The organism is Microvirga terrestris (assembly GCF_015694425.1).
In the GTDB taxonomy this organism is placed as follows: Bacteria; Pseudomonadota; Alphaproteobacteria; order Rhizobiales; family Beijerinckiaceae; genus Microvirga; species Microvirga terrestris.
This window is the reverse complement of sequence record NZ_JADQDN010000006.1, coordinates 166,195-278,047: the sequence shown is the minus strand read 5'-3', so window position 1 is coordinate 278,047 and position 111,853 is coordinate 166,195. Positions and strand designations below refer to the sequence as shown.

The window sequence follows — 111,853 nt, the reverse complement described above, 5'->3', positions numbered from 1 at the left end:
AATGAGCAGCGACACGAGCGCCCACACGACCACGACGGCGCCCATGCCAAGGCTTCTCAGGGTCATCAGAGCCCAGGAGAGCCACTCCACCGTCTCGGGATGTCCCGTGACGATATCGGCATTGCGGGCAGCGACGCCGCCGAAGAAGTCCAGAAGCCCGTAGGCTCCCCAGGCGAAGAGCGACCAGAACGCCACGGCGATCCAGGCCAGAACCCACAGCAGGCGCTTCATCTAGCGCTCCTCAATGCGCACGGCCGTACCGTCGATCTCTTTCGGTCCGCGCTTTGGGGTGCCCAGATGCTCGTGAATGATGCGCAGGTTGCGCTGGTTGGACTTGAAGACCACGTCGAACACGTCGCCCGCGAACGGGATTGCACCGATGGCGGTATCGACAGCGACGTTGCCGATCATGCGGGCGATCTTCCAGCGCGGCAGACCAAGCTGACGGGCTTCCCAGATGATATAGCTCGCAATCGCCGCGGAAAGTGCATCGCCGATACCCGGCACGAGGCCCAGCACAGCGTCCAGTCCCACACGCCGGTTCAGGCCCGGAATCAGGAAGGCGCTGTCCATCAGGTTTGCAACCAGTGTAATGCGCGCGATCGCATCCTCCCGGCTTGGGCCAGCGGTCTTGATCGCATCGAAAACAGCACTACGGGCAGCGTCCATTCCAGTCTCCAGGGGCCGATCCCGATGATCGGCACAACGGACATTGATGTGTGGATTCAGGTAAGATTCTGCAAGATCAGGCCGTTGTTATTTCATAACTCACCCAAAATTTCCTCTCATAGGATTCCTTGCAGAACAAAGCTTTGCCAGCCACGCGTCATCTCTAATGGCTTAGATCCCCTTAGGTCTTATTGCCTAAGGCAGAGCTTACTTTAGGTAGCCGTCCTGAGCGCTGTTCGCGCAACCGTCAGTCGCCTGACTAAGAAGACAAACATGCCGCTGGGAGGACCAACGCGCGGCATGACGTGTAGGGGCTCAGAACGGGAGAACCCGATGAGCAACAAATGCCGAGTCCGCCGTGCGTTCAGAACGACTCTTGCGGTCAGCACACTGCTGCTTGGGTTCTCAACAAACATACTAATAGCCGGTGAAGAAGGCGGGTTCATCCCTCCGGCTCAATATGCCAGCCTTCCCTCGAACGACGAGATGAACGATCCCAAGACGACAGGAAGCCTGCCGAATGCGAGAACCCTCTCCGGTTTCGCATCTTTGGTCTCACAGGGAGCGATCACGTTGCGGGCGAGCGCTCCGACCAACTGTGTTCCGGGCAATCTGCGTGAGGTCGTCGCCTCGGTTGCGGAAAAATTCGGCTCTGTCAGCGTCGAATCCACCCATCGTAACCGCTCCCGCAACTGGAGCGCCGGCGGCGCTCGCCACTCCCTTCACCTCGCCTGCCGGGCAATCGATTTCAGGGTTCGCACCCGTGGTCGCGGCGTCATGGCGTATCTGCGGTCTCACCCCCAGGTCGGGGGGCTGAAGATGTATCGCAACGGCATCATCCATATCGACAATGGAGAACGCCGCTCCTGGTGAGGTTCTGCCCATTGCACATTCCGTCTTGAGTCACAGGGCTCCGGACTACTGTCCGCAGCCCTGCTGCTTTTCCCACGCTCTGGTCTCGACGCGAAAATTGTTAGACACTCGCAGGATGTTCGAGACCTTCACCCATCGTCGAATCGAAACGTCTGAGGCCGTCATCAACCTGCGGGTCGGCGGCAGCGGTCCGCCCGTGCTTTTGCTGCATGGGCATCCGCAGACCCATGTCATGTGGCACAAGGTGGCGCCGAAACTTGCCGACAGCTACACAATCGTCTGTGCCGACCTGCGCGGCTATGGCGACAGCTCCAAGCCTCCGACAAACGATGAGCATGAACCCTACTCGAAGCGAGCCATGGCGCGCGATCAGGTGGAGGTCATGCACGCTCTCGGCTTCGAGCGCTTTGCCGTCGTCGGACACGACCGCGGCGGACGCTGTGCCTACCGGATGGCGCTCGATCACCCGGAGCGGATCGCGGCGCTGTCGGTTCTGGACATCATCCCGACCGCAGAGCATTTCCAGCGCACGGACATGGCCTTCGCCATGGGATACTGGCACTGGTTCTTCCTTGCGCAGCCTCATCCATTGCCGGAGCGGCTGATCGCATCGGATCCCGATGCCATCTATCTTCGCCGCGGTCGCTCGATGTTCGACGAGGAGGCGCTTGCCGAATACCGCCGCTGCTTCACCGATCCGTACACGATCCACGCCATGTGCGAGGATTATCGTGCCGGCGCGACCATCGACATGCGCCTCGATGAGGAAGATCAAAAGGCAGGTCGGCGGATCATGTGCCCGGTGCAGGCTCTCTGGGGCCGCAGGAACGGGCTCGATCAATGGTACGACGTGCCGGCCGTCTGGCGCGACTGGGCCGATCAGGTTGAGGGCCACGCCATCGATTGCGGCCACTATCTCGCCGAGGAAGCGCCCGAGGAAACGCTGGCGGCTTTGCAGCCGTTCCTGGCCAGGGCTTTTGGGCGTTGACAGAGGCAGCGCCCACTCAGTTTCAGGACGCTGCGAAAGGTGCGATCCTGACGCCGTTCGCTTCCAGCTTCGCACGAACTGTCCGTGCCATCGCCACAGCGCTCGGCTCGTCACCATGCACGCAGATGGTGTCGATCTCGACCGGGATGCGCTTGCCGGACACCGTCGTGATGGCTCGGTCCTGGACCGCACGCAGAATGCGTTCTGCTGCAAACTCGGCGTCGTGCAGCACGGAGCCGGGCTTCTTCCGGCTGGTGAGCGTGCCGTTATCCTCATAGGTGCGGTCGGCGAAAATCTCGCGCACGACCGGAATGCCGACGCTGTGGGACGCCTTCTCCATCAGCAGGCCCGGCATGCACATGTTGATGAGGCTCGCATCGACCCCCTTGATGGCGCGGGCAATCGCGAGAGCGAGATCCTCGTCCTCATTCGCCATGTTGTTGAGCGCCCCGTGCACCTTCACGTAGGTGACCTTATGGCCGGCAAGCGATGCCACGGCCTGCATGGCGCCGATCTGATACGCGATCATGTGCTCGATCTCGGCGGGAGAATCGCCACGAATCATGCGGCGGCCGAAGCCGTGCAGATCGTTGAAGCCGGGATGCGCCCCGATGGCCACGCCCTTGCGCTTCGCGATCTCCGCCGTACGGAACATGATGGAGGGATCACCTGCATGAAAGCCGCAGGCGATGTTGGCGGAGGACACAATGTCGAGCATCGCCTCGTCGTCTCCCATCGGCCAGGGGCCGAAGCCTTCGCCCATATCGCAGTTGAGATCGATGATCATGCTCGTCACACCAGAACCGGTTTCGCCGCTTGTTCGCCCACGTGGAAGATGCGCTTGTAACGCTCGACCTCCGCTTTCGGCCCCATGGCCTTTGTCGGATTATCGGAAAGTTTCACCGTCGGCCGCCCATCGGCCGAGATGACCTTGCAGACAATGGAGATCGGATCGAGCTTTCCATCGGGAGCCAGCCCACGGAAATCGTTCGTGAGCAGCGTGCCCCAACCATAGCCGATGCGCATGCGACCGCGGAAATGCCGGTGGATGCGCTCAATCACATCCACGTCGAGACCATCGGAGAAGATCGCGAGCTTCTCGCGTGGGTTCTGCCCGCGCTGGCGCCACCATTCGATGGCCTCCTCGCCGCCCTCGATGGGATCCTTGGAATCGACGCGAATGCCGGTCCAGGCAGGCACCCAGTCGGGAGCGTTCTGCAGGAAGTTCGTGGTGCCGTAGGTGTCGGGCAGGATGACGAGCAGGTTGCCCTCGTAATCCTCCTGCCAATCGGACAGCACGTCGTAAGGGGATCGGGCGAGTTCCTCGTCGGACTCAGCCAAGGCCGCATAGACCATGGGAAGTTCATGGGCATTGGTGCCCACCGCCTCGACCTCCTGACGCAGGGCGATCAGGCAATTGGATGTTCCGAGGAAGGACGATCCAAGGCCTTCCATCATGGCCTGGACGCACCAATCTTGCCAGAGGAAGCCGTGGCGCCGACGGGTGCCGAAATCGGCGATGGAGAGGTCCGGCAGGCTTTTGAGCCGCTCGATCTTCTCCCAGACACGGGTCATGGCGCGGGCATAGAGCACCTGAAGCTCGAACTTGCCCATCCCCCTCAGGACCCCGCGCGAACGCAGCTCATTGAGGATCGCAAGCGCCGGGATCTCCCACATGGTGGTTTCGATCCAGGGGCCGTGGAAGGTCAGCACGTACTGGCCGTCCTCCTTCTCCAGAAGATACTCCGGAAAGCGGAAGGTCTCGAGCCAGTCCATGAACTCCGGCGAGAACATCTGCCGCTTGCCATAGAAGGTGTTGCCCCGCAGCCAGGTGGACTCGCCCCGGGTCAGGCGCAGGCTGCGCACATGATCGAGCTGCTCGCGCAGTTCGCCCGCATCGATGATATCGGCCAGGCGGATGCGGGTGGTGCGGTTATGAATGCCGAACGTCACCTGCACGTCGCGATGGCGGCGAAAGATCGTCTGCGCCATCAGCAACTTGTAGAAATCCGTATCCAGAACCGACCGGACGATCGGATCGATCTTCCAGGTATGGTTATAGACGCGGGTCGCGATGTCGACCATCGCCTGCTCCTTGCCACTCACGGGGAGCAGGACAATAGCGAAGCACCGCCCATGATGAAAGGGTGTCTGACTACAAGGCTGGGGCCAGTCACAGCTTAAGGCGGCAGGACGTCGACCTGGATCGAGGCGTAATAGGCCGCCACATCGGCGATGTCCTCATCTGACAGGTCCTTTGCTACAATGTTCATCGACTCGTTCTTGCGTTCGCCCGACTTGTAAGCCGCGAGGCTTCTGACGAGATAGTTTTCGATCTGGCCTGCGAGGTTGGGCGCTTCCGGGTTTTTCGAGAGGCCATCGAGCCCATGGCAGCCCTGACAGGTGGTGAGCTTTTGGCGCCCTGCCCTGGCATCGCCGGCCTGTGCGCCCGCAAGCCCAAACGCTGCCAGAAACGCGCCAAGCGCGGCAAGGGCAATGGAAAACCTCATAATGTTCTCTCCGGGACGGACAGGCGCGTCGGGGACGCGCCTGTCAAAAGGGTCTTACCGGCCCTCATAGGAAATGCGGTAGATGGCACCAGCAGTGTCATCGGAGACGAGAAGAGACCCGTCGGGCAGCATGGCCACGTCAACGGGCCGCCCAAGATACTCACCGTTGTCCGTGAGCCATCCTTCCGCGAAGACCTGTGGCTTGTCAGCCGTACCGTCCGGCTTAACCGGGGTGAACATCACCCGCGCGCCGATCGGCTTGGTGCGATTCCAGGAGCCGTGCTGGGCCGTGAAGATGCCGCCCTGATAGGTCTGCGGAAACATGCGTCCCGTATAGAACATCATGCCGAGATCGGCCGCATGAGGGTCCGTCTCGGCCTGAGGTCCGACAACGCCTGCCGGAACCTGGTCGTCCTTGTACTCGACCGTACGGACCGTGCCGCCGCCGTAATAGGGGAAGCCGAAGTTCTGCCCCTGGCTTGCAACGCGGTTGATCTCGCCGGGAGGCTGATCGTCACCCATGCCATCGACCTGATTGTCGGTGAACCACAGGGACTTGTCGGCCGGGTTGAAATCCATGCCGACGGAATTGCGGATGCCCGTTGCATAGACTTCGCGGTTCTTGCCATCCTGATCCATGCGGATGATGCCGCCGATGCCTGTGCGCTTATAGAGATCGAGCTTGTCCTTCGCCGGCACGTTGAAGGGTTGGCCCAGGGCAATATAGAGCTTGTTGTCGGGCCCAATCCGGCAGACACGCGCCGTGTGGTTGAAACTTTCCTCAGCAGGCGGAATCAGGTCCCCCTGCTTTGCGACGACAAAGGCGGCGACATCCGGCCCTTCGTAGAAGAACTCGGCGGCGGGGAACTGCAGAACGCGGTTCTGCTCCACGACATAGAGCAGGCCGTCACGCGAGAAGCAGACGCCGTTCGGAATCTTCATCGCAATCGACGGAGCGAACTGCTTCACCTCGTCCGCAACGCGATCCTTGTCGCGATCCGTCACGACGTAAACGTTGTTCTTTCTCGTGCCGACGAAGACCACACTGGCATTGGGGCCCACAGCCATATGGCGTGCATCGGGGACGACGGCGTAGAGGTCAATCTTGAAGCCGGCCGGGAGCTTGATCTTTTCAAGATTGCGTCGCAGCGCATCCGCGCGGCGGCCCTCCTGAGCGATGGGCCTTGGTTCTTCAGTGCCAGTACTTTGAAAGGATGTTAGCTTCTCGAGATTGCTCGAAGGCTGAGCGGCGGGCTGGGCAAGACTGGGGGACGCAAGAGCAACAATGGAACCAGCAGCAAGCAGGATGGACTTCATCGTTTCCTCCCAAGAGAGCCCCCCTTGCAGCTACTTTTCTATATTCTTCGAGCGGATTGTTTCCGCCTTCGATATTGACCGATTCTGCATCAAACCTAAGCTTATGACGAAGAGGTAGATGAAGTAAACGCAAAGAAAAGGGGCCGCGAAGCGGCCCCAATTATTCCCTGTCGTGAAAGCATGATCAACTTAAGTTGACCTTTGCCTGATCGCCGGGCTTTGGCTGCTCTCCTGTCACGACCGCCTTTGCGTAACCGTAGAGATGGACCAGGGTCGAAGACGGGCTGTCCCAGTATTCACCCTTCGCGGGATGAACACGGATCAAAGCGATCTGCGGGTCGTCCGTGCCTTTCGGGAACCAGGCGCGCAGGGGCTCGGACCATTTCTCTTCGATCTTCGCCTTGTCGCGCACGATTTCGGCCTTGCCGGACACCGAGACATAGGTCTGGGTCTTCGGATCGCTGTAGGCGAGGTTCACCTCGCTGTCGCGGGAGATCTCCGTCATCTTGGGAGACTGGATCTGTGTGAAGAACCAAAGATCGCCATGCTCGTCCGCATCCTGGCTGTGCATGGGCCGGCTGTGCAGGGTGCCGTCGGTCTCGACGGTGGTCATCATGGCGATCTTCACGTCCTTGATCAGCTCGTAAAGCTTCGCAGCATTCGGATCGTTATGGCCGTGCTGGTGCATTCTCGTCTCCTCGATTGATGTCGTACGCCCGGGATGTGATCAGCGAAGGCAGCCACTCGGCCGGTGGAGCCGGCTCCCGAGGGATCGGGTGAACAACGGACAAGGTGGGCTTTGGTTCGGAATACCGCATCTTCCCCCCAGGAATGCCTTAACGAACCGCTCGGCAGCCTATAGATGTCACGAACACGACGCCTCGAATGGCCCAGGAGACGACAAAGTGGCGATCACCCGTGAGCATGTGCTGCAGGCCCTGTCGACCGTGCCGGTCGACGCCAACGGAACCGACCTCGTGGCATCGGGACGCCTGTCCGACGTTGTCGTTGATGATGCCGGCCGGGTCATGTTCTCGATCACCATCGAGCCGTCCGAGGCCGCCAGCATGGAGCGTGTGCGCCAGGCAGCCGTGACAGCCGTGCAGGGCCTGCCGGCGGTCAAGGGAGTCTTCGCCAGCCTCACGGCCGACCGGCCTGCCGGCGTGGGCCCATCCGGCTCATCTCCTGGCGGAGCCCGCCCGCGCTCGGCGGCCCAGCCCAAGAACCAGCGAATTCCAGGCGTGCAGCACGTCATTGCCGTGGCGTCGGGGAAAGGGGGCGTTGGGAAATCCACGACCGCCTGTAACCTCGCCCTTGGCCTGAAAGCTCTCGGATTGAAGGTCGGCCTGCTCGATGCCGATATCTACGGCCCATCCATGCCAAAGCTGCTTGGCATCCATGGCAAGCCGCGCCTGCTGGAGAACCGGATCCTGGAGCCGATGGAAGCCTATGGGATCAAGGTCATGTCCATCGGTTTCCTGGTGGAAGAAGAAGCCGCCATGATCTGGCGCGGCCCGATGGTGATGTCGGCCATCACCCAGATGCTGCGGGAGGTCGCCTGGGGCGATCTCGATGTGCTCGTGGTCGATATGCCGCCCGGCACAGGCGATGCACAGCTCACCATGGCCCAAGCCACGCCCCTTGCCGGTGCCGTGATCGTCTCCACCCCGCAGGACCTCGCCCTCATCGATGCGCGGCGCGGGGTATCCATGTTCAAGCGGGTGGAAATCCCGATTCTCGGCATCGTCGAGAACATGGCGACCTTCGTCTGTCCTCATTGTGGACAGAGCTCGCACATCTTCGGACACGGCGGGGCGCGGGACGAGGCATCGCGCCTTGGCGTCCCCTTCCTTGGCGAGGTTCCGCTCAACATGACAATCCGCGAATTGTCGGATTCAGGCCGGCCCGTGGTCGTTGCGGAGCCGGAAGGACCTCATGCCCGCATCTACAAGGATATGGCGCAACAGGTCTGGACGGCCCTCGCGGGCGGCGCTGCCGCCCGCCCTGCACCGCGCATCGTCATCGAGTGAGCGCACCCCGCATGAGCCTGCCTCCTCCGCCCCTCGGCGCCATCTTGGCGGGCGGGCTCTCGCGGCGCATGGGAGGCAGCGACAAGGCTCTTCTGCCTCTTGCAGGGCGGCCCTTGGTGGAGCGCGTGATTGAGCGCCTTAGGCCGCAATGCGATAGCGTCATCCTCAATGCCAACGGCGATTCTTCCCGGTTCAACAGAATGCCATTTCCGGTCATTCCAGACTCCATTCCGGATCATCCAGGACCGCTCGCCGGCATCCTGGCGGCTCTCGACTGGAGCGCCGCTCATCGACCGGACCTCGCATGGGTTGTGAGCGCACCGGCCGACACACCCTTTATCCCGCATGATCTGGTGCTGCGGCTGCACGAGGCATGCGTTGTAACCCGCAAGCCCATTGCCTGTGCCGCATCGGGCTCACAGGTTCACTTCGCTGTCGGTCTTTGGCCTATCTCAATGCGGCACGATCTACGGCAGGCCCTCGTGAATCAGGGTGTACGCAGCATCAGGGATTGGACCAGCCATCATGGACTTGCCGAAGCCTCTTGGCCCGTCGAGTCTATTGATCCCTTCTTCAACATCAACACGCCTGAGGATTCGAGGCGTGCGGAGATTTTGGCCCAACAGGAGGGGCTGAATGACGGAACTTGATCTGTCCGGCTTGAAATGCCCCTTGCCGGTTCTAAGAACCCGCAAAGCCCTTCATGCCATGCAGCCCGGCGATCTGCTGAAGGTCGTCTGCACGGATCCCTTGGCCGGAATTGATGTTCCGAACATGATTCGCGAAACCGGTGACATTCTGGAGGATCAGCGGCAGGAGAATGCCACCATCAGCTTCCTCATCCGCAAAGCCAGCGCACTGGCATGAAAAAGGCCCGGCGATACCGGGCCTTTTATCGCCTTCCTGAGGATCAGGTGTCCTTGCGGAGCGAATCCTTGACGCCACCGATGGTATTTTGGATCTTACCCTCGGTCTTATCCATCTTGCCTTCGGTTTCCATCTTCGAGTCGCCCAAGGCCTTGCCGAGCCCCTCTTTCATCCGACCCTTGATGTTCTTCATGCTGCCTTCGGTGCGATCGCGATCCATGTTGCTCTCCTATCTATCGAGTTGTCTGACAGGAAAACGCCGGAACAAGCCATCGGTTGCGACATAGGATGAAAGTCTGCGTTAAATAAATGGTGCTTATAAACGAAAGTATTCGTCCATTATAGAGGAATAATGTCCATTACAATCATGATAGACGACTTGAATTCAATCAATAGAAGCCATGGAATTCATCAATTTTACTTATAAATTAATAAAGCAGAATATCCAGTTCCTCGTTATGCAATTTGACTGACTTATCTCGTCGATGCCTCAAATGGGGGATAGACAGCGGCTATTCCTGCGCTACTTCGGACCGAACCAAGTATCAAATGTTATAAAGTTATAGGTTCTTGTTCGTGTCCGCCGCTCGTCCACCCCGCTCTTCATCCAAAGCCTCCCACCACTCCATCTCCCGCACAGCAGGTCGCGGGGCGGCGCTCCCTTTGGACCCCATGGCGTTGCTGGCCCATCAGCTCAGGACGCCCTTATCCACGATCAATGCCCTGGCTCAGGGCCTGATCCGGCGGGCTGACCGCCTGAGCACCATTGATATCCAGGTGAAAGCCGAGAAAATCTGGCGGGCAAGCCTGCGGCTTGACGAGTTGATCGAAACGATCCTGTCCTACACCCGTGCTAGTGCCGGCAGCATGATGCTCAACCCGAGCGAATTCCATCCGTCGGAACTCATCAAGCGGGTCTGCCGCGAGCAAGGAGGTCAGGAACCCGACCGCCCCTTTCATGTCGACATCAAGGACCTGCCGGAGATGATCATCGGTGATCCGGTTCTGCTGGAGCAGGCGCTCGTCATCGTTGTGTCGAATGCCATGAAATACTCCCGCCCGGATCAGCAGGTCGATGTGACGGCGCGCGGGGAGGACGGCATGATCAGGATCACGGTCAAGGATCGTGGCATCGGCATCTCGGAGAGAGATCTGCCTTTTGTCCTGCAACCCTTCTTTCGCGGACGGAACGCCAAGAAACTCCCAGGGACAGGCCTCGGCCTGAGCCTTGCCTGGTACATCCTCAAGCTTCATGGCGGAAACCTTGAGGTGGAAAGCGGAGGGAGACGCGGCACCAAGGTGAGCTTGATCGTGCCGGAAACAAACACGACCGGACTCAGCTATTCCATTTGAAGAGATCTCAGCGGTTCATGGACGGATGAGAATGCAGCGAAAGTCATTCACGTTGGTCAGCGTCGGCCCCGTCACGACGAGCCTATCGAGCTGAGCGAACGCCGTGTAGGCATCGTTCGTCTCCAGATGGACAGCAAGGTCGATGCCCTTAACACGGGCGCTCTCAAGCAAGCTGCCATCGCACCAAGCCCCGGCATTGTCCTCCGATCCATCGATGCCATCGGTATCGCAGGCAATGGCGGAGATCCCAGCCTCCCCTTTCAGGGAAAGAGCCAGAGACAGCAGGAACTCGGCATTGCGTCCGCCACGCCCCTGACCGCGCACCGTCACGGTGGTCTCGCCGCCGGACAGCAGCACGCAAGGAGTTCGGGCGGGCTCCCCATGCATGAGCACCGAGCGTGCCATGCCGGCCATGACGTGCCCGACCTCGCGCGCCTCCCCTTCGAGAGCATCGCCGAGAATGAGGGCATTCAAGCCCAGTTCACGTGCCTTGGCGGCCGCTGCATCGAGAGCCATCTTGGGGGTTGCCAGCATATGGAGAGTGCCACCCAGCACAGGCTCTGTGACGGCGCTCGCCCGCATGGACTGCACCACATGGCTCGGCACATCGATGCCGTATCGGCGCAGGATCGAAAGCGCGACTTCTGGGTCGATTCTCTCCGGGATCGTCGGACCCGATCCGATGCTCGCCGGATCGTCCCCCGGCACATCGGAAATCAGATAGGTGACGAGGTGCGCCCGGCCTGCGGCGGCGGCGAGCCTGCCTCCCTTGATGGCCGACAGCGACTTGCGCACGAGGTTCATTTCGCCTATCGGCGCACCGGATTTCAGCAAGGCGCGGTTCAAGGCCTGCTTGTCGGCCAGGGTGACGCCCTCTGCCGGCAAGGACAGAAGCGCCGAGGCTCCACCCGACATGAGGCAGACGACGAGATCGTCAGGCCCTGCCCCTTGTGCAAGCGCGAGGATCTGTTTGGCTGCCTGCAAGCCCGCCTCATCGGGAACGGGATGCGCCGCTTCCACGATCTCGATCGATTGGGTAGGGACCGCATGCCCGTAGCGCGTAACCACGAGGCCTTCGCAGGTTCCGCCAATGCGGGCCCAGGCCTCCTCGAAGGCAGCCGCCATACGTGCCGAGGCCTTGCCGGCGCCCAGCACGATGGTGCGCCCCTTCGGCCGCTCCGGCAGGCGGCCGTCGAATTTTCCATCAGGCAGGGCCGCCTGCAGGGCTGCCTCGAACAGGATATGGAGGATGTCGCGATCATTGTGCATGAGGTCACATTACGTGAGAAATCGCGCCCGTGAAGCCTGTCGAGAGCACCAATCAAAGGCCTTGGAAGCCACTCCCGCCCGTGCTTAAAGATCCGCCGTTAGCCGCCTCACCATTCCGGATGACAGTTGCTTGGAAAGGATGCCTCCGCCTATGCCGCCCCCCTGCCCCTTTGTCTCGGAGTTCGGGATATGAAGCCTCTCTCGCAGCTTCCGCTGGCCGCTGCGCGCTCCATTCGCGTGGTGCTGACCGACATCGACGACACGGTGACGACGGAGGGCCTGCTGACGGCAAAGGCCTATGGCGCACTTGAAGCGCTGCATCATGCGGGCTTCATCGTCATCCCGGTCACCGGCCGGCCCGCCGGCTGGTGCGATCACATCGCCCGCATGTGGCCGGTGGATGCGGTGGTGGGCGAGAACGGCGCCTTCTACTTCCGCTATGATCGCGAGCGGAAAACCATGCAGCAGCATTTCTGGGCCAGCCCCGAGGAGCTGAGGCGGAACCGGACCCGGCTCGATGCCATCGAGAAGGAGGTGCTGGCTGCCGTGCCGGGCTCAGCCCTGGCCAGCGATCAAGCCTATCGCCTCGCCGATCTCGCCATCGACTTCTGCGAGGACGTGCCGGCTCTGCCGGAAACGGAAGTGGACCGGATCGTGTCCATCTTCGAGAAGGCCGGCGCGCAGGCGAAGGTGAGCTCGATCCACGTGAACGGCTGGTTCGGCGACTACAACAAGCTCAGCATGGCCAAAACCCTGCTGGCAGATGTGTTCGGCATGGGTTGGGAGCAGGCGAAGAACGCCGTGATCTATGCGGGCGACTCGCCCAATGACGAACCCATGTTCGAGGCGTTCCCTTTGAGCGTGGGCGTCGCCAACATTCACGCCTTCGCACACCGGCTGAAGCATAAGCCCGCCTATATCACGGACGGTCACTCGGGAGACGGCTTCGCAGAACTTGCGGACCTGCTGCTCAAGACGAAAACCGCTTAAGAATCAAAGAATAAGCCCCGCGATGCGGGGCTTTACCTCTGTTGTCGGAGCCTGGCTTACAGACCTGCGAGGTTGATGTATTTGATCTCGAGAAAGCCCTCGATGCCGTACTTGGAGCCCTCGCGGCCTAAGCCCGACTGTTTCACCCCGCCAAACGGCGCCATCTCATTGGCGAGCGCCGGCGTGTTCACCCCCACCATGCCGCTCTCCAAAGCCTCCGCCACACGCCACACACGCGCCATGTCCTTGGCATAGAAGTACGACGCCAGCCCGAACTCCGTCGCATTGGCCATCCCGATCACCTCAGCTTCGTCCTTGAACGTGATGATCGGCGCCAGCGGCGCAAACGTCTCCTCCTTGGTCACCTTCATGGCTTGTGTGATGCCTGTCATCACTGTCGGCTCAAAGAACGTGCTGCCCAAGCTCGAGCGCTTGCCGCCCACCAGCACCTGACCGCCCTTGGCAAGCGCGTCGGCCACATGCTCCTCCATCTTGGCCACAGCGCGTTCGTCGATCAGCGGCCCCATGGCCACGCCCTCTTCCGTACCCCGCCCGAGCTTGAGCGCATTGGCCTTCGTGGCGAGCTTTTCGGCAAAGGCCCCGGCCACGCTTTCCTGCACGTAGATCCGGTTGGCGCACACGCAGGTCTGGCCCGCATTGCGGAACTTGGATGCCAACGCGCCTTCCACCGCCGCATCGAGATCGGCATCGTCGAACACGATGAACGGCGCGTTGCCCCCCAGCTCCAGCGACAGGCGCTTGATGCTGTCGCCGGCTTCACGCATGAGCCAGCGGCCCACATTGGTGGAACCGGTGAACGTGATCTTGGCCACCTTAGGGTTGTGGCAGAACTCCTCGCCTACAGGCTTGGCGTCCGTGGTGGTGATCACCGAGAAGGCACCCTTGGGCACGCCGGCCCGCTCGGCGAGCACGGCGAGCGCCAGGGCCGAGAGCGGGGTCTGGGCTGCGGGCTTGAGCACCATGGTGCAGCCAGCCGCCAGCGCCGGGCCGACCTTGCGGGTGATCATGCCATTGGGAAAGTTCCAGGGCGTGATGGCCGCGCACACCCCCACGGGCTGCTTGAGCACCAGGATGCGCTGGGACGGGCTGGCCCCGGGAATGATGTCGCCGTCGATGCGCTTGGCTTCCTCGGCGAACCACTCGATATAGGCCGCGTTCGAGATCACCTCGCCCTTGGCCTCCGCCAGGGGCTTGCCCTGCTCGGTGGTGAGGATGAGGGCCAGATCGTCGGCGTTCTCGATGATGAGGTCGTACCAGCGGCGCAGGATGGCGCTGCGCTCCTTGGCGGTGCGCCGTGCCCAGTCTTTCTGCACCGCATGCGCCGTGTCGATGGCCCGGCGGGCGGCCGTGACATCGAGATCGGGCAGCTCCAGGATGACAGCGCCGTCGAACGGATCGGTGACCGGGAAGGTGCGCCCGTCGGAAGCCCCCACCCACGCCCCCGCCACATACGCCCGGTCCACCAGCAACGATGGATCTTTGAGGTCCAGAACACGGCGGTCCAGAGGTTTAGCATGTGCAGTCATGATAGGACTCCATCGAGGAAAGCGAGGACCGAAATCTGATGGTGATATAAGGGGCGCCCACAGGCTTGTGAACCGCCGGAGATGCAAGACTGGATTGCCTCAGGAACAGTCACGTTTCTGAGACCGTGACGCTCGAAGCCTGAAATTAAGATAAAAAATCAAAGACCCCTGCGACTTAAGGATGACCGCTCCCGTCATTGATCGGGGACGAAGTGTCTGTACCTTTCTGACCATCGACCGCACGCCTTATGCTGCGGCTCCAGCAAGGGCAGATCAATCTGCCTTGAGAATAAAGGGAAGGAAATCGATGCGTATCCTCAATAAGCTTCTGTTTGCTGTCAGCTGCACGGCCCTGGCCTCATCCGCCTACGCTCAGCAGGCGTCCGACGGCGTGGTCAAGATCGGCATCCTGAACGATCAGTCCGGCGTCTATGCCGATTTCGGCGGCAAGTCCTCGGTGGAAGCCGCTCGCATGGCGGTGCAGGATCACGGCGGCAAGGTGCTCGGCGTACCGGTCGAGATCGTGAGTGCCGACCATCAGAACAAGCCTGACGTGGCCGCCAGCATCGCCCGTCAGTGGTACGATACCGAAAAGGTCGATGCCATTATGGAGCTGACGACCTCCTCGGTGGCTCTGGCCGTTCAGGGCCTGTCCAAGGACAAGAAGAAGATCACCATGACGACCGGTGCGGCGACAACCGACCTCACCGGCAAGCAGTGCTCCCCCTATGGCTTCCACTGGGCCTATGACACCCATGCACTCGCGGTCGGCACCGGTGGCGCGCTGGTGGAGAACGGCGGCAACAAGTGGTTCTTCCTCACGGCCGACTACGCCTTCGGCTACTCGCTCGAGGATCAGACCTCGAAGTTCGTGAAGTCGAAGGGCGGCCAAGTGGTCGGTGCCGTGCGCCATCCGCTGGCAGCCACCGACTATTCGTCCTTCCTGCTCCAGGCGCAGAGCTCCGGCGCGAACGTCATCGGCATGGCCAATGCGGGCCTCGATACTGCCAATGCCATCAAGCAGGCGGCCGAATTCGGCATCACCCAGGGCGGCACGCGTCTTGCGGCACTTCTCTTCACGCTGGCCGAGGTGAAGGGTCTGGGCTTGAAGGCTGCACAGGGCCTGACCCTCACGGAAGGCTGGTACTGGGATCAGAGCGACGAGAACCGTGCCTTCGCGAAGAAGTTCATGGACAAGACCGGCCGCATGCCGAACATGATCCATATGGGCACCTACTCGGCCGTGACGCAGTATCTCAAGGCTGTCGAGAAGGCCGGCTCGGATGCGACCGAACCGGTTGCCAAGCTCCTGCATGAGATGCCCGTTCAGGACGTCTTCGCCAAGAACGGCAAGGTGCTGCCGAACGGCCGCATGGTCTATGACATGTATCTCTTCCAGGTGAAGAAGCCGGAGGAAAGCAAGAGCGATTGGGACATGTACAAGCAGCTCGCCAAGATCCCCGGCGACAGCGCCTACATGAAGGCTGCCGACAGCGGCTGCCAGGTCACGCAATAAGCATCTCGAACGAGGTGGGGCAGCGCTGCCCCACCTCTATTGCTGTCTGGCGATAGCTGCTGACACCGCCCATGATGCCTGAACCAACGATCGCCCTACCCAGAGAGTCTCGGCCGAACCCTATGGTCAGTACGCAACCCATCCTCAACGCTACCGGGCTCACCATGGAGTTTCGTGGCTTCGTGGCCGTGAAGGACGTGACCCTGTCCGTCAACGAAGGCACGATCCATGCCCTCATCGGCCCGAACGGCGCGGGCAAAACCACGGTTTTCAACCTCCTCACCAAGTTTCTTACCCCCACCCGCGGGCAGATCACATTCAAAGGCGCGGACATCACCCGTCTGAAAGCGGCCGAGGTTGCCCGCCTGGGGCTCGTGCGTTCCTTCCAGATTTCGGCGGTGTTTCCCCATCTGACCGTGCTCGACAACGTGCGCGTGGCATTGCAGCGCCCATCGGGCCTCGCAACCCAGTTCTGGCGCTCATCCAATGCACTCTCCGCCCTTGACGAGCGGGCCATGGAGCTGATCGATGCGGTCAATCTCTCCTCCTACAGGGACCTGACGGCCGCCGAGCTGTCCTACGGCCGCAAGCGTGCGCTCGAGATCGCAACGACGCTCGCGCTCGACCCGGCCATGCTGCTGCTCGACGAACCGATGGCCGGCATGGGCCACGAGGATATCGGGCGCATCTCAGATCTGATCCGGCGTATCGCCAAGAACCGCACCGTGCTCATGGTCGAGCACAACCTGAATGTCGTCGCCGACCTCTGCGACCGCGTCACTGTTCTGGCCCGCGGCGAAATCCTGTCTGATGGGTCCTACGACAAAGTCAGCCAGGACCCGCGCGTGCGGGAAGCCTATATGGGAACCGAGCATGAGTAGCGCTCCTCTCCTCGAAGTCCGCGGCCTCAATGCCTGGTACGGCGAAAGTCATGTCCTGCATGGGGTCGATCTCGACATCCGCGAGGGTGAGACCGTCACGCTGCTTGGCCGCAACGGTGCCGGCAAGACCACGACGCTGCGCGCGATCATGGGCATCCTGCGCCGCCGCGAGGGTGTCATTCGGCTGCGCGGCAAGAATCTCCTGAGTCTGCCTTTGCACAAGGTCGCCCAGGCGGGCCTCGGCTACGTGCCCGAGGAGCGCGGCATCTTCGCAAGCCTCAACGTATCCGAGAACCTCACGCTCCCGCCGACCGTGTCGGACAGCGGCATGAGCGTGGAGGAGATCTACACGCTCTTCCCCAATCTCTATGAACGACGCTCAAGCCAGGGCACAAAGCTCTCGGGCGGCGAGCAGCAGATGCTTGCCATCGCCCGCGTGCTGCGCACAGGCGCGAAGGTCATTCTCCTCGACGAGCCGACGGAAGGCTTGGCTCCCGTGATCGTCCAGCGGATCGGCGACGTGCTGGTTGAACTCAAGAAGCGCGGCATGACGATCCTCCTGGTCGAACAGAACTTCCGCTTCGCGAAGAAGGTCGCCGACCGCTTTTACCTCATGGAGGATGGGCGTATGGTGAACTCGTTCCCCGGGCACGAACTCGATGCGCGCATGGACGAACTTCACGAAGTTCTTGGGGTGTAGAGCATCATGAGTACCATTTTCGGCATTCCCACCCCGGCCCTCTACGGCCAGATCCTCATCGGCCTGATCAACGGTTCTTTCTACGCGATGCTGAGCCTCGGCTTGGCGGTGATCTTCGGCCTGCTGCGGGTCATCAACTTCGCCCATGGCGCGCAGTACATGCTGGGCGCCTTCGCCGCCTACCTGCTCTTGAACTGGCTCGGCATCAACTATTGGCTCGCCCTCGTCCTAGCGCCTCTGGTCGTGGGCGTGATTGCGGTCGTCATCGAACGCACCATGCTGAGCCGGCTGTATGGCATTGACCCTCTGTATGGCCTTCTCCTGACCTTCGGCCTCGCGCTCATTCTTGAAGGCGCGTTCCGTTACTGGTTCGGGGCCGCCGGTCAGCCTTATGCTGCACCCTCGCAGCTGTCAGGGGGTGTCAATCTGGGCTTCATGTACTTGCCGATCTACCGTGGCTGGGTCGTGATCGCCTCCCTGGTCATCTGCATCGGCACCTGGCTTCTCATCGAAAAGACCCGGCTCGGCGCCTATCTCCGTGCAGCAACCGAGAATGCCACGCTCGTTCAGGCCTTCGGCGTGAACGTGCCGCTGCTTCTGACCCTCACCTACGGCCTTGGGGCGGCGCTGGCAGCTCTTGCGGGCGTGCTGGCGGCGCCGATCTACCAGGTGAGCCCGCTCATGGGCTCGAACCTCATCATCATCGTCTTTGCCGTGGTGGTGGTCGGCGGCATGGGCTCGATCCTGGGCGCCATCGTGACGGGCTATGTGCTCGGCGTCCTCGAAGGGCTCACGAAGGTGTTCTATCCGGAAGCCTCGAGCATCGTTATTTTCGTGGTTATGGCCATCGTTCTGCTCGTCAGGCCGGCGGGTCTCTTCGGGCGGGAGGAGTAGCATCATGGCTGTTGGAACCGAATATCTCGCAGAGCAGCCGAGGCTGCGCACCTCCGCCATCGTGCTCGGCGCGGTCGCCATCGCGGCTCTCCTGGCGGCTCCGTTCTTCTTCTATCCCGTGCTCCTGATGAGCATCCTGTGCTTCGCGTTGTTCGCCTGCGCGTTCAACCTGCTCATCGGCTATGTGGGCCTGCTCTCCTTCGGGCACGCAGCGTTCTTCGGCGGGGCCGCCTATTTCACCGCCCATGCCGCCAAGGTGTGGGAATGGGAGCCCCTGGCTGCCATCCTGCTCGGCGTCGCAGGCGCTGCCGTCATGGGCCTCGTGATGGGCTTCCTGGCCATTCGGCGCCAAGGCATCTACTTCGCCATGATCACGCTTGCCTTGTCGCAGATGTTCGCCTTCATCTGCCTGCAGGTGCCCTTCACCCACGGCGAGGATGGCATCCAGGGGGTGCCACGGGGATACCTGCTCGGTATCGTTGATCTGAACCAGCCGCTGGCCATGTACTATCTGACGCTCGCGATCTTCCTGTTCGGCTTCTTCGCCATCTGGCGCATCGTTCACTCGCCCTTCGGCAACATCCTCAAGGCGATCCGTGAGAATGAGCGGCGGGCGATCTCGCTCGGCTACCGGGTCGACCGCTACAAGCTCGGCGCCTTCGTCATGTCAGCGGCGCTGGCAGGGCTTGCGGGCAGCACGAAGGCGATTGTCTTCCAGTTCGCGACCTTGACCGACGTGCAATGGCAGATGTCGGGCGAAGTGATCCTCATGACCCTGCTCGGCGGCATCGGCACCCTGGTCGGCCCGATCGTCGGAGCCAGCCTGGTGATCGCCCTGCAGAACTACCTTGCAGCCTCGGACTTCCCGGTCCTCGTGCTGATCGGCATCATCTTTGTGATCTGCGTGCTGCTGTTCCGCCGAGGAATTGTGGGTGAGATCTTGGAGCTGATGAAGCGCAGGTCGAAAGGCGCTGCGTAGTTTAGGGGCATCGCGAACCCTGCCGGCGCTCCCTGCCGTGAGCGCCGGCTCATTCATTGGGCTGGACCATGCCAGACAGCGAAACATTCGATTACGTGATCGTCGGTGCCGGTTCCGCCGGCTGCGTACTTGCCAACCGCCTGTCGAAGGATCCGCGCAACACGATCTGCCTTCTTGAGGCAGGCGGCAAGGACAACTGGATCTGGTTTCATATCCCGGTCGGCTATCTTTTTGCGATCGGCAACCCGCGCGCCGACTGGATGCTTAAGACCGAGGCCGAAGCGGGCCTGAACGGCCGCATCCTCAACTACCCTCGTGGCAAGGTCCTGGGTGGCTGCTCCGCCATCAATGCCATGATATACATGCGCGGCCAGCGCGAGGATTACGACAATTGGCGCCAGATGGGCCTCGATGGCTGGGGCTGGGATGACGTGCGGCCGATCTTCCGGCAGCATCTCGACCATTACCTTGGCGCGGGCGAACACCATGGCGCGGGCGGCGAGTGGCGTGTCGAAGAGCCTCGCATGAAGTGGGAGATCCTGGACTCCTTCATTGAGGCCGCAGTGGAAGCCGGCATTCCCCGCGTGAGCGATTTCAATACGGGCAGCAACGAGGGCATTTCCTACTTCCACGTCAATCAGAAGAACGGCCGCCGCTGGTCGGCCGCCCGCGGTTTCCTCAAGCCGGCCCTGTCACGGCCCAATCTGAAGGTGGAGACCCACGCCCATGCCACGCGCATTCTCTTCGAGGGTAAGCGCGCCATCGGCGTTGAGATCCAGCAAAACGGCAGCCTGCGGCGGGTTATGGCTCGCAAGGAAGTCATTCTGTCGGCAGGCGCCATCGCGTCGCCGCAGCTCCTGCAATTGTCCGGGATCGGCAACGGGTCCTTCCTGCAGGAGCATGGAATCGAGGTCGTCCACCATCTGCCGGGCGTCGGCGAGAACCTGCAGGATCATCTTCAGCTGCGCCCCATCTATAAGGTCAGCGGCGTACGGACCCTTAACGAGGAGTACCGATCCTTGTTCAAGAAGGGCCAGATGGCGCTTGAGTATGCGCTTTTCCGCAAAGGCCCGCTCACCATGGCACCTTCGCAGCTGGGAGCCTTCACGCGCTCCTCTTCGGATTACGCTACCCCGAACCTCCAGTTCCACATCCAGCCTCTCTCGCTCGACAAATTCGGCGAGGACCCGCACCCCTTCCCGGCGTTTACCGCGAGCGTGTGCAACCTGCGGCCTACCAGCCGTGGAACGGTTCGGATCCGCAATGGCAAAGCCGGAGAGGCTCCGTTTATTCGTCCGAACTATCTATCGACGGATGAGGATCAGCGGGTGGCCGTGGATGCCCTGCGCCTTGTCAGACAGATCATTGCGATGCCGGCGCTCCAGAAATACCGCCCCGAGGAGTACAAGCCTGGTGCAACGCTCATGACCGACGAGGATCTCCTCAAAGGTGCACGGGATATCGGCACGACGATCTTCCATCCTGTGGGCACCGCCAAAATGGGCACCGACAGTGACCCGATGGCCGTCACGGACGCACGCCTGAGGGTCCGCGGCATCGAGAATCTTCGCGTCATCGATGCATCGATCATGCCGACGATCACGAGTGGCAACACCAACTCGCCTACGCTGATGATTGCCGACAAGGGCGCCGCGATGATCCTTGAGGATCAGGCGCCAACCCGCGTCGAGGTTCTCCGCTCAGCGTAATCCCTCCGAGAGGCTCCTATTTAGCCTTATTCAAATAGAAAGGGAGCCAACGGCTCCCTTGAACGGCGCTTTAGAGCAGTCGGGCCCGATCAGCTGACAGTCGCCCCTCGGCTTGCAGACAGATGGCTTGCAGCCCAGATCGCCGCCTGCGTTCGGTTCTTGGCCTGAATCTTACGCAGAATGGCTTTCACGTGAACCTTCACGGTCGCTTCCGTGATGTCGAACTTGCGCGCAATGAGCTTGTTCGAGTCGCCATCCATCAGACAACGCAAGATAACCGTCTCACGAACGGACAGGCCCTTCGTCGGAGGGGTTATCTCCTGAGGACCCTCTGAAGCCGATGCCTGGTTATTCTGCTCGGGGCGCGCATCCTGGTCGCGCAGGAGCTCGATAATCGCACTAGGGAAGATGGCCTCTCCCAAGAGGACCAGATCCAGCGATTTGACGAGCACCTCATAAGAAATGGACTTCTTGAGATAGGCATCCGCGCCTGAACGGAAAGCGGTGAGCACATGGGCCAAGTCGTATTGTTCGACCAGCATGACCACTTTTGCGTTCGGGTTCTGCTCTTTCAGCAATTTCGTCTGACGGCAGAGCCCCTCATGATCGCGGCTTGCATCCGTGATGAGGACAACCGTGCCGCTGTCAGGACCGCATTGGGAACTGACTTCACAGAGGCTTCCAGCCGCAAGTGACGGGGCATAGACGGTTTCCGACAGAATTCGTCTCAGGCCCTCTCTCAACAGAGCATTCGGCTCAACGAGAAATGTCCTGATGGGTCTGACAGCCGCATGATCGGCCGGCGAGGGCTCAACAGAGCGTGCCAATTCCATGTACCTGGAATATGCAACATCCTTACCCGATGATGCACCTGGATGAGGAAGGCTATCAAGATCGTAGGTGTTCCGCATTGCAGATGCCTTTCTCGTCTTGATTCGGCGAGTTAAAAGTAAAAATTCCCTTAAGGTATCTAGCTTAAAATCTTATGAGAGGCAATCAATACCCATTCAAAACATTTTAATGATTGTTAAGCAAAAGGTATAATCAAGATACATGGTAACATCATTCGCCGCTGATCAAGTTGATTTTTAGTTCTTACATGCGGGTCAGATAGTACATGCAATATTAGAGCGATGGAGAGGGTGCTGATAGCCACTATCGCGAAACGATCTTGTAGCGGCCAGTGAACCTAACTGGGCATCTCAAGAGTTTCGACAAGTCGATGCAGAGCAGGATGCAGCATCTTGAAGACCTTTAGCCTTCAAAGCCTATCATCCGCCCTGCGATCAATTTTCAATTGAGCGACCCTTCTGCAGCTTGCTTCTCAGGAAGCCGTACCTCTCTCGAAGAAGGTAAACACCCCTGCAGCCTCGAGTGCCTCTCTGATGAGAGTTAGGTTTGACAGCGACCGGCGCAAGCCGTTCGTATTCCGCTACACCCGTAGGATGCATCAGCGCAGATTCTGTAACGCCAGCCCCTCACCAGAAAGGAGAGACGGATCCTCACCCCTGCCAGTAGAGAGATGATTGACGGCCCACATGGCAGCCTGTGTTCGGTTGGCAACGCGGATCTTGCGGAGGATAGCTTTGATGTGCACTTTAACCGTTGCCTCCGCGACATCGAGCTTGCGTGCAATCACCTTGTTCGGTGCTCCTTGCATAAGGCACTGAAGGATTTCGGATTCTCTGCTTGAAAGCGTTCGTATGGGCGAGTCGTGGGCCTCAAGGGCTAAAGGAACGTGAGCGGGCAGAACCGTGATCGTCAATGGCTCCTGAGTATCTACCTCGCACTGCGTATCCGAGATTGCGCTGAGGAATGCAGCTGATGGAAAAACCACCTCACCCAGCATGACAAGATCCAAATACTTGATCAGAGCCTCACACCCCGTCGTCGCAAGGCAGTAGCCATCCGCACCTGACTGGAACGCTGACTTCATGTCATCAAGATTGAAGCTGTCAGAGAGAATGACAATCCGCGCCTGAGGGTATTGGTCCTTGATGGACAATATCCCGTGGGTCAGCCTTGATGGGAAAAGATTTGCATCGAGGATGACCAGAAAGGACGAGCCCGGCACATTCTGATCCAGAATGATCTCGTCGCGGGTCATTCCCTCCGAACGCAGCTTGTAGCGAGTGCTTGAGAGAATATGCTTCAAGCCTTCGCGAAGCATCGAATTCTTGCAGCTCAAGATGGTAGTGACCGGCAGCAGGTTCGACATGCGATGGGCCTTTCCGCAAAGATTACCTCCAATTCTACAGTTTAGCGGTTCGACAGCCATCCCTAATAAAGAGGTAACGAATTATGCTTAGGAGGTAGTACAGCACACTTTTACGAATAATGTTCGCAGCAATCTACGTTTGACTATCACCGAGGCCAGTCACTCTCGTAAACTGTCTAATGAAGAGATCCGTTACGACAGAATATTTGCTTACATAGGCAAATATCCGTCTGTTCAGCCCAGTCCTGAAACATTCACCTCAAGCACGGCAGACGTTTTCGGACAAAGGCAAAAGCCTGCGCTCTATAGGAAAATTAGCATTTAGCATACACATTTGCTATATCATTTATCTCAGCAAGGTGGCATCAAGTATTTTCGCTTGGAACTAGGTCACTGCACAGAAGCTTCGCTTGCTTGAGCAGGTTGCCCGACGGAATTTGTCGTGATTGGTTCCATCATAGAATTCAGTGTTACGGCAGCGAGGGGATAGCCGCTGTCCCGAGCGCTCGTCATGAGTTCAACCGCCTTGTTGAGATCGGCCATAACGCCTAAACCCGATTTGTACATGAGCCCTAATTTATACTTCGCTTCTGGATGTCCTGCATCTGAGGCTTCCTGCAGCAAGGCGGCGGCCTTCTCTGGCGAAGCATCGACGCCGATACCTTCCGAGTAAGCGTGGGCTAAACCAACTAGCGCTTCGGTATTACCCGCAGCTTTCGCCTTTTCCAAAGCTGCGACAATGTCAGACACAATCCCTCCTGGCGGGCGCAGGGCAAGCAGGCGCGAGAGGCTTTGCCCAGCCGCGGTATTGGCCTTGTCCTCAGCGGCAAGGCCATACCACTGCACCGCTCTCCGCTGATCCTCGACGTCGCTGCTGCTTGCAAGTGCATTGGCCAGATGAGTGGCCGCGCCGCTATCGCCTCGTTCGGCGGCAACCCGGATCAGGTGGGCTGCAGCTTCGCGATCCTGGACACCCCGCGTTCCCCTCTCAAGATCGAGTGCAACATCATAAACAACACCAGGCTTGATCTGCGCTGCGCGTTCGAAGAATCTGAGAGCGGCCGGCATATCCTTTGAACCTTCCGTGCCCAACACGAGAGCCCATCCAATCTCCAGAAGAGTGCTCCGCTGGCGTCCCTCGTTCACACCGTCCAGCCACTTCAAGGCAGTGCCTTCATTGCGCTCCAGTCCGCGTCCCGTACCATACGCATAGGCCGCATGAGCCATGGCACGCTCGTGCCCGACCCGTGCAGCCCATAGATACCACTCGGCCGCTTTCTTCGGATCCGCCACAACACCGTCGCCACGGTCATACATGCCCGCGATGGCGAGAACCGAACTCGACGCCCCTCGAAGAGCCTCGAAGCGGAAACGTCGCTCAAGCTTTGCACGGTCGTCCGTTCCAAGAATAATCTGGTTGCGTGCCATGATCTTGGCCATGAGGCGGGTCGCCTCCCGGTCTCCACGTGCAGACGCGATCTTCACGGCATCAAGTCCGGTCACGAAATCCTGCGTGTCCATTTCCACAGTCAACGCCTTCTGACCGAGTTTCAGAAGACGCATGGTGGACATGGCTTTGAGTTGCGCTTGAGTCGGCGGCGCGGTTGCGACGGCAGTTTGAGTTGATCGCGCCTGTGCTCCGCTGCCCTGATTGGAAGCTGCCAACGCGGCCGGCGCAATGCTCGCCACTAGAGAGCTCAGGAGTACAATCTGCATCGCTTTAATCATCTGTCTCTCCTAACCGCCAAATAGAGACGGTCACAGTCGCTCTACGTTCCAGAGGCTCGTTTACTTCCGGGCCACCCCTTCGGCTGTTCTCAACCATTCCTGAGCCGCGATAGGATTGACATCTGTCCCGAAGCCAAGCGTCATGGCGAGGCTCAAACCTTGCATGGCCTCCGCATCACCGGCCTGGGCTGCACGCTGTAACCATTCAGTGCTGGCGCTGGCTGAAAGTTCGACGCCGTAACCGGACGCATAGGCACGTGACAGCTCCTTCATCGCAGCGGTATCGCCGGCTTCTGCAGCTTTTCGCAGCCAGGAGGCGCCGACATCCGGTTGTGAGGTCATTCCCAGCCCGAGTTGCAAGCTGCGACCATATTCCCGCATGGCGGGCGCCAAGCCAGCTTCTGCGCTCTCCTTCAGGACGGCAATCGCCGCAGTTCCCTCGCGGCCAGGGATGGCAGCAAGGCGGGACAGATCGGCCGCCACACTGCCGTCGCCACGGCTCAGGGCTTTCGACAGCCACTCAATAGCCATCTGCGTGTTCCGCTCACCAAACTGACCGGATACATAGCCACGCCCCAGGTAACGCATTGCATCAACCCGACCAGCATCGGCAGCAAGCTTGATTTGGGAAATGGCTGCCTCTTTATTGTTCATTCCACCGACGCCGTCGGCCATGGCTCGCCCAACCACGAACAAAGCGGCAGGATCCTTCGCGCTGTCTTGAAGAGTGCCAAGGGCCTTCTCCATCCAGTATCGCGCGCGCTCGATATGCTGAGAGCCCGTTGCTTTATGATAGGCTTGAGCAAGTTCGGCCATATCCCGTGCGACGCAGACCGGAAGCGCTTCAGCACGCGAAAGCCAACGTGCGGCATCAGCTCCTTCCTTCGCGTTTGACGCGAGCGCGATGGCAGCACGAACATTGCCCGCTTCGGCCGCCACTTTCCTCCATTCCTGTGCTGTCTTCCCAGTCGAAGACAGCACATCGCTCGGAGCCTCGGACAGCGCCAGCATGGCTGCAGCATTTCCAGAGGCTGCGGCAGCCTGGAGAAGCTGCAAGCCCTGTAGCACCTGTGCCTTATCTCCCCGCTGTGCGATCAGAAGGCGTCCAAGTTCGAGTTGGGCGCCCAGTTCCCCCTCCTTGGCGGCCTGCTCGAGAAGCATTCTTGCTGCACTGTCATCCCGACTACCTTCCTCACCGTTCAGGATTCTTCGCGCCAGGAGGAGCAGAGCGCGGGATCGTCCCTCTCCTGGTGCGAGCGCAGCAGCCCGCCAGCGATCGGCTACCTGAGCATCTTGCTTCACGCCCAAGCCCGACCGAAAGGCGTGGGCGAGCAGAACCATGCTCTCTCGGTCGTCTCGCTCCGCAGCGCGAAGGAGAGCCGCTGCGCTCTTCTGAGCTGTTCCTTGATCGGATGCATTTTGGGATGCGACCGCCAGAATGCTGCGGACATGCCCCATCTCAGCTGCACGGTCCAACCAAGCTCTCGCCTGAGAGGCATCGGGCGCAACGATCGTGCTGCACGCATAAAGGTCAGCGAGAACCCCCATGGCTTCAGGATGATTGCGCGCGGCAGCCTCCTCGAGCAAGCGCAAGGGAGTCTCCGGGGATCCCTCCTGCGGATGGCTCAACAGGAGTTTTGCCATCTCGGTCAGCGATCCCACATCGCCCCTGTCCGCGGCTTGACGATAATAGGTCAGCGCTGCCTTCACATCGGGTTGGCCGTTCACCCCGCCGGCATAGAGCCGCGCAAGACCGACGAGGATGCTGGTGCTGTAGCTTGGCAGCCGACTTGCTTTCAGGAGAGCATTTGCTGCCTTTGGCAGGTCGGGAGCAGCACCGAACTCTCCGCGGTAATGGCGGGAAAGGAGCTTATACGCTTCAGGATCCGCATTGAGACCGGCCCGCTCCAGCCATGCAATGCCCTTCGAAACATCCTTGGGCGCCTTATCTCCGAGCATGAGGCGTTCGCCGAGCAGAGTCATGGCGCGCGGCCTGCCGCCTTCCGCAGCGCGTTCGAGGTGACGGATGAAGCGATCTGGAGTTGCTTTGACACGTTCTTGAAGATAAATCTCGGCCAAAGCCAGATCGGCGTTTGTGTCGCCTTGGCGGGCGCCTGCCTCAAACCATTTGATGGCTTCCTGCAGGCCACCAGGAACGAGGCTTTCATCGCTGAGGATAAGCCCGATGCGATAAAGCGCGGAGCACCGCCCTTTATTCAGGTCACTATGAAGAGACTGCAGGGCAAGAGTGATCAGATCGTTGCTTCCAGCCTGAGGCACTGTACCGAGACGTCCGCTGCGCTGAAGCCGGGCTAGGCCGACTAGGCCGTCAACATGCCCCGCCGTAGACGCGGCACGAAGGAGGCGCTCCGCCTCCGCCAAACTGGCGCTGCTGATCCGGCCTTGCTCATGAAGCTCCGCCAGAAGGACCGACGCGTCGAGGTTCAGCATGGATGACGCTGTCGCGAGATGCACTGCCGCCCGCTCAGGGTCGACCAGTCCGGCAATCGGATCGAGAAGTAGCTTGCCGAGGCGGTAATGAGCCCGGCCTCGCCCTGGCCATGCTCTCTCCGAAAGATCCTCAAGCAGGCGTTTCGCTGCGACAGGATCGCGCTTGAGAGCGGTACTTCCCTCCGCATAAGCTATCGCCGCATCATACATTTCCTCAGGGTCGAGGACCGGCTGCGACTTGTTCCATTGACTCCAATCCCGAGTCAGAAAAGGCTTCGGAGCTGGTGTACAGATCTTGCTGAAATCCGATGTGGGTGCCAGCGACTGAGGCGACGGAACCTGGGCCTCGGCAGAAGCGGCGAGAACCAAGAACGCGGTCAATACCGTACCAGCGAGAACGGCTGACGATTGCGCCATAACGTTTCCTACTTTCTTGCCGGTAGAAAGAGTGAGGATCGTCATTATCACGCCCCGTTCTACCTGAACCTGTTCCGATGTCCGCTGCCTCAAAGGCATTCCCATGTCCTCAGCCTCATCCCGGCGCTACCGCCGATGCTGTGAGTTTCTGAAGGGCCTTGGCAGCCTGCGAATGGCCGGCCTGAGCAGCCTTCTCGAGCCACTCCCGAGTCATCGTCTTGTCTTGCTCGGACGTTCCTTGCTGATAGCGCAGGGCGAGGCGGTACATGGCGGCAGCATGGCCACTCTGCGCAGCTTGCCTGAGCCACTGCTCGGCCTCACGAGCATTGGGCTTCGGTCCAATGTCATATAGGCGATGGAGTTCGAACATTGCATCTGGCGAGCCAAGGGCGGCCGCCCGCTCCAGCCACATCTTTGCCAGAGCCGGGTCAGCAAGCGTTCCAAAGCCGTTCGTCAGAGCGCGTGCCACCTCGATCATCGCAGTTTGCGAGCCTGCTTCCGCGGCGCGGAGGTAAGAAGCGAAAGCACCCTCTGCATCGACCGCCGCCGCAAGGCCGGACAGTTTCGCATTCCCGAGTTGAACTTTCGCTTCGATCACCCCGGCTTCGCCCGCACGCGAAAGCCAATAATCCGATTTCTGGCTGTCGCGGTCCACGCCCGCGCCATAGAGATAGGCAGTTCCAAGACGGACCTGTCCGTCCGGATCCCCCTGGCGTGCCGCCTGAGTATAGAATTCAGCAGCCAGACGTCGGTTCGGATTCACGCCGTCGCCACGGGCATAGGCGTCGCCCAAGGCAATCTGAATCTTCGTGTCCCCTGGTTCTTCCCTGTAGATCTCGCGATAGAGGGCGAATGCCCGAGCAGGATCTCGCTGCAGTCCATCACCGTCCCGATAAGCCTTGGCGAGTATAAACCGCGCTCCATCATGCCCGAGCTGAATGGCACGGCGAAACAGAGCTTCGGCACGCGTTGGATCACGCGGGATACCGGTTCCATGCAGCAGTGCGGTCGCCAGGAGCGTCATAGCTTCCGGATTGTTCTTCCTGACCAACGTTTCCAGCGCTGAAGAGCCGTGATCAGTGGATGCGGCATCTGGAAGCCGCAGATACATCGAGGCAATCCTGCTGGTTTGATCGTCGTCCTTCGCCATGGCCTTTTCGGCAACTGAGAGCCACCGCCGTGCAGCGCTTTGCTGATCTGCGCCTGACTGTCCGGACAGATAGAGTTCCGCCAGATTCAGCGCGGCTTCCGCGTTGCCGCTATCTGCAGATCTCTTTAGTGTCATCTCGGCAAGTGTGCGCTCCCCGCGAACGAGATATAGCTTTGCCAAGGCAATCGGCGCACGAGTATCACCGGCACGGATGGCCTTCTCAAGCGCTTCACGAGCCAGATTGAAATGTCCAGGCCCGCCGGCGCGGGAATAGAGAGAGCTCAACTCAACCATGGCAGCACTGCTGCCTGCGGCGGCCGCGCGGCTGAACCATGTCGCAGCGAGCGCCTGATCCTGAGGCACTCCCCTGCCCTCATTGAACATCTTGCCGAGGCGAACCATCCCGATCGCGCTGTTGGTTTCGGCTGCCTTGCGGTACCATTCCAGGGCTTGTGGGGCCTCTAACCCTGCGGAGCGACCGGCATAGACATCCCCGAGGCGGATATACGCGACGGGAGATCCGCTGGCAGCTGCCCGCTGGTACCATTCCATGGCTGCGGCTTGTGATTCCGGGACACCCTGACCGAGCAGCAGCGCGTCTCCCATTTCGACAGCAGCCTTCATATGTCCACGCTCCGCCGCTGTTCTGAGACGGTCAATGGCCGATGGAAGCATTCCGTCCGTTACCATATCCTGGTGGCTCAGCGCGGTGCGGGCGAATTCATAATAGGCCATCGTGTTGTCGCTGGTCGCTGCTCTATCGAAAAGCTTCAATGCGAGCGGGATATCGGGTTCGATCAGCACACCATCGCGAACATGGCGCCCAAGAGCCAGGAGCGCCGTTGTATCGTCATCTACCCGCTGCAAGGCCTCATTCAGGAGGCTCTTGGCAGCTATACGTCCTTCATCACCAAACTGGCTGCGGATTTCGGCTGCTAAGACCAGAGCGCGAGGCGCTTTCGTCTCAATGGCGCGGTTGAGCCACAGCTCCGCGACATTGCTCTGAACGCCAAGAACGGCACCATTGTAGGGATCCTCTGCCAGAATCATTGCAGCTTCGACCGAACCTCGCTCGGCAGCCTTCACGAAGGCATTCCGGGCCTCGTGCGGCTGCCGCAGAGGCGACTTCTGATCGAGACGGAGCTGGCCCAAATGCAAGGCAGCCTCTGCATCACCGAGTTCAATCGCCCGCTGATACCACTCGATCGCGGCGCTCAGCCGCTCCGGCCCATCACCTGTTGCCCGGTAATGATCGGCCAGAGTTCTCGCCGCTTCAGCAGACCCTTGCTTGGCCTGTTGAAAGAGAAGCCTTAGTCCCTGCGTTGCAAATATGTTTGCCCTGGCAGGATCCGACTCCAACCGCGCCAGAGCAAGACCCGAGGGGCCATGCTCCGATCGCAAAGCGATCTGATACAGATTCTTTGCCGCTTCAAGATCGCGCTTTCCTCCGACGCCCGCTTCCATCAGGCCGGCCAGAAGGAACGCTGCTTCATGGTTCTGCAGTGCGGCTGCCCTGCGCAGAAGGTCGATTGCTTTTTGAATGGAAGGCTGATCCTTGTCCCGTGACAGGATCAGCTTGGCCCGGCGCACAGCAGCAGAGGGCCATAGAGTTCCTGGTATCGCGAGCGCTTGGTCGTAAAGACGCTCTGCCTCATCGAGGCGACGGGCCATGAGAGGATTATTTTCGCTGACAGGAAGCCCATCCTGGAGCAGTTGCGCTTGCTCGAGGAGAGCATTGGGATCTGTCCGCTGCTTTAACTCCGCGATCTTCGCCGTTGCGGCACGGTAGCGAGCCTGGAACTCGGTGCTCGCCGAGTCCTGTGCCTGTAGTGTCGAACACGACATCACAGCGAAGACCGCGACAGTGCTGGCGAGGAGTGACTTAATCTTAGTCATCAGCGTCCCCAGAAGCACGTCGCGTTGCCACCGACGAATTCATCAATGAGCGGTCGATCCGAACGGATGCTGCGGACGAACAATGCTTTCAGCCTCTTCGTCGCGAGACCCGCTCGATCCCGCGCCATCAGGGGCTCAACCCAAGCCATGTAGTGCCGCCCGTTGCTGCGTTTCGCCATGAAGCCCAGATCCTGGCGGCGAGCGTCCGCCTCTCCACCCGGAATGTAGTTCTCGGACGCATAGGCCATGACGACGTTGGGCTCCGCGATGCCATTGAGAAGGTAGGACAGGACGCGGTCGAAATTGACCTCTCCGGCCCGAAGATCGTAGAAATCGGTTCCGCGGGTGGCAGCCACCTCCGCCATCACAGTGAGGCTCGCCAGAGACTGGCGCATGTACCAGAGAGCCCTAGCGCCTCGTCTCGTCTCCAGAGCAAGGCTCCCGTCTGGTCGCGCCTCTGCCAGGATCGCGCGATAGCGGTCCTGCCCTTTGGTGTAGAGGGCCTCGTCCCTGATGACGGCTCCCCACGTCATCAGAAGGCTGTCTGCGAGATAGCGGTGGTTGTTGCGGCCAACGACGCCGTCGAAGGTTTGATCGGTCTTGCGGACCAGAGGATCGATCCAATCGGATAGCATTCGCTTCTGCCCTTCATCCAGCCCGCGTTGCAGGACAGAAAATGCCACGACAGTGGGCAGGAGAACGCGCTTCAAGGCATAATAGGCGTCGTGCTCGATTTCTGTATCGGCGAAAGCCCTTGCTCTGGCCCAGGCAAGCAGAAGATCACGAAGGGCGACTTCTGAAACCATGTCGCCCGCAAGCGTGCGCCCGGTGAGCACCATAACAGCCCAGGCATAATCATTGGCCGCTCCGTCCGTCACGTAGTCTTCGGTCCCTTTTAGGGCAGCTATAGGTTTGATGCTGCTCCATGCTGGATCGCGTGGTATAGCAAGGCAAGCCGCGCGCGCAGTTGTGAAAGCTGGCTGCGCCAGTGCAGCCCTGCGGAGTTCCACGTCGAAAAGCCCGTTTCCCTTGGTCTGAGCATAAGACGAACCAACCGTCAGAAGATTCAGCAGAAGGGCGATGAGAACCGTTTTCATGCTGCCTCTATGTGCCTTGAGGTGTACTGGAGAAAGCACGATGCTGCACGCTTCCATTGACATCCGTGCAGTCGGATCCTCCTTGGGGTCTGAAAACCTGTAGCTCGCTCTCTCCCTCGAAGTAGCCCCGATCCCGCAAACGGCACACTGAAACCGGCTTCGCCGGGCGGCAGGTGCTCGCAACGAGAACATTCGATTGGGAGGTAAGGCGCAGGATTTGGCCTTCCAGACCGCGGATATCGCCGCCGAGGAGACGACGGGATTGCTTTACGAACCTGTTGGATGACATGGCCAGGCTCGACACGCCTTGCGCGTTAATGCCAACGCCATTAGCCGAGAAGCGATTGTGCCTGAGAGACAGGCTGGTCAACGGAAGATAGCTGGCGGGATGAGGAATTGGGCTCCCCGCGCCTTTCTGAGTCATGAGATCGGCAATATAGGCGCTGACCCCGGAATTCGCGTTGGCCTCAATGCGGTTTGAGTACGCTCCAACGTCGATGCTGTTGCGCACTTTAAGTCCGTCTCTCCTGTTGCCTGCAAGATAGTTGCTGGTCAAGACATTGCAGGAGCTCTCGAAGATGGTCACACCGTCCTGATCGTTCCGGAAAGAGCTGTTGGCATGAACAATATTATTGCTGCTGTTGCGGTCGATAACGATGCCCGAGCCGACATTTTCAAATGTCATATTTCCAACGATCAGCCCATCGTCGGCTTCGCGCGAGACCGTGATGCCGTGCCGTTGCTTGGTGCCGTAAACCGTGTTGAGGGCGACGATGGACCCGTGTGTGCGGTCATGAGCGTCCAGACCATAGCCGACGCTGTCGCGGAACTCGTTGCCGACAACCTGGATGCCCTCTGCCTCGTAGGAATGGAAGCCGAAATGGAGGTTCTCAAATATGCTGTCGACGATGACTCCTGTGGGGCGTGACTGGTCTCGCAGTTCCGCTACTCGCTCCGGTCCCGAGGAGTAGCTCAGCCCAAAGGACTTGGCGTTGTCATAGCCAAGAGCCACGAGAGTGGACGAAGCCACGTTCATGCGCCCATCCCCCCACGTGAGGAGGAAGGGCCGGAATATTGTGGATGTGTCAGCTTCGGCCCAGAGAGGGCGCCTGGATGCTTCATCGTATCCAACGACTTCGGCATCGACGATGTGGACATTGCCCGCATTGACGATGAAGGCGCCGGCGCTTGCACTCAGCCGATAGACCGGGCTGTCAAGGCGGGAGAGAACAAGCGTGGCTCCGGGAGCAACGAAGATGGGCGCCCGCACCGTCACGGCCTCGGCACTATATGCAATGAGATCTCTGGCGTCGCCACCCTGCAGCTTGCGGGCAACCATTCCAAGTGTCGCAATACCGCTCTGAACTACAATGACTCGGGGTGAGGGCATCCCCTGATGTCGGATCGCCTGCTCCAGGCGGGTATTTCCCTGTTCATCATCCTCGAAAAATTTCGCGATGTAAGGGTTATGGTTTGCAAAAGTGCTTCCCACCACTGCATCAGCGGGCCATGGTGTTTCAGCTCTGGCATCTGCGGCGGTCACAAAACTCCGAGGGAGTTGGTCCACAGCGCTTTTCGCGTCCCCAGCATCTCCCCGTATGAGTAAAAGGCCTCTCCGGGTCTGAATCTCCTGTACGGTCTCCTCAGGTTCTTCGGGAGCCGAGGCGACCGTCTGCACATCCTGTACTACGCTGCTGTTGGGCTCTTCTTCTAAAGGCTTTCTGAGAACATCAGCCTGCGCCTCGGCTAGGCGCCGGAAAGTCGCCCGGCGGAGCCGCCCATCCCGGATCGTACGGATCAGATCGGCAGCACGGATCCCACCTTCTAGCAGAGTAGCGAGTTCGAGCGCAAGTTCCGCTTTGTCTTCGTCGACTTCTATTTTCTTAATGCCGCGAACCAGTAAGGCATCGGGGATTTCACCACGCCTCTTCTTCTTGATCAGATCCCTTACATCAGCGCCAAAGATGAGCTGTTCTGCGCGCACACGAAGGCCAGCGTCGGCGACCCGTCCAGCAAGTTCGTCTGCCTGAGCCCTATTCATCTCCGGAGTAAAAGACCTAATGATATTCAACAACATGTTGTCACGCGTCCCTGCTTCGAGACTCTCGGCAGTTCGGACGACATCGTTCAAAGCGCGGTTGCTTACTTCCTTATTATTATGCTGTTTGGCTTGGCGAGCGACTTCCGAGAGAGCCGCAAGACGGTACTCCACATCTTCTATTTGACCGGCCACAGACATCGCTTGTCCGAAATTGCCAGAACGAGAGTAGGCACTTGCGATCGATGCGAGAACACGCCCCGCATCCTTCGTCCCAACAAGTTCGGGGATGATCTGCATTGCGCCGGCGGTATCGCCGGCTTTCGCCTTGGCACGCCCGATCTCACTCAGTGCATGGGAGCGGTGATCTTTATCCAGAAGGCGCGGCAGCAAACCCTCGGCCTCGGGCATTCGACCACGATCTGCTAGTTCCTTGACAAGTTCAACGAGGACGGCCGACCCCTCAGTGTTAGACTCAGTCCGCCTAGCATAGCCCAACGCTTCGTCGAGGCGCCCGGAACGTGTCAATGCCCGGACAAGATCTGCAGAAGCCGCGCGTTGAGTGGCTTCGCCATAAGTTTCGATTTGCCGGATACTAGCGGACAGGAGTTGATTGGCCATGTCGCCATAACCAAGCTTCTTCAGGTCAGCGGCAAGTTTCAGCTGAATAGAGACCTTGCCAAGGCTATCCTGCATGGCATTGAGCATTTCGGCGGCTTGGAGCGCGGTACCTCGATCAACATAATATCTTACAAGTGCACCAATAGCTTTGTCCTGGCTACTGGAATTAATGATCCCTTGTGCCGCCATGAGGGCAACCCTGTCCTCTTGCCTAGAAATGGAAGCGTCAATGAGGCTGGAGAGAAGGTCATCTCTTGCTTTGCTGTCCAGAAGGGAGAGAGCCATCAAGGCGCATCCAGGAAGATCCCCAGCTTCCAGCCGCCTCTTCGCCTCTGCTATGAGCCTAGGGTCAGTAGCCTTCTCCCAAGCACTGCCCTTGAGCTGGATCCGCGCCAATTCATGGCGTGCATAGGCACGATCACGGGATTGTGGAATACGGGTGACGGCACGATCAGCTAGATTCAGACCCGATGGTCCCAGACCCACTGCAACCCGGGCTGCTGCTTTGTAGGCTCCCCCTCGTGTGCCTGGCTCAGGGACCCGATCCGCCGCTTCCATCGCGAGAGAGGCATATCTAAGTGCGCGATCCTGGGCACCGGCCTTGGCATAGGCATGTGCAAGATCGACGAAAGCGGCAGACCGGTAGGCGGGTGATCTCTGGTCGCCAGCAATCTGATGCAGCGATACGCCCACCTCCACACGATCCGCAGCGGTTGACGCGCCCGCGAGATCACTTAGAGAGGACTGCAGAAGGAAAGAGCTGAGCATGTCGTGGCTCAACCCATCATCCGCAAGCCGCATCAGTTCGGCTCTGGCTCCGTCGCGCAATTCTGCCGAGCCTGCATTGTCATGGCTGGCAAATTTCTCCAGCAGCCTCACCCTGGCCCTGGCGACCTGATAGAATCCAGCCTTCTGCTTCAGATTAACGCCGTTCTGCTCAGCCGAAAGAAAAGCTTGGCGAGCCTCATCCGCAAGGCGGGACACCTCATTACCGCCTTGCGCCATGGCGCTGGAAGTCAGCACCATGGACAGTAACAAGAAAGCAACACGCAACCGGCGTCGACCGTCAGATCGTGACGATGCGGTCATACTGATCCTCCAGACGCACGATGTCGTCTTCGCCGAGATATGTGCCGCACTGAACCTCGATCAGGTGAAGTTCGTCGTCTCCGATGTTTTCCAGCCTGTGGACATCGCCTTTGGGGATATAGACCGACTCGTTGGCCTTCATGACGAAGACCCGCTCACCAACAGTCACACGGGCGGTTCCGGAAACAACAGTCCAATGCTCGGAACGGTGATGGTGGTACTGCAGCGACAGCTGCCCTGCCACATCGACGATGATGTGTTTGACCTGAAATGTCTCGCCGACGCGTAAGGACTCATAGGAGCCCCAGGGACGCCGCACCCTCTTGTGTGCATTCGCTTCCGGGCGCTTCGCGGCAGCGAGTTCCGCAGCAAGACGGCCGACGTTCTGGGCTTGGTCGAGGGAACTCACGAGGACAGCATCAGCCGTATCGATTACGACCACCTTCTCGACGCCCATAACAGCAACAAGCCTGGAGTTGCCGAGAACATAGCTGTTACGCACATCCTGGAGTAGCGTGTCCCCACGGGAGACGTTTCCGTTACCGTCCTTGCTGCCCACATCCCATAGGGCCGACCAGGAACCAAGATCACGCCATTCAGGTGCCACAGGAACGCAGACCAGCCGGTCACTTCGCTCCATGACGGCATAGTCGATCGAAATGACCGGGGCCGTGTCAAAATCAGCAGCAAGTCGGATGGTATCGTTACCGCGGTGTGCTGTGGAAAGTGCACGGCGTGCACAGGCGAGGACGTCCGGCGCATACCGCTCGAGCTCTTCCAGTATCGTTCGAGCGGTGAACATGAAGATGCCGCTGTTCCAGAGGTGACGCCCGCCGGCCACCAATGTCTCCGCTATCTCATGCTTAGGCTTCTCGACGAAGCCCGCAACCTTGAAGCTGGCACTATCGAAAGCGTCACCAACCTCAATATAGCCGAAGCCCGTCTCTGGATGGGCTGGGCGGATGCCGAAGAGAACGATCTGCCCCTGACGGGCCGCCAGCGTGGCCTGCGACACCGCCTGCGTGAACACCTCGGTTTGTTCGATGACATGATCGCTCGGCGCAACGAGCATCAGTCGGTCAGGGTCCTCTTCTGCAATCAGAGCCGCAGCGGCTGCAATGGCCGGACCCGTACTCCGGACGCACGGCTCGACCAGAAGACGGGCCGACCCCGTGCTCAGCTGTCCAATTTCTCGCAACGCAAGATCGCGATGATTGGTGTTAACGACGATGAGGGGCTCAGCGTACTGCTCCGTACGGAAGCGCTGAACCGTCTGCTGAAACAGGCTTTCGCTGCCAGAGAGAGCATGAAACTGTTTTGGCTCACTGGAACGAGAGACCGGCCATAAACGGGTGCCAGAGCCACCGCACATGAGAACCGGAATGATATTGTCCATTGCTGATCTCCAAAAAATTCAAGTGATGTCCTCCGGTTGATGGCCCGGATCCATTCATTCCCCAGAATTGAGCCCGGCTAGACGTCTTCCATTCTCACTTTGAGGCTCTTTGGCCTTCTTTGGTGCATGGGCCATCGCGCGATCTTTACCGATGATAGCTGTAATCTTGTTTCCTGCCCAGTTGACGGCTGTCTGCAGTTTGTTGACAGCGGATCCGATTGAAGAACCGGAAAACGTATTGAAAACCACAGATACAGGCTGACCAATCGTCGATGCCCCGAGTTCACGTCCGGGCGCCAGTTTGACGATCAACTTCCCGGCGAGGGAAGGATCTTCAAAAGATGGAATGCGCTCAATGTTATCTTCCCTTACGCGAGTTCCGTCAGCATATTCGATGACAGCACTTGCTCCTTTGTAAAATCGCAGAACTTGATCCTGCGGAATACTTGCAGTAATATAAGGATTACTAGTTTTCTCTCGCAGAGTAATGATCGGCGCTCCCTCCCGAACGAAGTTGGTGGTCCGGCTGTAGCGTGCCTGAACCACGCAGTTGCAGGGACTGTCGAGAACGATGCTGTTGCCTTGAGTTCCTTGGATCGTGAGAAGCGGCTCGCCCGCCCTAACCTCATCTCCGGTCGCTACAAAGGTGAGTTGGCCGTTCGATGGAGCCGGCACGGTGACCAAGTCAGCTGTGATCTGGGCAGATTGAGCCGGGATCAAGTAGAAGCGGTCGAAAAGGCTCGTTCCGATAAAGCCCAGAAGAAGCAAAGTCGCCACCCCGATGCCAATATGACCTGCAGCGCTCCGCCCCCGGTCGGCGAGGTTTGCCACGATACCCTGGGGTTGAGGCCGCGGAGGAACCTCCCGTGTCTTCCCTTCATTGCGCCGGGCGACGACATCCAGCACGTCTCCTGCTTCCACGACTTCACCAGAGAGATAAGCGTCGAGGATGAACCGCAGCAGACTATGCTGACGTGGAGAGACATCGATGAAGCGAAGACCGATCCTGTTATGCTCGTTCGCGACGTAGCGAACTTCCGCGTTGATGGGCAGGGTCAGTTCATAGCCGCTGAACGGAAAGGCGAGAGTAAGATCGAGCACCTGACCAGGTTTGGTGTCCAACGAGCCAGTCCGAAGTCCCAGGCCGCCAACCGAAATATCAACGACCGCAAGCTGTGCCCCATTGTGAATACATTTCACGGGCAATCGGTACCGAGGATGCTGCCTTTGAACCTCGGCCTCATGCGTAACTTTCGTCATTGATACGGTCTCCAAGCAGCAGCGCGGTCATCAAGGAAGGAAAAACATGGCGTTAGGCGTCGGAATGACGTTCATCCCCCATGCCAAAACCGATACGAATGCAATAAGCGCAACACCGTGCATGTATGCTGACATGAAATTGCTTGCCATCAGAGGGCGCTTTGCCACATTCGCGGATGTCGTCTTCTGTCTTGTCCACTTCTGACGATCGAGACGGAACGTCACATGAACCTTGATCAGCGACCCGAAGATCTGGTTGAAGTAGAGAAGGAATGGATAGAACACCGACACTCTTTGACGCGAGGCCAGAAGAGAGAGGGTCAGGACGTAGCGAGTAGTCAGAATCCAGAGCGCATACAGAAGGATTGCGTATCCACTGATGAAGATTCCAGCCAGAAGAGCAACGAAGAAGCCGACGAGAGAAGTCCACATCGACAGCCGCTGATCAAGAATTGACCACCACGTGAACAGGCCAATGTTCCACGGCCCGAGAGCAAGTGCTCTCGAGTTCGTGCGCAGCATGTTGCCGAACCATCGGACCATCAACATGGCTGCAGCCGAAACGAAGTTCTCAGATGGTGGATCCTCGACGGTCAGAACGACGACATCCGGAACGTAGAGCATCTTATAGCCATTCCGCAGAAGCCAGAACCAGCTCGACTTGTCGTCACCGGTGAGAAACTTGAATCGACCAAGACGCCAGTGATCGACGTAGTCAAGTTCTACCTGACGGATGAACTCAGGATTGCAAACGATGCTTGCGCGGAACATCGACATGCGGCCAGTCAAGGTCAGGACCCGTTCAGACAAGCCAACGGAGGACATCAAAGTATGCCGCTGTGCAAATCGCAGAGCATACCATTCTTGAAAAATTCGGCTGCCGCGGACCTCGCTCAGTTCGTCAGTCGTGAGCGCACCCACCTGCGGATCAAGTTGGAAGAAGCCTACACATTTATGCACGAGATCACGTGGAACGATGCTGTCACCATCGATCACGGCAACGACATCGTCGGGTGCCGGAGCGCGCCGAGCAACAGCTCTGAAGCCATAAGCGAGAGCATCTCGCTTACCCGTTCCTGCAATTCTGACGATGACCAAGTCCACTTTGTCCTGGTGACCGCAAATAACTTGATAGAGACTCTTGATGAGCCGCTGATCACCAGCCTCGACGATCGATGCAATCACTGTTGCCTTTCCAGGCGCAGCCAGAGCGGCTTCGAAAGCTGCTCTATAAACGCGGGTGGTGACGGCACTATCGATCCGAAATGTCGTCACGAGAAGGAACGTATCGGGAGGATTGTTCCTGACCGCCTCATCGGCGGCCTTCCGCTGGCGTGGAAAGGCAAACTTCCGGAAAATGAGCGCGCGCACGAAGTGCAGCATGCCCCATCCGTAGCGCCACATAGCCAATATCCCGATGGCTCCGATCACGCCGGCTCCGACAGAACCATAAGCTCCAGCTGGAAGCGCGGCGGCAAATGCCGCCACTGCAACCACGTAGAGGATATGGGCCCCCATCGACTCCGAGAGACGGATACTGCTGTTACCAGCAGATTCCCTGATAGAAGTCACCTGAGCACCTTGCTTGGTCGATACGAACGAGATCAATAAGAGGCCGGTCATCCTTCACGAAATCCAGGAGGCGCTTAGCTTCCTCACGGTTTCCGAGGACAAAAACTTCGGCGTGATCGACGACCTCGTTGACGTCGGCCGTCAGGAGCGACGTCAGGTGAGGAAGATGCGCTTTGATAAACTGGAGGTTCGCGCCCGTCAGCTTTGAGACTTGAATGTTCGGATCATAGATGCGGATGTCGTATCCGCGGCCATAAAGACGCTCCGCAAGTTCCACCAGCGGGCTCTCACGCAGATCGTCGGTCTCAGGTTTGAAACTCAACCCGATGATGCCGACCCGACGCTTGCCCGTTGCAGCAACCATCGAGTACGCCCGCCGCAGCTGCTCTTCGTTGGCGTCCATCGTTGCGTCAAGAATAGGCGTCGGAACATCCAACTTTCGAGCCGCGAAACGCAAAGCCCGTAGATCCTTCGGCAGGCAGGAACCACCGAAAGCGAAGCCAGGCTTGAGATAAGCTTTGGAAATGTTGAGCCGGTTGTCCGCGCAGAGCACGTCCATCACGGCATGACCATCGATCCCTGCTTCCTTGCAGATATTTCCGATTTCATTTGCAAAGCTGATCTTGAGAGCATGCCAAGCGTTGTTAGTGTACTTCACCGCTTCGGCAGTGCGGATGGAAACAATCCTGGGCTCAACCTTGAAGATCTTGTGGATCTCAAGCAGACGATCAACAGTCACCTGATCGTGCCGCCCGAAGATGATGGCGCCCGGATCATAGTAGTCGCTGATAGCGGTGCTCTCCCGCAGGAACTCGGGGTAATATGCAACGCCGAAGCCCACGCCGGCCTGGCGACCGGAAGCGCGCTCGAGAGCAGGCAGAACGACGCTCTCCATCGTGCCTGGCAAGATTGTTGAGCGCATTACGACTGAATGGAAAGAGTTTTTCTCTCGGATCGCCGCACCGATTTGCTCGGCGGCAGCGCTGACATAGGAGGTATCAAGAGAGCCATTTGGACGCGAAGGCGTTCCAACGCAAACGAATGATAGATCCGTGCCATTGATAGCTTCGCGAACGTCGCTGGTTGCCATCAAGCGCCGGCTGCTGATCCCATTTTGTATCAGCTCTCCCAATCCGGGTTCGACGATTGGGCTAATGCCCTCGTTGAGTGGACCCACTTTCTGGGGGTTCGGATCGACTGCAATGACGTGGTGGCCGTCATTGGCCAAGCACGCCGATGAGACCGCTCCGACATAGCCAATCCCAAAGACACTAATTTGCATTAGGCTGTTCCTGCCGAATAACAGTGAAATCGAGGCGCCAAATAGAATTGCGCCGGGTGTGATCCAATAAATACTCCTGCCTTACTCAAAAGCTCTTCACTATTTCGGCTGGAGAGATACCCCCTACGGGTTAAGTAGAGAACTACCCCTATCAATAGATAGCTCATAACTCATAAGAGTAATAATACATACTTGATTATTTTGCTGCACCGCACACGCTTAGGATATGCAAGTTATACTTCAAATATACTTTAATTTCTCAATAATTATGTTGAATATATAGGTTTTTATAAAAGACTATTGAGCCATACCCTGCAAGCATAGCCACGTCAGAAAGATGGCTATATGTGTTTCTGCTTTCCAATAACCAAAGCGGCAAACGGCACTGATATTGGAATGCATTCCCTCTCTAACCTGTGTGCAGCAACCTTTGGAGGTGCGCACTCGTGCTGAGGTGAAGACCTTTCAATTTCGGGTCAGATCAGAGTGCACAGAATGGTATATCAAATAGCCCGTTTGAGGGAGGTTAGCGCTATTCGGCTTTCCGCCTTGTCGACAAGCAGCTTAGCCGGAAGGTCCAGGCGTGGAAAGCTAGGCGACAGCGAAGTGGCCTAGGCTCTGCGCGTTTACCGTATGCATGGCAATGTTTTGACAGAAGAGGATTCTACACTTCAAAGTGGAAGCTCTCAGTAAGCACATCTCAGTAATTCAATCGTAAGAGCGGCACTTTAGAACATGCAGAGATAAACTGATTTTCAGCCGATTGCGGCCAACAAAAATCTTAGAATTTTGGGGCGTTTAACATGGCGTTGTCTTCGTCACTCACACCGAGCCGCAATTTCGATCTTAAGCATTGGAAAATAACCCTTCCAGCAGATCGGTATGGCACTTTCTCAGGCACGGCCTACGAAGTGAAGAACCTCAATGCTTATGTGAGCCCGAAGTACTTCTACACGGGATCCGACGGAGCCATGGTCTTCAAAGCTCCCGTGGGAGGAGCAACGACAAGCGGCTCACGATACGCACGCTCTGAGCTTCGGGAGATGAACGGTTCAGAACGAGCAGCATGGACGATTGCTGAAGGCGGCGTCATGAGAGCGACACTCGAGATCGACCAGGCGCCGGTTCTTTTCAATGGCGCGAAGGGCCGCATCGTTGTGGGTCAGGTTCATGGGCAGGAGGACGAGCTCGTCCGGCTTTATTGGGAGAGAAACACCCTTTACTTCGTCAATGATATTGCTGGTGCCACGGGCCAGGAGACGAAGTTTGTTCTGACCAACAAGGTCGGCTTAAGACCTAACGTCGGCCTTAATGAGAGATTTAGCTATTCGATCGATGTCACAACCGACCGCGTAAAAGTGACGGTCTCGGCCGACGGGCAGACCTATGCGGCGACGGATTACATCAACCAGGCATGGAGGAGCGACGCCCTCTACTTCAAGGCAGGCACGTATCTTGGAGTGAATGAGACGCAAGGGACTGGGTATGGGCAGACCTCCTTCTACGATCTGAAGTTCAGCCACTCCATCAAAGCACCTCAGGTAGCGTTCAAAGTGAACCAGCTTCCATCCACGTCGAAGACATATTCCGGCACCAGCATCGGCGACAAGCTCACGGGCTCAAGCGGCAACGACAGGATCGAGGGCAAAGGCGGCAATGACATGATCTGGGGAAAGAGCGGGAACGACATTCTCGTTGGGTCGTCCGGCAATGATTCCTTCACGTTCGATACGAAGCTCAGCGCCGGCAACATCGATGTCATTCTGAACTTTAACGTCAAGGATGACACGATCCGGCTCAACGACAGTGTCTTTACGAAACTCAGTTCTGGAAGGCTGGCGCCAGACAATTTTGTCGTTGGGCCCAAGGCATCGGATGCACGGGAACAGATCATCTACAACAACAAGACAGGCGGCCTGTTCTATGATCCTGATGGATCCGGCCAAACCCGCGCCATCCAGTTTGCCAAAATTGATTCAGGCCTGAAGTTAACGGCAGCCGACTTCCTGGTCATGTAGCGAATGAGCGCACCGCTACAGACCTCTCCGTCTTAAGCAGACACGATCGCTGGATGCGAAAGCGATCCCTCACCCAAAAGAGGTAGGCGACGGGTCCTTGAGCGCATGAACGTCTTTCACTGGAGTCTTCATGAGCCATATTCCGGCCACTTACAGTCAAGCTGACCTCCTATTGCCACGATTAATGGCGAGAAATTTCCCCAACCAAGGGGATATGCATGATTTCTCGTCTTCTTCTTGCCTGCGCCGCTGTCGTGTGTTCGCTACCTGCTGCTGCATCGGATCGCACAACAATTGACTCGCTTGTTGCACAGCACGCCAGAACCCACGGCGTTCCAGAGGCTTTGGTCCACAGAGTCATCAGAAGAGAAAGTAACTATGATCCGCGAGCGCTCAGCAAAGGCAATTTCGGCCTGATGCAGATCCGCTACGCTACGGCCCGTGGCATGGGATATCGGGGCAGCCCATCAGGGTTGCTTGATGCCAATACCAATCTCACTTACGCAGTTCCGTACCTTGCCAACGCGTATAAAGTTGCAGGCGGCAACCCTGACCGCGCGGTCTCTCTTTACGCAGGCGGCTACTATTATGTGGCCAAACGCAAAGGTCTGCTTCATGCGCTCGGCACGGCTGTTGCCGATCCAGTCTCGACTGGCTCGATCTCGGCAGCTGGAAGCGCCTTGCGCTCTTCGGCTTTCACATCTGCCAATGCTCAGTGACATTGCCGGACAGGGAACTCACGGATCCTACAATTCGACGCTCGGCCATGTCCAGGCCGAGCGTCTTTATTTTCAAGTTCAGCCTCTCCAATCAGGCCGGCTCGGTTTCTATCCCTGCCTCGGTTAAGTCCTTGAAGCCGCCAATGTTGAACACTGACGTATAGCCCATATCCTGCAGGGTCTTTGCTGCCAAAGCAGAGCGCCCGCCAGAGGCGCAATGCAGAAGAATGGTTCTGTCCTGCCGGAACGCCGGATTATGGTATTGGCTCTCTGGATCGGCTCGAAACTCCAGCATGCCGCGGGAGACATTGACTGCACCCTTGAGCTTCCCGCTCTGCTGAACCTCTGTCGGATCACGTACATCCACCACAAGAACATCGCCGGAGCGCATCTTCTCAACAGCTTCATTGGGGGGCAGCCTGGGCACTGAGGAATTCGCTTCGGCCAGCAGATCCTTCACGTTTTTCGCCATGGTCCTCTCCGTACAGAGTTCTGCCACCTGGCAGCCAGGCAAGGCTCGACCCGAGAGCGCAAAGTGTCAAGAAGGATGGGTTTGAGGCGTGACGAGTTGGGTCCCTGGGAGCATCGGCCGACCTCAGGCGTTGACAGAGTTGGTGCACTTCTCCAGGCCTGAAAGGACGATGACATGCCCCGTGAGGTAAGTGATGCGGAGGGCATCACATGGACCTGCATTCAGGCTTTTTCCGGTCTCGGCAACGATGCTGTGAAAACGGACGCTGCACGCGTCGATGGTACTGGCGACCAGGTGCACGTGGTCTGCACTCCATCGGGAGGCGCCAAGTCCGTACGCCTCGAACTGACCGACGATTGGGAGACGAGCCTATCTGATGACGATCTGATGCAGGCCATCCGATCACAACTGGCTGAAGAGATGTCTGCATCATAGGTTCAGCTACGATTAGAACACACGCGAGCGTCTTAAGCACAGGCAGGAGGAGAACGGATCTGCAATGCCCGATTGGCCAAAGATCGCATTCCTTGACTTCGAAGCCTCTTCCCTCGGCAAGGAGGGATATCCCATAGAGGTGGCCTGGGTTCTCTCGAGCGGTGAAGAGGAAAGCCACCTCATTCGCCCTGATCGGACCTGGACCGATTGGGACCCCAAGGCAGAGACCGTTCATGGCCTCTCCCGGGATCGGCTGCATGCGGAAGGAGCGCCCGTAGCGGATGTCGCACAACGAATGATGTCCGCTCTCGCAGGCTACGACCTTTTCGCAACAGCGCCGTCATGGGATGGGAAATGGCTGAGCCGGCTGCTGCGAGCCGCCGGGCTACCACGGCATGCTTTGCGACTGCAGGATACTGAAGCCGTTCATCGGCAAACTATTCTTGAAGCCCTGCTCGAAATGGGCTTACCCGCTGAACTTCATGATGCCATCATGAAAAATGTTCTGTCGCAGGCCCAAAGAAAGGATGATGAACTCGGTCCTGCCGAGCATCGCGCTCTTGCGGATGCCCGACGCGAGCAGCGTCTCTGGCTTGATATTCACCGTTGTACCCGGGAGATAGCATCAAATCTGGTGAATGCTGCCGATCAAGCCGCAGGATCCAAATAAGCCTCCAACTCGCCCCTCCCATAGGAACCGTCTTAGTATCCGTCCGGGAGTCCGCCTGCGATATCCTGATTGGGACGGGTCAAAATCTCGATGCGCCGACCATCTGGAAGCTGGATCGTCCGAAGGCGCATGACCTCCAGACCCGCATTAACTCCTTCCTGAGCCGATCCATAGCGTGTAACCCGAGCCCGCCGCTCGATTCCATTGCGTGGAGCACGCGCCTGGGAAACCTCCTGACTTGGCTCACGCCGCCGTGTGGCCCGCTCGTCCCGGCTCTGGGAGCGAGTGGCACTATTGGCCTGCTGTGCTGAACGGCGCACCTTCCGCTCAACTGCGGTTTTCTGCTTGGTTTGGTTGGCTGCTTCGTCCTTGCCAGGAGAAGCCTCAGGGGGCGATTGCGTCGTCGCGACAGCCTTCTCTTTGGTGGGCTCTGAAGGGGCAGAAGCTGAAGACGCCTGAGGCGTCGGTGTGGCAGGCTGTGTCGCCTGGGCTGCAGGTGCCGGTGAGGGTGCTGCGGCTCCGCTGTCCGACGGAGGATCAACCCAGGGGCGCGCCGTCTGGGCAAACACAGGCGCTGCAGCCGACAGAACGCCAATCAGCGATGCCGTCAACAGCCAACGTCCTGATGCCCCTGCCATAGCCTGACTCCCATTCCTATCCTGAAGGAACGCTCTTGCTGCCATGACAGGTTCCACGGTTTCCGCCTTATTCGGGATTCCCATTAACAAATCACTGTGAATTCAACATGTTGAATGGAAAGCCTAGCTTTCTCAGTAGGCGATCGCTCTGTTCAGCGCCGACACCCGGCCGTTGTCACCCTATGATTCCGGCGGCGGAGGCAGCAGATCCAACCGTTTGTGACGCAAAACGGGTAAGAAGGCTGGTTCAGCCCTTGTGTAAGCTCTGCAGTACACGAAATAAGGGGTCGCAACCACGGAAGGCCTCATGGACCAGCTATTTGCACTTGCAGCGGACCCAACCGCATGGGTGGCCTTGGCAACCCTCATCGTCATGGAGGTTGTGCTTGGGATCGACAATCTCATTTTCATCTCGATTCTGACCAACAAGCTGCCCGCTCATCAGCAGGCAAGAGCCCGTCGTATCGGCATCGGGCTGGCCCTCATTCTTCGCCTCGGCCTGCTGGGGACCATCGCCATCATCGTTCAACTGACCGAACCGCTCTTTACCGCATTCGGTCATGGCTTCTCCTGGCGCGACCTGATCCTGATCGCCGGTGGCCTGTTCTTGGTCTGGAAGGCCACCAAGGAGATCCACCACCATGTGGATCGCGATCCAGGTCCAGATTTGTTCGAAGGAGAGAAAGCTCAGATGAGCTTCGCCTCCGCGATCGCGCAGATTCTGCTGCTGGATCTTGTCTTCTCCATCGACAGCATCATCACGGCCGTCGGAATGACGGATCACGTGCCGATCATGGTTGTTGCCGTGTTGGTGGCTGTGACGGTGATGCTGCTGGCGGCAAATCCACTGGCGCGCTTCATTCAAGCCAACCCAACGGTCGTCATGCTCGCGCTCGGCTTCCTGCTCATGATCGGCATGGTCCTGATCGCGGAAGGCTTCGGCGCTCACGTGCCCAAAGGCTATATCTACGCAGCGATGGCGTTCTCGGCTCTCATTGAGGCTCTCAACATGCTCTCGCGGCGAGCCAAGAAGACACGGTAAAGGGGGTGATGGGGCGAGGCAGCTTTCTGGCCGCGTCTGTCCATGCCCCCTTGGCCTTCTTAATCCTCGGCCTGTGCTGCCTCAGCGGCGGTCCAGAGGCCGAGGATAGCATCTGGCTCCTTCATTCGAAGAAGTTCCTCCACGCTGAGCCCAATGGAGGCTCCATACCGAAGAATCTTGTCGCGATCCGCCTCGAAAACATCCTTGTCGGCCCATTCAGGCCGAGCATCGATCAGGGCGTTCATCATGCGCCAGATTCTATGAGATTGTGAGGGACCGAACATGACCGCCCTCCTACGGCGGATTCATTGGACTGCGCGTGGCGACGAATACAGCATCATTGGATAGAGTATCAAACATTATTACAAAACATAGTGCTTAGCATATCTTAGAGGCGCATAGCTTTGTTTTAAGAGGAGACCTAGTCTCCACAACAGAATAATGTATGCCATCCTGCAGCCAACATTTCTGTTGGCTCATTCCACTGCCTTCACCTATAGAATAAATTCAAACAAGATCGTTGTGCAGCCGAATGAAGCGCCTGTTATCAGAAGTCTATTTGCACCTGATCGCAGGCGTGATCGCTCTCGGCATCCTCGGGATTTCCGCCCACACGCTCTGGATGGACCGGCTCGGGACATGGCAGGAGGCGGAAAAGTCCTCCAGGAATGTGTTGACAACCATCGTCCGCGATCTCGACAGCAATCTTGAGCTGCTCGATCTGTCCTTGAAGGGAGCCATGGAGGGACTTCGTCACCTCAGTTCCCAGCAGTTGTCCCCCGACCTCAAGTACAGGATGCTGTTCGACCGCGCGGTGTCGGCAAACTTCATGGCATCCCTTCTGCTCATCGACAGAAACGGCAACCTGATTGCCGACGCAGGACCCGTTATTGCCTCACGGTCGCTCAACGTCTCAGACCGCGAGTACTTCACGGTTCACAGGAACACGCAGCACCTTGGCCTCTACGTGAGCCGCCCCTATCGGAGCAGGGCACCCGATGGCGATCTCACCATCGGGATCAGCCGGAGACTTTCCGATGCCGATGGCGGCTTCGCTGGAGTGGTGATGGGGTCGATTGCCCTTAACACCATCAATCAGCGATTTGAGCACCTGAGCCTTGGTCAGCAGGGAGCAATCAATCTCTTCCGCGGCGATGGCATCCTGCTGACGCGCTATCCCTTTGATGAAAGCCAGATCAACCAAGAGTTGGGCGGCTCCCCTCATGTCCAGCGGCTTTTGAAGGATAAGTCGGGCACGTTCGACTCGGTGTCACCGATCGACGGCGTACACCGCATCATCTCCTTCGGGCGGTTGGAAAAGTACCCTCTCGTGCTCACCGTGGCGCTATCGGTCGATGAAGTTTTCGCCGCCTGGGAAAGAAAGGCTCTCGTCCTAAGCCTCGTGACGCTGGTGCTCTGCTGTGCCGTAGTCGGATTGACGTTCCTCTTCCAGCGAGAGTTGAGGCGTCGCACGCGGGCCGAGACCAAACTCAGGCGGATTGCCAGAACGGACGACCTGACAGGCCTGCCGAACCGTCGCGCCTTCCGCGAGACCTTCGAGCGCGAATGGCGTCAGGCCATCCGCTCAGGCTCCGCCCTGTCGCTGCTTTACATCGATGCCGATTACTTCAAGAGCTTCAACGATCGCTATGGGCATGGCCGCGGCGATGAGGTTCTGCGCGCGATTGCCGGTACGCTTGATGCCAGCATCCGGCGTCCCCGGGACATTGCAGCCCGCTACGGGGGGGAGGAGTTCGCCGTGATCCTTCCCGAGACGGATCTGACCGGCGCCATGAGGATTGCCGACGCCATTCGCGAGACCATTAACGCAATGGCGATGGCTCATGAAGGCAGCCCTTACCACATCGTCACGATCAGCGTCGGCGTCGCCTCGGCGCAGCCTTCCCGTGGCCATGAGAGAAACACTCTTCTCGAGGCGGCTGACCAAGCGCTCTATCAGGCGAAGGCCGCAGGCCGCAACGCGGTTCGCAGTCCGGGAGAGGCTTTCGTCCCGTCCCGGACATCGCTCCCGGACGCAGCCGCCTGATCGAGATCCCTCGACGGAGGATCAGGCCACCGCGATGCACTCGATCTCGATGTCGAACTCCATGGGCCAGGACGCAACCGGCACGAAGGTCCGCGAAGGCGGGTTCTCGGGGAAAAAGCGGGCATAGACGCGATTGATGGCACCATAGAACCCGGCATTGGCCGCATAGATCCGCACCATCACCACTTTGTCGAGGGAGGTGCCGGCACTCTCCAGGCAGTGCTGAAGCGCCCGAAGCGAAGCCTCAGTCTGCACCTCGATGTCACCCTTCACGAAACCGCCACTCTCCATGTTGAATGGCGGCGTTCCCGACACGAACACGAACCCGTTCGCCCTCGTCACCATGGAGAGCGGCACGCCCACCTTCCGCACGCCTTCGGACAGAATGGGAACCTCAACGACTTCCTTCGACATGGATGGCCCTCTCAAAAACAACAGGCACTGTAGCGGATAGCGGAAGTCGCGCCAGCCTCGGGTGCTATTGCTGCTGTGGAAGCAATCCTAAAGCTTGGCGCGGGTGCTGCGTGGTGTAGCCAGCAGGAGGTTCGTTTCCGATGCGATGACCCCTGGGATCAGACGCACCCGCCTCAGGATGGCGTCGAAATCCGAAAGGCTGGTTGCGCCGAGTTCGACGATGAGATCCCATTTGCCATTCGTCGTGTGAATGGCGCTCACCTCCGGAAAGCCGCCGAGCGCATCCACCACCCGGTCGCCTGCCCTCCCCTCCACCTCGATCAGCATGATCCCACGCACCGGCAACGCGACGGCATCGGCCCGGAGAATCACCGTGTAGCCCACGATGTCCCCGGACTGCTCAAGGCGCTCCATCCGGGACCGGACCGTTGCGCGCGAGGCGCCGAGGATGAGAGCGAGGTCCGACACGCTCCGCCGCCCGTTATGGCGCAGGAGCGTGATCAGGCGTTGGTCGAGGTCATCCATCAAATGCCATTATGGTTAGCTAATCTTACCAGAATGATCACAAGTTATGTACTCTTTGTCAAAGTACCTTGTTCATTCTGCCAAAGCCTTCCGGTAGCTTGACGGCAAGAGAGGGAGAGATGGATGGTTTCGACCACATGCATCGTTCTGGGCATACCCGTGCAGGAGGGCGCCGGCCGGCTCGGCTGCGACATGGGGCCCAGCGCTTTCCGGACGGCAGGCCTCGTGACGGAGCTGCGCAATCTCGGCTATGCGGTCGAGGATCGCGGCAACATCGCGCCCGCCCCCCAGCGCGAAGTGCGCCACCCGAACGGTGCCATCAAGGCCCTGCCGGAAACGGTGGCCTGGACCGAGGCCATCTCGGAGGCCGCCTACCAGGCGAGCGGGGACGGCATGCCGATCTTCATCGGCGGGGATCACAGCTTGTCTGCCGGCTCCATGACAGGGCTAGCCCGCCGCGCTGCCAAGGAAGGCCACGAGTTCTTCGTCCTCTGGCTCGACTCCCATCCGGATTTCCACACGCTTGAGACGACGACGAGCGGCAACCTCCATGGGGTGCCGATGGCCTATGCAACGGGCCTGAGAGGCTTCGAGGGCTTCTTCCCGGCTGTGGCCAATCCGCTCAAGCCCGAGAACGTCTGCATGATAGGCATCCGCAGCGTCGACCCGGCGGAGCGGTCTGCCCTCGCCACCGCCGGCGTGACGGTTCACGACATGCGCGCCATCGACGAGAACGGCGTCGCGCCGCTGCTCGACGCCTTCCTCAAGCGCGTAGCGGCTGCCGACGGCATTCTCCACGTGAGCCTGGATGTGGATTTCCTCGATCCAGGCATCGCCCCCGGGGTCGGCACGACGGTGCCTGGTGGCGCCACCTTCCGCGAGGCGCATCTTATCATGGAGATGCTTCACGACAGTGGCCTGGTGCGGAGCATCGATCTGGTCGAGCTCAACCCCTTCCTCGACGAGCGCGGGCGCACAGCCCTTCTGATGGTTGACCTCGTGTCGAGCCTCATGGGCCGGCGCGTGCTCGACCGGCCGACCCAGAGCTACCGTCACACTCCAAAAGCGCACTGAGCCCATGAACCTGAAACTGAACGTCGTCCCCTTCGTCAGCGTCGACCGTATGATGAAGCTTGTTCTCGCTATCGGCTTGGAGCGTTTCCTGCTGGAGCTTGCGGAATGCATCGAGGCCGATTTCCGGCGCTGGGAATCCTTCGATAAGACTCCGCGGGTGGCCTCGCACAGCCGCGAAGGCGTGATCGAGCTCATGCCCACCAGCGACGGCGAGGTCTATGGCTTCAAGTACGTGAACGGCCATCCCAAGAACACCCGCGAGGGGCGCCAGACCGTGACGGCCTTCGGCGTGCTGGCCGATGTGGCAACCGGCTATCCCGTGCTCCTAACCGAGATGACCATTCTCACGGCCCTGCGCACCGCCGCAACATCGGCGGTCGCCGCCAAGCACCTCGCTCCCAAGGGAGCGCGCGCCATGGCGATCATCGGCAATGGGGCGCAGGCCGAGTTCCAGGCTCTCGCGTTCAAGGCGCTGCTCGGCGTCGACACGTTGCGGCTCTACGACATCGACCGGGCGGCCAGCACGAAATGCGTGCGCAATCTCGCAGGCCTGGGCTTCGGCATCACGGTATGCAACTCCATTGAGGAGGCGATGGAAGGCGTCCAGATCGTCACAACGGTCACGGCCGACAAGCAGAACGCCACGATCATCACCGACAACATGGTGGGCTCAGGCCTTCACATCAACGCGGTGGGCGGCGACTGCCCCGGCAAGACCGAGTTGCATGCCGACATCCTGAAGCGCTCCGACATCTTCGTGGAATATCCGCCGCAGACCCGCATCGAAGGCGAGATCCAGCAGCTTCCGCCGGATTATCCGGTTCACGAACTGTGGCGCGTGTTGGCAGGCCTCGCGCCCGGCCGCACGGGCGACCGGCAGATCACCCTCTTCGACTCCGTGGGCTTCGCCATCGAGGATTTCTCGGCCCTGCGTTACGTGAAGCGCCAGATCGAGCAGACGGGCCTCTATGACGAACTCGATCTCCTGGCTGATCCCGACGAACCCCGCGACCTCTTCGGCATGCTGCTACGTGCGGCGGCGACGCCGAATGCGGCGTGAATTTTAGCGTAGTGTCAAGGATCGGGGGTAAAAGGTGGTAGCGGAGGAGGGAAACGCTTACCGAATCACCAAGGCATTGATTTCTCACGTACTTTAGCCTGCGATATTCTGCTGCTCCGCTACCAAGTGTACCTAAATTATGCGACATTGGCACATCAACCAGGACCCACCTCCTTGGAGCTGCACCGTTGCGCAGCAGGCTAGAAGGGCCCTTGCGGGGCTCTCAGCAAGGAGATCACGCTTATGAGTGCCTCATTCGAAATCCATGACGAGGGCCATATCCCTGATCTACAACATTGGATAAATCTAAGCATCCACAAGGAGATAGTGACCCTCGTCTATGGCCTTATTGCGCCTAACCAAATAGGCTTTTAGCTTCTCATGCATAAATGCAGCAGGGATTTGCTTACTTGTAGTTATTCCTCTGATGTAGCCAATATCGTTCACCTTCAAGGTACGCTTATATTTTACTTTACCTGACGCTGAAAGCATCAACGTGTTGGAATCGAATAGCTTGTGGTGGTTTTCGCATAACCATAGGCCATTATGTCCATCTAGAGCATGATCCAATTTTTTCTCTAGACTTAAATTGGTCTGTTTTTTTATGGCTGCGACAGGCCAAATATGTGCTCCTTGAATGATTTGCGGCACCTCGCATTCGCAAAGTGTGCATTTCTTGTGTCCAAATTTTTCTAGCAAATTATAGACAAATCTGATGGACCTTAGGCTGTCGTCACGTACAAACTCTCTCGCCTCAATTGCTGCATCAGACGTAAATATCGACACTCCACCCAGTGAAAGAATAGCATTCTTTGACATTTCTGGCAGAGCGCGGAGATTTCCTTCCTTGACCTCATAGAGCTCGACTGGGTCAGAAGCTAACTTCGCAAGAGCAACACTAAGGAGGGTCGTCTCGTATTTGTTCGCGCCATACGTCTTGCCGTATATCTGCACAGAATTGTCTGAACCGCGCGTCAGGTATGTAGAGTTATTAGCTCTCTGACGAGATCTGAGCCGGTCCTTATGAACGATTACGTCATCAGCACTTGAAAACTTAACAATGCTAGTGGTTACAAAGTCATCTAGATTCAGGAGCTGAACGCCAGCGGTCGCCATCAGTCTGTACATGAATATAAAGTAGTCAGTCTCAAGATTTCCCTCTACGTTCGGCAAAACGTAGTAACATATCTCCTTGCTTTCATTCTCGTGCAGAATGAAACGCGACAGGGCGCTGGGCAAACTTTGAAAGCTCGAATTTCTGCTCTGAATGTTGGATTCAGAGAATGATATGAAAACGTCCTTACCGCGATAACTCAGTACTGCTAGCCTACCAATGTTGTAACCTTCATCGTCAAATTCGTATGTGTAATCAGCCCGCCCCATTACTTTGAGGCAAACGTCGGAAAGGATCTCTTTAGTCAGGAGGTCTTTATATGTCCCTCCCTTTTGAAATCTGTTTTTTATAATAAAGTGAGGCGGCACAACTTTACGCATAATTGACGATTACCACTTCGTTTCTGCCTATACCCTGAACCCGATCACATTCGATCACCCTGAAACTATTAGAGGAGAGCCATTTCTTTAGCGCCTCATTCACTTTACCCTTGTGCCCGATAACATAGGAAATCATAAATTTCACTGCTGCTGCGTCAAGCTTCTCTGCGAACTCAAACATCCTCTTCTCGGCCTCGGCATCCCACCCTTTAAAGCCCCGCTTGCCATCGTTATAGGCCCCTGTGGTTAGCCGATATGGCGGATCCATGTACACAAATGATCCAGGGCGGATTTCATCAACGAGATCTGCGTAGTCTACGCTCTTGAACACAATGTTCTTGCTCTTGACCGCACCAGAAAAACTTATAAGTTTTTCAAGAACCTTCTCGTTAAACCAGCGCATACCGACAGGGTTATTGAACTCATAACCTCCGTTGAACCTAATTTGCTGGTTAAACCCATACATAATAACCGTATATAGAAGCCGAGGATCACGCCTCTCGATAGGCAAAGCGTTATAATACTCTCTGGCCGCCATATACGTCTCTGCGTTTTCTTTTTCTAAGCCGTACTTTTTGATTTGGCGCCTGATGTACTGAACATAATCGTACGTCTCATTGACTCGGAATGACTCGATTAAGTTCTTAACGATGTGATTGTAGTCGTTGTACACAATACGGTCAGCGTTCGAATTGATACCGACATTAAAGCCGCCTCCGAAAGCATCGACAAATGTCTCGATTTTGTCTGGCATATTCGCCATAAGAAATGGAAGCATTCGCGTTTTGCTGCCAATGTAGTTTAGTGGCGATGTGTAATACACTTTCGACTTAGGCTTCTTCCTTATATAAAATAAGTATTCAAAATGCCCATCCTTAGCCCGCGACTTAAAATTCGTGTACTTATCGTAAGAGATCTTTTTGCATGTAAAAGAGTCGTCCGTGCCATATCGCTTCAGTACAGCCGCTATATAACTCTGTGACATAAATCCATCAGAGCTGTAACTACAAATGATGTGCTTGGCCTTTGTTCTTGACACAACTTTATCGAAGAGGATGTGTTTCTTTATGTCTTTTGACCAATCTGACCGCATTGGCGCGGTCGGTCTCGAGCCAGTGATTGGGCTAATTGGCGGATTATCGTTCAGAACCAGGGTTTCCAACAAATGGTACTGGGTACCGTATTGATTCTGAGTGTAAGGAGGATCAAGATACAGAATGTCACAATCTATCGTATCAATTATATCCTCGATCTTCTCGTTATGGAGGTGAATTTTGCGGTGAGGCAGCCTCCTCGCTTCCACAGGACTGAATGTAATTGCGCGCTTCGCTCTGGGATCCCAGTGCTTCAAGAACGCCCCATACACCCCGGCAGTGTTTGACACTCGGGAAACAGACTCAATAAGGCTGGCTAACAGATAGCAGTATTCGTCATCATCGATCAGATGACGTGTGCGCCACGTTTCAATTGTCGCTCTAAAATAATCGATACGCCCAGCGTTCTCGGGCATGAAATACATCCTACTAGATTCGGTAGGAGAGTAATTTCTAAAGAAGAACCCTTTTTTAGTTTTCTTGTTCGAGTTCAAAAATGCAAAAGGGTCGAAACCGAGCTTAGAGAACGTACACGTACCGGAGACTACCCTTCCTTTGGTATAAACGGTACACCATTTCAAGGAGTCGTTTACAACTAGGTCAAAGGAATCCTTCAGCAAGTCCGAAACCGCGCCTGTTCCGCAAAACGCATCGCAAAGTGTGAGTCCCTTGTCCAAGAGACCATTCTCCGCCAGCAATTCCTTGATGTCTGGGGCAATCAACTCCTTGTTTCCAATGAACCTCATTCCGTCCGTCTCTTCTCACATAAAATATGTTATACTAGATCTAAGGAGGTGCTTTTTTATCCTCCTGGCTCATCCACTTGAATGGGGCTTGAAACGGCTAATTTTCAGTTGCTAGGCATCCGGGCTTGTGTAGAGCTATTGCTCTTTCGTAACGCTCTCGGTGACACGCGCAAGGCCAAGCTCATTGATGAGGCCAAGCGGGTGTGGATGGATGCCCCTCCAAGACCTTCGCCTACCATTGCGGCATTCGCCGAATGTCTGATCCTTGAGCTGCTTTAGTGGCTCACTCCTGGACGTCATTAGGTCAATGCACCTCTTCATTCACTAGCAAAGGCTGCTTGGTTAATACCTGCCTCGCCAGATCTCTCTGATCAACCAGCAACCTTAATCATATTGGATGGTGCTTGCCCTTGCGGCCGGAATGTACCTGTACAATGTCGAGGCCGTGCCCCCCAGCATATTGGCAATCTCTGCTACCGTGATCTTCTCATCTGCCAGCATTGTCCGTGCAAGCGCAATGTCCCGCTCGTTAAGAGAGCGTGGTCGCCCACCTAGCCGTCCCCTTGCCTGGGCTGCCGCCAACCCGGCCATTGTCCTCTCCCGGATAATGGATCGTTCGAACTCTGCCAACGATGCAAATATGTGGAAGACCAACCGCCCTCCTGGGGTCGTTGTATCTATTGCCTCAGTTAGGGAGCGAAATCCGATTTCACGATGCTGGAGCCCCTCAACAGTCTCGATCAACTGTTTCAGTGATCGAGCAAGACGATCCATCTTCCAGACAACAATCGTGTCCCCTGCCCTGACAAACTCCAGGGCGGCCTTGAGTTCTGGTCGTTCCCGTTGCGCACCCGATGCCTTCTCAATAAAGACTCGTTCGCACCCCATGCCCTTCAGAGCATCCATCTGAAGTTCAGTCTTCTGGTCCTTGGTCGAGACGCGAGCATAACCAACAAGCACTTTCTTCTCCGAAAACTCATCACCACTTGGATGTTTCAGGACAGAAGTTTCAGGAGACAGTTTCAGGAGATCAACGGGCGTGCTGAATCAGTTTTGCACCGTCCAAAATCATTGTCTCCGAAAAATGTTGGTTTTTAGGAGGATGTCCTCACTTTAGACCAGAGCGCGTTGCCCAAAAGGCGTCGCCGGTTCGTAAATCTCGAACGTGGTAGACAGGATAGTCCCCATCCTCCTCGTCGACCCTGACATATCCAGCAGGCCGTCTCGTGTCGCAGTCCTTTGAAGCGATCAATCGATTAACGACTCCCGCAATGTCCTTCGTGGCGCCATTCCCTCCTGGGAACATCTGCCCCATGCCGAAATTGGAAGATCGGGAGACTTCCACAATCGCCTCGCGTGACAAACACGCGATACCGTCAAAGTAGAGCGTCTCACCATTAATGCTGGGAAGCTGCCCCTTGACTATAGCAGCGAGGGCCTTGCTCGCACTCGGATCAGTTTTCGAACCCACGACAATGTCCACCAAAGGATTGCCCGAGCCTGTTCCGCCGTCTTGCGGTATTGGGGTCGGGACAGCGTCCTTTGCTTCCTCCACTTGCGCTTGGATGATGGGCTTGCTCCGTCCCTGGACTTCTGACGTAGTCGGAGCCTGTCTCTGATCCGAAGTGACTGATTGAACCTGGACAGCGCCCGAACTCGTACCTTGTATTGAGGTAGGTTGGTTCGTAGTTGGCCGATCATAGCGGTACTTCTGGAAAGTGTGACGGCACACGGCCCACCACAGGTTCTCATCGCCCCAAGAGGCACGGGACGGAAGATATCCAGGATCCTCAGAGACAGTTAGCTTTAGCAACCCTCTATTTGGATCAGTCAGCGCCTTGTTGAGGCAGTCCAGAGATACATCAACTTGTTCGGATCCATTCGGCAGTGCTGGAGTGCGCGAGCCCTTCGTCACAAGCTTGACTCTGACATTGAACTTTTGATCCCCAACGGGAACCATTTGCTCGATGAAGGACTCGAACCGTGCACCCTCCTCTCCCACTTGCACACTGTAAGGCGGCGAGACAGTTGATGGCGGCGCGGTGTCCTCCATAACGAATTGACCATTTACCCATCCTACGACACTGGGCTGGGCCGGATGGCGGACCTTACACCACATCTCTCCGCGTCTGACGCGTCCCACTACGGCACTGGAAAACTGCTTGGTCTGAAGATAATGGACCAGATCCATTGTTTCGAGGCAGCCTAAGTTCGAAACGCCTCTCAGATTAGGCTCTAGCATTCCTACGATACTGGATTGAGATGTGGGCTCTGACCTGACATTCAGAACATCGTTTTCCTTGACGTTCCGAACTCGGAAATAGTCAGGACCATCAGACGTCGCATGAGCGACGCCTACTGGAAGGCACAGAATTGCCGCTGCCATCATCATCCGCATGGCGTTCTCCAACCTGGAATGCACTTGTGATCTTACCGAGGAATAGCAGGGAGCATTCCCCGAAACCCTCATCCAGGTTCCAGGGCGTCACTACCACGAGTTTCAAGCTCTCTGTTTTTCAAACAGCACGAGGTAACCTGCACCCCAAGTCCAAAGACCAAGCGTTCCGATGAGAACGAATATTCTTAGAGCAGTCACAAGAAGGTTGGCATCTGTATGATTTGAGAAATAGACGGCATTCCAACCATCTTGGTTATGTTTATCAATTATGTTGTCCAACGCACGACGTGGATTTGTAGTCAGCAACCCGATGATCCCACCTGATAAGCTGACACGAACGACCTTGTTCACCTTCATTATTGCCCCCTTACGCGTATTAGAGGACACCTGAAGCATTCTCATACTCAAGTACCTCATCGCTTACTCTAGACCAGCCCGATAGCAGTGAGAACTGGATCCACCAGTTTTCACTTGCACTATTCCCCTACAGATCCTGAACCTTGTGATGGGTCTTTAGTCCAATGCCCCATTCTCATTCCGTTGAGCTTCGACGCGGGATCTTGGATGCCCCTCTCGTCCTAACGAAAGGGAAGCCCTAATGTACCTGACCATAGAAGAACTTTCAGAGAAGACCCGGATCAAGATTCCCACAATCCGGTATTATGAAAGATCCGCCGTAATAACCCCTGATAAGAGATCTGCGGATTCTAAAGCGAAATACGCTGAGTCCGACGTTCTTCGCTTGCACTTCCTTAGATACGGCAGAAGTGTAGGACTTGTTCTCGCGGAAATTCGCGCAGTGTTAGAAATGTCATCGGTTGGGTCTAGTGAAGAGCTGGATGTCTTTGCCAAGTTCATTGCTGACAGAGCGGCGTCCCTGCAACTGCTAAGCGAGACCATCAAAGGGATCTCGACCAAAATCCGTCGTGGTGAGACCAATGAGATCCAGGTTCTGACTGATCTCGCACATCTCAGGTCAGATTTAGCTTCGTTGACTTCCGTCGAGAGTGATGTCGCAACGGAACCGGAGAAACCAATGAGGAAGCGTTCCAGCATACCTCCTAAGTGATCGAACTCCACATCGGTTTTGGCGCTCATCTTCGCGTACATCTTTCATCGCCTGTATCGGTACACATGCAAGAAGTCCCGGCCATGTATGCCGATACCCCTCAAGAATGATCAATCAGCATGCATGCGTAGAAACTGAACCCATATCTTTAATCACGTCAAGTACCATCTCATTTATACTATATCTTTTGGTTGTTATTCCCCTCCACATTGCTTTAAGTTGTAGTAGCATCTGGAACCACTATTGCGGCATTTCCATCTTATGCTTATGTGATGGCGGCTAGAGGTCACCACCTCAGACAACCGATCAATCACAACATCAAAGAAAACCTATGGAACAGTCGTTTCACAGGCGGAGATCTCTTTTGCTCCGCAGACACGGAAAAGCTTTCGAAACAACAGAAGCATCTGCTGAACCGGCTGCTCCCGTAAGGACGGATGCGACGTCAGCATTGCCTTCAGAAGAACAGGACAAACGCCGACCATCCATTGGTAGTGACGAGTGGGAGCAGGATGAGGACTTGATTGCTTTCATTCTTGATGAATCCAATGCTGCCCCGCCGCTGGAGCGGAAAGATCGTCCGGTTCAGATCATCGAAACCGACGAACTGTCTGACAACGCAAATCTATCTGAGGATGCCGAGGGCGTAAGGCATCGCGGTCAAGGTGCGCAGCAAAGGGCTGTGGCGGCGCTTAGGTCGTTTGTTGATCGAAACACGAAGGCATTCTCTGACATAAGGCTCTCCTCGCCTGAAGAACCTCCACGCAACTTGCCAATCCCTCGAATATACACGCAATCCTTCGTTGAGGATTTTCACCTCGCGGGCCTCGAAATGGTCGCAAGCAAGATCGAGCGCTGTGATGGGAGAGCGAGATGCAATTCCCTATGGTGTACCGGGTGTAGAACCCGGTTTGGAGCTAAGAACCTCGGCGACATGCAGAGGCACATCCAGAAGCGGTACGGGACCGATGAAGCGAGAATCCGAGAGAATGTCCTCCATCTGACAATCCTGAACGAGCTGGTCATTCCAGATCCTGAAATTCGCACATTCAAGCAAGCGGGCCGCTCGATCGATTTCAGCGCATCAACCGTAAAGCGTGATCATATCGACATTCTGAACGGCCTCATTCGTGAGCAGAAGCGTCAATTGAAGGTGATGGAAGGCATCCTGAACCGGAAGAACCTGAGGCGCGAGTACTTCCTCGATATGGATCGTGATCGTTCAAGCCCAAGGGTGGAAAACTTCTGGCATGACGTGAATTGTCTGATAGCCCTCAATACAGACATCGACACCGCGCGTCGCATGTTCAAGGGAAAGAAGCGCATTGAACTGCCCTCCGGAAACTTCCCCCGGCCGAAGGATGACGGGACCGATCCACTCTACCACGAATCCTTCTATCGCTATCTCAGCCAGCTTCAAAAATCACAAAAGCTCTCAGAGCAGGAATTTCACAAAGTTGCTCTCGCGCTGCAGTGGATCTACCGGGATTTTCGAACGATCAATCGAACAAAATTTCCTGAGTATCTCAAGCTGAAGAGTTCCGTTGAAAAGGTGATTAAAAGAGAGCGGGACAAGCTATATTATCTTCTCCGTGATCTTCCGAAGGTTTCGATTATTGGATCGTTCGAGATCGAACTCATAGATCTATTTCACGCATTTGACAGTGCAGACCTACACCCTGCCAAGGCGGAAACTCTCCGTAAACTGGCAGGTCAAAAGCGTAAGCGCGATGTGAGACCAGCAGACCGACTTATTGACGACGAGATGAGCTCGGCGATGGTCAAATCGCGCCTACTCGACAATCTACGAACTCAGATTCATAACGGGGAGAAAATCGACTTCCGAGAATACCCGGAACTCCGATACTCGGTTCTTCTTCACATCCACGCAATGGTTGATCTGAACGGCACCTCTCGTGACGATTTCGAAAAATGGCTGTCGGGGAAAGGACGGTCAGCAAGACGGTTCAAACCGAAATGGCCTCTCCCCCGTCAGACTATGCTCACCAGTCTCCATGAGAATCGAGAGGTAGGGCGCAGCATCACGTCGATCGGGTTCTATCCTTTCAAATCGGCCTTGGGTTTTAACTATAATCTCGCAGAAAATCGCAGTGCAGATCCAGGGTTTCAGAGGGAGTCCAAATCATTCTCCGAGGAGGAACTTGCAATCCTGGTTTGGCTTCAGCAGTCCCTGGGTTTCCCTGGCATTGCGGTCCGTCTTAACGCAGCATCGGACTATGAAACGATAGAGATCCCCAAGGTTGGCCGGAAGAAGACGAGAAGCGCGATGAGCGTCATCCCTGCGATGGATCAGTTTCAAAGAGACCTACACCGGATGTTGGATGAGCGTGGAGAATTGTCGGCATATCTAGAAAACGTAGGAGCGGAGGAACACCATAGAGACCGTTCGTCAGAGATGGATGCGTCGCTCGATGCGTTGTTCCAAAGCAGTCCCGATGAGGGGAAGACGTCACCCATTGAGAAGATGGAATTCATCGATACACAACAGAATTCAGATAGTCTCGGTTCTGAAGAGATAATCATCCAATCCATACCCGAGGTTGATATGGAGGAGATCGATGATCAGGACAGTGATGAAGCGGCATCTTACCAAGATCTAATCGTTGATATCGAACCGTATAGAGATCCATTCGCTTCCGGAGATCAATAACCATCAATCAAACCGATGACGGGGGCCTAATAATAATCTACTGGTGTTTTCACCTAATCCTCTTATAGCGCACCTCACATTGAGGTGCGTTTTACTTTTAATTGTAAGGGTATAAGCCTAACGAGATCGTTCTGAGGGCGGGGTCCGGTCAAACACAAACTGAGAATTTCGTTATCCAGATCTCTCGTACCTAACCAGTATTTGGACAGGTTCGGGCTTCTCGATCACTGGAGCAGATATCGATTAGGAGGCCAGCTTCCTCGCGCGTGGGTAAAGATGCGAGAGGTCAACAGGAGGAACGACGGCAGAAACGGCATCATGGAGGCGCGAGAGCGGATATCCATTCCCATACCGCGAAGTGACAGAGGGATCATCATGTCCCAAAATCGCTTTGATCACACCCTCGTCTGCTTTGGCACGAAGAAGATCCGTGAACAGATGCCGGAAAGAGTGGAAGACCTTCCGGTCATCGTTCATGCCCACACTGTCGAGGAATCGTCCGAAACGCTTTGAATAGTTCGTGCTGAATTTCCCGTCCGCGGATGCGGGCTTTACCTCGCTGAACAGACGATCTTCGGGCCTGATTTTTAGGGACGTTACCCAATCGATGAAGCCGAGCGACACCAACTCGGGATGAAGCGGGACTTTACGAATCGATCCCTTGGTTTTCACCCGCCCTCCGATATCGATGATCCAAACCCCCTCCTCCTGAAGGACAGTACCCTTTGTCAATTGCAGGAGTTCGTTCGCTCGTGCTCCGGTCAGAAGAGCGAGGAGAGGCATCCAATAATCGCTGTCCTTGATGACGAGGGCTCCAGGCTCCTTCCAAGCGCGTTCAGACCGCCTCCCAATGAAGATCGGAGCATTAAACATCTTTAGGAGATCGTCACTATCGAAGGGCAATCTGTCTGACTTCTCCTTCGGGAGCTTGAGGAGCATTCCGGAGACAGGGTTCTGAGTGACAAACCCCTCCTTAACCGACCAGTCCATGAGCTGATTGAGGCAACCGAGAATTCGATTCCGTGACCGGTTGGACATGATGCTGAGGCCCAGCTCTTTGTTTCGCTCGGCGATCTCCGGGTAGGACATATCCTTGAATTGCTTGTTCTTCCTCGCGTTGACTGGAAGAAGGGCAAGGACATCCTTCACCTTGCGAATGTGCGCCTTATCGATCTTCTCAGCTACGACATCGGGACCTAACGTCTGGAGCAGCACGTCGAAGGCTTGCCTGAAATCGTAGGATCGGTTGCCCTTCATCGTGTGAGCATTTTCTGCCTCGTATCGCCTGAACAACTCCGGAAGCGGGGTACGGGCATTCTGAACCGGCGCTAGAACCGGTTGAGACGCGCGAAGAACCGGCATTCCGGCATTCGCCTGCATCAGGGCTTGTAGATCTGGGTCATCGATTTTCGAACCGGATCCGCCACTGAGACGTACCGCTCCGTAATCCCAGGCAAAAATCGAGATCCGGAAGCAAAGATGGCCGATCCGGATCACCTGCTGATTGGTCAGTTCTTGCCCGAACCGGTCAAAGAGGGCGTGCTCGTGGAGAAAGGCTGCTGCTCGTTCGGCACAGGCCCTCTGATTGTGCTGCTTGTCCTCTGCTTCCTGCTTCCACGTTTCGAAGTGCTCTAGGTACCTGTCTGCTTCCTCTGAATGGTTCACATTGATCCAGGGCCATGTGTCGATGACATGGATGATCGCACCTCTGAGGGCACTGACAATTTCCTCGGGCAGGGTCTGGAAAAGCGGAAGCAACGTAACAAGCTCACGAAAAAACGGGTTGATTCGGAGGCTGAGAAACAAAAGCCGCTCAACCGCCGTAACCCTGTCGGTAGTCTTTAATGATCTATTGATCTCGCGGCACTTGAGAATGGGTTGCAAGCCGCGCGGGACCGGACACCGAAGGTAGAAAATGCGATATCGGTTCGCAAGCCTCGACACACGTCGCATGAGACTGTCCGCTGTAACAGGTTGCTGTACCGGTGCGGCAGTATTTTCGCGAGGCTTTTCAGTAACTTATTGAGATATAAGGGCCTTAGGAAGTTTGGTAGCGGAGGAGGGATTTGAACCCCCGACACAAGGATTATGATTCCTCTGCTCTGACCAACTGAGCTACTCCGCCCCAGGCAGCGGGGCGGACCCCGCGTCAGGCAAGCGCGATATAGGGAAGGTTGACCCTGGGTGTCAAGAAAGACCCGCAGGGAAAGTACGGATTTGTGGCGGCCTCGTTGGTCCTGCGCCCGGATGGCAGGACATCGGCGCCGGACGCCCGAGATTCCGCAGGCGTCCTAGGTTGAATACGGGCCGGCCCGGTCAGCCCTTGGGCTTCATCCGCCAGAGCTGAAAGCCCTCGCTCGAGACCGCCTGTTCGATGGCCTTGCGGTTGAACTTGTGCGGCGGGGTCTCGCGGGAGTTCAGCGTGCCGGTCAGCCCCCAGGGGGCGTATTTGGACGGGAGCTTGGTGCCGGATTCATCCCCTGCAAAAGCGTGAAGATCGTCCTTGGCCTGGGAGGTGAACATGAAAAGGCGCATTGGAAGTGCTTTCGTGATCTGAAGTTGCCCTTGCCCTTAGAGATAGGGCTTTGAGCCCGAAAGTCACGGCGAGGCCGTTAAGCGCTAGCCTTGTGCCGAAGGCGTACGGAATATGCCTTCAGCTCATCCGCCTGCGCCGCATCGTCAGGCCTTTTTCTTGATCCTCATCAGCTTGAAAAAGCCGCCGGGCGACAGGGATCTCATCTCCACGACTTCCATCCGACCCGTCCGCCTAGCCCAGTTCTCGACCCGCGAGGCCTTGAAGGCCGAGCTCCAGCCGATGGCCTTGGCGATGGGAGAGACCATCTCTTCGACCTTCGCGATGGGGCCGGAGGGCTGGCCCCAGTGGTTGGCCAGAACGATATCGCCGCCCGGCTTGAGCACGCGCATGAACTCGTCGAGCGCTATTTCCGGCTCAGGCACCAGGGTGATAATGAACTGCGCGGTCACCGCGTCGAAAGTCCCGTCCAGGAAGCCGAGGCGGGTGACGTCCATCACCTGCAGGCTCTTCACATGGGTGAGGCCCCTCTTGTCGACCTTTTCCTGGGCCCGGCGGAGCATGTCCTCGGAGAGATCGACCCCGTAGACCTCGGCATTCATGGGGTAATAGCCCAGCGACAGGCCCGTGCCGACGCCGGCCTCCAGCACCTTCGGCCCGCAGGCGACGGCGGCATTCACGGCGGCGCGGGCAGCCGGCTCGGTCAGCTTGTCGTAGACGAGGTCGTAGATCGGCGCCCAACGCGCATAAGCCTTGCGCATCAGGACAGTGGTCACTCCATCCGTCATAAAGGTCCCTTCGGTCGAGGCCTCAGGCCGCGGCGGGCGCGGCTTCGGCCATTGTGCGAGCAATCGTACCCCCGCCAAGCACACGTGCCCGCGGAGCATCGCTCTCATAGATGACACAAGCTTGACCGGGAGACACCCCGTCTTCCGCCGATAACAGCTCGACCGTAGTGTGGGTTCCTGTGGATCGAAGGATCGCCGGGCGCGGCTCGCGGGTGGAGCGCACACGCACGGCCACCTCCATGCCCTTCTCGCCAAGAGCCTCGATCAGCACGTCGCCGAGCCAGTTCACGTCCGTCACGCGGATCAGCCGGGTGGCCAGCGCCTCCCGGGGGCCGACCACCACGCGGGCCTCCTTGGCATCAAGTCGCACCACATAGAGCGGCTCCCCAACGGAGAGGCCCAGACCCTTCCGCTGCCCCACCGTGTAATGGATGATGCCCTCATGGCGCCCTAGAACCCGGCCGTCGATATGGACGATCTCGCCGCCCTGCACAGCACCGGGCTTCAGGCGCTCGATCACGTCGCTGTAGCGGCCCTGCGTGACGAAGCAAATGTCCTGGCTGTCGGCCTTCTCCGCGACGGTCAACCCGAACTCTCGCGCCAGCTCGCGGGTCTGCTCCTTGGGAAGTTCGCCCAGGGGAAAGCGCAGGAAATCCAGCTGCTCCGGCGTCGTCGCATAGAGGAAATAGCTTTGATCCCGGTCCGGATCGGCCGCCCGATGCAGCGCTCGGCGTCCATCCGGCAGAGCGCGGCTTGCCACGTAATGGCCTGTGGCGAGCACATCTCCACCGAGTTCCTTCGCCGTTTCCAGGAGATCGCGGAACTTGATGGAGCGGTTGCACTCCACACAAGGAATCGGTGTCTCCCCCGCCAGATAGCTCTGGGTGAAGCGGTCGATCACGGCCTCGCGGAAGCGGGCCTCGTAATCGAGCACGTAATGGGGGATGCCGATGGCCTCCGCGACCCGGCGGGCATCGTAGATGTCCTGGCCGGCGCAGCAGGCGCCCTTCCGGTGCGCGGCGGCGCCGTGATCGTAGAGCTGAAGCGTGATTCCGATGACGTCATAGCCCTCGCGCTTGAGCAGGGCCGCGACAACGGACGAGTCCACGCCGCCCGACATCGCAACCACGACGCGGGTCTTCGAGGGTTCGGTAGGCAGGTCGAGTGAGTTGAGCATCATTCCATCCTGAGGCGCCGTTCAAGGCGGCGCACGGGAGGGGCCAAAGGCCTTCTATAGCGCATCGTGTGGAAAAGTGGACCCGTTTTCGCTGACGCGGCCCTTCGGGTGCGCCTCAGACGAAGCACAAGCTCAGAGATGAACGCCGAAATGAGTCCCAAAAGCGCAAGTCCGCTTTTGGGTCTGATGTCCGGCGCCACAATTCTTAAAGGGAAAGTGCAGCGGAATAAGGCAACGTTAATGTTTATGGCTAAGCTTAGGCACTCTCGATAACCGCCTGATCGGGCTTAGGAAAACATTAAGTCCCGTCGCGTAGGTTCGAGCCACTGAGGTCGTTGAATTTTTGTGTGAGCGTATCATGACCGAACCCCACCGCCCAAGGGTCAAGTATGTCATTGGGCCTGATGGCAGTCCCCTGACGATTGCCGATCTTCCCCCTTCCAGCACCCGTCGCTGGGTTATCCGCCGAAAGGCCGAAGTTGTCGCCGCCGTTCGCGGCGGTCTCTTAAGCCTCGAAGAAGCCTGCCAGCGCTATACCCTGACCACCGAGGAGTTCCTGAGCTGGCAGCTATCCATCGACCAGCATGGTCTGGCAGGCCTGCGCACCACGCGCATCCAGCAGTACCGGCAGTAAGCACCCCGACACATCCTACGATGAGGCGCTGCTCACCCGAGCCAGCGCCTTTTCTCATGGTAGTTGTCTGAAAGCTCGATTCAGAAGCTCGGCCGTTAAGACCTTCCTAACCATACCATGAGCATAAACTCCTGAATCACTTCCCCTAAGGCAGGGTCGCACCGTGCTCGGCACCCAGGATCTGTTGGACCAACGAGGCTCCCTTGAAGCGATGGGCGGTTTGCCCTCGCCGATGGGCCCGGAACAGACCATCGAGACCCTCAGGAGCATTCTGGTCGGCCGGACCATCGCCGACGTGGAGCGGCACCTGATCCTCGACACGCTCAGCTCCTGCCTCGGAAACCGGACCCATGCGGCCCGCATCCTCGGCATCTCGATCCGCACCCTGCGCAACAAGCTGAACGAGTACATGCAGGCCGGTATTGCCGTTCCGGAGCCGGGCCAGCGCCCGGCCGCAACCGCCTGAGCGCTCGCGCTTCTCCACTCCCTACTGGTCGGACGATGACAGCGGCGGCGGCGGCACTGAGCCGTCGGCGACCACCATTCGTCCCCGCCAGGCCTGCGCCAGCCTGGCCCGCTCGAACAGAAGGACGACCACGAGCGACAGGGCGAAGGGAACCAGAAGGTAGAACAGGCGGAAGATGATAAGTGCGGCCAGCACGTCCGCCTTGGGGATGTCGGGCATGGCCGTGAGGAAAACGAGCTCGAACACCCCGAGGCCGCCGGGAGCATGGCTCACCAGGGCCGCCGAGAAGGAGGCCAGGAACACGGCGAGCACGACGATGAAGCTCGGCTCCAGATGCGCCGGAAGCACGAAATAGATGATGCCGGCGGCGCCCAGGAGCTCCAGCGGCGCCGCGATCAGCTGGCGCACCATGATGGCCGGACGCGGATATTCGAGCTTGGCCTTGCGGATGATCAGCGGCGGAAGGTGCAGGACGGAGCCGACCACGTAGAGCGCGACGAAGCCGAGCAGCAGCAGTCCGACGATGCGGGCCGTCGCCGGATTGGTCAGCATCGAGGGCAGAAGCTCCTCCAGCCTGTGAAGGAGTGTTGGGTCGGCCACAAGAGTGATGCCGCCAAGCAGGATGGTGCCAAGACCGAAGGTAAAGGAGCAGAGAGCGACCAGCACGGCGATCTGCGGCGCGCTCAGGCCCTTCGAGGTGTAGGCCCGGTAGCGCACGACGGCGCCGGAGAAGACCGAAGCGCCAATATTGTGAGAAAGCGCATAGGTTGTGAATGACGTGACCGACACGAACAGCCAGGAAATGTGGCGGACGTTGAGATGCAGCAGCGCAATCCGGTCGTACCAGGCAAGTGCCGCATAGGCGAAGAGGGTCGACAGGCCGGCGAGAGCGTAGCGTTGAGGGGGAACGGCGGTCAGGCTGTCCCAGACATCGTCCAGGGACATGCCGCGCAATTCGCGGTATAGCAGCCAGCCGGACACGATGACTGCCAGCAGCCCGATCACGGGCCAAATGAACTCACGCACATTCTTCATCGAGCCGGCGCATCTCCCTCATTGGCTCTTCTGTGCCCACAATCCCCTTAGTCTGCAAGGGGATATTGGGGTGACGGCCCATGACATAAAGTCCAAGCGGAAAGCGTGACGTGAGTAGGCAATCGCTTTATCAAGCGGCCTTGTTTCCCGAAGACTCCAGAGGGCGATATCCTATGACGAGCGCAGCGGCAGTGGCTCTCAACCTCAATGGCTATACAGACCTGCCTCCTGGCAAGATCGCCACCATTGTCACTTATCTCGAAATGCGGAAACCGCCGGACCTGCCTGCAACGCGGCAGCCGGAAGGCTGGACGCTCCAACGGATCGATCACGACCGGCCGCGCTACCGGTCGCTGTTCCGCGCGGTGGGCGAGCCCTGGCTCTGGTTCAGCCGGACCCTGCTGCCGGACGACAAGCTTAGTGCAATTCTCGACGACCCGAAGGTGGAGGCCTTCGCTCTCCATAACGGGACCGGCGATGTGGGCCTGCTCGAATTGGATTTTCGCGCCGATAGCGAGGTCGAGCTCGCCTTTCTGGGGCTGGTCCCCGGCTTCATCGGCCAGGGGGCAGGCAGGTTCCTGATGAACGAGGCTATTCGCCGGGCCTTCGCCCGGCCGACGAAACGCTTTTTCGTCCATACCTGCACACTCGATTCAGCCAGCGCCCTTCCCTTCTATATCCGTTCGGGTTTCACGCCCTATCGGCGCGCCATCGAGGTAGCGGACGATCCCCGTCTTCTTGGCTTACTCCCCCGGGAGGCTGCTCCCCACATTCCTCTGCTGACGCCGGCGACATAAAAAAGGCGCACCAGCCTGGCGCGCCTTTTTAAGATTTCGGTACGGCTGGAGTTCAGGCCGTGGCGCGAACCACCCGGCCCTGGCCGGCCTGGCTGATGGCCGCGTCCAGGGTGCGCTCGCGGTCCTCGAGGCTCTCGGCCCGCTTCAAGTCCTCGAACGCCTCGCCCAGCTCGGCCTTCGCCTCGTCGAGCTGGATGTGCAGATTCTGAGCCGAGAGGCGCAGGTTATCGCGCCTTTGGGCCGCGGCGCGTGCGTAGGTCGGGTATGCAAAGTGGTTCAGGTCGGTGATACCGGCCTTCTGCTCTTCCGCTGCGATTTCCCGATCAAGGTCAGCCGCCATGCGGTCGAACTCGGCGATCATCATCTCGATCTGCGCCACACGACGACGTTTCTCGTCGACTTGAAAGCGCTTGAGGCGGATGAGCGTGTCCCGCGACTTCATCTTGATTCAACTCCACACGTCGCTGTTTCATTTCGCCCCACGGATCGCTCAGTTATCCGCCAGACATGCGACACCATCGCCGATGGAGGTTGAGCTTTCCTTACCGGCGCCGACAAAAAATTCCTGTGATCTCAATCCCCTGGCCTGAGCCTTGCTCCAGGCTTGCGCTTCTTCGGCGCCGTAAACCATTCGTTTACCGATTTCGTTAACACTGGCCTTGTCACGGTTGTGGTTCCCTAAGGGCCTCTCCGGACAAAGGCTGAAACGCTTGGATGATAAGCTTTTGGGATGTTGTAAGGCGGTTCCCTATGGTTACCCAGAATCCACAGGATAATGGCCTTCGGCGGATGATCTGCCTGTCAAGTTCGTTAAGCGCTTGCGTCCCAGAATCAGGGTTTGTTAACCATTCCGTACTAGCGTTTCGAATCAGTTCAAAAGAGCATCCGCCGCAAGCCCGGTGGCGGGTGAACAGCCTTCCGCTGTTTCAAAGCTCAAGGGCAAGGGCTGGGGATTGAACATGCGCGTACTTCTGATCGAAGACGACAGCGCGACAGCGCAAAGCATCGAACTGATGCTGAAGTCCGAGAATTTCAACATCTACACGACGGATCTCGGAGAAGAGGGCATCGACCTCGGCAAACTCTACGATTACGACATCATCCTTCTCGATCTGAACCTGCCCGACATGTCGGGATACGAGGTTCTGCGGACGCTCCGCGTCGCGAAGGTGAAGACGCCGATCCTGATCCTCTCCGGCATGGCCGGCATCGAGGACAAGGTGAAGGGTCTCGGTTTCGGCGCTGACGATTATCTCACCAAGCCGTTCCACAAGGACGAGATGGTGGCCCGCATCCATGCGATCGTGCGCCGCTCGAAGGGTCACGCCCAGTCGGTGATCACTACCGGCGACCTGATCGTCAACCTCGACACTAAGACGGTCGAAGTCGGTGGCGCCCGTGTGCACCTGACCGGCAAGGAATATCAGATGCTGGAACTCCTCTCCCTGCGTAAGGGTACGACCCTGACCAAGGAGATGTTCCTCAACCACCTCTATGGCGGTATGGACGAGCCGGAGTTGAAGATCATCGACGTCTTCATCTGCAAGCTCCGCAAGAAGCTCGCCAATGCTTCGCAGGGCCGCAACTACATCGAGACCGTCTGGGGCCGCGGCTACGTGCTGCGCGAGCCCAACGAGGCGGAAGTGCGCATCGCGATCTGATCTGAGCCACACCGACACGAAAAAGCCCGGCTGAATGCCGGGCTTTTCTTTTATCCGCTTAGCGAGAAACCATCGACCGGCTTACACGGTCTCAGCCCGGATCGTCACCTCGTCGCCTTCGATGGAGAACGCAATATTCATGTTCGAGGCGCGGGCGACCATGCCGGCGTAGAAGATCTGGATGCCGTGGGCGTCGACCGTGCCGGTCTCGGAACTGCCGGCGAGGAGCGCCTCCGAATGGGCCGGGATGCGGGCGTTCAGGCCTTTGGATACGATGGTGAAGGCGCAGGTCTCGGCGTCTCCCGTGACCGTTACGGCAATCGAGCCGCCCCGCGGAATGGCCGTGGTGGCGATCATTACCAGGTTGAGGAGCAGCTTCACCCGGTTCTTTGGGAACAGGAGCCGGGGCGACGACCAGGAGAAGCTGATCTTGTCGTCAAGGAAGAGCCCGCGGGCAACCTGCTCGGCATCGCCGAGATCGATCGAGGCGCCGGCGGAACCTGCCGCACCGAAGGCAAGGCGGGCGAATTGGAGCCGGGCCGAGGCCTGTCTGGCGCTCTTCTGAATCAGGTCCAGGGCGAAGTCGCGCATGGAGGCGTCGCTGTCGTCCTCCAGAACCTCGAGCCCATTGACGATCGCACCCACCGGCGAGATCACGTCATGGCAGACGCGTGAGCAGAGGAGAGCGGCAAGATCGAGCGAATCGAGGGAAATCGTGGCCATGAGGGCTCCGGAGGCACCGTAAAGTCAGCTGGTTATTCATGAAATCGAGATTTCGACGGGCATGAATACAGCCAAACAGGAAAGAGAACGTGAACCGGGATACCCGGGTCAGAGTTCTTTGAAAAGCGGGCAAAAAGACATCGACAGCCCGCACGGGAACAGGCACAAATCCATGATGCGCTTCGATGGACAGAACCCTGACGACATCGCCGTGAGGCTCGCTCACATCGCCTGGGAGGCCGGCCGGGTCCTGCGCGGCATGGAAAGCGCTTTGGTCGACAAGCGCATCAAGGATGACGGAACGCCTACGACGGCAGCCGATCTGGCCGCGGAGCAGCTGATCATCCGGCGCCTGAACGAGGCTTGGGACGGGGTGCCCGTGGTTGCGGAGGAAACCTCCAGCACGGTTCAGACCGACGACTACTTCTTCCTGGTCGATCCGCTGGACGGCACCGGCGACTTCATTCACGGCACCGGCGAGTACAGTGTCAACATCGCCCTGATCCGGGGCAACCGGCCCATGGCGGCCGTGGTGGCCGCTCCGGCCATGGGGTCGATCTGGATTGCCGGCGAGCGCGCCCGCGTGAGCGCCCTGCCCGATGGCCAGGGGACGGATTTCGACTGGCGAGACGCAAAGGTGCGTCCGGCCCCCGAAAAGGACCTTGTCGCCCTGGTGAGCCGTCGGCACGGCGACGTCGCCACGGAAGCCTGCCTGTCGGTCCTGTCCATCGGCACGAGGCGCATGACCTCTTCGGCCCTGAAATTCTGCCTCATCGCCTCCGGCGAAGCCGACATCTATGTGCGCTGCGGCCCGACCATGGAATGGGACACGGCGGCGGGCGACCATATCCTCACCTGCGCCGGCGGCAGCGTCGTCGGACCGGGAGGCACCCCCCTCACCTACGGTCATGAGGATAAGGGCTACCGCAATGGCCCTTTCGCAGCGATCGGCGATACGGCCCTGGCACCCCGGCTGGATCTTCCCGTGTCGGCCTCAGCCGCATAGGACCCGGTTTCACCCCTGACATCTCGTCTAAAAGCCGGATAGTCCCGGCTCAATAATTAGCGGCGCCTTCTCTGAGGGAGCATTCCGTACAGAGATTGTTAGGGTTGATGACCTTAAGGTTCGAACCTCGATAGCAGCCTTTCGGCCCGTAACGGCCGGATTGTCCCCTGTCTCATGCGAGGAGATAGCCCATGCGCTCCCGGTCAACCATTCTTGCGGCTGCGGCCTTTGCCGCCCTGATCTTCGCCCTGCCCCTGCAGGCATCGGCCCAAACCGTCCAGCGCGCCTATGTTACCAATCCCGGCAGCCCGGAATCCTTCCGGTCCGATGAACTGGTCCAGTCCGGTCACCAGTTTTTCGGCTCGGCCTCCCGCGGCCTTGCCCTTGCCCTCCAGGAAGCGATCCGCCGCTGGGGCGAGCCCAACGGCTATATTCTGGGCCAGGAGGCCTCAGGCGCCTTCTTCGGCGGCCTGCGCTATGGCGAGGGCAAGCTCTTCACCCGCAATGCCGGGGATCGCCGCATCTTTTGGCAGGGCCCCTCCCTCGGGTTCGACGTCGGCGGCGACGGCGCCCGCACCATGATGCTGGTCTACAACATGCCCTTCACCGATGCGCTTTATAAGCGCTTCGTCGGCGTCGACGGCTCGGCCTATTTCATCGGCGGGTTCGGCGTGACGGCCGTTGCGGCGGACGAGATGATCGTGGTGCCGATCCGGGCCGGCGTCGGGGCTCGTCTGGGCGTCAATATCGGCTATCTGAAGTTCACCTCGGAGCCGACCTGGAACCCCTTCTAGGCTTTTAACGCATGCGGGTGCCGACTCGGGGGCAGTGGAAACTGACTCCGGATGCGCTACAACTGGCCGTCTGGAGCATTGTCGCTCCAGCGCATCGTGCGGAAAAGTGGCCCCGGTTTTTCGCGCTCAACGATGCGCCAGTTTAGAATGAGCATCGGACCCAAAAGTGGTGTCCACTTTTGGGTCCGATGCTCTAGAAAGCTGCGCAGGCACAAGGCAAGGTGCTTGAGCGTTACCGGTCAAGCACCTTGGAGTTGGCGTTCGCGTGATCGAAACAATCATGATTTTTGCGTTGGGGTTTGTCGCAGCCTCCCTCATCGCGCTCCTGATCATCCCTGCCGTCAATGCCCGCGCGGAGCGTCTCGCCCGCCGACGGGCCGAGGCGCTCTTTCCCATGTCGATCTCCGAATTGACGGCGGAAAAGGACCACCTGCGCGCAGAATTCGCCGTTCTCCAGCGACGGATCGAGCGCAAGGCGGAAGAGGCAATGGCCTACAAGCGGGAAAGCATGGAGGAACTGGGCCGGCGGGCGATCCGCATCGAGGCGCTCGAAAGCACCCTGGCCGAGCGCGACCGCACGGTGGCCCAGCTCGAAGTCAGCCTCGCTGGCACTCAGACGCGCCTTGCCGCGACCGACGAGGATCTCGCCCAAACCAGGACCTTCCTCACGAGTACCCGCGAGACCCTGACTGCCCTTGAGAATGCGCACCGGGCCACCCTGAACGAATTGTCGAACACCCGGATGGAACTGGAACTCACCCAGCACGAGCGCTCCAGGACCAAGACCGAGCTCCTTCATGCGGAGGAGAAGCTGGCCCGCCTGGAGACGGAAGCCGCCGACATGGAGCGCCGGCTCACGACAGCCCTGAGCGACCTCGACACCAAACGCATCACCATCTCGGATCTCGAGACCCGCCTCATGACCCAGACCGCCCGGGGCAACGACTTCGAGCGGGCCGTGAACGAACGGCACAGCGAGTTGTCGGACGAGCGCCTGCGCTTGGCGGAACTCGCCAAGGGCATTGCCGCCGAGCAGGAGCGCGGCCTGATCCTCGAGCAGCGCATCCGCGAGATCGAAGCGGAGCGCGACGACGCCCAGGAGCGGCTCGCGAACCTGGAGGTGTCCGGAGGTCAGACCGATGAGCTGCGCCGCCAGATCTCCGAGGTGGCCGTTCAGATCATGAAAAGCGGCAGCGACCGCCCGGCTGACGCCAAGCCTCGCGAGAACAACCGGTCCCGCGAGGGCAAGCGACGGCGTTCGGCCGGAAAGCAGCTCCCGGCATCATAAACCCTATTTCGGATCAATCTGCTGGTTGGCCGGCGGGCGAATGACCGGCGTGGTGCCGGGATTGGGCACGGGAGCTGGTACGGTAATGTCCGGGGTGGCCGTCTCCGGAGGGCGGATCACGCCGTCGGTCTGCTCAAGCTTATCGCTCAAGGTTTTGGTCGAGCCTGTCGACGAGGGACCGTTGGTGCCGGAGAGATTGCTGTCGGGCTCAACCTTCTCGGCCGGCATCTGGCTCGGCGCCGGCATGTTCGGGGCCTGCTGATTCAGCACCCCAGGGTTCTGCGCGAGCGCTGCCGTACCAAAGCAGCCGGCCAGAATCGTCGATAGGATCAGCACACGCTTCATGGGTCGCTCCTTTGGAAAGGCAACGAGCGACCCGATGACCGGTTCCGGCAAGGCTATTCGGCGGCCATAGCCGGGACGCGCGCCATGGACAGGTAAAGCTCGCGCAGCCGCTTCGTGACGGGACCGGGCTTTCCGTCACCGATGGAGCGTCCGTCAATCGTCACGATAGGCAGGACGAAGTTCGACGCGCTGGTGAGGAAGGCCTCGGCGGCGTCATAAGCCTCTTCGACCGTGAACCGGCGCTCTTCGAGAGGGATCCGGGCCTCTTCCGAGAGCCGCAGGAGGGACTTGCGGGTGATGCCGGGCAGAATGGCGTTCGAAAGCGGGCGCACGACGATGCTGCCCTTCTTCGTGACGATGAAGCCGCTCGACGAACCGCCCTCGGTCACGAAGCCGTCCTCCACCAGCCAGGCCTCCTGGGCACCGGCCTCCTTGGCCGCCTGCTTGGCCAGGACCTGGGCGAGGAGGTTGATCGACTTGATGTCGCGCCGCGCCCAGCGCTGGTCCGGCACCGTCACGACCGCGATGCCCGTGCGGGCCGCCGGAGCGTCGGCGATCGCCTTGGCCTGGGTGAACATGGCCACCGTGGGCTCGGCATTCTCCGGGAAGAAGAAGTCCCGCTCCGCCACGCCCCGGGTGACCTGGAAGTAGATGAAGCCCTCCGTCATGCCGTTGCGCCGGACAATCTCCTCCTGAAGGGAGGTCCACTCAGTTCTCGAATAGGGATTGCGGATGCGCACCTCGGCGAGCGAGCGCTCCAGACGCTCGAGATGCGCCTCGTTGTCGATCAGCTGGCCATCGAGCACGCCGATCCCTTCGTAAACACCGTCGCCGAACATGAAACCCCGATCCATGAAGGGCACCTTGGCCTCTTCGATCGGCAGGAAGGAACCATTCAGGAAGACGATGCGGGACATGAAAACCTCGAAAGTCGTAGCTCAACTCAACCAAGCTTAACCTATAGTCAGCCGAGCCGCTCGACCTATATCGCCAAGAGCCCTGCAATCGAAGGCGATAGGTATCTCCAACATGAGATCGACGCTACTTCTCCTTTCGACGGTTATGCCGCCCTTGTTCCTGAGCGCTCCGGCCATCGCGGGACCCCAGGCAGCCCAGGGATGGTACAATGAGCGCGGGTATGTCGAGCCTGCGGGAGACCGCATCATCGCCTGTCACGGCTACGGATGCACGCGACGACTGGCGCTCTCGGTCGATGGGAGCTTGCTGAACCGGGCGAGCGGAGTCTTGAGATCGGCGCAGGGCTCACCGGCAACCGAGAGGCAGGCTCTGGCCGAGGTAATCAGGTCCTACACGGCGTATCTGGCCGCTTCTTTGGGCGGAAAGCCGGACGTGCCGGGATCGCCACCGCAGATGTCGGGTGTTCATGGGCAGATGGATTGTCTGGACGAAACCGCGAATACGACCAGCCTGCTCCTGGTTCTGCAGGAGCATGGGCTTCTCGCCCATCATGTGGTGGAGCATCCGGAATCGCGGGGATTCTTCTTTGATGGCCGCTACCCGCATTTTACGGCCGTGATCACCGAGAAGCAGACCGGTGCCGAATGGGCCGTGGACCCATGGAAGAAGGCTCCGGGTCAGAGGCCGGAAATCCTGCCGCTCGATCGATGGCGGCAGGATTCCTGATTAGCCTCAGGCTGTTCGCTTATTTCAGATGCTGGGCAAGGTGCTTGTTCATTTCGAACATGGTCACCTTGGGCTTGCCGAAGATCGGCTGAAGCTTGTCGTCGGCGATAATCTCGCGCTTGTTCTCGGGGTTCTGCAGGTTGTTCTTCTTGATGTATTCCCACATCTTGCTCACAACCTCGCCGCGCGGCAGCGGGGTCGAGCCCACGATGGCGGCCAGTTCCTTGGACGGCTGCAGGGGCTGCTGAAGAGCGTTGGGCTTGGAACCGACAGCCTTCTTGGCAGCAGGCTTGTCTGCAGCCTTCTTCGCGCCGGCTTTTGCGTCAGTCGTCTTGGTCGCCATGTATTCCTCCGGGAATGGGGTGGGGAAGCTCGTCTACAGCCTTGGATCAGGCTCGAAAAGCATATTGACCAACCTTCGGTCGGACATTCCGGAGAGCGTTCACAGACTCCGGCCCCCTGATGAAGGTCAATTCCGGCAGAGCTTATGTCCGCTCAACGCCGTCAGCAAGATCGAGTTCAGGAATTTAGGCTGTTTTCGGAAACGGCAGGATGTTGGAATCTCGCTCCGTGGGCTGCCGTGTGGTTTCAGCAACATAGAACAGGCGTTTCTTGCGCTCCGCAGCGGAAACCACATGAGAGACAATCACCTCGTTCGGGCATGGTTTCGCCAGGAAGGCCGCTCCCGGAGGCAGATCCCCTTCCGAGGGCCATTGCCGCCCCGACATGATCAGGAGTTCGGTTCCGGGCCAGAGTTCGTTGACGCGATGAGCCAGCTCGAAGCCGTTGCAGCCGGTGGGCATATCTACGTCGGTGAGAAGCACATCAACCTTCAGCCCTGCCTCCATCAGCACCAGAGCCTCGGCGCCATTGGCCGCCTCGACAACCCTGAAGCCGGTCTCTTCGAGAAGCTCGGACAGGAAGAGACGGATCAAAGGCTCGTCTTCAACTAAGAGAACTGTGGAATGCGCAGGCAACATCACTTCGTGACTCGCAATACAATACCCGACAACGACTCCTCGTCTGGGTTGGTTCCACAAGCTCTGCAGAGATATGAAACTTTATCCCGTTGCGCGGAGGCCTGATTGCCGTCTCTCCACGTGATGCGCCAGACCCTCGGATGCAATGTTCTTCAGCTTCGCCTCGATCTCGAAATCCGACCATGACAGATGGCGCACCACCAAGTCGTTGATGGCTTCGTTCCACATCAGATCCGAATGGCCACGCAGATCCTTCGGCTTGATTCCCGATCCAATGAGTGCCTTGAAATCGGGAAGGCTATGAATGTCGTAATCAGGAAGTAAGTCCTCACGGGACACGCTCACATGACTCACCGGCCGCACATCGCGCCAGGATGCGATGATCAGGGCAATGCGCGGATCGTCGGGCTCGACATACTCGCCCTGGCTCATGATCCAGTGATGATGAAGATCGAGGACGAGCGGCACCTCATCCACAAGAGGCAGGAGATCGTCGAGGCCGAAGCTCACCTCGTCGTTCTCGATGGTGATCAGGTTGCGGGCCGTCTGTGACAGATGCGCAAGGCCGCCTCGGATCCCTTCGGCACCCAAGGCTTTCGCGCCGCCATGGATGTTGATGTGAGCCCCGTGCGGATGCCACCCCTGGCCGTAGCCCATGAGGGCCATCACCTCGGCATGATACTCGAATTCCGCAATGCCATTAGCGGAAGCCGAAGGATTGGCGGAGGCGATCACGCAGAACTGTCCGGGATGCATGCTCAGACGCACATCCCCGTCCCGGGCGAGGCGCCCCGCCTGCGCGAGCTTCGTCTCGATCAGGTTGCGAAGATCAGGATCGCGGTAGAATTCCCGGCAGCTTGCATGGGTGTATCCGGGAAGCAGATCGCTGGACAGGCGGTGAAGACGTTCCAGTTTCGGCCTTCCCGCCACGTGCTCGATCTGGAGCCTGAAGGCTTCCAAGTTGTGAGACACCACAGATGCAAGCTTATCATAGGCGGCTTTCGGCTCGAGACGGCTCAAGTAGGCCATCGTCACCGTGGACGTGTTCATGGCCCGCGCAGTCTGCGCCGAACCATCTTCTGGAATGTACTTGCAGCAGAAGCCGAACCGAAAGTCTTGCATGGTGAAGGAAGTCACCGGGAGAGAACAGGTTCCTCGACGTCTCGCATCAGCAAGGGAGGAGGTTGGGAACGGCGTGCTCGACGGTTTGAAGCAGCACCTTTTCCTCAAACGGCTTTGCCACGAAGGCAGCCCGCTGCAGGGATTGCGGCAGATCCGATGGGGCAGAAGCCGAGACGAAAACGAATGGGATATGGCGCTCGATGAGCGTCTCTGCCACGCCGAAGCTTTTGCCGCCGATCACGTCGATGTCGAGCAGCGCACAGTCGAACCTGTCATCAAGGTGTTGATAGGCTTCGGCAAGCGAGCTGATGGAATCGACAACCTCGTGCCCGTCAGCCTCCAGGATGGCCTGCAGATCAAAGGCGATTGCAGGATCGTCTTCCAGGATCAGAATACGCATGCCCCAACTCCATCACCGATCCCTGAGGAGGACCACCTTCGGCGCAGCACCTTTTGATAGGAAATTTTGGCCCTGCTGGAAGCCAACAAACTCGAAGGCACCTCGTTCCTGGAAGGTCCTGCGCGAGACGGGAATTTAGCGGAACAGAGTTAAGAAATTTCATCATCTTCTTGAATTCAGGACAGGTCACCCCCATCTCAAGCTCACGCTGGCGGCATTCGTGTTGACCAGAAGCGGTCACGATGCCGAGATGATGACGCCGCATGTACGCGCATCACCTTGCCGTGGCCGTTATAGTTTCTGCAGGGTCATTAGCGCCTGGGCTCTTGCTCAAGAGTCCATCAAAAAGGCGCCGGTTTTCACCGGCGCCTTTTGTATTTCGTCTAAAGACTTGTGTCAGTGGCGATTGGCGTCGCGCTGACCGTTGAACTCGCTCTCGTGACGGCTGAACTGCGCATCATCACCGCTGAATGTCTCCTCGACATATTCGCGACCGCGGCTGGCCGCGTCACGAGCGTAGCGCAGACCCTGATTGCGAACCTCATCGGCCCATTCGCCGAACATCTCGTTCTCTCTGCGGGTGCGCGGCAGAAGCGCTCCGAGAAGCAGACCGGCCGCCAGACCGACGAGTCCAACCACCATTGGGTTCTCGGAAACATAGCTCTGAACACCGCCGCGTGCATTGCCGAACGCTCGCGCGGAACGGCCACCCATCTGGTTCATGCGGCGGCGCTGCTGCGAGTATGTTCCGGAAGCCCAGTCGGATGCGCGCTCATAGGTATCGCGTGCCCAGTCGGAAGCACCCTCGTAGGCATCCTCAGCCTTCTGACGCACCTGATCGGCTGCCTGCTGCGCCTTGTCTGCAACGCCGCCCTGACCCTGCGCATTCTGCTGCGTGGATTGGCCAGAGGCCTGCCCAGATGAGGAGCCCTTCGACTGGCCGGAAGACTGCGTACCGCCCGTCGATGATCCGGCGCCCTGAGCGGATTTCTGGTCATGAGCATGAGGCATCGGAGCCTCGCCGATATTGCCCACCGACGTGCCGGCGGAAACCTTACCGGCCGTGCCCGTGTCGCTCTGCTTGTCCACACCCGGCTTGCCGGTCTCGTTCTTCATATTTGCCATGAAAAGCTCCTATTCGATTCTTCAGTAACGGGAATTCATGCCGGGCCGCTCGAACATCGTGTCCGTCGCAGGCTGGTGAACGGCTTCCGTCCCATAGAGACGAGAGTCCTCTGCCTCCATCAGCAGAGGCTCCTCGGTCATGAGGTCTTCATCGGCAGCGATCAATCGAGCCGGACGCATGGGACGGGTCGGGCGGCCGAGGCGGTAGGCCAGAAGTCCGATGCCCATGGCAATCAGCATCACCGGCACGGGATTACGCCTGACCGTATCCAGAACCCGGTCGTAGAGCGGTCCGTACTGTCCGTTGCGAGCGGTCCCAAGCACGTCGTCGACGACGCCGGAGACGGTCATCTTGTCCTGGAGGCGATCGATGGTCTGGTCGAGTTGAGCGCGACTGCGCTCGATGTCCTTCTCCAGATCCTGCAGACTTTGTGACGTCATCATGCACCTCTCTCAGACAGGACTTCTGCATCGCGCTTGAGCGAGCGCATGGTCCTCTGCGGCGTGAGCGACGACGCCGTCATGGCGTTCTTCCCCCACAGCCCGAGGCCGATGGCGATCACGGCCATAAGGCCGCCGACGATGAGTGCGGCGAGCGCCTCAGAGTCGACGACGGTCGCCAGCCACTCCACCAGCGACTCCGTCAGCAGCATAACGGCTGCAATCGCGAAGACCGCTGCCGCGACCATCATGGCGAGCCCGATGAAGAGGGTCCGCATGTTCTGGGATATCTCGGTCTTGAAAAGGGTAAATTCCTTTTGCGCGAGATCGGTGGATTCCCGCAGGGCTTCACCGACGAGGCCCTGGATGGTTTGATTGCCGTTACCCTGCATGACCGCCTCCGTCAGGCACTGGCTTTGGATTGCGAGCGCTGCTGACCCTGCGGGCCTTGCTGACGCGCACGACCCTGGCCGCCCTGGGTCGAACCGGCATTCATGCTGTCGTAACGCAGATCCTCGGCCGTGCTCTTGATGAAGCGCGCGGCGAGAAAGCCCACAGCCACGGAGACCGCGGCCACGGCGGCCGGACGACGGCGCACAACGCCCTCGAACTCGTTGAAGAAGTCTGCAAACGTCCGCTCGCGGATCGAGTCTGCCAGCTGCTCCAATCCTTCGGCCGCCGTATCGACGACGGCGCGGATGTTTGGCCGCTCGTCGAAGGAATGGGTGGATTCGCGCAGCGTCGTGGCGAAATCCGCGACCGACTGCGCAATATCGTCCTTGCGGCGGTCGACGTAATCCGTCGCCTGCTCGCGCGCAGAGTCGATGAAGTAACGGCTGCGCTCGACGGCTGCGCCTGCGATATCGCCGACATCACCCTTTAGCGCATCCCATTCCTCAGTGCCGTTGTCCTGCTGCCTATTGGTGTTTTGCTGTCCCACGCCCATGGTCGACCTCTCTCAATCGTGAGGGAGTAACCACTAGAAGCGCGGCAGGTTCCGAACGCTCCTAGAAACCCGACGCCGAGGGGATTACGCCGTTCCAAACCTAGCCGACGGAGGCGAGCCAATCGACGAGATCGGCGACCTTTCTGCGCGCCTCATCATCCTTTAAGCGCAGGAATCCCCGCACGAGTCTGTCGCTTTCGGACCGGGTCAGAAACTCGGCCATGAGGCTGTCGCCGGAGAAGCCGCCTGCCCGCAGGCCGGGGAGGCCCTCGAAAAAGAACTCGATGCTCACGTCGAGAATGCCGGCAATCTGGAGCAGGCGGCTGGCGCCGATGCGGTTCATGCCCTTCTCGTATTTCTGAACCTGCTGGAAGGTGAGCCCCAAGGCGTCCGCAAGCCGTTCCTGGCTCATGCCGAGCATGGTCCGCCGGGCCCTCACCCGACTGCCGATGTGCCTGTCGATGTGGTTAGGCGCCTTCTTCTGCAAGCCCCGCTCCTGCTTTTGATGTCCTTTGCCTTGTCTATGCCAACTTTAAAACTTTTGGTAGCATTATATCGCAATGCAATCTTAAGGTTTAGGACTTGCTTAGGAGACGCCCGTGAGCGGCCGCAGCCTTGACCATACGGTACAAGCGTTCGAGTTCATCGAGGAGCTCGACCGTCTGGCATCCCCCCAGGCGATCATCGATGCGATGGAGCGCTCATTCGCCCAGTTCGGGTTTGAAAACTTCATCATGACCGGGCTGCCGCATCCCGAACAGAAGATCGAAAGTCTGGTGCTGCTCAAGAAGTGGCCCCTTGGCTGGTACGAGCGCTATACGCGGAACAGCTATGACCGGCACGATCCCGTCGTCAGCCTCTGCCGTCGGACCGTCCAGCCTTTCGAGTGGAGCGAAGCCCGCTTCGACCCCGAGACGAACCCCAAGGGCAAGGAGGTCATGCAGGGCGCCGCCGATTTCGGGATGCGGCAGGGCTATTGCCTGCCCATTCACGGATTGAACGGGTTCGAGGCCTGCCTCTCCATGGGAGGCGCCGACCTTGACCTGACGCCCCAGACCAAGCCGGCCATTCACCTCATGGCCATGTACGCTTTCGAGCGGGCCCGCCTCATCCTGGCCCCCTCCCCGCAGCCCAACCCACTGACAGCCCGCGAGCGGGAAGCCCTGCGCTGGGCGGCTCTGGGGAAGTCGGCTGCCGATACAGGGGAGATCCTTGGCGTGACGGAGCGGACGATCACGGCTCATATCGGCAGCGCCTGCACCAAGCTGAGCGCCGCCAACAAAACCCATGCAGTCGCGAGGGCTCTCCAGCATCGGCTCATCGAGATCTGACGTTAAAGCACCTGTAATTTCCTACAATATCCAAATCAGGCCGGTCATGGACACTGCTCTCCCGAAAGGGAGGGCATGGGGCTATGACCTCAATTCATGTCATTACCGACGAGAACAGGGCCGGATATCAAACGGTCCTCGACGCGTATTTTCGCCTGAGGCACGAGATCTTCGTGGGGGAGCGCGGGTGGCGCGCCCTTGAGCGCCCAGACGGGCGGGATGTGGATGCCTACGACAATGACCAGGCGACCTATCTGGTCGCGCTCGACAACGGGCGCGTCATCGGTGGCTTGAGGCTTTATCCGACGCTGCTGCCGCACATGATCAGCGAATCCTTCGCCCATCTGGTCAAAGGCCGGGATGTGCTGTCCGGCTCCACGATCCTCGAATGCACCCGATACTTCATTGTCCGAGAGCGGCGCATGGGCCGCACGGATTGCCGTCTTCTGGCGGCCTTCCAGCAATTCTGTCTTGAGGAGGGAGTGACGGAGGTCACCGCCGTGGTCGAGATGTGGTGGCTCCCGCGCTGGCAGCAGGCAGGCTTCAAAGTCCGGCCCCTGGGCTTGCCGACCTTGGTCGAAGGCCAGCCCTGCATCGCGGCCGCCATCCAGATTTCGGAGGACAGCCTGAGGCATGTCAGCAGGCTCGCGGGACTGCGCGGCTCATGCTTGGTGCGTGCCGCCGAGGCCCCCACCGTTGTCAACGGAGTGCCCCATGTCGCTGCCTGACGAGATCCCTCCGGTCAGCTCCTTTGTCCACGAGGAGATGAGCGACGGAGCCACCCAGACGCTGGCAGCCTGCCTCTCCCATCTGCCACCGATCGTGCGGCTGAGGCTCCTGGCCTTCATGCATCTGGTCGAGGATCCGGCCGCCATGAAAGCCGCGCTTGAGATCACCCCATCGGGCTCCATGCGGCTCACCCTGGACACGGCCGTCACACCCTGTCCGGCCAATCGTCATTGAGCCTCCCACCTCCAGGGCTCAAAAAGAAAACCCCGCGCTTCCGGGCGCGGGGTTTTCGACATCTGACGGAAGCGTCAGGCGGCCTTGGTGTTGACGCGCGCCTCGGCAAGCTGGGTCAGAAGCTGATCGGTCTTCTTCTCCTCCTGAAGGTTCTGGTCCAGGAGCTTGGCGGCATCGTTCATGCCCAGTTCCTGGGCCCAGGTCTTCAGGGAGCCATAGCGGGTGATCTCGTAATGCTCCACCGCCTGGGCGGCGGCCAGGATACCAGCATCGAGAGCCTCGCTGTCGGCGAAGTCCTCCATGACTTCCTTGCCTTCCTCGATGATGCCGTTGATGGCTTCGCACTGCACGCCGCGGGCCGGCTTGCCGAGGATCTCGAAGACTTTCTCAAGACGCTCGATCTGGCCTTCGGTTTCCAGACGATGGGTCTCGAAAGCCTGCGCGAGTTCTTCCGATTCCGCATTCTTCGCCATCTTCGGCAGGGCCTTCAGGATCTGCTTTTCGGCATAGTAGATGTCCTTCAGCGTGTGAAGGAACAGGTCGTTCAGGGTCTTTTCCTTAGCTGACATGATGACAACTCCTTGGTTGATGCGTGGACTCAACGGAGGCCAAGCTTGGAGGTTCCGCCCCCCTGCCCGGGACTTTTCGGGACGGGGAACAACACCGCTTCACGTCGCGTTCGACCCCAGCTCATCAAGGAGAAATGACGTGACGAACATGATATCGGCCAAGGCCGGATCGCTGACGAACGGGGAGCCCAATCTCAGCACCACGGAGCGCGGCGCCTACATGCTGGTAGGCCTTGGCCTTGCAGCCGCAGCCGCCAAGCCCCGCCCCAATCCGCTCCTGAACATCCTGGCGCTTGCGGGCGGATCCTATCTGGCATGGCGTGGCTATGTGGGCCAATGCCCGGTCAAGGCGGCTCTGACGGGCTCGTCCGAGAGCGGCCGTCTCACCCATCGCGGTTAAAAGAAAAGGGCCACAGTTTCAGCTGTGGCCCTTCGTGATTTCGGCTCTGGCGCGATCAGTACGTAGAGCTCGAGCGGCGGCCTGCGATCAGGCCGTAGATGAAGAGCACGACGATGGCGCCGACGATGGCGCCGATGAAGCCTGCTCCCTCATCGGCCCGGTACCAGCCCAGGGCCTGCCCGAGATAGGTGGCAATCAAAGCGCCGACGATGCCCAGGATGGTCGTCATGATGAAGCCCGATGGCTCGTTCCGGCCCGGCATGATCCATTTCGCGATCAAACCCGCCACGAAGCCGATGATGATGGTCCAGATGATGCTCATGAGTGAGTTCCTGTCAGTGTTGCCTCCACAAGGAACGCGCATCTTCGGCTAAGGTTGCGGCGGAGGGTCGCGACGACCCTCTTTTCATGATCTCGCCGCACTTCAAGGCGACGCTTGAGGACTATCGATTGGAGGCCTCGATCATGAATTCTTCAGGCGGTTCCTGGAGCTACGAATCCGTGCAAGCCCTTTTGACCCTGGCCCGGGAGGGAATTCCCGTCTCGGTGATTAGCCTGAAGCTAAAGCGGTCGATCGCGGAGGTTCGAGCCAAGCTGGATGATCTCGGCGTCACGCCTGCGGCGGAAGTTTAAAGCCCGCAAGCCTGGAGATCATGACTGAAAAGGCTTCGTAATGGGCGCAAGGCGCCTTCGAACCCTTGTCTCGTCTGCATCGATCTCTTGGAGAAAATGGCGCGCCCGAAAGGATTCGAACCTCTGACCCCCAGATTCGTAGTCTGGTGCTCTATCCAGCTGAGCTACGGGCGCTTGGTCGGCTAAGTCGTTGCGGGAAGCAACGTTGGCCGAGGCCGGTGACATAAAGGGATCCGGCGCGGTTGGCAAGCCTCTTATGCGGAAGTTTTGCCGAAAGCTCAGTTGGCTTTCGCCGGGGAGAGGCGGTCGGGGATCGTGATCTTGAAGCAGGTCCTCTCCTGCCCTTCATCGAGGATGATGGTTCCACCGTGGAGCTGAATGAGTTCCGCCGCAATCGGCAGACCCAGGCCCGTGCCGCCTTTCTGAGCCGACCCCTGGAAGGGCGTAAACAGGTTGGCCTTGGCTCGCTCGGGGATGCCGGGTCCGTTGTCCTTGATGAAGATCACAACAGTGCTGCCCTCCCGGCGGGCCGAGATGTCGATGCAGGGCTGGCCATGGGGAGAACCGGTCTGGCTGAGCGCCTGAACCGCATTGCGCACAACATTCACGAGCACCCGGGAGAGTTGGTCTGGATCCGCATCGATCATGAGGTCATCGGGAACATCCGCCTGGAACGCGATCCCGACCTCGGGTGCCAGATCCGTCAGGTTCGACAGCTCGTCGATCATGGGGCCTAAGGGGACGAGGCGCCGCTGCGGCAGGGGCTCGGTCGCCCGTCCAAAGGCCAGCGTGGTCTCGCAGAAGGCGATCGCCCGATCGAGGGTGTTGACCAGTCTCGGAGCGATGCGCTGCACGGAATCGTCGCTCACATTATCCAGGCGGTCGGTCAGGAGCTGAGCCGTGGTCAGCATGTTGCGCAGTTCGTGGTTGATCTTGCTGACGGCGAGGCCGAGCTGGGCGAGACGCCGCTTCTGGCGCAGTTCGTCGGCCAAGGTGGTTTCCATGCGGGCCAAGGCCTGCTCGGCGAGCCCGATCTCGTCGACGCGATCGGTCGGCCGGATGACCCGGGAGGCATCCTCGGGATTGCTGGAGAAGTCCGCGATATTGCCGGTCAGGCGCCGCACCGGGCGCACGATCACCCATTGCAAGGTGAGATAGACGAGCCCCGCCGTGATGATGGAGATGAACAGGGACAGAAACAGGATGTTGCGCGAAAACTCGATCATGGCGTGGCGCAGGGGCCGCTGGTCGAGGATCATCTCGACGAAGTCCACACCCATGCCCGCCCCGATCACACGGATCGGCTTGTCGGCCGGATTGAGCAGGACGTCGAAGGCATCCTGAACCAGGGTGAGCCATTGCGCATCTCGCAGATCCACGGTCTTGCCCACCTCGGGCGGCACGTCGCCGGCGGCCAGAAGGCTCCTGCGCCCGCCGCCCCTTAGGGCGATGGCCCGGGCCCCGACGCCCTGAAGGAGCCGCATCTCGAGGTCCTCCGGAAGGCTTTCCTCGGGCGCCGCATCGAGCACCATGGCGGCAATCTGCGCCGCCGCCAGACGGTCATTCAGCCATGTGAGACGGAAATTGGCTACGGAGGGCACGTAGATGAGCACCTCCGCAATCATGACGAACAGCACCGTGAGCAGAAGCAGGCGCGCGGAGAGCCCGAACTGGCTCAGGATGCGCCCTGCAAGGGAGGTCTGCTCAAGTCTCATAGTCGGTCTCATCCCAAGCGGCGAACCAGGGACACCAGCCGCCGCACCCAGGGATTCTGAGCCGAAGGCTTGAGAAACTCCACCGCCGCGCTCTTCGTCACCTCGGAATATGTAGGGTAGGGATAGATCAACCCGGCAAGATGGGAAACCTTCAAGCCGCGGCTCATGGCCAGAACCCACGGCATGATGAGTTCGCCCGCATGCGCCCCGACGATGGAGCAGCCCAGGATCCTGCCGCGCGGGGTGACCACGGCTTTCACATACCCCTCGGTCTTTTTCTCCGTGCGAGCTCTGTCGTTGTCGGCAAAGGCCCAGCGGAGGATGCGGATGGCTCCATGCCGCTCGCTTGCCTGCGCCTCCGTCAGACCGACGGAGGCGAGTTCCGGTGCCGTATAGGTTACCCGGGGAACGGGGGCGTGCCCGACACGAACGGGGAGCCGGAACAGGGCATTCCGGATCACCAGGCCCGCATGATGGTTGGCCACATGGGTGAACCGGGCGCCAGAGCCCTCCCCACCGGCACAATCGCCGATAGCATAAGCGCGCCTGTTCGAGGTCCTGAGCCCTTTATCAACGAGGATACCCGAGGCGTCGGAAGCGATTCCCGCAGCCTCAAGGCCTATCCCGTCAACGACAGGCTTGCGGCCGGTCGCAACGAGCAGATGACTTCCTTCGATTGTCTCGCCAGTGCTGAAGACGACACCAAAGCCTCCCGCCTTTGCCGGTTTGATCCTGTCGATGGAAGCCCCGGTTCTGACGGCGACGCCATCCGACCGCAGAGCCCGATCGATGACGCCCGCCATCTCGGGATCTTCCTGCGTCAGGAGGCGCTCACCGGCTTCCAGGAGCGTGACCGGAACGCCCAACAACCGGTAGGCCTGAGCCATCTCGACTCCCACGGCGCCGCCGCCGATCACGACAAGGTGCCCAGGCCTCTCGGCCAGATCGAAAATGGTCTCGTTGGTCAGATAGGGGACCTGATCAAGCCCGGGAATCGGCGGAACAGCCGGGCGGGAGCCGGTCGCAATGATGAAGCGTCGGGCCCGGATGGCCTGGTTGCCGGCCACAACGGTGTGAGCATCCGTGAATCGGGCTTCGCCCTCGATCACCGACACGCCCATGGCCCGGTAGCGCTCCACCGAGTCCATCGGGGCAATGGCTGCAATAGTGGCCTTCACATGCGCATGGACCTTGGCGAAGTCGACGACAGGCTCCCCTGCTCCAATGCCGAAATCTCCCGCTTCGCGCATGGTGCATGCATGGAGAGCCGCAGCAATCAACGCCTTCGAGGGAACGCAGCCCACGTTCAGGCAATCGCCGCCCATCCTGTTCTTCTCGATCAGCACCACGGATGCGCCGAATGAGGCTGCGATGGATGCGACCGACAGGCCAGCCGATCCGGCGCCGATGACGCACAGATCGGGCTGCAAGACGCGACTGCCCTTTTGGCCTAGCTTCACCATCAGCCCTCACCCGCTTTGCGACGGCGCCATTGCTTGAGAGCAATCGGGATCAGCGCCAGAATTCCGAGCAGAGCGAGAGCAGTCACCAGCTCGGGCGTCAACAGGCTTTTGGCATTGAAGTCGATGGCGCAATCGCTCCACCCCAGCGCCAAGCACTCGGCACGCTGCCGCTCAAGCTGCGCGATGACGTCATCCAACCCCGAACCTGCCAGGGCGAAGGCGAACGAGGCCGGGAGCATTCCGATCTGGGTCGCCAGGACGAAGGGCTTCAGGCGCATGCCGAAGAAGGCCGCGGCCAGGTTCGTCAGCCAGAACGGCACCACGGGGATCAGGCGAAGGGAGAGAAGGTAGAGAAAGGACTGCTTCCGGAAGCCTGCCGCAAGGCTCTGGATCCGCGAGCCCGCCCGTTCCAGCAGAAGGCGCCCTAGGGACGACCGGGCGATGAGGAAGATGTTGGCGGCACCAAGCGTTGCCGCCAGGTTGGCCGTGATGCCGCCAATAGGCCAGCCGAAGAGATATCCCCCGATGGCGGTCAGGAAGGCGGAGGTTGGCAGCGAGATGGTCACGGCCGTCACATAGATCAGGCCATAGAGGCCCAGCATCGCCAGACCGTGGGTGGCCACAAGGTCTTGAAGCCAGGCTTGATAATGCACGAAGGTCTCAAACGTGAGGGAGCGGTGAACGCCTGTTGCGAAGACGGCTCCGACCACTATCAGGACGAGCCCCAGAGGCACCATGCGCCAGAAACGGCCTGCCTGTTTCGGGCTCTCCGGCGTCGGGTGTATCTGGGTCACGTGTCCTCCTGGAACCGGTGTGGTATAGTGGATACCATGCGGTCAAGCCTACCGCTCCGTCACAGCTTGGTGAGGCAGGGCCGGATTGCCGCATGAAGGCTGAAGCGGCGTTGACTTTGCCCCTCCATTCCTTCATAAGCCCGCAAGCTGACAGCGCTCTTCTTGGGGCGCTGATCGTTTTTTCGAAACAGTTTCGGGGGAAACCCCTTCCCAACCAGACGGGCGCGAGCCTTCGAGCACCGCTGCCCCATTCGACCGGAGAAGTGCCGTGAAGAGGACCTATCAACCGAGCAAGCTGGTTCGCAAGCGCCGTCACGGCTTCCGTGCGCGCATGGCGACCAAAGGTGGCCGCAAGGTCATTGCCGCTCGCCGCGCCCACGGCCGCAAGCGCCTGTCCGCGTAAGCGCCGTCAAGGACAGCCCGATGCGCGACGCTCGCGCAACGTCTAGCCTCGGGCGTCTGACGAAAAGACCTGACTTCGTCGCGGCGGCCTCCGGCCGCCGCTTTCATACCGAGCGGATGACGGTTCAGGCCCGTCTTCGCGAAGGTTCCGGTCTCGGCCTGCGCTTCGGCCTCACGGTCACGAAGCGGGTCGGCCACGCCACCGAGCGAAACAGGATCAAGCGTCGGCTCAGGGCCGCCCTTCCCACGGCAGGCCAGGACTACGCAAGTATCGATGCGGATGTCGTCGTCATCGGACGGCGAGATATCCTCTCCGCCGAGTTCGACGTGCTCATCGACGATCTTCGGCGCGCACTGCGGGCGGTCACCAAGCCGAAAAACGCCTCTCCCGCAGAGCGTTCTTCCTCCTCACCTCCCTCCAACGGCGAGCGTCGCGGACAATCCCATGCGTGATGACAACAAAAACCTCATCGTCGCCATCGTGCTCTCGATGGCGGTCCTGCTAGGCTGGCAATACTTCTTCGCAGCTCCACAGGCTGAAAAGCAGCGTCTAGCCGCTCAGCAGCAGCAATCCACGCAGGTCAATCCCAACGCGCCGAACCCGCCGGCCAGCCCGAGCCAGGCCGGGGGCGCTGCCCCCACCGTGCCGGGAACGGTGCCCAGCACTCCGGTGGCCCCTACGGTCGAGACCCGTGAGGCAGCCCTCGCCCGCTCGCCGCGCGTGACCATCGATACCCCCACCATCGCCGGTTCGATCAACCTGCGTGGCGGCCGCATCGACGACGTGTCACTCAAGAACTACCGCGAGACGGTCGACCCACGCAGCCCTAACATCGTGCTGCTTTCGCCCGCCGGCACCCAGAACCCGTATTACGCTGATTTCGGCTGGGTCGGAGCGCAGAACGGTGCTCTGCCGACCGCCGAGACGGTCTGGACCGCTGATCGGACGAATCTGACCGCCTCCACCCCGGTGACGCTCACCTGGGACAACGGCCAGGGACTGACCTTCCGGCGTACGATTTCCGTGGACGAGAAGTCCATGTTCACCGTCAAGAACACCGTTGAGAATCGCGGCTCCGCACCGACGACCCTGCACCCCTACGGCCTCGTCTCCCGTCACGGCAAGCCGACGACCCTCGGTTACTACGTGCTCCATGAGGGACTGATCGGCGTTATCGGCGACAAGGGCCTGCAGGAATACACCTACGACGCCATCGCCAAGGAAGATCCGGTCCCCGCCGGTCAGAACACCGTGGGTAAAACGTGGGACGAAGTGAGCGGCGGCTTTGTCGGCATCACCGATAAGTATTGGGCCGCCGCGGTCATTCCGGATCAGGCACAGCCCTATCAGGGCTCCTTCACCATGCGCCAAGGTCCGACGGGCCAGATCTATCAAGCCAACATGCTCGGCACGGCTCAGACGCTGCAGCCCGGTGCGACGACGGAGGTGACGCAGCGCCTCTTCGCAGGCGCCAAGGAGGTTGCGACCGTCGATGCCTATCATAATGCGCTCGGCATCAAGAACTTCGATCTTCTGATCGATTGGGGATGGTTCTACTTCATCACCAAGCCGCTGTTTAAGGTACTCGACTTCTTCTTCCGCCTGTTCGGAAACTTTGGCATCGCGATCCTGCTAGTGACGGTGATCCTGAAGATCCTGTTCTTCCCGCTCGCCAACAAGTCCTACGCCTCCATGGCGAAGATGAAGGCGGTGCAGCCGGAGATGACCTCGATCCGCGAGCGCTATGCCGACGACAAGATGAAGCAGCAGCAGGCGCTGATGGAGCTCTATCGTAAGGAGAAGATCAATCCGGTCGCCGGCTGCTGGCCGATGCTGATCCAGATCCCGGTGTTCTTTGCGCTCTATAAGGTGCTCTTCGTCACCATCGAAATGCGCCATGCGCCGTTCTTCGGCTGGATCCGCGACCTCGCGGCCCCGGACCCGACGTCGATCTTCAACCTGTTCGGCCTCCTGCCCTACAACCCGGGCGCGGTGCCGGTGATCGGTCACTTCCTTATGCTCGGCGTGTGGCCGATTCTCATGGGCATCACCATGTGGCTGCAGATGAAGATGAACCCGGAGCCGCCGGACCCGGTCCAGAAGCAGGTCTTCGCCTGGATGCCGGTGATCTTCACCTTCATGCTGGGCTCCTTCCCGGCCGGTCTGGTGATCTACTGGGCCTGGAACAACCTGCTCTCGGTGACCCAGCAGGGCTTCATCATGCGCCGCAACGGCGTGAAGATCGAGTTGTGGGACAACCTGCGAAAGTCCTTCAACCGCAAGGCCAGCCCCGCCAAGGGCTGAACGGCGGCAGATTGGGACGTGATCATCCCCGGGCCTTGTCCCGGGGATTTTCTTTTGACAACGGCGTGCGCCGTCATTTCTTCAAACCGTGACACATCTATATCTGTCCTGGATGGAATCCGGTGACGGACAATGAGCGCCTCCAAGGAAAGATCGAAGCAGAATTCAGGAGCGGACGCGCCCCGCGAGATCGAGCTGAAGCTGGAACTCGCCTCCGGCACCACCGAAGACCTGCTCGCCCATGCGCTCCTCGACAAGGCGCGTCCGCTCCCCAAGCAGAGCGGACAGCTCCATGCGGTCTATTTCGACACCGACGATCATGCCCTGCACCGAGAGGGCATCAGCCTGCGCATCCGCCGCCGGAACGGCAAGGCCATCCAGACCATCAAGGCTGAAGGCCCCCACAAGGGGATCGCCATGGATCGCGGCGAGTGGGAGACACCCGTCGACGGCGAACTCGACCTATCAGCCGCATCCGGTACACCTCTCGGAAAGCTCATCGCGGACGGGGCTCTGGTGGCACACATCAAGCCAGCCTTCACCGTCGAGACGGAACGGAGAGCCTTCGAGGCCAAGTTCGATGGCGCTGTTATCGAGGTGGCCCTCGACCGGGCCGCAGCCTCCGGCGGCGGCGAAACTGTCACCTTTTCGGAAGTCGAGCTGGAGCTGCGGCAGGGCCATGCCGGGGCTCTTTTTGGCCTCGCCCGTCGCTTGAGCGAGGCGGCTCCCTTAAGGCTCTCGACGGTGGCGAAATCCGAACGCGGCTATCGTCTCCTCGACGAGGATAGCCTTCGCCCCGCGCGGGCCGAGAAGATCAACCTGTCGAAGGATGCGACCTGCGCCGAGGCTTTCCAGATCATCGCCCGATCCTGCCTTGCCCAAATGGTGCAGAACGAAGCTCTGGTGCGGCTCAAGCAGGATCCGGACGCTTTGCACCAGATGCGTGTCGGCCTGCGGCGTTTGAGAGCCGCCATCTCGCTGTTCAGGGCCAAGATCCTGACCGACGCCGAGAGCACCGAGATTCGTAACAATCTGCGCTGGGCCGGACAAGCGCTGGGCGCGCCCAGGGACCTCGACGTGTTCATCAAGCGGCTGGGCTCCATGGAAGATGCCGTGCTCGATCCGTCGCAGATGGAGGAGATCGAACGGCGGCGGACGGAAGCCTACAGGGACCTGCTGAGGACTCTCGAATCCCGCCGCTTCATGGACATCATCCTGCAGGCGGCTGCCTGGATCGAGGCTGGAGCCTGGATGGCATCCGGCAAGGGAGGACGGCAATCCGCACGTGAGCGCCCTGCCCGGAACTTCGCGGAAGCCGAGCTTTCGCGCCGCTTCAAGCGCATCCGCAAGCTCGCTAAGCACCTGCGGGACGTCGGTGACGAGGAGCGCCACGAACTGCGCATCCGGATCAAGAAGCTGCGCTACGGCACCGAATTCTTCGCTTCGCTCTTCACCTCCGGCAAGGCGCAGAAGCGCCGCAAGACGTTTTCCTCCCTTCTGGAGGAGCTTCAGGAGAGTCTGGGCGAGCTGAACGATCTCGCAGTGGGCGGCTCCCTTGCCCTTTATCTCCCTGAGGTTCCACCCAAGCGCTTGAAACAACAGCGCGAAAAGCTTCTCGACAAGAGCGAGACCGCCCTCGCGGCACTCTCGACGGCCGATCCTTTCTGGCTGTAAGCACGCAAGCACCAAGGGAAATGGGCCGAGTGCCTTGAAGAAACTGTTCCAAGCGCCGATAAGAGCCCCATGACCGAGATAATTCCCCCGAACCAGGACATCGACCCCTTCCTCGAGATCGGCCGCAAGCTCTTCGCCGGCGAGGCGGATTTCATCTGGGCCGCCAACGCCCTGAACAACCTGCCTCCCATGAGCAAGGTGGAAATCGCCTTTGCCGGGCGCTCCAATGTGGGCAAGTCGAGCCTGGTGAACGCGCTCACCGGGCGCAACACTTTGGCCCGCACCTCGCATACGCCGGGCCGCACCCAGCAGCTCAACTTCTTCAATATCAACAACCGCTTCCACCTCGTCGACATGCCCGGCTACGGCTTTGCCGCCGTCGAGAAGCAGAAGGTGCAGGCCTGGACGCAGCTGATTCACGACTACCTGCGCGGTCGGGCGAGCCTTGCCCGCGTCTACGTGCTGATCGACGCCCGCCACGGGATCAAGCCGGTGGACGAGGCCGTGCTGGAAACCCTCGGCACGGCGGCAGTCTCGTATCAGGTCGTGCTGACCAAGGCGGACGAGCTGAAGCCGGGTGAGCTCGACAAGCGCATGGCCGACACCCTGCAGAAGATCGAAAAGCGCGCTGCCGCTTATCCAGAGATCCTGCCGACCTCAAGCCGCACCGGCTTCGGCATGCCGGAGCTGCGCGCCGGGATCGCCAAGCTCCTGAGCGAACGTGGCGCCGGATGACGCTCGCCACCCGGATCCTGATCGTCCTCGCCTCCCTGTCGGGCCTCCTCGGCGTCGGCCTCTCGGCCGCGGCAGCCCACATCACGGGCGGCAATCTCACGACGGCGGCGCAGTTCCTGCTCTTTCACGCCCCTGCCCTTCTGGCCCTCGTGGCCCTCATCGCTGTCGGCGCCGTGAACCCGATGCTGGGGCAGATCGCCGGCTACGTGTTGGTGCTTGGACTCATCCTGTTCTGCGGTGATCTCTCCCGCCGCGCCTTTTCAGGAGTGGCGCTGTTCCCGAGAGCAGCGCCCATGGGCGGTATCTTTCTACTGATTGGTTGGGTTCTTGTAGCTCTATCGAGCCTCACGAGAAAGCTTTGATGAGTCAGCGAATATCCCTAGCCAGCCTCATCAAGACGCATAATCGGTTTTAAGGCTGTGTCCCTCACCATTGAGAGAGTTATGCGAAATTTGGACGCAACTCTCCCGTTGGAGGGGTTAAACAAACAATATTTGCAATATTACAAGATTGCCAGTCAAAGGAGGCAATCTCGTGTTCTTTCTTCGTCAATTCTATAATATGACCTCAACTGAAATTAAATATACCGTTCAAGAATTTACTAATGTTAAATACTTCAGCACCTTAGAAGATATTTTGTTCGCAAGCCGGGACCCTGAGGCCCTCTTCTACGAAGTCGATGTGACCGGGAATGAGCTTTCTAATCATATCACCGGCAACTCTATGTCCAATATGCTGGATGGCGGCGCTGGCCAAGACACTCTTGACGGAGGAGCAGGCGACGACTTCCTGTACGGTGGCCTCGGAGTAGACCTTCTTAACGGTGGAAATGGCAACGATAGCTACAACGTAGATAACGCTGGTGATGTAGTCGTCGAAGAAAACAATAACGGTATCGACTTTGTCCAATCAAAGGTCAGCTATGTGCTGCCAGAAAACGTAGAAAATCTAGGTCTCGGTGGTTCTGGACGCATCGCTTCTGAAAACTATGAGAACCTCAATGGCACCGGCAATGCTCTGGACAATTGGCTAACAGGCAATGTCGGCAACAACCATTTGAGGGGCCTTGAAGGCGACGATAGGCTGAGTGATGGAGGTGCTGGCCAGGACACTCTTGAGGGCGGTTCGGGCGACGATATGTATTACATGGGAAGCATCAATAGCACCGTCATAGAGGCCGCCAATGGCGGGGTTGATACTGCCTTCCTGATGTTCCAAGTTTCTGATCTTGGCGCCGTAGACTTCAGTAAGCTTAAGAATGTCGAACGTATTCATTTTTCTAATTTTGCTTCAGGAAAATACGCGATCTTGGAGGATGGCGAGTTCTTTGTCCTTGACGATAAACTGAATGCCAAAAAGCCGACTGATCTCGACGACTTTAAGGTGAAAGAAGACACGATTGGACTTTCCAAGTCTATCTTTTCGAAGATCACCAGGAAGGGCGACCTCAAGAAGGACGCTTTCTGGACCGGTTCGAAAGCTCACGACAAGGACGACCGCATCGTCTACGACAAGAAGGCCGGCGACCTCTATTACGATGCGGACGGCTCCGGCTCCCGCAAAGCGGTCAAGTTCGCCGATGTCGACAAGAACCTGAAGATGACGGCCAGCGACTTCCTCGTCTTCTGAGTCTAACGGGCCGCTCCTTCCATAGGAGCGGCCCATCTTATCTGAGCGCCTCAGGACGGAAGCTCCTTCCAACGAAGCAAGCTAACCAGTTTCCATCGCACCCGACCTGGGCTAGAAGGCAGGCCGTTTGATCCCGATCACCGCGCCGGAGCCGTCCATGTCCGATCCGTCCACGCCCCTCCCCGACGTCCATGTGCAGGCCGAGGTGCTTGTGCAGGCCCTGCCGCACATGCAGCGCTACGACCAGCAGATGGTCGTGATCAAGTATGGCGGCCATGCCATGGGGGACCGGGCGGCGGCCGAGGATTTCGCCGAGGATGTGGTTCTCCTCGAGCAGGCGGGGATCAAGCCCGTGGTCGTCCATGGCGGCGGGCCGCAGATCGGGAAGATGCTCGAGAAGCTCGGCATCAAGTCCGAGTTCAAGGGCGGGCTTCGCGTCACGGATGAGGCCACCGTCGAGGTGGTCGAGATGGTGCTCGCGGGCTCCATCAACAAGCAGATAGTGGGCTGGATCGGCGCCGAGGGTGGCAAGGCCGTGGGCCTGTCTGGCAAGGACGGCAACATGGTCGTGGCCCGGAAAGTCACCCGCACGGCTGTCGACCCTGATTCCAACATCGAGAAGGTGGTGGATCTCGGCTTCGTCGGCGAGCCCGAGCAGGTGAATCGGGAGGTTCTGGACCAGGTGCTCCAGGCCGAGCTGATCCCAGTTCTGGCTCCAGTCGCAATCGGTCAGGACGGCCAGACCTACAACGTCAACGCCGACACCTTTGCCGGCGCCATTGCCGGCGCCCTGACGGCCAAGCGCCTCCTCTTGCTCACAGACGTTCCGGGCGTCCTCGACAAGAACAAGAACCTGATCCCGGAGATGACCATAGAGGATTGCCGCCGCCTTATCGCCGACGGCACCATCACGGACGGCATGATCCCGAAGATCGAGACCTGCATCTATGCCCTGGAACGGGGCGTGGAGGCGGTCGTCATCCTCGACGGTAAGGTGCCCCATGCGGTGCTGCTGGAGCTGTTCACGGACCACGGCGCCGGCACGCTGATCCGCAGGGGGTAAGGGCTTCGCCCTTTCCGAAGCGGCAGAGAGCGCTTATATTTCGAGCAGTGGGGCCGCACGGCCCCATTGTCGTCTTTGGAATCCATGAACGCTAAACCAGCCATCGAGAGCCACCTGTCCTCCGCCGAGTCCCGTCCCTTCTCGCATGTGGACACGTGGGTCTTCGACCTGGACAACACTCTCTATCCGCACACCTCACGGGTCTGGCCACAGATCGACCAGCGGATCACGCTCTATATCAGCGAGCTCTTCGGGCTCGACGGGCTATCGGCGCAGGCGCTGCAGAAGTATTTTTATCACAAATACGGCACGACCCTGAAGGCGCTGATCGACGAGTACAACATCGATCCGCATGACTTCCTCGACTTCGCGCACGACATCGATCACACGGACATCGAGCTGAACCACAGCCTGGGCGAGGCGATCGAGCGTCTGCCCGGCCGCAAGCTCATTCTTACCAACGGCTCGCGCAAGCACGCGGAGAACGTGGCGCGCAAGATCGGCATCCTTGACCATTTCGAGGACGTGTTCGACATCGCGGCCTCCAATTTCGTGCCCAAGCCGGACCGGCGCGCCTACGAGATCTTCCTTGACCGGCACGGGGTGGAGCCTTCCCGCTCGGCCATGTTCGAGGATATCGCCAAGAACCTGACCGTGCCGCATGAGCTTGGGATGACGACCACTCTGATCGTACCGAAGACCCTCGATCCGTTCCGGGAGAGCTTCGAGCAGGAAGCGGTCAAGACACCGGACATCGACTATATCACCAACGATCTGGCGGATTTCCTGTGCGCTTATGCGCTGCCGGCGAAGTAGATCTTGCAAAGCTGTCTTGGGTTATTCCCGGCAGGCGATGGCTGAGCCATCGCAGGGGGAGGGAATCCATAGCGCTGAGCGTGTGAGTGGATCCCCTTCCCGGCCTGCGGCCGCCGGGGATGACACCTTCCGCAACGCAAAATGGCCTCCTTTCGGAGGCCACTTTAAATTTCACAGGCACGAAGAGCTTATGCAGCCTGCGTGTTGATCTTGCTCTCGGCGATCCGGTTGAGCTTCTGATCGGTGGCCTTCTCCTGATCCAGGATCTGATGCAGGACGCCGGCGCAATCGTCGCGGCCGAGCTGCTTGGCCCAGGCGACAAGCGTGCCGTAGCGGGTGATTTCATAGTGTTCGACAGCCTGAGCGGCGGCGAGCAGAGCGGCGTCGAGAACCTGCGGATCGGCGATTTCGCCGGAGATCTCCTGCGCTTCGTCGATAATGCCGTCGATGGCCGGGCAGGTCACGCCCTTCGGGTCATGGCCGTGCATGCGGAAGACCTGCTCGACCATCTGGATCTGCTGCTGGGTCTCACCGAGATGGGTCTGGAACGCCTGCTTCAGCTGCGGATCGGTGACCTGTTCGATCATCTGCGGCAGCGCCTTCGTGATCTGCTGCTCGGCGTAGTAGATATCCTGCAGGGTATGGATGAAGAGGTCATCCAACGACTTGATGTCCTTTGACAAAAGGCCCATAGCGCAATCCTTCCCGGGGTCTGAGATATGCCAATGTGCGAGCGCCATCATTCGCTTGGCGCATCGTTCAGCATGGGGAGAACGTTGCGGGTGAACGGCGGTTCCTAATCCACGGCCCGAAGATTGCGGCCTTGGAGGCGCAGGAGTTCGGCCCGGGCCTCCGCCTCACCCTCGTCGAACTCGAGAGCCTCGATCCGCTCGCCGCGCTTCACGATCTTGTCGGCCGACACCCTGATCTGGGACACATCCTCCTGCGCCTGCCGGAAGTGCGCATCGAGCTTCGCCACGCGGGAATCGAGCCGCTCCACGTCCTCCAAGAGCTTCTGCACCTCGACTTGGATCACCCGCGCCTCCTCCCGGATGCGGGCATCGCGAACGAGCGCCTGCATCACCTGAATGGCAAGCGTCAGGAGCGACGGCGAGACGATGACGATGCGGGCACGATGGGCCTTCTGCACCACCTCGTCGAAATGCTCGGCGAGATCGGCGTAGAGCGATTCCGCCGGCACGAACAGCATGGCGATATCCTGGGTCTCCCCGGGAATCAGGTACTTCTCGGCAATGTCCTTCACATGGACAAGCATGTCGTTGCGGACCCTTGCAGCCGCCTTGCTGCGCGCCTCGTCGCCCTTGGCCTCGCGGAACAGGGTGAACCCCTCCAGCGGGAACTTGGCATCGATCACGAGACCCCGCTCGTCGCCCGGCAGGCGCACGAGACAATCCGGACGCGTGCGATTGGAGAGCGTTGCCTGGAACTCGAACGCGCCAACGGGCAGCCCGTCGCGGATGATGGCCTCCATCCGCCCCTGGCCGTAGGCACCGCGGGTCTGCTTGTTCGAGAGGATGTCCTTTAAGCCCACGATCTCGCCAGTGAGGTTCGTCAGGTTCTGCTGCGCCGCATCGATGACGGCGAGGCGCTCGTTCAGCTTGGACAGGTTTTCGGATTGGTGGCGGGTGGAGGATTCCAGCCCCTGGCCGACCCGATGCTGCAGGCCGTCGATCCGCTCGGAGATCATGCGCACGAAGTCGCTCTGACGGGAGCCGAAGACCTCCGCCATGGTCCGCATCCGACCGGTCATTTCGGATTGGGCCCGGGTGAGCTCCGCCACCTTGTCGTCCATCTCCCGCGCCCGCTCGTCCGCAATCAGCGCTTCCATCGCCCGATCCCGACGGGTCCGCAGGAGCAACACGGTCACGAGGAGCAGGAGACAAAGGCTCAAACCCGCCATCCCCAGGACGATCTGCCCCCAGGTCAGGGAGGTTTTACCGAGGATGAGGACGACATCGTTCATCAGGGTCAAGGTTCCGGTGACGGATGCATCCGAACACAAGTGCCCCGTGCGGAAAAGTGGATTCCGCTTTTGCGTGAAAACGATGCACTCATGAATGATAAGCACCGGATTAGCCCCAAAAGCGGACCTGCTTTTGGGGCCGATGCCTGAAACGAACGATTTGACCATCCTCGCCCAAGCCCTTATCTCCCGCGATCATGACCATCAGACCTCTTGTCATCATTCCCGATTCCAAGCTTCGCCTGGTTTCCGAGCCCGTTCAGGGAATCACGGGCGAGATCCGCAGGCTTGCGGACGACATGCTGGAAACCATGTACGACGCCCCTGGCGTCGGTCTTGCCGCCATCCAAATCGGCGTGCCGATCCGCATGGTGACCATGGACGTGTCGAAGTCGGAGGACGAGCGCCAGCCGATGGTGCTCATCAATCCCGAGATCGTCTGGGCCTCGGAGGAAAAGCGGATCTACGAGGAGGGCTGCCTCTCGATCCCCGAATATTACGAGGAGGTCGAGCGGCCGGATCGGGTGCGCTTCCGCTACATGGACCTGCAAGGCGAGACCGTCGAGCAGGACGCCGACGGCCTTCTGGCAACCTGCGTCCAGCATGAGATCGACCACCTGAACGGTGTCCTGTTCATCGATTACCTGTCGAAGCTCAAGCGGGATCGGGTCATGACCAAGTTCAAGAAGGCAGCCAAGCGCGAGGCCGGCGCATGAGCCTGCGCGTCGTCTTCATGGGCACCCCCAATTTTGCCGTGCCCACATTGTCCGAGATCGTCGGCCAGGGCCATGATGTCGTGGCCGTCTACACCCGCCCGCCCGCCGCTGCCGGGCGTGGTATGGAGTTGAAGCCCTCCCCGGTCCACAACATGGCGGATCGGTTCGGGATCCCCGTGTTCACGCCCAAGACCCTGCGCACGGACGAAGCCGCGGAGATCTTCCGCAGCCATGACGCCGATGTGGCCGTGGTGGTGGCCTATGGCATGCTGCTGCCGAAGGCCATCCTCGAGGCGCCGGAGCTCGGCTGCCTCAACCTTCACGCCTCCCTGCTCCCCCGCTGGCGAGGCGCGGCTCCGATCCAACGCGCGATCATGGCCGGTGACCAGGAAACTGGCGTGGCGGTCATGAAGATGGAGGAGGGTCTCGACACAGGCCCCGTCGCCATGGTCGAGAAGGTGGCGATCACGCCTGACATGAACGCAGGCGATCTGCACGACAGACTGATGGTGCTCGGCGCCGACCTCATGGTGCGGGCGCTCGCCGCCCTCTCCCGCGGAGGCCTGGGATTCACACCCCAGCCGGCGGAGGGCGTCACCTACGCCCACAAGCTCAGGAATGAGGATGCCCTGATCGACTGGTCGAAGCCGGCTCAGGCGGTGCACGACCATATCCGTGGGCTCTCGCCCTTCCCGGGAGCCTACTTCACGGCCGATTTCGGCAAAGGGCCAGAGCGGGTGAAGGTTTTGCGCGCCACCTTGGGAAAAGGCTCAGGTTCCCCTGGGACAATGCTCGACAATAATGGTATAATATCCTGTGGCGACGGGGCTGTCCGTCTCATCCAGGTTCAACGAGCCGGCAAGGGCCCCGTGGCTGTCGAGGAATTCCTGCGCGGCGTGAGGCTTGGTCCGGGCGCCCGTTTTGGGTGAGGACGCCTATGACGATTCGTCTGAAGGAATCCGCAGACTGGCACGAGATCTATGCCATCTATGTCGCGGCCTTCGGACAATCGGCGGAAGCCGATCTGGTGCGAAACATGCAGGATGACGGAGATCTCATCCTGTCCCTGATTGCCTATAACAATCAGCCTGCGGGGCACATCGCCTATTCTCATCTGGAACTGCACGAAGCCTCTGCCGTAAAAGCTTGCGTGCTGGCGCCGCTAGCGGTTGCTCCCGCCTTTCAGAAGCAGGGGATCGCGGCAGCTCTTGTGCGGCACAGCCTGAGGCACCTGACCGACAAGGGATACGACTTGGTCGTGGTTCTGGGAGAGCCGCATTACTATGGCCGCTTCGGCTTCGATCCCAAGCTGGCGGAAAAGCTGAAAACACCCTATGACGGGCCCTATCTCCAGGCCCTTGCGCTTTCCGATCTCGGGAAAGGCGCCCACGGCCCTGTATCCTATGCCAGGGCCTTTGCAGAGCTGAACTAGACATGCCTCGCTACAAGCTTGTCGTCGAATATGACGGCACGCCATTCACCGGGTGGCAGCATCAGACGAACGGTCTTTCCGTGCAGCAGGCTGTCGAGGATGCCATCGCGCGCTTCACCGGCACGCCGGTGCGCATCCACTGCGCCGGGCGTACCGATTCCGGTGTTCACGCCACCCATCAGGTCGTGCATGTGGACCTGGAGAAGGAGTGGCGGCCGGATACGGTACGCGATGCCACCAACTCCCATCTGAGGCCCGCACCGGTCGCGATCCTGTCGGCACGGGTCGTGCCCGAGACGTTCAATGCACGCATCTCTGCCGTGAAGCGCCATTATGTCTACCGCATCCTCAACCGGCGGGCGCCGCCGGCCCTCGAAGCGAGCCGGGTCTGGCACGTGGCGTGGGCGCTCGATGCGGATGTGATGCACGAGGCCGCGCAAACGCTGATCGGGCGGCACGACTTCACCACATTCAGGGCAGCCGAGTGCCAGGCCAACAGCCCGATCCGCACCCTAGACCGGCTCGACGTGGAGCGGATCGGCGACGAGATCCGCATCTCAGCCTCCGCCCGCTCATTCCTGCACCATCAGGTACGCTCGATGACGGGCACCTTGGAGCGTGCGGGCGCCGGGCGCTGGTCCGTGGACGATGTCCGAGCGGCCCTGGAGGCGCAGGATCGCAAGCGCTGCGGCCCGATGGCTCCGCCGACGGGTCTTTATCTCATCGGCGTCGACTATCCGGAGCTAGTCTAGAAGGCCCCGCATCGCGGTACTGACGAAAGCGTTGAGCACGATGCCGAGCACCACGATACCCAAGGCCGGCACGCTGGTGAGGCCCAGGGTCGACTTGGTGGCGAACCATTGCAGCCGGACGATGATGATCGCAAAGGCGAGGCTGAAGAGGCTGGCGAGACCGGGAGGCGCCCAGCCCAGCAGCATGAGCATGGCCGGCACGGAGAGCACCAGCATGCCGATGACCGAGATCCAGTTCGTGACGATCACGAAGGGCACATAGGCCTTATCGAGTCGAAGCCAGCGGGCGATCCAGATCATGGCGACCGGCAAGGCGAGGAAGCCCGCTACATGGCCGAGGGCCACGACGAGATCGACCCAAACATTGTCGAGCAGGGATCGGTCGGGCTGGAGCATGCCGAGGCGCAGGCGCTCGAAGGCCAGGGAGACCACGTAGGCCGGCAAGGTCAGCCAGAGCGCCGCAAAGGAGCGCCAGAATCCCCTTTCGCTCATGTCGAAGGACTTCAGCCCCTCCGCCCTGCTGTTGAGCAGATCCAGGGTTCCCCTGAACGAGCGATTGACCTCATCCGCCGTGACGATCATGAGCAGCCTCATCCATGAAGACCGTTGCTCACGAGAATGGGCGGACGTCCTAAAACGTTCCGCCCAATTTCCGACTTTAGTCTAAATAGTCAGGCTTGAGCTTTCAGTATGCAGCGGCGAAGTAGGCGTCCAGCACCTTGCGGTAAATCCCTGTCAGGCGGTCCAGATCGGCCACCGGCACCCGCTCGTCGATCTGGTGCATCGTCTGCCCCACGAGGCCGAACTCAACCACCGGACAGTCCTTCACAATGAAGCGAGCATCCGACGTGCCGCCAGTGGTGGACAGCTTCGGCTGAAAACCGGTCTCGGCCTTGATGGCATCGGCGATGAAGCCCACGAACGCATTCGGAGGCGTCAGGAACGCGACCGCGTTGGTGGGGTCCATGGTGAGACGGTAGCGCACCGTATTGCCGGCAGCCTCGCGCAGGCGGCGGTCGATCTCCTCCTCCAGGCTTTGAGGATTCCAGAGATCGTTGAAGCGAATGTTGAAGGTGGCCCGCGCTTCGGCCGGGATGACGTTGGAGGCAGGATTCCCCACATCGACGGTGGTGACCTCCAGGTTCGAGGCGTCGAAATGCTCCGTGCCGTGATCGAGCGGTTCCTTCAACAGACCGGAGATCAGGCGCAGCATGCCGGGAATTGGGTTGTCGGCCAGATGCGGATAAGCCACGTGGCCCTGCTTGCCCTCGACGACGATCCGGCCCGTCAGCGAGCCGCGCCGGCCGATCTTGATCATGTCCCCAAGCTGGTTCGGATTGGTGGGCTCACCAAGGATGCAGTGGTCGAACCGCTCGCCCCGGCCTTTCGCCCATTCGAGAAGCTTGACCGTGCCGTTGACGGCCGGCCCCTCTTCATCGCCTGTGATGAGGAACCCAATGGAGCCCTTGAATTCGGGATTGTTGCGGATGAAGTCGAGTGCCGCCGCCATCATGCAGGCGATGCCGCCCTTCATATCGACCGCACCGCGCCCGTAGAGCTCGCCGCCATGGATCTCGCCGCTGAACGGATCGTGCGTCCAGCGGGCCGCGTCGCCCGGCGGCACGACATCGGTGTGGCCGGCGAAAAGCAGACAGGGCTCGCCCCGACCGTAGCGGGCATAGAGGTTTTCCACGTCCGGCGTACCGGGCTCAGAGAAGACCGGCCGGTGCACCTCGAACCCCGCCTCCTTCAGCACGCCCTCGATGAAAGCGAGCGCCCCGCCCTCCTCCGGCGTCACGGAGGGGCAGCGCAGGAGGGATTGGGCAAGGGAGAGGGGTGAGAGTTCCATCGGATCAATCGCGCAACAGCTCGTTGATCCCAGTCTTTGCTCGTGTCTGCGCATCGACACGCTTCACGATGACGGCGCAGTAGAGGGACGGGCCGGGGTTGCCGTCCGGGAGCGGCTTGCCGGGGAGGGAGCCCGGTACGACTACCGAGTACGGCGGCACGCGGCCGACGAAAACCTCGCCGGTGTTGCGGTCGATGATCTTGGTGGAGGCCGAGAGGAACACGCCCATGGAGAGCACCGAGCCCTCGCCGACCACCACGCCTTCCACCACCTCGGAGCGGGCGCCGATGAAGCAGTTGTCCTCGATGATCGTGGGATTGGCCTGGAGCGGCTCCAGCACGCCGCCGATGCCGACGCCGCCGGAAAGGTGCACGTTCTTGCCGATCTGAGCGCAGGAGCCCACCGTCGCCCAGGTGTCCACCATGGTGTTCTCGTCCACATAGGCGCCGAGATTGACGAAGGAGGGCATCAGCACCACGCCCGGCGCGATATAGGCGCCGCGGCGCACGGTGCAGTTCGGAACGGCGCGAAAACCTGCGGCGCGGAAGCGGTTTTCGCCCCAGCCGGCGAACTTGGACGGAACCTTGTCCCACCAGGTCGCCTCGCCTGGCCCGCCGCCGATCACTTCCATGTCGTTGAGGCGGAAGGAGAGCAGCACGGCCTTCTTCAGCCATTGATGCACCTGCCACTCGCCGCCGGCATTCTTCTCGGCCACGCGGGCCTTGCCGTCATCGAGAAGCCGCATGACTTCTTCCACGGCCTCGCGCACGGCTCCCGTGGTGGAGGCGCTGACATTGGCCCGGTCTTCCCAGGCGGCATCGATCGTTTGGGCGAGGTCAGTGGTGGACATGAGCAGCTCGGAGCAAAGGTTTCGTTGCCGCCTGATTAGCAACGGTGCTTCGGCCTGTCACCTAAAAGACGCTCCGCTCAGAACGACGTGCGCTGCCTGATCGCAGCCGAGAGCGTGCCTTCGTCGAGATAATCGAGCTCGCCGCCGACGGGTACGCCGTGGGCAAGCTTCGTCACCTTCAAGGGCAGATGCGCGAGCAGCTCGGTGATGTAATGGGCCGTGGTCTGCCCATCCACTGTGGCGTTGAGGGCCAGGATAACCTCCGCCACGCCGGGCTCCGACACGCGGGCGACGAGGCGCTCTAGGTTCAGGTGTTCGGGACGAACGCCATCAAGCGGCGACAGCACGCCGCCGAGCACATGGTACTTGGCGCTGACGGCGCCCGAACGTTCCAGCGCCCAGAGATCGGATACGTCCTCCACCACCACGAGGATCGATGGATCGCGCTTGGCGTCGCGGCAGATGGTGCAAGGCTCCTGCGTATCGACATTGCCGCAAGACGAGCACACGACGATGCGCTCGTTGGCGATGCGCATGGCATCGCTCAGCGGGTTGAGCAGCGTCTCTCGCTTCTTGATGAGATGCAGCGCCGCGCGCCGTGCAGAGCGGGGACCTAACCCCGGCAGGCGGGCAAGCAGCTGGATCAGGCGCTCGATCTCGGGACCGGCAGCGTGTTGAGCCATTCAAGTTCTCTTATGCTTGTGTCGCATCGCTCAATGCGAAGAACCGGCATCCACTTCTTCGCGCGATGCTCCGCTCAGAACAGCTTCAGGCCGGGCGGCAGCGGCAGGCCCTTGGTGATGCTTTCCATGCGCTCCTGGGCGGCGCGTTCGGCCTTGCCGCGGGCATCGTTCATGGCGGCCACGATGAGATCCTCGACAATCTCTTTCTCGTCCGGATTCAGGAGCGAGGGATCGATGTTGATCGACTTGAGATTGCCCTTGCCGGTCACCTTCACGGTCACGACACCGCCGCCTGCCGTGCCGTCGACTTCAATGGTGTCAAGCTCAGCCTGGGCGTCCTGCAGCTTCTGCTGCATCGCCTGAGCCTGCTTCATCAATCCCATGATGTCCTTCATGACCGCATCCTCATTTCAAAACAGATCGTCGTCTTCTTCAGTCTCGTGCGCGGCGGCCGCATCCTCCCCGCCGAGGATCTCGGTTTCCGCATCCTCGCCGGCCTTCTCGGAGCGCTCGATGACGTTCACGATCTGCGCACCGGGGAACTTGGAGAGTACCGCCTGCACCAGGGGATGATTGGCTGCCCCCTCCTTGCGCTCGCGCTCAGCCGCGACCGCCTTTTCGTGCAGGGTCGGCGCACCTGCTTCAGAGGAGAGCGCCACCATCCAGCGCTCGCCGGTCCATTGCTGGAGGGCGCGGGTGAGATCGTTGGCGATGGTGCGGCTACCGGTCTCGGTGAGGCTGAGCTCGATGCGGCCCTCCTCGAAGCGCACGAGACGCACGTCCCGTTCCAGCGCCGCCTTCAGGACGATCTCGCGCTTCTCGCTGGCCAAGGCCACCACGTCCTCGAAGCGGCGCAGGCGCATGGTCGGCTCAGCCGGTGCCGGCTGCGCGCGCGGTTGCGGCTGAGGCTGCGACGTTGCCAAAGCCATATTGCCTGAGGTGGTGGGGCCGGAGGGGCGCGAGGGCGCGGGAGCCGGGCCGCCCGCGGGCAGCGGAGCGCCGTCCTTCAGAGCGCGCAGGGCCTCGTCCGGCGTCGGCAGGTCGGCCGCATAGGCGAGGCGCACGAGCACCATTTCAGCGGCGGCAATCGGGCGGTTCGAAGCCTGGACCTCGGGAATGCCCTTGAGCAGGATCTGCCAGGCGCGGGACAGGGTCCGGACCGAGAGCTTTGCGGCATAATCCATGCCGCGGGTGCGTTCGATCTCGGAGAGTGCGGGATCCTTGGAGGCTTCCGCGATCAGCTTGAGGCGGGTGACGATGTGCGAGAAGGCCGCGAGATCCGACAGGATCACGGCCGGGTCCGCGCCGGCATCGTATTGCGAACGCAACCCCGCGAAAGCCGCCGGCACGTCGCCCCGCATGATGGCTTCGAACAGATCGATAACCTGGCTGCGGTCGGCCAAGCCCAGCATGTCACGCACGGTGTCGGGCGTGACCACGCCGGCGCCATGGGCGATGGCTTGATCCATCAATGACAGGGAATCGCGCGCCGAGCCTTCCGCTGCGCGGGCGATGGCGGCAAGCGCCTCCTGCTCGGCTTTCACGCCCTCGGCGTCACAGATGCGGCCGAGATGGGCGACGAGCTTGTCCGCCTCGATGCGGCGCAGATCAAAGCGCTGGCAGCGGGACAGGATGGTGACGGGCACTTTTCGGATTTCGGTGGTGGCGAAGATGAACTTCGCGTGCGGCGGCGGCTCCTCCAGGGTCTTCAGGAAGGCGTTGAACGCCTTCTCCGAGAGCATGTGGACCTCGTCGATGATGTAGACCTTGTAGCGGGCCGAGACGGGCGAATAGCGGATGCCATCGATAATCTGGCGGACATCGTCGATGCCGGTATGGGAGGCGGCGTCCATCTCCAGCACGTCCACGTGCCGCGATTCCATGATCGCTTCACAATGGACGCCGAGTTCCGGCATGTGGATGGTCGGCGCCCCGGAGCCATCGGATTTCTGGTAGTTTAGGCCGCGGGCCAGGATGCGGGCCGTGGTGGTCTTGCCGACGCCGCGGACGCCGGTGAGCATCCAGGCCTGCGGGATGCGGCCGGTCTCGAAGGCGTTCGAGAGGGTGCGAACCATCGCCTCCTGGCCGATCAGGTCATCGAAGGTCTTGGGACGGTATTTACGGGCAAGAACGCGGTAGGGCGAGGCCTTCGCGGCCGCCGGTGCTGGCGCGGCGGGGAAGCCCGGCAGGGCCGGCTCGTCGTTCAGGGGCGTGCCGGCTGTGGTATCGTCCATCGACTGCAAGGCTTTGGAGAAACTTCAAGGTGGGAGGCTGGACGAAGACCCGTTCGGTCTCGTTAGGGCTGCTTCCTTCCGGACCTGACCCGGTTGGCGAGTGAGACGTCCCTCGCCAACCTCCCACCGGCTATATGAGGGCATCGGCCCCGAAACGCAAGTTGGAAACGAGCCCCTGCCGGGGTCATCCCCGCTCTCCACCACGCTGCATTGTCATCCCGGCGGTCCGCAGGACCGGGAAGGGAATCCACGCACACCCTCAGCGCTATGGATCCCCTTCCCTCGCCTGACGCCTCGCCGGGGATGAGGTGCAAGGTTGATGCCGACAATGGCTGACACGGCGCCGCTGGCTCGGTTACATAGCCCCATGACATTTCAGCTCGATTCCCGGCTCGACGCCGACACGATCCCGGTCGGCGACCTCGCCCTCTCCTCGGTCCTGCTTCTGAACGACGCACGATTTCCCTGGTTCGTCCTGGTGCCGCGCATCGACGGCGTGAGCGAACTCACCGATCTTTCAGAGGAGCAATCCGCCCAGCTGATCCAGGAGATCCGCATTGCCACGAAGGTCATGCTGGAGCTCTCGAAGCCCGACAAGGTGAATGTGGGCGCGCTCGGCAATATCGTGACGCAGCTCCATGTCCACGTGATCGGGCGCTTCCGCTCCGATCCGGCCTGGCCCGGCCCTGTCTGGGGGCACGGGACTCGGACGCCCTACCCTCCTCACGCGGCCTCTGCACTCCTCGAGCGCGCCGCCACTCTTTTCGCGGCGGCCTGACACATGACCCGACCCATTGCCTTCATCACGAATTCGCTCGTCCGCCACAGCGCGGAACGGGACCCGGAGACGATTGCCAACGCCTTGGCCAATCCTTGGACCGCCATGGTCGTCCTGGCCGGCGACCTGCCCGTCCTGCAGATTGGCGAGCCTGGAACGAGCCTCCTGCCCGCCACGATTCTGGGTCGCCTACCCGCTCATCAGGAACAGGTGTTTCTCGGCACGTTGAACGATCGCCCTGTGGTGGCGACGCTTGCACCGCCCGAGACGGCAGAGCTGTTCCAGGACGATCCTGTCTTCGCGGCCGTCGATCTGCGGTCCATCGCGGTGCGTGGTCTCGTGCCGGAAGACGAACTCGGGATGCTCGCCATGGCGAAATCCCTGCTCGACTGGCATCGCCGCCACCGCTTCTGCGCCAATTGCGGCGCGCCGACGCAACCGGCCCAGGCGGGCTTCCGGCGCGACTGCGCCGCCTGCAGCGCCCAGCACTTTCCGCGCACCGATCCGGTCGTCATCATGCTGGTGACCCGGGGCGAGAAGTGCCTGATGGGGCGGCAGCCGCGCTTCCCGGAAAAGATGTATTCGTGCCTCGCGGGCTTCCTTGAGCCTGGTGAGACCATCGAGGATGCGGTGCGCCGGGAGACCTTCGAGGAGGCCGGGATCCGGGTGGGCGCGGTGCGCTACCTCGCCTCCCAGCCCTGGCCCTTCCCGTCCAACGTCATGATCGGCTGCGTGAGTGAGGCGCTCACCGACGAGATCGCATTCGACGGCGAGGAGCTGGAGGATGCCCGCTGGTTCACCAAGGACGATGTCCGGCGCATGTTGGAGGGCACCCACGAGCAATTCCTGGCGCCGGCTCCGATTGCGATTGCGAACCACCTCATCCGGGAATGGGTGAAGGATTAGAAGGCTCCGCGTTCGAGAGTGTCATCCCGGACGAGCGGAGCGAGATCCGGGATCCTGGACAGACTGGAGCGCCTGAACCTCACCGGTGTCATCCTCGCGCAGGCGGGGATCCATAAACGCTGACGGCGCAGACATAGGTGCGACGCTCCCCGCCCCGTCTTGAGGCGGCAGCGGTTCTGGATCCCGGATCGGCTCTGCTGTCCGGGATGACGCGGGTGGGCGGCGTGTCAAAAAGCCAGCACCTTGGGGCCCGCAGCCGTTGGGCTGCGAGCCTGAAGGTGGATCGAGGGAGGCGTGGCGGGCAGCCCGGCTCGATGGGTGTGGGAAATGTGAGAGCCAAGCTGCTCGTCACGCGCGGTTTGTTTCAGCGGACCTGGATCAAGCCAGGATCGGCCACCCGCGATCACAGGCGTGCGAGGCCTGCGGCGGGACCGCTCCTCGCCCCACTCTTGCGACGCCTCGCGAGCGCGCCCCTCGTCGGGCCAGGATGTCCCCAGCTATAGCCCAGCTTAGGACGATTGTCAAGAACAAAATAGGAACATCGCTTCTGCTCGATTACTGTCATTCCCGGCCTGCTGCCGCCGGGGATGACAAGTGTCGAGGGGCGCTCAAAGTTGGGGTGCTAACTCAAACCGATACGCGACCTCGGCAACCATCTGGCCGCGCAGATCGAAGGACTGCTCTGGCCCGGGTTGTCCGCCGAGCGCCACGTAGAAACAGCGTGAAGCCAAGTTGTCCCTCAGGACCCACAGGCCGACCGAGCGAATGCCGTGGGCGGCGAGATGATCGAAGACGCCGCGCATCAGCCTGCGGCCGATGCCCTGCCGCTTGACCTTGTCGAGCAGGTAGAGGGCGAAAATTTCGGCCTCGGTCCCGAGCAACTCGGCACCTTCGCCCCGGATCGGCCCGCCTCGAATGAAACCGACGATCTCGCCGCCATCGTCCTCAGCCACGAGAAGCTTGGCCCGAGGCTCGGGCTCAGCCAGAGCCCCTCGCCACATCTGCATCCGCTCCTCGACCGACAGGCCCGCGAGGGCCTCCGGTGCGAGGAAATCTTTGTAGGATTCGCGCCAGCCCTGAACGTGAGCCTTGGCGATGCCCTCAACGTCTGTCTCGCGGCCGTCGCGGATGCTGATCGTCACTCCGCCGCGGCCCCAATCTTTTCCCGGAATGGATCAGCCGGGTAGACGCCGAGGATGCGCAGTTCGCGGGAGAAGAATTCCAACTCTTCGAGGGCCCGCTTGAGGTTTGCGTCCTCCGGGTGACCGTCGACCTCGGCATAGAACTGGGTTGCCAGGAACTCGCCCTCGAGCATGTAGCTCTCGAGCTTCGTCATGTTGATGCCGTTCGTCGCGAATCCGCCGAGCGCCTTGTAGAGC

113 protein-coding genes, 2 tRNA genes, 1 other RNA gene and 2 pseudogenes (2 of these 118 running past the window's edge) are annotated in these 111,853 nt (G+C 59.6%); 51 read left to right on the top strand and 67 right to left on the bottom strand.

All coding sequences use genetic code 11. From position 1 onward, the window contains the following. Both I2H36_RS14245 and I2H36_RS14240 read right to left on the bottom strand, forming a co-directional pair. Positions 1 to 231, bottom strand: the 5' portion of a protein-coding gene (locus tag I2H36_RS14245) for a hypothetical protein (protein WP_196264555.1). 156 nt of this gene lie to the left of the window's left edge; the window shows 231 of its 387 coding nt (coding positions 1–231); the start codon lies at positions 229 to 231; its stop codon lies beyond the left edge, outside the window. Next, positions 232 to 669 carry a DUF4112 domain-containing protein gene (locus tag I2H36_RS14240; RefSeq protein WP_196264554.1) on the bottom strand — a complete coding sequence of 146 codons (438 nt, stop codon included), beginning with the start codon at positions 667 to 669 and terminating at the stop codon, positions 232 to 234. 486 nt (positions 670 to 1,155) lie between these two features. Here I2H36_RS14240 and I2H36_RS14235 point away from each other — a divergent pair, with 486 nt between their 5' ends. Together I2H36_RS14235 and I2H36_RS14230 are read left to right on the top strand one after the other, a co-directional pair. Further along, positions 1,156 to 1,542 carry a D-Ala-D-Ala carboxypeptidase family metallohydrolase gene (locus I2H36_RS14235; RefSeq protein ID WP_196264553.1) on the top strand — a complete coding sequence of 129 codons (387 nt, stop codon included), beginning with the start codon at positions 1,156 to 1,158 and terminating at the stop codon, positions 1,540 to 1,542. Between the two features lie 115 nt (positions 1,543 to 1,657). Further along, entirely contained in the window at positions 1,658 to 2,530 is an 873-nt protein-coding gene (locus tag I2H36_RS14230) for an alpha/beta fold hydrolase (protein WP_196264552.1), read from the top strand. Positions 2,531 to 2,552: 22 nt separating this feature from the next. Here the strand turns inward: I2H36_RS14230 and I2H36_RS14225 are convergent, their stop codons facing one another. The 5 genes from I2H36_RS14225 to I2H36_RS14205 all read right to left on the bottom strand — a co-directional run bounded on the left by I2H36_RS14225 (position 2,553) and on the right by I2H36_RS14205 (position 7,045). Next, the gene (locus I2H36_RS14225; protein WP_196264551.1) at positions 2,553 to 3,317 is read right to left on the bottom strand and encodes a LamB/YcsF family protein; all 765 of its coding nucleotides are present in this window, start codon (positions 3,315 to 3,317) and stop codon (positions 2,553 to 2,555) included. Between the two features lie 5 nt (positions 3,318 to 3,322). After that, positions 3,323 to 4,615 (bottom strand): nicotinate phosphoribosyltransferase, encoded by a 1,293-nt coding sequence (gene pncB / locus I2H36_RS14220; RefSeq protein WP_196264550.1) that lies wholly within the window; start codon positions 4,613 to 4,615, stop codon positions 3,323 to 3,325. Between the two features lie 95 nt (positions 4,616 to 4,710). Continuing rightward, positions 4,711 to 5,040, bottom strand: a complete 330-nt coding sequence (locus tag I2H36_RS14215) for a c-type cytochrome (protein ID WP_246718810.1) — start codon at positions 5,038 to 5,040, stop codon at positions 4,711 to 4,713. Positions 5,041 to 5,094: 54 nt separating this feature from the next. Next, complete coding sequence (locus I2H36_RS14210; protein WP_196264549.1) at positions 5,095 to 6,357, bottom strand: PQQ-dependent sugar dehydrogenase; 1,263 nt, start codon at positions 6,355 to 6,357, stop codon at positions 5,095 to 5,097. Between the two features lie 184 nt (positions 6,358 to 6,541). Then, positions 6,542 to 7,045: a pyridoxamine 5'-phosphate oxidase family protein gene (locus I2H36_RS14205; RefSeq protein WP_196264548.1), complete on the bottom strand. Its 504-nt coding sequence runs from the start codon at positions 7,043 to 7,045 to the stop codon at positions 6,542 to 6,544. A 217-nt stretch (positions 7,046 to 7,262) separates the two neighbouring features. Here I2H36_RS14205 and I2H36_RS14200 point away from each other — a divergent pair, with 217 nt between their 5' ends. Genes I2H36_RS14200 through I2H36_RS14190 form a run of 3 tightly spaced genes read left to right on the top strand, consistent with a single transcriptional unit; the run spans position 7,263 to position 9,254 of the window. Continuing rightward, complete coding sequence (locus tag I2H36_RS14200) at positions 7,263 to 8,387, top strand: P-loop NTPase (RefSeq protein ID WP_196264547.1); 1,125 nt, start codon at positions 7,263 to 7,265, stop codon at positions 8,385 to 8,387. A gap of 11 nt (positions 8,388 to 8,398) precedes the next feature. Next, positions 8,399 to 9,037: a molybdenum cofactor guanylyltransferase MobA gene (gene mobA / locus I2H36_RS14195; protein ID WP_196264546.1), complete on the top strand. Its 639-nt coding sequence runs from the start codon at positions 8,399 to 8,401 to the stop codon at positions 9,035 to 9,037. Next, entirely contained in the window at positions 9,024 to 9,254 is a 231-nt protein-coding gene (locus tag I2H36_RS14190) for a sulfurtransferase TusA family protein (RefSeq protein WP_196264545.1), read from the top strand. The genes mobA and I2H36_RS14190 overlap by 14 nt, the downstream gene beginning before the upstream one ends. Positions 9,255 to 9,297: 43 nt before the next feature. Here I2H36_RS14190 and I2H36_RS14185 read toward each other — a convergent pair whose 3' ends face one another. Continuing rightward, positions 9,298 to 9,474, bottom strand: a complete 177-nt coding sequence (locus I2H36_RS14185; protein WP_196264544.1) for a CsbD family protein — start codon at positions 9,472 to 9,474, stop codon at positions 9,298 to 9,300. Between the two features lie 452 nt (positions 9,475 to 9,926). Between I2H36_RS14185 and I2H36_RS14180 the strand changes: the two genes are divergently transcribed. Next, entirely contained in the window at positions 9,927 to 10,607 is a 681-nt protein-coding gene (locus tag I2H36_RS14180) for a sensor histidine kinase (RefSeq protein ID WP_196264543.1), read from the top strand. Between the two features lie 15 nt (positions 10,608 to 10,622). Here I2H36_RS14180 and I2H36_RS14175 read toward each other — a convergent pair whose 3' ends face one another. Continuing rightward, positions 10,623 to 11,876: a glycerate kinase type-2 family protein gene (locus I2H36_RS14175; RefSeq protein ID WP_196264542.1), complete on the bottom strand. Its 1,254-nt coding sequence runs from the start codon at positions 11,874 to 11,876 to the stop codon at positions 10,623 to 10,625. A gap of 189 nt (positions 11,877 to 12,065) precedes the next feature. Here I2H36_RS14175 and I2H36_RS14170 point away from each other — a divergent pair, with 189 nt between their 5' ends. Beyond that, positions 12,066 to 12,866 (top strand): HAD family hydrolase, encoded by an 801-nt coding sequence (locus I2H36_RS14170; protein ID WP_196264541.1) that lies wholly within the window; start codon positions 12,066 to 12,068, stop codon positions 12,864 to 12,866. Between the two features lie 56 nt (positions 12,867 to 12,922). Here the strand turns inward: I2H36_RS14170 and I2H36_RS14165 are convergent, their stop codons facing one another. Continuing rightward, positions 12,923 to 14,413, bottom strand: a complete 1,491-nt coding sequence (locus I2H36_RS14165; protein WP_196264540.1) for an NAD-dependent succinate-semialdehyde dehydrogenase — start codon at positions 14,411 to 14,413, stop codon at positions 12,923 to 12,925. A 307-nt stretch (positions 14,414 to 14,720) separates the two neighbouring features. On the opposite strand from I2H36_RS14165, the gene I2H36_RS14160 reads away from it, so the two are divergent. From I2H36_RS14160 to I2H36_RS14135, 6 genes are all read left to right on the top strand, one after another. Further along, complete coding sequence (locus tag I2H36_RS14160) at positions 14,721 to 15,929, top strand: ABC transporter substrate-binding protein (protein ID WP_196264539.1); 1,209 nt, start codon at positions 14,721 to 14,723, stop codon at positions 15,927 to 15,929. A gap of 122 nt (positions 15,930 to 16,051) precedes the next feature. Continuing rightward, positions 16,052 to 16,810, top strand: coding sequence for an ABC transporter ATP-binding protein (locus I2H36_RS14155; RefSeq protein WP_196264538.1), 759 nt, complete (start codon positions 16,052 to 16,054; stop codon positions 16,808 to 16,810). Beyond that, on the top strand, positions 16,803 to 17,510 hold the full coding sequence (locus I2H36_RS14150; RefSeq protein WP_196264537.1) for an ABC transporter ATP-binding protein: 708 nt from the start codon (positions 16,803 to 16,805) through the stop codon (positions 17,508 to 17,510). Before I2H36_RS14155 ends, I2H36_RS14150 begins: the two co-directional genes overlap by 8 nt. Before the next feature lie 6 nt (positions 17,511 to 17,516). Continuing rightward, entirely contained in the window at positions 17,517 to 18,404 is an 888-nt protein-coding gene (locus I2H36_RS14145; protein WP_196264536.1) for a branched-chain amino acid ABC transporter permease, read from the top strand. Between the two features lie 4 nt (positions 18,405 to 18,408). Next, a complete protein-coding gene (locus I2H36_RS14140) occupies positions 18,409 to 19,383 on the top strand; it encodes a branched-chain amino acid ABC transporter permease (RefSeq protein WP_196264535.1) in 975 nt (324 codons plus the stop codon). Positions 19,384 to 19,451: 68 nt separating this feature from the next. Next, positions 19,452 to 21,092 (top strand): GMC family oxidoreductase, encoded by a 1,641-nt coding sequence (locus I2H36_RS14135; protein WP_196264534.1) that lies wholly within the window; start codon positions 19,452 to 19,454, stop codon positions 21,090 to 21,092. Between the two features lie 89 nt (positions 21,093 to 21,181). Here I2H36_RS14135 and I2H36_RS14130 read toward each other — a convergent pair whose 3' ends face one another. The 11 genes from I2H36_RS14130 to I2H36_RS14080 form a co-directional block, all read right to left on the bottom strand. Beyond that, a complete protein-coding gene (locus I2H36_RS14130) occupies positions 21,182 to 21,919 on the bottom strand; it encodes a LuxR C-terminal-related transcriptional regulator (RefSeq protein WP_196264533.1) in 738 nt (245 codons plus the stop codon). A 623-nt stretch (positions 21,920 to 22,542) separates the two neighbouring features. Beyond that, a complete protein-coding gene (locus I2H36_RS14125; RefSeq protein ID WP_196264532.1) occupies positions 22,543 to 23,310 on the bottom strand; it encodes a LuxR C-terminal-related transcriptional regulator in 768 nt (255 codons plus the stop codon). Between the two features lie 390 nt (positions 23,311 to 23,700). Continuing rightward, positions 23,701 to 25,038, bottom strand: a complete 1,338-nt coding sequence (locus I2H36_RS14120; protein ID WP_196264531.1) for a tetratricopeptide repeat protein — start codon at positions 25,036 to 25,038, stop codon at positions 23,701 to 23,703. A gap of 60 nt (positions 25,039 to 25,098) precedes the next feature. Next, the gene (locus tag I2H36_RS14115; RefSeq protein ID WP_196264530.1) at positions 25,099 to 27,906 is read right to left on the bottom strand and encodes a tetratricopeptide repeat protein; all 2,808 of its coding nucleotides are present in this window, start codon (positions 27,904 to 27,906) and stop codon (positions 25,099 to 25,101) included. Between the two features lie 115 nt (positions 27,907 to 28,021). Further along, a complete protein-coding gene (locus I2H36_RS14110; RefSeq protein WP_196264529.1) occupies positions 28,022 to 30,952 on the bottom strand; it encodes a tetratricopeptide repeat protein in 2,931 nt (976 codons plus the stop codon). Beyond that, complete coding sequence (locus tag I2H36_RS14105) at positions 30,952 to 32,049, bottom strand: alginate lyase family protein (RefSeq protein WP_196264528.1); 1,098 nt, start codon at positions 32,047 to 32,049, stop codon at positions 30,952 to 30,954. The genes I2H36_RS14110 and I2H36_RS14105 overlap by 1 nt, the downstream gene beginning before the upstream one ends. A gap of 7 nt (positions 32,050 to 32,056) precedes the next feature. Continuing rightward, entirely contained in the window at positions 32,057 to 35,797 is a 3,741-nt protein-coding gene (locus tag I2H36_RS14100; RefSeq protein ID WP_196264527.1) for a right-handed parallel beta-helix repeat-containing protein, read from the bottom strand. Then, positions 35,775 to 37,193: a mannose-1-phosphate guanylyltransferase/mannose-6-phosphate isomerase gene (locus I2H36_RS14095; RefSeq protein ID WP_196264526.1), complete on the bottom strand. Its 1,419-nt coding sequence runs from the start codon at positions 37,191 to 37,193 to the stop codon at positions 35,775 to 35,777. Before I2H36_RS14095 ends, I2H36_RS14100 begins: the two co-directional genes overlap by 23 nt. A gap of 54 nt (positions 37,194 to 37,247) precedes the next feature. Beyond that, a complete protein-coding gene (locus I2H36_RS14090) occupies positions 37,248 to 38,453 on the bottom strand; it encodes a PilZ domain-containing protein (RefSeq protein WP_196264525.1) in 1,206 nt (401 codons plus the stop codon). 30 nt (positions 38,454 to 38,483) lie between these two features. Then, a complete protein-coding gene (locus I2H36_RS14085; protein WP_246718809.1) occupies positions 38,484 to 40,076 on the bottom strand; it encodes a glycosyltransferase in 1,593 nt (530 codons plus the stop codon). Further along, a complete protein-coding gene (locus I2H36_RS14080; RefSeq protein ID WP_196264524.1) occupies positions 39,997 to 41,307 on the bottom strand; it encodes a UDP-glucose dehydrogenase family protein in 1,311 nt (436 codons plus the stop codon). Before I2H36_RS14080 ends, I2H36_RS14085 begins: the two co-directional genes overlap by 80 nt. Before the next feature lie 803 nt (positions 41,308 to 42,110). Here I2H36_RS14080 and I2H36_RS14075 point away from each other — a divergent pair. Both I2H36_RS14075 and I2H36_RS14070 read left to right on the top strand, forming a co-directional pair. After that, positions 42,111 to 43,325, top strand: a complete 1,215-nt coding sequence (locus I2H36_RS14075; protein ID WP_196264523.1) for a polysaccharide lyase family 7 protein — start codon at positions 42,111 to 42,113, stop codon at positions 43,323 to 43,325. A gap of 218 nt (positions 43,326 to 43,543) precedes the next feature. Continuing rightward, on the top strand, positions 43,544 to 44,044 hold the full coding sequence (locus I2H36_RS14070) for a lytic transglycosylase domain-containing protein (protein WP_196264522.1): 501 nt from the start codon (positions 43,544 to 43,546) through the stop codon (positions 44,042 to 44,044). Between the two features lie 91 nt (positions 44,045 to 44,135). Here I2H36_RS14070 and I2H36_RS14065 read toward each other — a convergent pair whose 3' ends face one another. After that, positions 44,136 to 44,516 carry a rhodanese-like domain-containing protein gene (locus tag I2H36_RS14065; RefSeq protein WP_196264521.1) on the bottom strand — a complete coding sequence of 127 codons (381 nt, stop codon included), beginning with the start codon at positions 44,514 to 44,516 and terminating at the stop codon, positions 44,136 to 44,138. Between the two features lie 174 nt (positions 44,517 to 44,690). Here I2H36_RS14065 and I2H36_RS14060 point away from each other — a divergent pair, with 174 nt between their 5' ends. Next, a complete protein-coding gene (locus I2H36_RS14060; protein WP_196264520.1) occupies positions 44,691 to 44,951 on the top strand; it encodes a hypothetical protein in 261 nt (86 codons plus the stop codon). 64 nt (positions 44,952 to 45,015) lie between these two features. After that, a complete protein-coding gene (locus tag I2H36_RS14055) occupies positions 45,016 to 45,621 on the top strand; it encodes a 3'-5' exonuclease (protein WP_196264519.1) in 606 nt (201 codons plus the stop codon). A gap of 32 nt (positions 45,622 to 45,653) precedes the next feature. On the opposite strand, the gene I2H36_RS14050 is transcribed toward I2H36_RS14055, so the two are convergent. Beyond that, on the bottom strand, positions 45,654 to 46,232 hold the full coding sequence (locus tag I2H36_RS14050) for a hypothetical protein (protein WP_196264518.1): 579 nt from the start codon (positions 46,230 to 46,232) through the stop codon (positions 45,654 to 45,656). Positions 46,233 to 46,566: 334 nt separating this feature from the next. On the opposite strand from I2H36_RS14050, the gene I2H36_RS14045 reads away from it, so the two are divergent. Next, a complete protein-coding gene (locus I2H36_RS14045; RefSeq protein ID WP_196264517.1) occupies positions 46,567 to 47,301 on the top strand; it encodes a TerC family protein in 735 nt (244 codons plus the stop codon). 59 nt (positions 47,302 to 47,360) lie between these two features. Here I2H36_RS14045 and I2H36_RS14040 read toward each other — a convergent pair whose 3' ends face one another. Next, the gene (locus tag I2H36_RS14040) at positions 47,361 to 47,585 is read right to left on the bottom strand and encodes a hypothetical protein (RefSeq protein ID WP_196264516.1); all 225 of its coding nucleotides are present in this window, start codon (positions 47,583 to 47,585) and stop codon (positions 47,361 to 47,363) included. A 248-nt stretch (positions 47,586 to 47,833) separates the two neighbouring features. Between I2H36_RS14040 and I2H36_RS14035 the strand changes: the two genes are divergently transcribed. Further along, complete coding sequence (locus tag I2H36_RS14035) at positions 47,834 to 49,348, top strand: sensor domain-containing diguanylate cyclase (protein ID WP_196264515.1); 1,515 nt, start codon at positions 47,834 to 47,836, stop codon at positions 49,346 to 49,348. Positions 49,349 to 49,369: 21 nt separating this feature from the next. Here I2H36_RS14035 and I2H36_RS14030 read toward each other — a convergent pair whose 3' ends face one another. Together I2H36_RS14030 and I2H36_RS14025 are read right to left on the bottom strand one after the other, a co-directional pair. Continuing rightward, entirely contained in the window at positions 49,370 to 49,762 is a 393-nt protein-coding gene (locus I2H36_RS14030) for a RidA family protein (RefSeq protein WP_183447338.1), read from the bottom strand. An 87-nt stretch (positions 49,763 to 49,849) separates the two neighbouring features. Continuing rightward, complete coding sequence (locus tag I2H36_RS14025) at positions 49,850 to 50,287, bottom strand: Lrp/AsnC family transcriptional regulator (protein ID WP_196264514.1); 438 nt, start codon at positions 50,285 to 50,287, stop codon at positions 49,850 to 49,852. A gap of 123 nt (positions 50,288 to 50,410) precedes the next feature. Between I2H36_RS14025 and rocF the strand changes: the two genes are divergently transcribed. Continuing rightward, on the top strand, positions 50,411 to 51,361 hold the full coding sequence (gene rocF, locus I2H36_RS14020; protein WP_196264513.1) for an arginase: 951 nt from the start codon (positions 50,411 to 50,413) through the stop codon (positions 51,359 to 51,361). Positions 51,362 to 51,365: 4 nt separating this feature from the next. Further along, entirely contained in the window at positions 51,366 to 52,421 is a 1,056-nt protein-coding gene (locus I2H36_RS14015) for an ornithine cyclodeaminase (protein WP_196264512.1), read from the top strand. Positions 52,422 to 52,727: 306 nt separating this feature from the next. Here the strand turns inward: I2H36_RS14015 and I2H36_RS14010 are convergent, their stop codons facing one another. The 4 genes from I2H36_RS14010 to I2H36_RS13995 all read right to left on the bottom strand — a co-directional run bounded on the left by I2H36_RS14010 (position 52,728) and on the right by I2H36_RS13995 (position 58,510). Continuing rightward, entirely contained in the window at positions 52,728 to 53,915 is a 1,188-nt protein-coding gene (locus I2H36_RS14010) for an HNH endonuclease signature motif containing protein (RefSeq protein WP_196264511.1), read from the bottom strand. Next, positions 53,908 to 55,755, bottom strand: coding sequence for a Dam family site-specific DNA-(adenine-N6)-methyltransferase (locus I2H36_RS14005; RefSeq protein ID WP_196264510.1), 1,848 nt, complete (start codon positions 55,753 to 55,755; stop codon positions 53,908 to 53,910). The genes I2H36_RS14010 and I2H36_RS14005 overlap by 8 nt, the downstream gene beginning before the upstream one ends. A 384-nt stretch (positions 55,756 to 56,139) precedes the next feature. Further along, the gene (locus I2H36_RS14000) at positions 56,140 to 56,715 is read right to left on the bottom strand and encodes a recombinase family protein (protein WP_196264509.1); all 576 of its coding nucleotides are present in this window, start codon (positions 56,713 to 56,715) and stop codon (positions 56,140 to 56,142) included. A 1,540-nt stretch (positions 56,716 to 58,255) separates the two neighbouring features. Further along, positions 58,256 to 58,510 carry a DUF4177 domain-containing protein gene (locus I2H36_RS13995; protein WP_196264508.1) on the bottom strand — a complete coding sequence of 85 codons (255 nt, stop codon included), beginning with the start codon at positions 58,508 to 58,510 and terminating at the stop codon, positions 58,256 to 58,258. Positions 58,511 to 58,751: 241 nt separating this feature from the next. On the opposite strand from I2H36_RS13995, the gene I2H36_RS13990 reads away from it, so the two are divergent. Both I2H36_RS13990 and I2H36_RS13985 read left to right on the top strand, forming a co-directional pair. Continuing rightward, positions 58,752 to 59,222: a MerR family transcriptional regulator gene (locus tag I2H36_RS13990; RefSeq protein ID WP_196264507.1), complete on the top strand. Its 471-nt coding sequence runs from the start codon at positions 58,752 to 58,754 to the stop codon at positions 59,220 to 59,222. Between the two features lie 331 nt (positions 59,223 to 59,553). Then, complete coding sequence (locus I2H36_RS13985) at positions 59,554 to 61,893, top strand: hypothetical protein (protein ID WP_196264506.1); 2,340 nt, start codon at positions 59,554 to 59,556, stop codon at positions 61,891 to 61,893. Between the two features lie 243 nt (positions 61,894 to 62,136). On the opposite strand, the gene I2H36_RS13980 is transcribed toward I2H36_RS13985, so the two are convergent. From I2H36_RS13980 to mnmA, 6 genes and pseudogenes are all read right to left on the bottom strand, one after another. After that, a complete protein-coding gene (locus I2H36_RS13980; protein WP_196264505.1) occupies positions 62,137 to 63,651 on the bottom strand; it encodes a site-specific integrase in 1,515 nt (504 codons plus the stop codon). Between the two features lie 18 nt (positions 63,652 to 63,669). Beyond that, a pseudogene (locus I2H36_RS20515) lies at positions 63,670 to 63,846 on the bottom strand (DUF6538 domain-containing protein); the annotation flags it as partial. A gap of 95 nt (positions 63,847 to 63,941) precedes the next feature. Continuing rightward, positions 63,942 to 64,018, bottom strand: a tRNA-Met gene (locus tag I2H36_RS13975). Between the two features lie 191 nt (positions 64,019 to 64,209). Further along, positions 64,210 to 64,416 carry a hypothetical protein gene (locus I2H36_RS13970; protein ID WP_246718807.1) on the bottom strand — a complete coding sequence of 69 codons (207 nt, stop codon included), beginning with the start codon at positions 64,414 to 64,416 and terminating at the stop codon, positions 64,210 to 64,212. A gap of 156 nt (positions 64,417 to 64,572) precedes the next feature. Next, on the bottom strand, positions 64,573 to 65,214 hold the full coding sequence (locus I2H36_RS13965; protein WP_196264503.1) for a class I SAM-dependent methyltransferase: 642 nt from the start codon (positions 65,212 to 65,214) through the stop codon (positions 64,573 to 64,575). Between the two features lie 22 nt (positions 65,215 to 65,236). Then, positions 65,237 to 66,394, bottom strand: coding sequence for a tRNA 2-thiouridine(34) synthase MnmA (gene mnmA, locus I2H36_RS13960; RefSeq protein ID WP_246718806.1), 1,158 nt, complete (start codon positions 66,392 to 66,394; stop codon positions 65,237 to 65,239). Between the two features lie 355 nt (positions 66,395 to 66,749). On the opposite strand from mnmA, the gene sciP reads away from it, so the two are divergent. After that, a complete protein-coding gene (sciP, locus tag I2H36_RS13955) occupies positions 66,750 to 67,025 on the top strand; it encodes a CtrA inhibitor SciP (protein WP_114187418.1) in 276 nt (91 codons plus the stop codon). Positions 67,026 to 67,293: 268 nt separating this feature from the next. Beyond that, positions 67,294 to 67,491 (top strand): annotated as a pseudogene (locus tag I2H36_RS13950) (helix-turn-helix domain-containing protein); the annotation flags it as partial. Between the two features lie 21 nt (positions 67,492 to 67,512). Here I2H36_RS13950 and I2H36_RS13945 read toward each other — a convergent pair. Next, positions 67,513 to 68,526, bottom strand: coding sequence for a lysylphosphatidylglycerol synthase domain-containing protein (locus I2H36_RS13945; RefSeq protein ID WP_196264502.1), 1,014 nt, complete (start codon positions 68,524 to 68,526; stop codon positions 67,513 to 67,515). Between the two features lie 173 nt (positions 68,527 to 68,699). On the opposite strand from I2H36_RS13945, the gene I2H36_RS13940 reads away from it, so the two are divergent. Further along, positions 68,700 to 69,323 (top strand): GNAT family N-acetyltransferase, encoded by a 624-nt coding sequence (locus tag I2H36_RS13940; protein ID WP_196264501.1) that lies wholly within the window; start codon positions 68,700 to 68,702, stop codon positions 69,321 to 69,323. A gap of 52 nt (positions 69,324 to 69,375) precedes the next feature. Here I2H36_RS13940 and I2H36_RS13935 read toward each other — a convergent pair whose 3' ends face one another. Then, on the bottom strand, positions 69,376 to 69,765 hold the full coding sequence (locus I2H36_RS13935) for a flagellar export protein FliJ (protein WP_196264500.1): 390 nt from the start codon (positions 69,763 to 69,765) through the stop codon (positions 69,376 to 69,378). A gap of 517 nt (positions 69,766 to 70,282) precedes the next feature. On the opposite strand from I2H36_RS13935, the gene ctrA reads away from it, so the two are divergent. Beyond that, positions 70,283 to 70,984, top strand: coding sequence for a response regulator transcription factor CtrA (ctrA, locus tag I2H36_RS13930; RefSeq protein WP_196264499.1), 702 nt, complete (start codon positions 70,283 to 70,285; stop codon positions 70,982 to 70,984). Positions 70,985 to 71,065: 81 nt separating this feature from the next. Here ctrA and chpT read toward each other — a convergent pair whose 3' ends face one another. Further along, a complete protein-coding gene (gene chpT / locus I2H36_RS13925; RefSeq protein WP_196264498.1) occupies positions 71,066 to 71,707 on the bottom strand; it encodes a histidine phosphotransferase ChpT in 642 nt (213 codons plus the stop codon). Between the two features lie 172 nt (positions 71,708 to 71,879). Between chpT and I2H36_RS13920 the strand changes: the two genes are divergently transcribed. From I2H36_RS13920 to I2H36_RS13910, 3 genes are all read left to right on the top strand, one after another. Then, positions 71,880 to 72,713, top strand: coding sequence for a 3'(2'),5'-bisphosphate nucleotidase CysQ family protein (locus tag I2H36_RS13920; RefSeq protein WP_196264497.1), 834 nt, complete (start codon positions 71,880 to 71,882; stop codon positions 72,711 to 72,713). A 191-nt stretch (positions 72,714 to 72,904) separates the two neighbouring features. Then, on the top strand, positions 72,905 to 73,507 hold the full coding sequence (locus I2H36_RS13915; protein ID WP_196264496.1) for a DUF1134 domain-containing protein: 603 nt from the start codon (positions 72,905 to 72,907) through the stop codon (positions 73,505 to 73,507). A 280-nt stretch (positions 73,508 to 73,787) separates the two neighbouring features. Next, complete coding sequence (locus I2H36_RS13910) at positions 73,788 to 74,795, top strand: coiled-coil domain-containing protein (RefSeq protein ID WP_196264495.1); 1,008 nt, start codon at positions 73,788 to 73,790, stop codon at positions 74,793 to 74,795. 3 nt (positions 74,796 to 74,798) lie between these two features. Here I2H36_RS13910 and I2H36_RS13905 read toward each other — a convergent pair whose 3' ends face one another. Continuing rightward, on the bottom strand, positions 74,799 to 75,140 hold the full coding sequence (locus I2H36_RS13905; protein ID WP_196264494.1) for a hypothetical protein: 342 nt from the start codon (positions 75,138 to 75,140) through the stop codon (positions 74,799 to 74,801). 53 nt (positions 75,141 to 75,193) lie between these two features. Beyond that, positions 75,194 to 76,057 carry a D-amino-acid transaminase gene (locus I2H36_RS13900; RefSeq protein ID WP_196264493.1) on the bottom strand — a complete coding sequence of 288 codons (864 nt, stop codon included), beginning with the start codon at positions 76,055 to 76,057 and terminating at the stop codon, positions 75,194 to 75,196. 112 nt (positions 76,058 to 76,169) lie between these two features. Between I2H36_RS13900 and I2H36_RS13895 the strand changes: the two genes are divergently transcribed. Next, on the top strand, positions 76,170 to 76,784 hold the full coding sequence (locus tag I2H36_RS13895; RefSeq protein ID WP_196264492.1) for a hypothetical protein: 615 nt from the start codon (positions 76,170 to 76,172) through the stop codon (positions 76,782 to 76,784). A 19-nt stretch (positions 76,785 to 76,803) separates the two neighbouring features. Here the strand turns inward: I2H36_RS13895 and I2H36_RS13890 are convergent, their stop codons facing one another. The 9 genes from I2H36_RS13890 to I2H36_RS13850 all read right to left on the bottom strand — a co-directional run bounded on the left by I2H36_RS13890 (position 76,804) and on the right by I2H36_RS13850 (position 82,285). After that, the gene (locus I2H36_RS13890; RefSeq protein ID WP_196264491.1) at positions 76,804 to 77,127 is read right to left on the bottom strand and encodes an SWIB/MDM2 domain-containing protein; all 324 of its coding nucleotides are present in this window, start codon (positions 77,125 to 77,127) and stop codon (positions 76,804 to 76,806) included. A 184-nt stretch (positions 77,128 to 77,311) separates the two neighbouring features. Then, positions 77,312 to 77,764 (bottom strand): response regulator, encoded by a 453-nt coding sequence (locus tag I2H36_RS13885; RefSeq protein ID WP_281432999.1) that lies wholly within the window; start codon positions 77,762 to 77,764, stop codon positions 77,312 to 77,314. Positions 77,765 to 77,845: 81 nt separating this feature from the next. Beyond that, positions 77,846 to 78,886, bottom strand: coding sequence for an apurinic/apyrimidinic endonuclease family protein (locus tag I2H36_RS13880; protein WP_196264490.1), 1,041 nt, complete (start codon positions 78,884 to 78,886; stop codon positions 77,846 to 77,848). A 46-nt stretch (positions 78,887 to 78,932) separates the two neighbouring features. Further along, the gene (locus I2H36_RS13875; protein WP_196264489.1) at positions 78,933 to 79,286 is read right to left on the bottom strand and encodes a response regulator; all 354 of its coding nucleotides are present in this window, start codon (positions 79,284 to 79,286) and stop codon (positions 78,933 to 78,935) included. Positions 79,287 to 79,682: 396 nt separating this feature from the next. Continuing rightward, a complete protein-coding gene (locus tag I2H36_RS13870) occupies positions 79,683 to 80,411 on the bottom strand; it encodes a hypothetical protein (protein WP_196264488.1) in 729 nt (242 codons plus the stop codon). Between the two features lie 21 nt (positions 80,412 to 80,432). Then, positions 80,433 to 80,855 carry a DUF3618 domain-containing protein gene (locus I2H36_RS13865; protein WP_246718804.1) on the bottom strand — a complete coding sequence of 141 codons (423 nt, stop codon included), beginning with the start codon at positions 80,853 to 80,855 and terminating at the stop codon, positions 80,433 to 80,435. After that, on the bottom strand, positions 80,852 to 81,244 hold the full coding sequence (locus tag I2H36_RS13860) for a phage holin family protein (protein WP_196264487.1): 393 nt from the start codon (positions 81,242 to 81,244) through the stop codon (positions 80,852 to 80,854). The genes I2H36_RS13865 and I2H36_RS13860 overlap by 4 nt, the downstream gene beginning before the upstream one ends. An 11-nt stretch (positions 81,245 to 81,255) precedes the next feature. After that, entirely contained in the window at positions 81,256 to 81,798 is a 543-nt protein-coding gene (locus tag I2H36_RS13855) for a hypothetical protein (protein ID WP_196264486.1), read from the bottom strand. A gap of 100 nt (positions 81,799 to 81,898) precedes the next feature. Then, entirely contained in the window at positions 81,899 to 82,285 is a 387-nt protein-coding gene (locus tag I2H36_RS13850; protein WP_196264485.1) for a helix-turn-helix domain-containing protein, read from the bottom strand. Between the two features lie 112 nt (positions 82,286 to 82,397). On the opposite strand from I2H36_RS13850, the gene I2H36_RS13845 reads away from it, so the two are divergent. From I2H36_RS13845 to I2H36_RS13835, 3 genes are all read left to right on the top strand, one after another. Then, complete coding sequence (locus I2H36_RS13845; RefSeq protein WP_196264484.1) at positions 82,398 to 83,129, top strand: autoinducer binding domain-containing protein; 732 nt, start codon at positions 82,398 to 82,400, stop codon at positions 83,127 to 83,129. Positions 83,130 to 83,212: 83 nt separating this feature from the next. Continuing rightward, entirely contained in the window at positions 83,213 to 83,857 is a 645-nt protein-coding gene (locus I2H36_RS13840; RefSeq protein WP_196264483.1) for an acyl-homoserine-lactone synthase, read from the top strand. Next, positions 83,844 to 84,092, top strand: coding sequence for a hypothetical protein (locus I2H36_RS13835; protein ID WP_196264482.1), 249 nt, complete (start codon positions 83,844 to 83,846; stop codon positions 84,090 to 84,092). Before I2H36_RS13840 ends, I2H36_RS13835 begins: the two co-directional genes overlap by 14 nt. 74 nt (positions 84,093 to 84,166) lie before the next feature. Here the strand turns inward: I2H36_RS13835 and I2H36_RS13830 are convergent, their stop codons facing one another. After that, complete coding sequence (locus tag I2H36_RS13830) at positions 84,167 to 84,661, bottom strand: YciE/YciF ferroxidase family protein (protein WP_196264481.1); 495 nt, start codon at positions 84,659 to 84,661, stop codon at positions 84,167 to 84,169. A gap of 148 nt (positions 84,662 to 84,809) precedes the next feature. Here I2H36_RS13830 and I2H36_RS13825 point away from each other — a divergent pair, with 148 nt between their 5' ends. Then, a complete protein-coding gene (locus I2H36_RS13825; protein WP_196264609.1) occupies positions 84,810 to 85,061 on the top strand; it encodes a YgaP-like transmembrane domain in 252 nt (83 codons plus the stop codon). A gap of 55 nt (positions 85,062 to 85,116) precedes the next feature. Here the strand turns inward: I2H36_RS13825 and I2H36_RS13820 are convergent, their stop codons facing one another. After that, positions 85,117 to 85,383 (bottom strand): GlsB/YeaQ/YmgE family stress response membrane protein, encoded by a 267-nt coding sequence (locus I2H36_RS13820; RefSeq protein WP_196264480.1) that lies wholly within the window; start codon positions 85,381 to 85,383, stop codon positions 85,117 to 85,119. An 86-nt stretch (positions 85,384 to 85,469) separates the two neighbouring features. Here I2H36_RS13820 and I2H36_RS13815 point away from each other — a divergent pair, with 86 nt between their 5' ends. Continuing rightward, positions 85,470 to 85,694, top strand: a complete 225-nt coding sequence (locus tag I2H36_RS13815) for a hypothetical protein (protein WP_196264619.1) — start codon at positions 85,470 to 85,472, stop codon at positions 85,692 to 85,694. Between the two features lie 97 nt (positions 85,695 to 85,791). On the opposite strand, the gene I2H36_RS13810 is transcribed toward I2H36_RS13815, so the two are convergent. The 4 genes from I2H36_RS13810 to I2H36_RS13795 all read right to left on the bottom strand — a co-directional run bounded on the left by I2H36_RS13810 (position 85,792) and on the right by I2H36_RS13795 (position 89,666). Beyond that, positions 85,792 to 85,868, bottom strand: a tRNA-Arg gene (locus tag I2H36_RS13810). Between the two features lie 104 nt (positions 85,869 to 85,972). Further along, positions 85,973 to 87,409 (bottom strand): sensor histidine kinase, encoded by a 1,437-nt coding sequence (locus I2H36_RS13805; protein WP_196264479.1) that lies wholly within the window; start codon positions 87,407 to 87,409, stop codon positions 85,973 to 85,975. 8 nt (positions 87,410 to 87,417) lie between these two features. Next, positions 87,418 to 88,872 carry a dihydrolipoyl dehydrogenase family protein gene (locus I2H36_RS13800; protein ID WP_196264478.1) on the bottom strand — a complete coding sequence of 485 codons (1,455 nt, stop codon included), beginning with the start codon at positions 88,870 to 88,872 and terminating at the stop codon, positions 87,418 to 87,420. After that, positions 88,872 to 89,666 (bottom strand): VTT domain-containing protein, encoded by a 795-nt coding sequence (locus tag I2H36_RS13795; protein WP_196264477.1) that lies wholly within the window; start codon positions 89,664 to 89,666, stop codon positions 88,872 to 88,874. Before I2H36_RS13795 ends, I2H36_RS13800 begins: the two co-directional genes overlap by 1 nt. Before the next feature lie 268 nt (positions 89,667 to 89,934). Here I2H36_RS13795 and rpmH point away from each other — a divergent pair, with 268 nt between their 5' ends. The 9 genes from rpmH to I2H36_RS13750 all read left to right on the top strand — a co-directional run bounded on the left by rpmH (position 89,935) and on the right by I2H36_RS13750 (position 98,290). Beyond that, the gene (gene rpmH / locus I2H36_RS13790; protein WP_027314822.1) at positions 89,935 to 90,069 is read left to right on the top strand and encodes a 50S ribosomal protein L34; all 135 of its coding nucleotides are present in this window, start codon (positions 89,935 to 89,937) and stop codon (positions 90,067 to 90,069) included. Between the two features lie 20 nt (positions 90,070 to 90,089). Then, positions 90,090 to 90,521, top strand: coding sequence for a ribonuclease P protein component (gene rnpA / locus I2H36_RS13785; RefSeq protein ID WP_196264476.1), 432 nt, complete (start codon positions 90,090 to 90,092; stop codon positions 90,519 to 90,521). Further along, the gene (gene yidC, locus I2H36_RS13780; RefSeq protein ID WP_196264475.1) at positions 90,514 to 92,373 is read left to right on the top strand and encodes a membrane protein insertase YidC; all 1,860 of its coding nucleotides are present in this window, start codon (positions 90,514 to 90,516) and stop codon (positions 92,371 to 92,373) included. Before rnpA ends, yidC begins: the two co-directional genes overlap by 8 nt. A 132-nt stretch (positions 92,374 to 92,505) precedes the next feature. Continuing rightward, positions 92,506 to 94,047: a CYTH and CHAD domain-containing protein gene (locus I2H36_RS13775; protein ID WP_196264474.1), complete on the top strand. Its 1,542-nt coding sequence runs from the start codon at positions 92,506 to 92,508 to the stop codon at positions 94,045 to 94,047. Positions 94,048 to 94,116: 69 nt separating this feature from the next. Then, entirely contained in the window at positions 94,117 to 94,782 is a 666-nt protein-coding gene (yihA, locus tag I2H36_RS13770) for a ribosome biogenesis GTP-binding protein YihA/YsxC (protein ID WP_196264473.1), read from the top strand. Then, entirely contained in the window at positions 94,779 to 95,144 is a 366-nt protein-coding gene (locus tag I2H36_RS13765; RefSeq protein WP_196264472.1) for a DUF423 domain-containing protein, read from the top strand. The genes yihA and I2H36_RS13765 overlap by 4 nt, the downstream gene beginning before the upstream one ends. Before the next feature lie 172 nt (positions 95,145 to 95,316). Next, a complete protein-coding gene (locus tag I2H36_RS13760; RefSeq protein ID WP_196264471.1) occupies positions 95,317 to 96,411 on the top strand; it encodes a calcium-binding protein in 1,095 nt (364 codons plus the stop codon). Between the two features lie 157 nt (positions 96,412 to 96,568). After that, positions 96,569 to 97,474, top strand: a complete 906-nt coding sequence (gene argB / locus I2H36_RS13755; protein ID WP_196264470.1) for an acetylglutamate kinase — start codon at positions 96,569 to 96,571, stop codon at positions 97,472 to 97,474. 84 nt (positions 97,475 to 97,558) lie between these two features. Then, complete coding sequence (locus I2H36_RS13750) at positions 97,559 to 98,290, top strand: pyrimidine 5'-nucleotidase (RefSeq protein ID WP_196264469.1); 732 nt, start codon at positions 97,559 to 97,561, stop codon at positions 98,288 to 98,290. A 188-nt stretch (positions 98,291 to 98,478) separates the two neighbouring features. Here the strand turns inward: I2H36_RS13750 and I2H36_RS13745 are convergent, their stop codons facing one another. Both I2H36_RS13745 and I2H36_RS13740 read right to left on the bottom strand, forming a co-directional pair. Beyond that, the gene (locus I2H36_RS13745) at positions 98,479 to 98,982 is read right to left on the bottom strand and encodes a YciE/YciF ferroxidase family protein (protein WP_190842984.1); all 504 of its coding nucleotides are present in this window, start codon (positions 98,980 to 98,982) and stop codon (positions 98,479 to 98,481) included. 104 nt (positions 98,983 to 99,086) lie between these two features. Beyond that, positions 99,087 to 100,274 carry a DNA recombination protein RmuC gene (locus I2H36_RS13740; protein WP_196264468.1) on the bottom strand — a complete coding sequence of 396 codons (1,188 nt, stop codon included), beginning with the start codon at positions 100,272 to 100,274 and terminating at the stop codon, positions 99,087 to 99,089. Positions 100,275 to 100,471: 197 nt separating this feature from the next. Between I2H36_RS13740 and def the strand changes: the two genes are divergently transcribed. From def to truA, 4 genes are read left to right on the top strand one after another with little or no spacing between them, the layout of a single operon-like run. Further along, positions 100,472 to 100,990, top strand: a complete 519-nt coding sequence (gene def, locus I2H36_RS13735; RefSeq protein WP_196264467.1) for a peptide deformylase — start codon at positions 100,472 to 100,474, stop codon at positions 100,988 to 100,990. Further along, positions 100,987 to 101,919, top strand: a complete 933-nt coding sequence (fmt, locus tag I2H36_RS13730; RefSeq protein ID WP_196264466.1) for a methionyl-tRNA formyltransferase — start codon at positions 100,987 to 100,989, stop codon at positions 101,917 to 101,919. The genes def and fmt overlap by 4 nt, the downstream gene beginning before the upstream one ends. An 8-nt stretch (positions 101,920 to 101,927) precedes the next feature. Next, positions 101,928 to 102,422: a GNAT family N-acetyltransferase gene (locus I2H36_RS13725; RefSeq protein ID WP_196264465.1), complete on the top strand. Its 495-nt coding sequence runs from the start codon at positions 101,928 to 101,930 to the stop codon at positions 102,420 to 102,422. Between the two features lie 2 nt (positions 102,423 to 102,424). Next, positions 102,425 to 103,174, top strand: a complete 750-nt coding sequence (truA, locus tag I2H36_RS13720; protein ID WP_196264464.1) for a tRNA pseudouridine(38-40) synthase TruA — start codon at positions 102,425 to 102,427, stop codon at positions 103,172 to 103,174. On the opposite strand, the gene I2H36_RS13715 is transcribed toward truA, so the two are convergent. The 7 genes from I2H36_RS13715 to ffs all read right to left on the bottom strand — a co-directional run bounded on the left by I2H36_RS13715 (position 103,166) and on the right by ffs (position 108,915). Continuing rightward, on the bottom strand, positions 103,166 to 103,756 hold the full coding sequence (locus tag I2H36_RS13715; protein ID WP_196264463.1) for a hypothetical protein: 591 nt from the start codon (positions 103,754 to 103,756) through the stop codon (positions 103,166 to 103,168). The two genes, truA and I2H36_RS13715, sit on opposite strands and share 9 nt — an antisense overlap. A 103-nt stretch (positions 103,757 to 103,859) precedes the next feature. Beyond that, positions 103,860 to 105,023: a succinyl-diaminopimelate desuccinylase gene (gene dapE / locus I2H36_RS13710; RefSeq protein ID WP_196264462.1), complete on the bottom strand. Its 1,164-nt coding sequence runs from the start codon at positions 105,021 to 105,023 to the stop codon at positions 103,860 to 103,862. Between the two features lie 4 nt (positions 105,024 to 105,027). After that, positions 105,028 to 105,873 (bottom strand): 2,3,4,5-tetrahydropyridine-2,6-dicarboxylate N-succinyltransferase, encoded by an 846-nt coding sequence (gene dapD / locus I2H36_RS13705; RefSeq protein WP_196264461.1) that lies wholly within the window; start codon positions 105,871 to 105,873, stop codon positions 105,028 to 105,030. A 77-nt stretch (positions 105,874 to 105,950) separates the two neighbouring features. Continuing rightward, complete coding sequence (gene recR / locus I2H36_RS13700; protein WP_196264460.1) at positions 105,951 to 106,556, bottom strand: recombination mediator RecR; 606 nt, start codon at positions 106,554 to 106,556, stop codon at positions 105,951 to 105,953. Positions 106,557 to 106,630: 74 nt separating this feature from the next. Further along, positions 106,631 to 106,951: a YbaB/EbfC family nucleoid-associated protein gene (locus I2H36_RS13695; RefSeq protein WP_196264459.1), complete on the bottom strand. Its 321-nt coding sequence runs from the start codon at positions 106,949 to 106,951 to the stop codon at positions 106,631 to 106,633. Positions 106,952 to 106,966: 15 nt separating this feature from the next. Further along, a complete protein-coding gene (locus I2H36_RS13690; protein ID WP_196264458.1) occupies positions 106,967 to 108,790 on the bottom strand; it encodes a DNA polymerase III subunit gamma/tau in 1,824 nt (607 codons plus the stop codon). 28 nt (positions 108,791 to 108,818) lie between these two features. Then, positions 108,819 to 108,915, bottom strand: an RNA gene (gene ffs / locus I2H36_RS13685) — signal recognition particle sRNA small type. Between the two features lie 242 nt (positions 108,916 to 109,157). Between ffs and I2H36_RS13680 the strand changes: the two genes are divergently transcribed. Then, the gene (locus tag I2H36_RS13680; protein WP_196264457.1) at positions 109,158 to 109,568 is read left to right on the top strand and encodes an HIT domain-containing protein; all 411 of its coding nucleotides are present in this window, start codon (positions 109,158 to 109,160) and stop codon (positions 109,566 to 109,568) included. 3 nt (positions 109,569 to 109,571) lie between these two features. Further along, entirely contained in the window at positions 109,572 to 110,474 is a 903-nt protein-coding gene (gene nudC / locus I2H36_RS13675; protein WP_196264456.1) for an NAD(+) diphosphatase, read from the top strand. A 608-nt stretch (positions 110,475 to 111,082) separates the two neighbouring features. Here the strand turns inward: nudC and I2H36_RS13670 are convergent. Next, positions 111,083 to 111,616 (bottom strand): GNAT family N-acetyltransferase, encoded by a 534-nt coding sequence (locus I2H36_RS13670; RefSeq protein ID WP_196264455.1) that lies wholly within the window; start codon positions 111,614 to 111,616, stop codon positions 111,083 to 111,085. Continuing rightward, a protein-coding gene (locus I2H36_RS13665; protein WP_196264454.1) for a prephenate dehydratase crosses the window boundary here: on the bottom strand, positions 111,613 to 111,853 show its final stretch. It continues 614 nt past the right edge of the window; 241 of the gene's 855 nt are visible here — the last part of the coding sequence; its start codon lies beyond the right edge, outside the window; it ends in the stop codon at positions 111,613 to 111,615. Before I2H36_RS13665 ends, I2H36_RS13670 begins: the two co-directional genes overlap by 4 nt.

Coding starts and splice junctions, on each gene's coding strand:
- I2H36_RS13935 (WP_196264500.1), bottom strand. CDS start 69,765: ATGAAGTCGCGGGACACGCTCATCCGCCTCAAGCGCTTTCAAGTCGAC.
- mnmA (WP_246718806.1), bottom strand. CDS start 66,394: ATGATGCTCAACTCACTCGACCTGCCTACCGAACCCTCGAAGACCCGC.
- I2H36_RS14185 (WP_196264544.1), bottom strand. CDS start 9,474: ATGGATCGCGATCGCACCGAAGGCAGCATGAAGAACATCAAGGGTCGG.
- I2H36_RS14065 (WP_196264521.1), bottom strand. CDS start 44,516: ATGGCGAAAAACGTGAAGGATCTGCTGGCCGAAGCGAATTCCTCAGTG.
- I2H36_RS13805 (WP_196264479.1), bottom strand. CDS start 87,409: ATGAGACTTGAGCAGACCTCCCTTGCAGGGCGCATCCTGAGCCAGTTC.
- I2H36_RS14145 (WP_196264536.1), top strand. CDS start 17,517: ATGAGTACCATTTTCGGCATTCCCACCCCGGCCCTCTACGGCCAGATC.
- I2H36_RS13800 (WP_196264478.1), bottom strand. CDS start 88,872: ATGGTGAAGCTAGGCCAAAAGGGCAGTCGCGTCTTGCAGCCCGATCTG.
- I2H36_RS14165 (WP_196264540.1), bottom strand. CDS start 14,413: ATGACTGCACATGCTAAACCTCTGGACCGCCGTGTTCTGGACCTCAAA.
- I2H36_RS13815 (WP_196264619.1), top strand. CDS start 85,470: ATGATCTCGCCGCACTTCAAGGCGACGCTTGAGGACTATCGATTGGAG.
- I2H36_RS13740 (WP_196264468.1), bottom strand. CDS start 100,274: ATGAACGATGTCGTCCTCATCCTCGGTAAAACCTCCCTGACCTGGGGG.
- I2H36_RS14205 (WP_196264548.1), bottom strand. CDS start 7,045: ATGCACCAGCACGGCCATAACGATCCGAATGCTGCGAAGCTTTACGAG.
- I2H36_RS13775 (WP_196264474.1), top strand. CDS start 92,506: ATGAGCGCCTCCAAGGAAAGATCGAAGCAGAATTCAGGAGCGGACGCG.
- I2H36_RS14230 (WP_196264552.1), top strand. CDS start 1,658: ATGTTCGAGACCTTCACCCATCGTCGAATCGAAACGTCTGAGGCCGTC.
- I2H36_RS13865 (WP_246718804.1), bottom strand. CDS start 80,855: ATGATGACGTCACAAAGTCTGCAGGATCTGGAGAAGGACATCGAGCGC.
- I2H36_RS13855 (WP_196264486.1), bottom strand. CDS start 81,798: ATGGGCGTGGGACAGCAAAACACCAATAGGCAGCAGGACAACGGCACT.
- I2H36_RS13895 (WP_196264492.1), top strand. CDS start 76,170: ATGAGATCGACGCTACTTCTCCTTTCGACGGTTATGCCGCCCTTGTTC.
- I2H36_RS14120 (WP_196264531.1), bottom strand. CDS start 25,038: ATGATTAAAGCGATGCAGATTGTACTCCTGAGCTCTCTAGTGGCGAGC.
- I2H36_RS14090 (WP_196264525.1), bottom strand. CDS start 38,453: ATGACGAAAGTTACGCATGAGGCCGAGGTTCAAAGGCAGCATCCTCGG.
- I2H36_RS13940 (WP_196264501.1), top strand. CDS start 68,700: ATGACGAGCGCAGCGGCAGTGGCTCTCAACCTCAATGGCTATACAGAC.
- I2H36_RS14235 (WP_196264553.1), top strand. CDS start 1,156: ATGAACGATCCCAAGACGACAGGAAGCCTGCCGAATGCGAGAACCCTC.
- I2H36_RS13820 (WP_196264480.1), bottom strand. CDS start 85,383: ATGAGCATCATCTGGACCATCATCATCGGCTTCGTGGCGGGTTTGATC.
- I2H36_RS14010 (WP_196264511.1), bottom strand. CDS start 53,915: ATGCGTAAAGTTGTGCCGCCTCACTTTATTATAAAAAACAGATTTCAA.
- I2H36_RS14135 (WP_196264534.1), top strand. CDS start 19,452: ATGCCAGACAGCGAAACATTCGATTACGTGATCGTCGGTGCCGGTTCC.
- I2H36_RS14005 (WP_196264510.1), bottom strand. CDS start 55,755: ATGAGGTTCATTGGAAACAAGGAGTTGATTGCCCCAGACATCAAGGAA.
- I2H36_RS14180 (WP_196264543.1), top strand. CDS start 9,927: ATGGCGTTGCTGGCCCATCAGCTCAGGACGCCCTTATCCACGATCAAT.
- I2H36_RS14030 (WP_183447338.1), bottom strand. CDS start 49,762: ATGTCGAAGGAAGTCGTTGAGGTTCCCATTCTGTCCGAAGGCGTGCGG.
- I2H36_RS13910 (WP_196264495.1), top strand. CDS start 73,788: ATGATTTTTGCGTTGGGGTTTGTCGCAGCCTCCCTCATCGCGCTCCTG.
- I2H36_RS13825 (WP_196264609.1), top strand. CDS start 84,810: ATGATATCGGCCAAGGCCGGATCGCTGACGAACGGGGAGCCCAATCTC.
- I2H36_RS13725 (WP_196264465.1), top strand. CDS start 101,928: ATGACGATTCGTCTGAAGGAATCCGCAGACTGGCACGAGATCTATGCC.
- I2H36_RS13875 (WP_196264489.1), bottom strand. CDS start 79,286: ATGCGTATTCTGATCCTGGAAGACGATCCTGCAATCGCCTTTGATCTG.
- I2H36_RS13920 (WP_196264497.1), top strand. CDS start 71,880: ATGATGCGCTTCGATGGACAGAACCCTGACGACATCGCCGTGAGGCTC.
- truA (WP_196264464.1), top strand. CDS start 102,425: ATGCCTCGCTACAAGCTTGTCGTCGAATATGACGGCACGCCATTCACC.
- dapE (WP_196264462.1), bottom strand. CDS start 105,023: ATGGAACTCTCACCCCTCTCCCTTGCCCAATCCCTCCTGCGCTGCCCC.
- I2H36_RS13945 (WP_196264502.1), bottom strand. CDS start 68,526: ATGAAGAATGTGCGTGAGTTCATTTGGCCCGTGATCGGGCTGCTGGCA.
- I2H36_RS14160 (WP_196264539.1), top strand. CDS start 14,721: ATGCGTATCCTCAATAAGCTTCTGTTTGCTGTCAGCTGCACGGCCCTG.
- I2H36_RS14040 (WP_196264516.1), bottom strand. CDS start 47,585: ATGTTCGGTCCCTCACAATCTCATAGAATCTGGCGCATGATGAACGCC.
- fmt (WP_196264466.1), top strand. CDS start 100,987: ATGAGCCTGCGCGTCGTCTTCATGGGCACCCCCAATTTTGCCGTGCCC.
- I2H36_RS13990 (WP_196264507.1), top strand. CDS start 58,752: ATGTACCTGACCATAGAAGAACTTTCAGAGAAGACCCGGATCAAGATT.
- I2H36_RS13765 (WP_196264472.1), top strand. CDS start 94,779: ATGACGCTCGCCACCCGGATCCTGATCGTCCTCGCCTCCCTGTCGGGC.
- I2H36_RS13840 (WP_196264483.1), top strand. CDS start 83,213: ATGACCTCAATTCATGTCATTACCGACGAGAACAGGGCCGGATATCAA.
- I2H36_RS13860 (WP_196264487.1), bottom strand. CDS start 81,244: ATGCAGGGTAACGGCAATCAAACCATCCAGGGCCTCGTCGGTGAAGCC.
- rocF (WP_196264513.1), top strand. CDS start 50,411: ATGGTTTCGACCACATGCATCGTTCTGGGCATACCCGTGCAGGAGGGC.
- I2H36_RS14060 (WP_196264520.1), top strand. CDS start 44,691: ATGCCCCGTGAGGTAAGTGATGCGGAGGGCATCACATGGACCTGCATT.
- I2H36_RS14155 (WP_196264538.1), top strand. CDS start 16,052: ATGGTCAGTACGCAACCCATCCTCAACGCTACCGGGCTCACCATGGAG.
- I2H36_RS14070 (WP_196264522.1), top strand. CDS start 43,544: ATGATTTCTCGTCTTCTTCTTGCCTGCGCCGCTGTCGTGTGTTCGCTA.
- I2H36_RS14105 (WP_196264528.1), bottom strand. CDS start 32,049: ATGAAAACGGTTCTCATCGCCCTTCTGCTGAATCTTCTGACGGTTGGT.
- I2H36_RS13715 (WP_196264463.1), bottom strand. CDS start 103,756: ATGATCGTCACGGCGGATGAGGTCAATCGCTCGTTCAGGGGAACCCTG.
- ctrA (WP_196264499.1), top strand. CDS start 70,283: ATGCGCGTACTTCTGATCGAAGACGACAGCGCGACAGCGCAAAGCATC.
- I2H36_RS14175 (WP_196264542.1), bottom strand. CDS start 11,876: ATGCACAATGATCGCGACATCCTCCATATCCTGTTCGAGGCAGCCCTG.
- I2H36_RS14025 (WP_196264514.1), bottom strand. CDS start 50,287: ATGGATGACCTCGACCAACGCCTGATCACGCTCCTGCGCCATAACGGG.
- I2H36_RS14015 (WP_196264512.1), top strand. CDS start 51,366: ATGAACCTGAAACTGAACGTCGTCCCCTTCGTCAGCGTCGACCGTATG.
- yidC (WP_196264475.1), top strand. CDS start 90,514: ATGCGTGATGACAACAAAAACCTCATCGTCGCCATCGTGCTCTCGATG.
- I2H36_RS14115 (WP_196264530.1), bottom strand. CDS start 27,906: ATGGCGCAATCGTCAGCCGTTCTCGCTGGTACGGTATTGACCGCGTTC.
- I2H36_RS14110 (WP_196264529.1), bottom strand. CDS start 30,952: ATGACTAAGATTAAGTCACTCCTCGCCAGCACTGTCGCGGTCTTCGCT.
- rnpA (WP_196264476.1), top strand. CDS start 90,090: ATGCGCGACGCTCGCGCAACGTCTAGCCTCGGGCGTCTGACGAAAAGA.
- I2H36_RS14055 (WP_196264519.1), top strand. CDS start 45,016: ATGCCCGATTGGCCAAAGATCGCATTCCTTGACTTCGAAGCCTCTTCC.
- I2H36_RS14225 (WP_196264551.1), bottom strand. CDS start 3,317: ATGATCATCGATCTCAACTGCGATATGGGCGAAGGCTTCGGCCCCTGG.
- I2H36_RS13985 (WP_196264506.1), top strand. CDS start 59,554: ATGGAACAGTCGTTTCACAGGCGGAGATCTCTTTTGCTCCGCAGACAC.
- I2H36_RS14095 (WP_196264526.1), bottom strand. CDS start 37,193: ATGGACAATATCATTCCGGTTCTCATGTGCGGTGGCTCTGGCACCCGT.
- I2H36_RS13695 (WP_196264459.1), bottom strand. CDS start 106,951: ATGAAGGACATCATGGGATTGATGAAGCAGGCTCAGGCGATGCAGCAG.
- I2H36_RS13745 (WP_190842984.1), bottom strand. CDS start 98,982: ATGGGCCTTTTGTCAAAGGACATCAAGTCGTTGGATGACCTCTTCATC.
- recR (WP_196264460.1), bottom strand. CDS start 106,556: ATGGCTCAACACGCTGCCGGTCCCGAGATCGAGCGCCTGATCCAGCTG.
- I2H36_RS13885 (WP_281432999.1), bottom strand. CDS start 77,764: ATGTTGCCTGCGCATTCCACAGTTCTCTTAGTTGAAGACGAGCCTTTG.
- I2H36_RS14215 (WP_246718810.1), bottom strand. CDS start 5,040: ATGAGGTTTTCCATTGCCCTTGCCGCGCTTGGCGCGTTTCTGGCAGCG.
- I2H36_RS14240 (WP_196264554.1), bottom strand. CDS start 669: ATGGACGCTGCCCGTAGTGCTGTTTTCGATGCGATCAAGACCGCTGGC.
- I2H36_RS14035 (WP_196264515.1), top strand. CDS start 47,834: ATGAAGCGCCTGTTATCAGAAGTCTATTTGCACCTGATCGCAGGCGTG.
- I2H36_RS13915 (WP_196264496.1), top strand. CDS start 72,905: ATGCGCTCCCGGTCAACCATTCTTGCGGCTGCGGCCTTTGCCGCCCTG.
- argB (WP_196264470.1), top strand. CDS start 96,569: ATGTCCGATCCGTCCACGCCCCTCCCCGACGTCCATGTGCAGGCCGAG.
- I2H36_RS13830 (WP_196264481.1), bottom strand. CDS start 84,661: ATGTCAGCTAAGGAAAAGACCCTGAACGACCTGTTCCTTCACACGCTG.
- I2H36_RS13880 (WP_196264490.1), bottom strand. CDS start 78,886: ATGCAAGACTTTCGGTTCGGCTTCTGCTGCAAGTACATTCCAGAAGAT.
- I2H36_RS14080 (WP_196264524.1), bottom strand. CDS start 41,307: ATGCAAATTAGTGTCTTTGGGATTGGCTATGTCGGAGCGGTCTCATCG.
- nudC (WP_196264456.1), top strand. CDS start 109,572: ATGACCCGACCCATTGCCTTCATCACGAATTCGCTCGTCCGCCACAGC.
- I2H36_RS14210 (WP_196264549.1), bottom strand. CDS start 6,357: ATGAAGTCCATCCTGCTTGCTGCTGGTTCCATTGTTGCTCTTGCGTCC.
- I2H36_RS13690 (WP_196264458.1), bottom strand. CDS start 108,790: ATGGACGATACCACAGCCGGCACGCCCCTGAACGACGAGCCGGCCCTG.
- yihA (WP_196264473.1), top strand. CDS start 94,117: ATGACCGAGATAATTCCCCCGAACCAGGACATCGACCCCTTCCTCGAG.
- I2H36_RS13995 (WP_196264508.1), bottom strand. CDS start 58,510: ATGAAGGTGAACAAGGTCGTTCGTGTCAGCTTATCAGGTGGGATCATC.
- I2H36_RS14125 (WP_196264532.1), bottom strand. CDS start 23,310: ATGTCGAACCTGCTGCCGGTCACTACCATCTTGAGCTGCAAGAATTCG.
- I2H36_RS14170 (WP_196264541.1), top strand. CDS start 12,066: ATGAAGCCTCTCTCGCAGCTTCCGCTGGCCGCTGCGCGCTCCATTCGC.
- I2H36_RS13750 (WP_196264469.1), top strand. CDS start 97,559: ATGAACGCTAAACCAGCCATCGAGAGCCACCTGTCCTCCGCCGAGTCC.
- I2H36_RS13965 (WP_196264503.1), bottom strand. CDS start 65,214: ATGACGGATGGAGTGACCACTGTCCTGATGCGCAAGGCTTATGCGCGT.
- I2H36_RS14075 (WP_196264523.1), top strand. CDS start 42,111: ATGGCGTTGTCTTCGTCACTCACACCGAGCCGCAATTTCGATCTTAAG.
- chpT (WP_196264498.1), bottom strand. CDS start 71,707: ATGGCCACGATTTCCCTCGATTCGCTCGATCTTGCCGCTCTCCTCTGC.
- I2H36_RS13900 (WP_196264493.1), bottom strand. CDS start 76,057: ATGTCCCGCATCGTCTTCCTGAATGGTTCCTTCCTGCCGATCGAAGAG.
- I2H36_RS13680 (WP_196264457.1), top strand. CDS start 109,158: ATGACATTTCAGCTCGATTCCCGGCTCGACGCCGACACGATCCCGGTC.
- I2H36_RS13890 (WP_196264491.1), bottom strand. CDS start 77,127: ATGGCGACCAAGACGACTGACGCAAAAGCCGGCGCGAAGAAGGCTGCA.
- I2H36_RS14100 (WP_196264527.1), bottom strand. CDS start 35,797: ATGACCGCATCGTCACGATCTGACGGTCGACGCCGGTTGCGTGTTGCT.
- def (WP_196264467.1), top strand. CDS start 100,472: ATGACCATCAGACCTCTTGTCATCATTCCCGATTCCAAGCTTCGCCTG.
- mobA (WP_196264546.1), top strand. CDS start 8,399: ATGAGCCTGCCTCCTCCGCCCCTCGGCGCCATCTTGGCGGGCGGGCTC.
- pncB (WP_196264550.1), bottom strand. CDS start 4,615: ATGGTCGACATCGCGACCCGCGTCTATAACCATACCTGGAAGATCGAT.
- I2H36_RS14150 (WP_196264537.1), top strand. CDS start 16,803: ATGAGTAGCGCTCCTCTCCTCGAAGTCCGCGGCCTCAATGCCTGGTAC.
- I2H36_RS14190 (WP_196264545.1), top strand. CDS start 9,024: ATGACGGAACTTGATCTGTCCGGCTTGAAATGCCCCTTGCCGGTTCTA.
- I2H36_RS13905 (WP_196264494.1), bottom strand. CDS start 75,140: ATGAAGCGTGTGCTGATCCTATCGACGATTCTGGCCGGCTGCTTTGGT.
- I2H36_RS13970 (WP_246718807.1), bottom strand. CDS start 64,416: ATGTTCACCTCCCAGGCCAAGGACGATCTTCACGCTTTTGCAGGGGAT.
- I2H36_RS14085 (WP_246718809.1), bottom strand. CDS start 40,076: ATGACCGGCCTCTTATTGATCTCGTTCGTATCGACCAAGCAAGGTGCT.
- sciP (WP_114187418.1), top strand. CDS start 66,750: ATGACCGAACCCCACCGCCCAAGGGTCAAGTATGTCATTGGGCCTGAT.
- dapD (WP_196264461.1), bottom strand. CDS start 105,873: ATGTCCACCACTGACCTCGCCCAAACGATCGATGCCGCCTGGGAAGAC.
- I2H36_RS14045 (WP_196264517.1), top strand. CDS start 46,567: ATGGACCAGCTATTTGCACTTGCAGCGGACCCAACCGCATGGGTGGCC.
- I2H36_RS13835 (WP_196264482.1), top strand. CDS start 83,844: ATGTCGCTGCCTGACGAGATCCCTCCGGTCAGCTCCTTTGTCCACGAG.
- I2H36_RS14140 (WP_196264535.1), top strand. CDS start 18,409: ATGGCTGTTGGAACCGAATATCTCGCAGAGCAGCCGAGGCTGCGCACC.
- I2H36_RS13870 (WP_196264488.1), bottom strand. CDS start 80,411: ATGGCAAATATGAAGAACGAGACCGGCAAGCCGGGTGTGGACAAGCAG.